This window comes from Marinomonas aquiplantarum (assembly GCF_003314975.1).
Classification (GTDB): domain Bacteria; phylum Pseudomonadota; class Gammaproteobacteria; order Pseudomonadales; family Marinomonadaceae; genus Marinomonas; species Marinomonas aquiplantarum.
The window spans coordinates 1-115,343 of sequence record NZ_QNRF01000006.1; the positions used below are offsets into that span (position 1 = coordinate 1).

Consider the following 115,343-nt stretch of genomic DNA (forward strand, 5'->3'; position numbering starts at 1 on the left):
TAGGTCATAACGATGTATCGACAACTCAAATTTATACTCATGTTATAGGCCAACATTTCGCGGGGACAGACAGCCCTTTGGATAAAATCTTATAATAATTTGCTTTCACTGCCTGATGGCGTTGATCAGATCTACATATCGTTGTTAGCGATGAGTTCGTTTTAGGTTGCTGGGCTAACCCCATCCTAGCCTTCCCCTTGAAAAGGGGAAGGAACATGAGATTTGGTTTGGTGGGGTCAGACCTATATTTCGTTGTTTACTCTGAGTTGATGTGAGGTTGATGGACTAACCCCATCCTAGCCTTCCCCTTGAAAACATAAGGGGAAGGGACAAGAGATTTGGTTTGGTTGTAGATAGTAATGAGTTCATTTGAGGCTGCTGGACTAACCCCATCCTAGCCTTCCCCTTGAAAAAGCTTTCTTTTAGATAATGGGAAGGAACATGAGATTTGGTTTGACGGGATCAGACCTATATTTCGTTGTTTACTCTAAGTTTGTGTGAGGTTGATGGACTAACCCCATCCTAGCCTTCCCCTTGAAGACATAAGGGGAAGGAACATGAGAGTTCGTCAGGTGTGAAATGCTTTAAAACGTAAAAAGAGGTAATGAGCAACTCAACCCTTATCAATTCGACGCGATCCTGATTGCGCGACCTTATGGTCTTCCCAAGCCAGTAACCGAAGACCTTTCTCCAAGCATCAAAACAGCTCAACACCTTACAATAGTGAACCCTATGCAAACATTGGCAACATCCGAAAGCAATGAGCCCTTATGATTCTGAAAAAGATTTTTTGGTTACTTTTGCATCGTTTGGCAAAAGTTACCCGCTCAGCAGAGCGGAAAAAAGCTCCCCAATCAAAGCTAATAAGAGGAATCCAAAATAACCTAAGGAACAGTGAATTTGAGGTTGCTAGACTAACCCCATCCTAGCCTTCCCCTTGAAGACATAAGGGGAAGGAACATGAGAGTTCGTCAGGCGTGCCCCCTTCGGGCAGAGCAAACCGAAAATAATTCAGGCTATGAATTAGTGGCCGTGTCCACAACCACAATCGCTGCTTTCGCCGCTCGCTTCTTTCCAGTGCTTAAACTTGCTGGTGCCGCCTATGCCTGGGTTAAAGCTGTTGGTTGGGTCATTCTGCTTGTAGAAATCACGTAAGGATTGTTTGGCAATGTATTCGTGCCCCACGTTATGCTCGGCTGGGTATTCTGCACCACGGGCATCGTAGCTGGACAAGATTTGCTCTTTAACCGCTTTACCATCGACGCCTTTTTTCATGATGTAGTTTTGGTGCATCACGTGACAGAAGAAATGACCGTAGTACATTTTCACGGCGATTTTATCGTCGATTTCTGGCGGTAATACTTCAAACCAATCTTGTTCATTACGTGGGAAGGCCACGTCAATGGTCATGATGGAGCCTAGGTCTTTGCCATTCATAATGTGGTAACGGGTTAAGGCGCCACCGGTTACAAAACGGTGTAAGATCGCTTGATCTGCTTCACGCTCGGTACATTCGAAGTAATCGCCTTCATTGTTTTTGAAGAACTCCTGCAAATAAGCTTGCGCTTCGTCCACACCCTCATTGGCGGTTTCGACGATCCAATGATGTTCGTATTTTTCGCGGAAATCTTCCATACGCTTAGGTAAGTGGTTTGGCCAAATCTGACTCGCGTATTGCATGATACGGTCTGACAATTTGTTCGGTAGGAATTTGAACTTACCCGCCCAGCGATCCACGGTACGTTTGATGGCAAACATTTTCGGAATGTATTTGGTGCCTAATTTGTCGATTACCAAATAGCTGTCTTTACCGTACTTTTTACTGATGTCGTAACTGCTGCTGTGCAGGTATTCGCCAGACACTGGCAAGTTATCAAAGGTCGACAACATGTCACGGCGCATTTGCTCCATCACAGCTGGATCATTAGTGCCTATGTAGAACACACGATGTTTTTCTGGGATTGGGAAAGTATCAATACGAACCGCGAACACGGCCAATTTACCCGCACAACCAGAAGACTCATATAAACGGCGCTTATCAGCATTAAAGCGTGATGGTGTGTCAGCGTCTACGTCACGAATACGCTCATGATATTCGTTGTCTGAAGCGCGCTTGTCTGGAAATTGTACGTCTTTTTCTTGGTATTTTTTGTGTTCTAAATTAGTCAAAATTTCTTCTGGCTCAGAACCCAATTCAATGCCAAGGTTGTTCACCAGTTGCAATTCGCCGTCTTCGGTAACTTGTGCGTAAAGTGACAATTCTGTGTAGGCTGGGCCACGTTGTACTAAAGCACCACCAGAATTATTACAAATACCACCAACGATGGAAGCACCAATACAAGACGAACCAATCACTGAATGCGGTTCGCGACCATAAGGTTTCAGCGTGTCTTCTAGACCAAACAAGGTACTGCCCGCAAACCCTATGATTTGCTTACCCTGATCGATTAACTGTATGTCGTCGATGCGCATGGTACTGATGATGACAATTGGGCGATCATAATCGTTTCCGCTTGGTGTTGAACCACCGGTTAAACCAGTATTTGCTGCTTGCATGATGACAATCACATCGGCTTTGACACAGGCTTGCAGGACTTTCCAGATTTCCACCAACGAGCCAGGTCGTACCACTGCGTAAGCTTTACCACTGCCTAAGCGCATACCTTGGCAATAGGGTTGCTTCTTGTCTTCGTCGGTTAGGGTATACTGACTTCCCACAATGGCCTTCAATTCTGCGGCCAGGTCTAAGCTGAAACTGGTTTTTGTCATCTTTTTGTACTTCGCAACAAGTTGAATGAGGGCGATTAGTATACCCAACTCCCCCACCTATAAAAACTGCTGAGGGGGATTTATTGATCGAGCGCATTATCTGGTCTGTTTTTTTAAAAGCTATTCGAATTTTCTTATGCCAATTCCGTCTTGGGATTTTTGCCCTTTAGCCCTTTTGTGGTTTGTGTTTGCCCATACAAACTTTTAGTATGCTTGCATTCATTTTAGGAGCAGAATTGTGATTGATTTAGACAAAGCCAATGCCGAACTCGAAGGCGCTACACCACAAGCTATCATCGAATGGGCAATGAAAAACGCACAAAAGCCCATTGTGACCACTAACTTTGGCCCTCACGAAGCGGTGATTTTGCACATGGCGACACAAGTGAAAGCCGACATCCCGGTTATCTGGATCGATTCAGGCTACAACGTGCGTGATACCTACAAGGTCGCGGAAGACATCATTGGCAAGCTAAACCTTAACCTGGAAGTCTACACACCAAAAGTCAGTGCAGCGCGCCGTGATGCGGCATTGGGCGGAATTCCTAGTGTCGACGACGAAGCTCATGTTGAGTTTACTGAGCAATTCAAATTGGAACCTTTCCGTCGTGCCATGGCAGAACAAGCTCCAGACATCTGGTTAACTGCAGTGCGCAGTGAGCAAACTGAATTCCGCAAGGACATGAAAGTACTTGAAATGGGCCCGAATGGGGTGATCAAGGTTGCTCCTGTATTGCATTGGAAAGAAGCAGACATGCAAGCGTATCTTGCCGAGCACGACTTACCAACGCCTGATCACTACTTTGATCCGACCAAAGCACAAGCTGGTCGTGAATGTGGCTTGCACACAAAACTGTAAGTCTATTTCAAAAGCCAATAAAAAAAGGGAAGCTCGATGCTTCCCTTTTTTGTTTTGCTCTTTCTATTAAGAAACAAACAATGCTGAACTTTAACCCCCTAGAACGACCGTGCGTTTGTCGTTTAAGAAAACACGTTTTTCCACGTGGCATTTCACCGCATGGAACAAGGTTACTCTTTCGATGTCTTGGCCTTTGGCAATGAGATCTTCTGGGTAATGGGCATGGTTAACGGTTTGAATGCCTTGGGAAATGATCGGCCCTTCGTCCAAGTCATTGTTCACATAGTGCGCCGTGGCACCGACCATTTTTACGCCCTTCTCCCAGGCTTGATGATAAGGACGCGCGCCTTTAAATCCGGGCAATAAGGAATGGTGAATATTGATCGCTCGACCATCCAAATATTCACACATGCTAGGCGATAAAACCTGCATGTAGCGCGCCAGCACCACTAATTCCGTTTCATATTGTTCGACTAATTCACGCACTTTGGCTTCTTGTTCCAGCTTGGTTTCATGGCTGATCGGCAAGTGGTAATAAGGAATGCCATGCCATTTTGCCAAGTCTTCCAAATCTGGGTGATTGGAAATAATGACGGTCACCTCTATGTTCAATTGACCAGTACGGAAACGATACAACAAGTCATTCAAGCAGTGATCGTACTTAGACACCATGATAGCCACTTTCGGTTTGTGATCAGGTGCTGTTAACGCCCACTCCATGTTGAATTCAGCCGCACGTTCCGCAAATGCTTCTGCAAAGGCTTGTTCACTAAAGTTCTCTTGCTGTGGCAAAAATTCAATACGAATAAAAAAGCGCCCCGACTCTCGATCGTCAAAGGAATGAATTTCGTCGATGTAGTTTCCGGCTTCCGCCATATAGCGTGTGACCACATCGACTGTACCGAGAATACTTGGGCAGCTGGCGGTAAAAATCCAAGGCGCTACTTTTGTTTTCATGAAAAAGTCTCTTTTAATTAGGGTAAAGCGATGAGCTTTTCAGAGGGCAGTCCGAAAAGCCCATCACTACACCTTTGGGTGTCTTGAGAGTTTGAAAGGTGATATGAAATGCCTTAACAAGTGACGGTTAAACCGTACTCTTTACTGGCATCTTGCAACCACAACCAAAGGTAATCGGCAAAGCTGCGTCTTACTACTAGCTGATAACTTTGTTCAGCGGTACGACAAATGGTTGCGCCACTTTTCGCAAACACACTGGACACCACTTTGCCAACGGGGAATTCACTGTCGTGAAAATCAATTGGTGTGGACTTTTTCAGTACCTTCACAACGTCTTCGCCAGACAGTTCAAACACCGTATTGCCACCACTCACATTGACCAGAGAGTAATGCCCACCGACCTCAGCAAAAAAGCGTGTTTCCAGCTCAAAGGCTTTGTCTTGCGGTACTTGCAATAACCACTCATCCGGGGAAATCCACATCACGGTCAATTCCCCTGACGCTGAAGAGACGGATGTGAGTGGTTTGCTGGGTAAAGCAACGCCCAGTATTGCTTCAATGCTGGTCGCTTGTTCTGCATTGGGTGTGCAACGCAAAGTCAGCAGACCCAATGACAATTCACGAAACACCACACCACCTTGGGATTCGCCATGCTCTGCTATTTTGGCTAATTCCACATGATGTAAAGGGCTTTCAAATGGCACATCGATAGCTGGTAATTGATTCATCACCAACTTGATTGGCGCTTGTTCAAGCGCTTCGTTATTAACATCAGACATGCTGGCGCTCCCCTTTTGGATCTAAGAAAATAGGTTGGCAAATCTCGGCTTCGACCACTCGGCCATCCACCAATGGGTAAAAGACTTTTTCACCCATTTTATCGTGACCACCTTTGACAAAGCCCATGGCAATGGATCGACCTAAGCAGGCACTCCAGTAACTGGACGTCACATGACCCACCATTGGCATCGGAATCGGCGCGTTAGGATCAAACACACCTTGTGCCCCTTCGGGCAATACCACAGTAGGATCGACGGTTTTTAAACCCACCAGCTGTTTACGATCAGCACGAACACAATCTTCACGCTGCATACCGCGCTTACCAATGAAGCTGAAAGGTTTCTTCATGGCTACTGCCCAAGGCATACCCAAGTCAAACGGATGCACTGAACCATCAGTATCTTGACCAGCAATAATAAAGCCCTTCTCAGCACGCAAAATGTGCATGGTTTCGGTGCCGTAAGGCGTCAGATTAAACTCTTCACCCGATTCAAACAGGGCTTTCCAAACGTGCATACCATAGTTAGCTTGTACGTTAATCTCGAACGACAATTCCCCCGTGAACGAGATACGGAACACACGTGCTGGCACGCCGGCCACCGTCATTTGCTTCCAATCCATGTAAGCAAAATAGTCTTTTGAGACATCGTCGTCGGTCAGTTTTTCCAACAATTTACGACTGTTCGGACCTGAAATCGTCATAGTGGACCAGTGATCGGTCACCGAGGTGAAGTAGACCTCCATTTCTGGCCATTCAGTTTGGTGATACAACTCCAACCATTCCAAAACATGTGCCGCGCCGCCTGTGGTGGTGGTCATAAGGAAGTGGTTTTCCCCCAAACAAGACGTCACGCCATCATCAAACACCATGCCGTCTTCACCGCACATCAAACCATAACGACATTTACCGACTGCCAGTTTTGCCCACGCATTGGTGTACACACGGCCAAGGAATTCACGTGCGTCTTTCCCTTGGATATCAATTTTACCCAGCGTCGAGGCATCCAAAATGCCCACGGACTCACGGGTTGCCAAACATTCGCGATTCAACGCTTCCTGCATGGTTTCATTGCCTTTTGGGAAGTACCAAGGACGTTTCCATTGGCCCACATCCTCAAACTTAGCGCCCTGCTCCACATGCCAAGCATGCATCGCTGTGAAGCGTTTCGGATCAAACAATTCACCACAGTCTCGACCCGCAATGGCACCAAAAGTGACTGGTGTATAGTTTGGACGGAATATCGTCGTGCCGGTTTCTGGAATGCTTTTTTGCAAAGCTTTAGCGGCAATCGCCATACCGTTAATGTTACCCAACTTGCCTTGATCTGTACCAAAGCCCATGGCGGTGTAACGTTTTACGTGTTCGATGGATTCAAACCCTTCGCGACAGGCCAATTCAATACCCGCGGCTGTGACGTCGTTTTGGTAATCGACAAACTGTTTAGGCGCTTTGGACGTTGGCTTATTGTGCGGAATATGGAACAAAGCCATGGCTTTGTCCTGAATCACTTCTTCTGTTTTTGGCAAACTAAGATCTGTTACTTCTAGCCCCAAACTGGCTAGCGCATCCGCCGCCGCTTGTATGCCTTGCGATAACGCCGCTTGAGTGGTAAACGCACCATTAATCGCACCCGCTGTTAACTGTTTCTGTACCGTTGGGCCAGGCAAAAAGCCAATTACTTCGTCGTCCCACACTGGGCGTGCACCCGTATGGCAAGACAGGTGAATGACCGGACTCCAGCCGCCAGAACTGGCAACCGTATCGGCTTTGAGTTTAGCAACGGCACCGGTAACCTTATCACCCGACTCATTCAGTGGCGCAACGGACACACCTGTCACGCGCTTGGAACCTTGTACTTCAATCAGGCCTGAGCCAACCATGATGCTAATGCCGCGTTCACGGGCCGCATCGATCAAGCTGCCTTGTGGATTTTTACGAGCATCCACAATGGCCACCACATGACGACCGGCATCGTGCCAATCTATGGCGGTTTGATAAGCGCCGTCGTTGGAAGTCATCAGCACCAATTCATTGCCCGGCACCACACCAAATCGATTGATGTAGGTCGATACCGCACTGGCTTGCATACAACCCGGTACATCGTTATTGCCAAACACCAACGGACGTTCGTGTGCACCAGTGGCTAACACCACCCATTTAGCGCGCACTCTGTGCAAACGCTGCGCCACTGCACCATTTGGTGCGCGATCAGCAAATTGATCGGTACAATGTTGTTGAATGGTCAAGAAGTTGTGGTCGTGATATCCGTTGACTTGCGAGTTGGGCAACATGAGCACATCGTCAAACTCATTCAGTTCGGCAACCACTTGTGCCACCCACTCCATTGCCGGTTTGCCATCAATGGTTTCTTTGCTACTTAATAAGCTACCACCAAATTCACTTTGCTCATCGGCAATGATCACACGAGCACCACCTTGAGCCGCACTTAATGCCGCCATCAAACCTGCAGGACCTGCGCCCACCACCAAGACATCTGTGTGCTGGTTCATTTTGTCGTAAATATCGACGTCTTTTTCTTTCGACGCGCGCCCCAAGCCAGCCGCTTTACGAATATAAGACTCGTATGTTGGCCACATGGATTGTGGGAACATAAAGGTTTTGTAGTAAAATCCCGGTGGCATCATTTTCCCACCGATTTTACCCACTAGGCCCATTAAGTCAGTCTCAACACTTGGCCAACCATTGGTTGAGGCCGCCACCAAACCTTGGTATAGAGATTGTTGAGTGGCACGCACGTTAGGAATTTGCGTGGCTTCGGTCGCCCCTAGCTGTACCACAGCGTTAGGCTCTTCGGCACCAGCAGCAACAAAACCACGCGGACGGCTGTATTTAAAACTGCGACCAATGACGTCAACGCCATTGGCTATCAAGGCAGACGCCAAGGTATCGCCAGCGTAACCTTGGTAAGATTCATCATTAAACGTGAAGGTTAATGGTTTGCTGCGATCAATGCGGCCGCCATCTTGAAGACGATTTTTCTGAGACATCACCAGACTCCTTTACTCAGCCACAACCGATGGCGTTTCGCCAAGCTTGTATACTTCTAAAATTTCATAGGTTTGCGTGTTGCGCGTGATATTAAAGAACTTGCGGCAACCTGCAGCATGCACCCAAAGCTCATGATGAATGCCGCGCGGATTTTTACGAAAATACAAAAACTCGCCCCACTCTTCATCGCTGCAAGCATCTGGGTCTAATGGGCGAGCAATGTGCGCTTCGCCTTTGGCGTGAAACTCTTCTTCTTCACGATATTCACCACAATGTGGGCAAAAAATATGGAACATACTCTTTCTCCAAACTCTGTCTTAGCCCAATTAATGCGCCACACCGGCCGCACCGTGTTCATCCACCAGCGCGCCATTATGAAAACGAAACATAGAAAATGGCTTCGCCAACTCATGCATTTCCCCTTTTGCTAGGGAAGCCGCAAACACATGACCTGAACCCGGAGTCGCTTTAAAGCCACCGGTTCCCCAGCCACAGTTAAAGAACAGGTTTTTCACCGGGGTTTCACTGATGATCGGACAAGCATCAGGACAGGTGTCCACAATGCCGCCCCATTGACGGTTCATGCGCACGCGACTGAACACAGGAAACATTTCCACTATGGCTTGAATGGTGTGCTCAATGGTTGGGAAGGAACCGCGCTGACCATAACCGTTGTAACCGTCGATACCCGCCCCGATGACCAAGTCTCCTTTGTCTGATTGGCTGGCGTAACCATGCACATGGTTCGACATCACCACGGTATCCAAAATTGGCTTAATCGGCTCAGACACCAAAGCTTGCAACGGATGCGATTCTAACGGTAGTTTGAATCCCGCCATGTTCGCCAACACACTAGAGTTACCCGCCACCACGCAACCCACACGATCGGCGCGTATTTCACCATAACGTGCTGTTTTCACACCAACGACTGTGCCGTCTTCAACGATTAAATCTTCCACTTCGGTTTGTTGGATCAAATCCACCCCATGGGCATCAGCACCTCGGGCATAACCCCATGCCACAGCATCGTGGCGGGCCACACCCGCGCGCGGCTGCCATGACGCACCCATGACGGGATAACGCGCATGTTCTGAGCAATCTAATACCGGAACGATTTCTTGCACTTGCTTAGCATCTAAAACTTCACCGTCAATACCATTGAGACGGTTGGCATTAACACGTCGCTCAATGTCGCGCATGTCTTGTAAGGTGTGGCCCAAATTCATGCAGCCACGTTGTGAAAACATGACGTTGTAGTTGAGTTCTTGCGACAAGCCTTCCCACAATTGCATGGCGTGTTCGTATAAGTGCGCCGCTTCGTCCCAAAGATAATTGGAGCGCACTATGGTGGTATTACGTGCTGTGTTGCCACCGCCTAAAAAGCCTTTTTCAATCACCGCAACATTGGTCACCCCAAACTCTTTAGCAAGATAATAGGCCGTTGCCAAACCGTGACCGCCACCACCCACTATGATGACATCGTATTTCTTTTTCGGGGTTGGATTACGCCATACCCGCTGCCAGTTTTCATGATGAGTCAAACTGTGCTTTAACAACCCAAAGCCTGAATAATGCTGCATCAAATCAGCTCCTTACAAAGACAGCCCTATGACTGTCATGGGTGGTACAAAATGATCGCCTATCACTGTTCTGATGAGGCCTTGGCCTAGTGCAGACAAAATAGCGCCTAGGATTCGACCTGATAATAGAATCAAAGAAGGGGATTCTTATGCTTGGAAGCGTCCGAGGTATGACAAATTACGACAATAGGCCAACCATTCACATTCGGCACTCGCCTCGAATAACAGGCTTTTATCTACATGCTAAGGCAAGAGGACTTGTTCGTACCTTAGAAAGGTAGGCACAAGTTATTCAAAAAAGTTATAGATGCTATCTATCAAACATTTTCCACTCATACTTTTATATAATTAAGCCAAATCATCAATTAGAGGCATAGGCTTTGACCCACCTTTCTAACTTGTTCACTTCTCTGTCAAAACGTTTGTTAAAAAAAGGCCTAGGTTGTTTTTTCTTAATCGGTTGCAGCCCTTTATTTGCTATTAATGCAGCCTCTTTTACCCTGGATAATGATGTCTTCGTTGGCAAGGACAATGGCTATACAAATGGACTCTATTTCTCAATCTATAACATGCAAAATAACCTTAGAGAAAACATCTGGGTTCGACCTTTGATGTGGAGTATGCCAACACAATACGGAACAAGTAGAATCAATATCCACAGTTTTGGTCAGAGCTTGATGACCGCTGAAGACATAACTCAAGAGAACCCACCAGCTAATTCGCTGCCTTATTCAGGGCTACTCAAGTACACCAATGGTCATGTTGTAATCGGTCGACGTTCCGCCAATTGGGTCAGTACTACGCTTGGCATAATCGGCCCAAGCGCCAAGGGAAAACAAACTCAAACGGAATTTCACAAACTTATTGGTGCTAAAAAGCCAATGGGATGGGATACCCAACTTAAAGATGAGCTCGTTTTTTCTTTTAATCGTGGTCATGTGTTTAGATTACTGGCGTCTTATAATGACACTGTTGATTTATTGGTGGGAGGACAGTTAGGACTAGGAACGCTAAAAAGTGATGTTAACGCAGGAGCTGTTCTTCGTGTTGGACGCAATCTCAGCTCTTCTTATGCCACAGCGTTATTATCCAGTTCAAGAGCCTCAAACCCAATTGCTATTCGAAACAGTTGGTTTGCCTATGCTGGCGCACTTCGTCATTATGTTTTTAATCAGATTGTGACGGATGGAAACACATTTCGTGACAGTCGTTCCATTGATTACGACCACAGCTATAGTGTTTTGGTTGTTGGCTTCAGCTCCTCTATTACAGATCGTTCATCATTGAGCTTTGCTTATCAGTCTTCTTTTTCTGAAGATGAATCTCTCTCTTCAAAACAAACAGAGAGATTGAATAAATTCGGAACATTAACCCTTGCATGGGAGTTTTAGGGTCAATTTGGTTCTTATAGCTAGACTTGATCAACGATGGGTTATTTTCTTCTTTCCAAAAACACATTAAACAAGATTAACGTCATTAAATAATTCAAGATCATTTGGTATTAAATCCAATAACCAATCGGTAAAAGTCTTTATCCTTTGATCTTGAGCCAGTGAGTGTAAGGTTAATACGCCATACTCATAGCCTGTAGGTTGCAGTCTCAGCGGGCTAATCAAACGCCGAGCTTGCAGGTCATCAGAGACCAAAGGCGTTGAGCCAATTGCCATACCAAGATGATCTTGTGCGGCCTGCAACGCATAAAAAAAGTGATCGAAGTGTTGTTCTGTATTCGGTGACGCCGTTTGGTCTTTTTCAATAGACAACCAATCATACCAAGCCTGTGGACGAGTCCGGCTGTGCAGCCAATTTGCTTGATTAAGGTCTTGCTGAATCTGCTCAAACCAATAGCTTTCACTGCACACAGGCCCAGCAAACTCAGCACACAATTTAGTGATTTGATAATCGCCTTTGACGCTAAAATCCAAGCGTCGAATGGCGAGATCACAGCCTTCCTCCAATAAATCAATTGGCCCACCCGACATGCGCAGATCAATGTGTAATTCTGGGCATAATGCCTTGAATTCTCCCAACCTCGGCATTAGCCATCGCATCGCCAAACTCGGCTCACAAGACACCACTAAAAAAGGGGAATCAATATCGTGACGATGAATCTCTTCTACTGTTTCTGTTAGTGCATCCAAGGTTTGACGACTGGTTTTCAATAAACGCTGTCCAGCCGTCGTTAAGTAGACTCTGCGGTTCTGGCGCTTAAATAATGCCACGCCAATGCGCTCTTCAATTTGTGCCACAGCACGGCTGATCGCGCCGTGTGTCAGGTGCAATTCTTCAGCGGCTTTGGTGAAGCTCTGTAACCGTGCCGCCGCTTCAAAAGCCAGCAGAGCATTCAAGGGTGGAAGATGCCTATATCTGTGATTTTTACTCACAATAATCACCAAAAATTATCGATTTTAATGAATTTAAAATAGTTTGATAATTCTATTATTCACAGATAAAAGGAAGATACCATGTCTCATTTAGATCATTTCGAACTCTATTCCGTTGCCATTATTACCCTACTCGCCGTCATTAGCCCAGGCCCCGATTTTGCGATGGTATCTAAAATATCACTATTAAAAGGACGCCAAGCTGGTGTGTTGTGCGCATTCGGCATTAGCACTGCGATCAGTGTGCATCTTGCTTATACCTTGCTTGGCTTAGGGATTGTTTTTGCGAATAACCTTTGGGTGCTCAATACGTTACGCTACGTCGGTGCTATGTATCTGATCTGGCTTGGCGTATCTGCTCTGTGGCCAGATATCAGAAGCCGTCTTTTCAAACAGGGCTCACTCTCAGCACCTAACTCAAAAGCAGAGAAAATATCGAATTCGCACTCGGCTTTTTGGTCTGGATTTGCTTGCAATGCCCTCAACCCAAAGACCATGTTGTTTATTGTCTCTTTGTTTAGCCAAGTAATTTCGACTGATACATCCTTACTCATGGAATTGAGCTACGGGGCGTATATTGCTCTTGTTCATTTCATCTGGTTTGCGATAGTGGCCACACTATTAACAACCTCTCACATTCAACAAAAAAGCGCTTTCCTCAAAGATTGGATCGAGCGAGTGTCTGGTGTGTTATTAATGGGGTTTGGCATTAAATTTTTGATAAGCCATTGAGCATAAGTGCCGATAACACTCTGGCGAAACAAGTAACAGGAATAAAAAGTGAAGCGTTCGCTATTTGGCTTTTCCAGCCGTTTGTGTAATGAGAAGTTCTCTCATGGTTCGAATAAACAGCTCCTTACTTCGCCCTCTTTTGCAGATTAAAGAAAATGGGGCTTGGTAGCCAAATTCACTCGGCAATAATGGCCTTAACTGATTCGATACAACCAAATTCTGAGCGTAATGCTCGGGCAAATAACCAACAAATTTTCCAGAAAGAATCAGCGTCAACTGAGCTTCCATACTTTCTACTGTCGCGGTGCTATGTCCAAAGCCTTTTTGACGCAAATCTGCACTGGTCCAGTAGCTACGTGTCACTAGACCACATTGTGTTACCTGGTCTTGGGTAATCTGTTTATTTTCAAACAGTGGGTTTAGGTGACTACAATAGAGCCAATGTTGTTCTCGATAGAGCTTCTCTTCGACGAGATTACTCACACTCGATGGGAAATTGCCGATCGCCAAGTCTAAATCATTGTTCAAAATACCCTGCACTTGCTCATGAGGGCTGCGAATTTGGAGGTTAATATGAACCGCAGGAAAGCGTTCATTAAATTGACGAATAATGTTGGACATAGACAGAGTATCGTCTAGCACTGTGGCATCCAATACCGCGATACGAAACGTTCCGCCCAAATCTCCTTTTAACATCTCTGCATGACGTTCTAATTCGTTTATCTCGCTCAATAACTTAATCGCTTGATGGAGAAACTGCTGACCTTTTTCGGTCAATTTAAACCCTGAACGACCTCTTTGACACAGGGTAAAGCCTACATGACTTTCCAACTCACTCATATAGTTACTGATGGCCGATGTGGAAAGATTAAGCGCTTGTTGCGCACCAGAATACCCTTGGTGCTTCACGACCGAGACAAAAACTTCGAGTAAACGAATGTTTATGTGCTTATCAGATTTCAACATGTTTCCCTTCCTAAACCGTCAATTAATACTTCAGTAATAAGTGAAGTAAGTATTTGGCATTTGCTATTTATTGGTCAAGCTTTGTTTTCTAGTATCGAATTAAGCCTTACAAATGACTCAAATTACTTAGCGATAAAAAAGACGAGGGTATATGTCTATAGAAAAACCATTACATCAACCACAGAGCGGAAACGACATGCCACGTTTTGGTGGACGAGCCACTATGATGAGATTGCCTTTTGTTGAAAAGCTAGAGGAATTGGATGTGGCGTTCGTCGGCATTCCTTTGGATGTTGGTACTTCTCAAAGAGCAGGAACACGTTATGGCCCTCGCCAGATTCGAGCCGAATCAGTAATGATTCGACCTTATAATATGGCGACAGGCGCAGCGCCATTTGATTCGTTATCTGTGGCCGACATTGGTGACGTACCGATTAACACTTACAACCTATTAAAGTCAGTCGATATCATCGAGAAATACTACGACCACCTGAATGATTACCCATTAATTCCACTGACATTGGGTGGTGATCACACCTTAACCTTACCCATTTTGCGATCCCTGACAAAGAAACACGGCCCAGTTGGTTTGATCCATATTGATGCTCATACCGATACAAACGATCACATGTTTGGCGAAAAAATCGCGCACGGAACAACCTTTCGTCGTGCCGTCGAAGAAGGCTTGTTGGACTGCGAGCGAGTCGTACAGATCGGCCAACGCGCTCAAGGCTATTCTTCTGAAGATTTCAAATGGGGCGAAGATCAAGGCTTTCAGCTGATAACGGCTGAGCAATGTTGGTATAAATCGATGGAACCTCTTATGGCAAAAATCCGCCAAAAAATGGGCGACAGCCCCGTTTACATTTCATTCGACATAGATGGCATTGATCCTGCTTGGGCTCCTGGTACGGGTACCCCTGAAGTTGGTGGTTTGACCTCCTCCCAAGGGTTAGAAATTGTACGAGGTTGCCGAGGTTTAAATGTAATTGGCGGAGATCTCGTAGAAGTATCACCTCCTTACGATGTCAGTGGAAACACATCGCAATTAGCCGCTAATTATCTATATGAAATGCTATGTATTTTACCCAAGGTGAACTACCGATAACAGTTTAGTTCATGCAGGCGATTTCACTTAATTCTAAAGATCAAAAGAGAGTAACAACATGCAATTAGCGCTTTTTCGTACTCTTTGGGGTGTCAATCAACCATTGGATCAGATCGCCCCTAAGTTGAAAGACGTTGGCTTTCAAGGTGTCGAGGCTCGCATTCCATTGAAGCAGGAAGCAAGGACACAATTCAAGCAAGCTCTAACGCAGAACGAGTTAGATTACATCGCTATTTTGTTCACCGGTGGTGATGTCATACCAGATCAGTCAGAAACACCAGAACAACATTTGGCTCGAATGGCAACACAGATCGAGTTTGCCATCGAAATGGATGCAAAATTCATCAATGTGTTACCCGGAAATGATCGTTGGTCCTTGTCGGAAAAAGTCGATTTCTTTGGTCAAGCGCAAGCCTTATCGGACAAAGCTGGCATAGTCTGTAGCTTTGAAACACACAGAGGAACCTCGCTTTACAGCCCATGGCTGACGCTGGATTTGATTCGCCAGTTACCCGATCTGAAATTCACCATGGACATCAGCCATTGGGTACTCGTGTGCGAACGTTTGTTGAATCAACCTGAAGACGACTTATCAGAGTTTCTTAAGCGGGTTTTCCACATTCAAGCCCGAGTAGGGTATGACCAAGGCGCTCAAGTGCCCCATCCTGAAGCGCCAGAGTATCAAACGGCACTTCGTTTCCATCAATCAATGTGGAAATCCGTGTGGCAATACCACTTAAAGGAAGGTCGTGCTACGACCACCATGACGACAGAATTTGGGCCAGATGGCTATCTTCACCATTTGCCTTTTACCAATGTTCCTGTTGCAGATTTATGGTCTTTAAATGACTGGATTGCCATCGAAGAACAGAAACATTTTAACGAGTTTATAACAACATCCAAGTAATGACCTATGGGCAAATAGGTCAAGTATTGAAAGCGGAGAGAAAACCATGAAGGAAAAACAACAAGCATTTACCCGCATTCCTGTAGTGAATGTTGCTGGGTTATTCAGCGAATCTCTAGCTGACCGTCAAGCGGTTGCTGACGAAATGGGCAAAGCCGCTCGCGAAGTCGGCTTTTTATACGTCACAGGGCATGGTATTCCGGCTCAGAAAATCAAGGGACTTCGACAAGCGGCAAAGGCATTTTTTGCTCAATCTAAAGAAGAAAAGATGGCCTACTACATTGGTTCTTCTGCCACCCATAAAGGCTTTGTACCAGAAGGCGAAGAAATATACGGCACAGGTAAACCTGACAAAAAAGAAGCGTTTGACATTGGCTTTCCAGCCCCTAAAGATCACCCCTATGTGGTTAACAAAACCCCTCTCATTGGTGAGAACGATTGGCCAACGTTAGAAGGTTTCAAAGATCCTGCATTGGATTATTACGAAACGGTATTTTCACTGGGTCGAACTCTCTTTTCTGGATTTGCACTGGCACTGTCCCTGGAAGAGAACTATTTCGATGCCATGGTCAGTTGTCCACCAGCCAAGTTACGTCTTATTCATTACCCATATGATGCTCAAGCGGAAGATCGTCCAGGTATCGGCGCGCACACAGATTATGAGTGCTTTACTATGCTGCTCTCGGACCAACCTGGTTTGGAAGTCATGAATGAGGATGGAGTATGGATAGACGCCCCCCCATTAAAAAACGACGATGAAGAAGCCCTGATCATTAATATCGGAGACATGCTTGAAGTCCTAACAGCAGGCCAATTTGTCGCAACGTCTCATCGTGTTCGTAAAGTGGAGCAAGAACGTTATTCTTTCCCGCTGTTTTTCGCCTGCGATTACCATACATTAATCCGTCCTTTGCCACAGTTTGATAATGGTTCACAAGAATACAAAGAACTGAGTATTGGCGACCATATGTACAGCCAAGCTCTACAAACTTATCGCTATTTGCGCGAAAAAGTTGCCAAAGGCGAACTGTCATTACCTGAGCGAGCAACTGGAGTGGGCACCTTTGGCCACCTCAAAAATAATAATAACTAATCATAAAAAAGCGAAAAAGTGTCATTACAAAATTGACAGAAAACACAAAAGTGAACGAACTATCCTAGAGGAACTGACTTATGAAAAAAATCACAAGCAAACTGATGAGCACTGTCTGCCTACTAACCGCGGGGGTGCTGTGCCAAACAACATTTGCCGCGGCCACGCTAACAGAAGGTGAGTTGGTCATTGGCATGGAAATTACATACCCACCGTTTGAATCTTATGACGGTGATAAAGTCGTAGGCTTTGACCCTGAATTAACCGCCCTGCTGTCTGAAAAAATGAATGTTACGCCAAGCTTTAGTGATAATAAGTTCACTGGATTGATTTTGGGCCTAAGTGCGAATAAATTCGACGCGGTTATTTCTGGCATGTACATCAAAGAAGAGCGCTTGAAAAAAGCCGATGCAGTGCCTTACGCACGAACAGGTGCCGCAATCATGGTGCCAAAAGGCAGTGCCATTCAACCTAGAACAGATAAAGACTTGTGTGGCGTCAAAGTTGGCCTTCAACAAGGTACCTCTTGGGTAAAAGCCTTTAAAGAATTATCGGATACATACTGTGTTCCGAATGGCATGAAACCAGTTTACGTACAAGAATTCCCATCAGCACCAGAAGCAACTCAAGCTATGCTGTCTCGCAACATTGATGCGCAAGTCGAAATCGCAGGTGCGGCAAATATGTTTGTGAAGCGCACAAAAGGTCGCATTCAAATTAGCTCTGATGATTTGATTTACCCAAGTACCTTGGGAATTTACGTCAAAAAAGGCAACCTCAAGTTAAAAGCCGCTTTTGAAAAAGCCATGGCTGAAATTAAAGCGGATGGTTCTTATGCAAAGCTACTCGAAAAGTACGAACTTTCTCCAGTGAAATAAGTATCAAGACCTCTTAGCCAGAAGTTGCGACAACTTAATTGAATCATTTAACTCAATTACCACATTGAAAACGGTAATACATAAACGGCCTATATGGGGCAAGGGGCAGAACAGCTGTCCCCTATAGGCCAAATTAATCCATTGGAGATCTCATGAGTCTAGATTGGGAATACTTTTTCTCACTGTTTACGATGTCAGCGTTTTACAGTGCCTGCGTCACGGTCATCATACTGAGTACGCTTGGTTGGTTTTTAGGTCTGGTTTTAGGCTTTGTCGTAGCCTGTGCAAAAATGTCGTCCTCCCGCTGGTTAAACCTTCCTGCAGGTGTCTTTATATGGTTTTTCCGCAGTGTGCCGCTCTTAGTCGTATTGGTATTTGTCTACAATATGCCACAACTTTTTCCCTCAACCGGTCCTTTTTTAGGTGTGCCTTTTATTGCCGGCTTAGTCAGTTTGGTCATCACAGAAGCCGCTTATATTGCCGAAATTCATCGCAGTGGTTTGCTGTCTGTTAATAAAGGCCAGCACGAAGCAGGACATGCTTTAAACATTAGTTTTCTAGGCATTCAGCGCTTAATCGTTATTCCCCAAGCACTGCGTATTTCCATGCCAGCCTTGACCAATGAATACGTTACTGCAATCAAATTAAGCTCTTTAGTCTCCGCGATTTCATTACCAGAGTTACTACAAACAGGACAGCGTCTGTACTCACAAAACTTTCTTGTGATGGAAACCCTGTTAGCCGTGGCTGTTTACTACGTCGCCATTGTCACCATCTTTGGTTCGATTCTTCAATTCATTGAACGAAAAATGGATGTACCTTCCCGTAAACCCGCTACCTTATCTGACGCAGAATGTGATGCACTTCGCCAACAAGCCGTGGCGATGCCGATCAGAAAAACCTCTAGCCTTACAGGCCTTCCACCAGCCTTACAGCTTAAAAAACTGGTGAAACGATTTGGCGACCATGTCGTTCTGAAACAAATTGATATGAAGGTCGCCATCGGTGAAGTAATCAGTATTATTGGGCCATCCGGTTCAGGCAAAACCACCTTAATTCGTACCATTAATATGCTGGAAAAGCTAAATGATGGTGAAGTGGTTCTGTTTGGTGAAGACTTTATTCAAGGTCATGAAAAGCCCAATATGAAAAAGGTACGTAGCGGAATGCAGCGTATTGGCATGGTATTTCAAAGCTTCAATCTTTTTCCACACAAAACAGCGCTGGAAAATATCATGATGGCTGCTCGCTATCATGGTACAACCAAAGAGAAAGAGGTCTGTCGTAAACAAGCTCTGTTCTTATTAAATCGTGTGGGCTTGTTGGCTCATGCAAACAAGTACCCTCATCAACTTTCTGGTGGTCAACAACAAAGAGTTGCCATTGCTAGAACACTAGCTCTTTCACCAGACATCATCTTATTTGATGAACCTACGTCTGCCCTCGACCCAGAAATGGTTGGTGAAGTGTTAAAAGTTATTCAAGATCTTGCTAAAGAAGGCATGACTCTCATCATAGTAACTCATGAAATGGACTTCGCACTGTCTGTTTCTGACCGTATTGTGATGATGGAACATGGCGTAATTCAAGTCGATACCAGTCCAAGTGATATAGAACATGCCGATGCGAGTACACCAGAATTATTGCGTATGAAACGTTTTATGGGAATGGAAAATGAGGAAAGCAAACATGTCTAAAACAGAGGCTCAGTTACGTCAAGATCTTGCCGCAGCTTATCGTTTGGCCTCAATGCTCGGGTGGGAGGATACCATTTACACGCATTTCTCAGTGCGTCTTCCCGGTGACGGAGAACCCAAATTTCTCATTAACCCTTTTGGTTTTATGTTCGATGAAATCTGCGCAAGCGATTTGATTATTGTTGACATGCACGGTCATATTATCGACGGCAATGCTGACTATAATCCGGCAGGATTTACGATACACAGCGCAGTCCACATGGCCCGTGAAGACGCTCATTGTGTTATTCACACCCATACTCTAGCTGGCATGGCTGTGGCAGCTTGCAATAAAGGCTTGTTGAATTTAAATCAAATCAGTGCGGAATTTCATCAACGATTGGGATACCACCAATACGAAGGTGTTGCGTTTAACTTGGAAGAGCGCGAACGAATTCAAGCCTCGTTAGGACAAAACATCGCGTTAATACTACGCAATCACGGCTTACTCAGTGTCGGAACCAGTGTCGCGGACGCTTTCCAAGTGATGTATTACTTAAATCGCGCATGCGAAATTCAGCTGGCCGCAGCACAGATGGCAAATTTATCGCCTGTAGACACGATTCCTGATCACCTTGCTTCTTACGTGTCAGAGCAATTCAAAAAGGTTGAGCATGAACGTCATGCTGTCTGGCAAGCTTGGTTACGCAAACTGGATCGCATCGATTCGTCTTATAAGGACTAATGAATGAAAACACTTATTCTACTTATTTCAAACGATGACGAATTCAATCAAGGTCTTATCCACTATGCCCAGCAGCATAGACAAGATACTGAGTGGATTTTACCCAATGACCAACAAGCCGCCTCCGCCGAGGTGGCGGCTTGTTGGTTTCCAGATAACAACACGCTCTCTCAATTTCCGAATTTAAAATGCCTATTGGCCGTTTCTGCCGGCGTGGATCACTTAGGCAGTGCCCTATTAACATCCGGCTTACCAATTTGCCGTATTGTGAACGAAGAACAACAAAGAGGGATGTTTGAATTCGTACTCTGGGGCGTACTCAATGCACATCGACACTTTGATCGCGCCCACATGAATCACGCCGAGTGCCATTGGCAACGCTACCCACAACAAGCCGCGCCAGCAATACGGGTTAGTATTTTAGGATTGGGGGTGTTGGGAAAGTACGTCGCTCAGTCTTTGGCTGAAATGGGGTATTCCGTCTCAGGTTGGTCAAGGTCACTAAAAGACATAGACAATGTTACTTGTTTCGCGGGGAATGCATCGTTACCCAGCATGCTGAAAGATACGGATATATTGGTAAATCTATTGCCCTTAAGCCCTGCAACCACTCATATTTTGAACAAAAAGCTATTTGATAGCTTACCTCACAACGCGTACATCATTAATTGTGGCCGAGGTGGGCACGTCAACGAAGCGGAGTTAATCCAAGCGGTCACTCAAGGTCATTTACGAGGCGCATTATTAGATGTGTTTGAGGAAGAGCCTCTCAGTGCATCAAACCCACTTTGGCAAACAAAAGGCATACTTATTACGCCTCACATGGCCTCAGAGGCCTCTCTTTCCTCCATCGTCGAGCAAACCTCAGACAATGCAAAGCGATTTGAACAAAATTTCCCACTGATGAATAAAATCAATTCTGAACAAGGCTATTGATGCATTCAATATACGACAGGTATGACACTATCATGAGATCAATAACAATGGGACTTGGACTGCGTTTATTAGTAAATGTCTAAACCGAGACAAGGGCTGACTAATCACTGTCTCATTTGCTTACCAATAGGCAGCATTACTTAACGCAGCTACGCACTGACTCGCCCCACTCATGGCTTGAATAGAGCCACCGTCCAGTGATTGTATTTAGCCAACCAATTGGTTGGCTAAATACAATCCAATGCCAACTTTATTGCCTTGTCCGTACTCATCAAACTCTGCATTTCGCATCCTTTTGGAGTCTTTTTATCATAACGAAGTTAAGCGCCTAATAAAGGAAGGTGCTTCAACTTATGATATTGCAGAGCCATGGCAATGCAGCTTCGTAATTCTATTAAAGGCATAGGGTCTGATAATGGCAGTTGAATTTCTCTCTTGCCAACAAAGTTGAGATGGTCAGCGTATAACTCTTTATAGGTTTCCATCAGCTGAGTTTGGCAGTGAACAAACAGAGACACCAGATTCGGCTGTTTGGCTTTCCAATCGATTCGAATTGGACTGCCAATTTTAGAGCTATAACTGGCTTCTCCCCATTTTAACTCCTCAGTAATCGTGCCAAGGTTTAATTCATCTGCTGTCTCAAAAATCAAATTGCGGATCTCATACAGTCTCTGCCGAGCATCGGCTGGATAAGCGTCAAACGTGTTTTCAATGTCTGATTGCATTGAAACCTCCTGATGAATGAATACTCATACCAAACATAGTATTGATGAGTCGCTTAACTGTAGCACACGACATTGATAGGAATAATTCTTGATTGAAAATAATTTGTTATGTTATAACATTAATATTGTAATCCAATCAGGAGACATTTATGCGCAAAAATATACACCCAGATTATCGAACCGTGATCTTTCACGACACCAGTGCTGACACATATTTTTTGATCGGCTCGACCATCAGCACAAGCCAGACCATCGATTGGAAAGACGGTAAAACCTATCCATATCATTCCATCGATGTGTCTTCGGCGTCACATCCTTTTTACACAGGCCAACAGCGCTCTGCTCAATTGGAAGGCCGTGTCCATAACTTTAAGCGTCGTTTCGGCGACCGTAAATTGAAAGGAAACAGGTAGATGCAGGTATTATCTTCTTTGAAAAGTGCGAAGAAACGCCACCCAAATTGCCAAGTGGTTAAACGCCGTGGTCGTGTCTTTGTGATCTGCAAAGACAACCCAAGATTTAAAGCCGTGCAAGGCAAAGGTGGAAAACGTAAATAAACTCAGAATATGCCAGTGAGAAAATTCACTGGCATATTTAAACAGATTAGTCGGTTGAAGAAGGTTTCACGATAAAACCAAAGTTCGTCAGCATGGTTTTATTTAATGCATCAAAGATTTCCACGGCATGATTCATACCACAAGCTACATATACCAAGTTCTTATCATGCTCATCAAAGGCGTCTTGAATCATACCAGCAATCAGTTTACTTCGTGCCTTATGAGTTAAACCTGGGTCCATACGATCTTCGCGTTCATCCATTCCGTTTGCAATCGGGTATTCCAAACCACGTTCAAAAATCACTCGCGTTTCACCTTCATGCAACACAGGGGGATGACTCAATATTTGTTGAGCCACACCAACATCCACTTGATTTCTGTGCTCTTCTCCAAGAAAAATGACATTTAACGGGTGTGACACTAATGACGGCAATTTATTCTTTAAGTAAGTCACCGATTTCGTAACATCGTTTCGTACACTTTTTGTGTCTAATTTATTATAAGTTCCGCTATCTTTTGGCATGAGTTAAGTCCTCTTAATTTTACAAGGGAGTATTCCGAAGAACACCTAGTCATGCTGAAGCTTTCACAATAATTAAAATCGGGGTTATTAATCATCTTGTCTGGAGTTTATAGGAATTTAATGACTGGGAATTAACGCCAATAAATCGGTTATGCCAGTATCCAACCCCTCTTGACTAAGCAAGGTGGTTAACTGCCCTCGGTGGTGGGTTTGGTGGTTAAAAAAGTGCAATAACAATAAACCAAACGCTTTACTCGCTTGTTGTCCTTTCATGTTGCTGTAGGTCAGTAGGCCATTTAATGCATCGTCAGATAACTCGTCGATCAGATTGATAATGAGTTCGTCTAACCTTTGGCGAGCTTGCTGACAGGACTGTCGCTCAGTAAAGAGCAATTCATCCAATGCCGTTGGTTGCGGAAAAGCGTGAACACCTTGCAGCACCTGCTTGGCCTCAGGATGGTTAGCAAAGCGTTTCAACCAGATGATGTCGCCCACTACATTATGATTTAAGGTGCCTAATATTGAGGTAAAAAAAGCCCCTCGATCTTGCTTGAGTTGTGACTCGTTAAGCTGAGCGGCGGCATGATAAATTTGTTCATTCATCCATTGGTTATACCGCGCCAATAAAGTAAAGTGCGCTTTCATTTTCCCTCTCCTTTATCCTACTAACTCATTAAAGCTTATAGCATGACTTGCCAGTAACCCACATCATGCCAAGCATCAAACTTTCGACCAACTTTGGCAAAGTGCCCTACTTTTTCCATGCCAAATTTTTCATGCAGGTGCACACTGGCTGAGTTCGGTAAAGTAATGCAGCCAATAGCCGCTTGTAGATCCATCTGTTTAAGCTTGGTGAATAAGGCATCATAGAGCTGTGTCCCGAGCCCTTTACCTCCTTGTGTTGACTCAAGGTAGACGCTAACTTCCACCACAAATCGATAAGCGGATCTGGCCTTCCATTGTGTGGCATAGGCATACCCTAACAGAATGCCATTTTCTTCCAACACCAACCAAGGCAGAGAGGCAGTGTGCACCGCTTGAATCCGTTTTGTCATTTCCACGGGTTCAATCATCACTTCTTCAAAGCTCACGGCAGTATGGTCTATGTAATAATTGTAAATGTCTGTGATGGCCTTAGCGTCATTTAGACTGACGTCTCGTATCATGATTTCCTCCTTAAACCGACCTTAAATGTGTTACAAAACTTTCAAAACCTTTCTTTAGTTTCATTAAAGCCCCCAGAACTTCCGCTCTGAAAGAAGCTTGGTAGACTGCGACCCATTCAAAAAACAAACAAAAAAACAGTGAGTCAAACATGATCATGAACGAAACCATGACGGTACGTGACCAACGTATCAGCAAAGCGATTCTAGCCATTGCCGCCATTATTATCTTTTTAGCGACCTTTGCAGGAAAGATGCCAGGTGGCATGATTGGCGCATTAGGCATTATGGTTGTTGTCGGTGCCATCCTCAACTTTGTCGGTGACCGAACCCCTATTATCAATCAATTTTTTGGTGGTGGTGCCATCGTGGTCATTTTTGGCTCAGCCTACCTATTTCACAGTGGCTTCTTCCCTTCTAGTGCCGACGAAAATGTGACAACCTTTATGAAGAGTGGTGGCTTTTTGGCATTTTACGTTGCCAGTTTGGTCACCGGTTCCATCTTAGGTATGGATACTCAAACCCTTAAAAAAGCCGCTCTTAAATACATTCCTGTCATCCTAGGTTCGGCCTTCTTTGCCTGTGTCCTGACCGGTGCGGTCGGTATGTTAGTCAGCAAAGACTTTTACGATTCGGTCATGCTGATTGCGCTACCTATTATGGGCGGCGGCATGGGCGCTGGTGCGGTTCCTCTCGTAGAGATTATGTCTGGTAAAACAGGCATGAACGCTGAAACCTTGATGTCTCAAATGGTACCGGCTCTTGCCATCGGTAATGCCATTGCCATCGTTATGGCTGGCTTATTGAACAAGCTGGGTCAGATCGCCCCTAGTTTAACGGGTAACGGCCAGCTTATTCGTGGCCAAAAAGCCATCACTGAAGAAGAGCAACAAACTGGCTCATTAAACGTCACTATCTTGGGTGTTGGTGCCCTTTTAGCCGTGAGCATGTTCTTCGTTGGTACTGTATTGTCTAGCTTTATCAGCATGCATACTTATGCCTTAATGATTATTTCCATTGCTTTGATTAAAGTCTCTGGCATCATGCCAACAGCATTAGAGCAAGCAGCACACTCTTGGTACAAATTTGTCGTCAGCAACTTAACGCCTGCCCTATTGGTTGGCATTGGTGTCGCGTACACAGACCTAAATCAGATTTTAAATGCACTATCGCCACTGTATTTCTTGCTGGTCTTGATTACCGTATTAGGCGCTATTATTGGTGCAGGTTTGATTGGCTGGTTAATGGGCTTCTACCCTATCGAAGCGGCGATCACAGGTGGTCTTTGCATGGCCAACATGGGTGGCACAGGTGATGTTGCCGTATTAGCCGCCAGTAAACGTATGGAATTGATGCCATTTGCGCAGATTTCGTCTCGTATTGGTGGTGCTTTCATGCTGATCTTGGCGACTTTGGTGGTGCAAGCCATCGCCTAACTTGTTATTAAATCACCCTCTATCAGAAGAGAGACTCCAGCCTCTCTTCTGATTTCCTCATTGCAACACTCACCCTGCTTTAGCGCCAGTTTCCCATGCTGTATACTTCCGCTTTTACCTCTTTGAAGCGTATTTCAAATATGACACTCAAGTCCTATCTGGCATTAATCACGGTAACCACAATCACGCTCATCATTGTCGCCGCCACCTTAGTGTTTGGTTACGTGCTGCGCAGTGCTTATCTCGATAACATTAGTCAAAGAGGGTTAGAACTAGCTCGCGTGATGGCTCATGACGATAAGGTCATCGAAGCCTTACACATCAGCAATCAAGGCCAAGTCATTTCACTAGAAAGTTACATCGAGAGTAAACGACAACAAACCGACGCTTCCTTTATTGTGGTGGTGAATAAGGCCGCGCTGCGTTTGAGCCACCCCATTCCTGAACGCGTTGGTCAGCCCTTTATTGGCGATGATATTTACCCCGCTTTGCAACAGGGCAAGAGCTACACCAATGTGGCCAAAGGCTCCTTGGGCGAAGCCATTCGAAACTTTACGCCGGTGATAAAGAATCATCAGATCATTGGTGCGGTGAGCGTTGGTTATCTTTCAAAAACCACTAGCGAACTCATCTACCAACACCTAAAAGAAGCCGCGTGGTTAGTGGTGTTTCTTTATGTATTAGGTGTCGTCATCGCCATCATTTTCATTGCGAAATTAAAGCGGACCTTTTTATCATTAGAACCAGAAGAAATCGTTCAAAAATTTAAAGAACAAGAACTGATTCTCGACAGCATTCGAGATGGCATCATTGCCGTAGACCATGAGCAAAATGTGACCGCCATCAATAGTACCGCCATAGAATGGCTAACCATGAAAGTGATGAACGCCAATGACGTCATTAACAAACCACTCAATGAGCAATCGCAAAGCTTGTCGCACTTTGTATTAGAAGCCCAAGGTCAAATTACACAAAGACGTTTCAGTTTAGGCAAACTCGCCTTTATCGCCACCCTCTACCCTTTGCTGAGTAAGAAAGGGCATTTTGGCTATGTGATTGTGTTTTATCCAGACCACGATGAGAAGTCCCTCGAACAAGAATTGACCAGCACTCAGAACTATGCTGATTTATTGAGAGCCAAAACTCATGAATACGCCAACCGTTTGAATGTATTGTCTGGCATGCTACAAGCGGAACGCTACGATGACGCCATTAACTACTTACAACAAGAAAGCGACGGCGACCAAGCGATGTTAAGACAGATCATCAAAACCATCGAGAACAGTGCGGTGGCAGGATTGATCTTCGCGAAGCATAACAAGGCCAAAGACTTACACCTCGAATTGGTCATCGACAGTGATTGCCAATTGGCACAATATTCGCCTCAGACAAACGAAGCTTTAGTCACATTAGTCGGCAATTTATTGGACAATGCTTTTCTGGCGGCCTGGCATTATCGACAGCACAGATCACCCAGAGTCAAACTCTATATTAGTGATCGTAATGCTCACATCATGCTAGAGGTTGAAGACTCAGGTGCAGGTGTCGAAGCCGAGTTGGAAAACCGAATATTAGACTTTGGCGTAAGCAGCAAGCACAATACAGAACAGAATGGCATTGGCTTATATTTAGTTAAGAAAATCGTCGACCAATACCAAGGTAGTTTGGATTGGGAACGCAGCGAAGAAGACACGACAGTCTTTAGTATTTATTTGGACAAACAGGCGTTAAAAAGATGACTAGCATCCCTGTAATGATAGTAGAAGATGACCTACGTGCTAGCTATGTTCTAGAAAACACCATCAACCAGCACACAGCATTCAGTGTGGTTGCCGCCTGCGAAAACCTCGCAGAAGCCGAATTAAAAGCCAATGCTTTTGAACCTGAATTGATCATGGTCGACATTAGCTTGCCAGACGGTAATGGCTTACAACTGGTACAGCGCCTCAAGTCTCGACACCCTCATGCAAGCTTCATCATGACCACGGCGGAACGTGAAACCAAAACCATTGAACAAGCCATTCAGCTCGGCGTTATGGACTATCTGGTAAAACCCATTCGTATGTCGCGTGTTCAACAGGCCTTAAACGATTATCTCGATTTCAAACAGCGCCTCACGAAACAAGAAAAAATCGACCAACAAGATATTGATGCTTTGTTTCGTAAACAATCTATGACTGACAATCGTCATCGAAAGACCCCAAAAGGCATTGATGAAAATACATTAGAAACGCTGACCGAGCACTTAAAACACATGGATAATACGCCTTTCACAGCCGATGATATTGGTGAAGCGGTCAGTCTAAGTCGCATCACAGCTCGTCGTTATTTGGAATATCTAGAAGCCGAAGGTCAGGTCACCATGACCCTTGACTACAAAACAGGTGGGCGTCCCAAGCAGCGTTACAGTAAAGTTATTTAGTCCGTCCTCTAACCTGCCCTATCTTGGTCATCCTTAACGCGCAAATCCACTAAAACCATCTAATATGTAATAGTAGCTCAGGCCGTTTAGGCTTGAGTCATGCTAAACACACCAACAAGAACTAACTGGCAGACATTAAATAGGAGAACACTATGTCTTACGTTGATGGATTTGTTGCCGCTGTACCGACTGCATCAAAAGAAGAATATCTAGCGCATGCCATGATGTCGGCCAACATTTTTAAAGATTATGGTGCACTAAAACTGGTTGAAAATTGGGGGGATGAAATTCCAGAAGGTGAAGTCACCTCGTTTACCTCTGCGGTAAAAGCCAAGGAGGATGAAACCATTGTCTTTTCTTGGGTTGTTTGGCCTTCAAAAGAAGTAAGAGACGCAGGGTGGGAAGCCATGATGGAAGACCCTAGAATGTCACCCGAAGCCAATCCAATGCCATTTGATGGAAAGCGACTCATTTATGGCGGCTTTAATACTATTTTGGACGTCTGATGGTTGGCACTGACAGCCCCTAACAAGCTTGGCTTTATAGGTTGGCTTGATTAAGATAACAGGCATGATGAAACTCTTGCCTAGCCTTCACCCTCTTATCATGCGATGCAAAGCGCTGTTTAAACCGCTCTTTAAATCGAAAAGCCACCCCATTAAAGTCATTTTTATTGGTATAGACTATCGGTGCTTCTCACTGTCGAAGGCCTTACTGGATAACAACCATCATCATTCGAAGGCCATTGAAATTACCGCCTTCATTGATGATGAGCCGTGGAACAATCGTACTCAAGTTCATCAAGTAACCGTTTATTCTCCCAGTGAGATCGCCGCACTGGTTGTCAAACATCAAGTCGATTTGATCATTCAAATCGAAGGTGAATCACTACTCATTGCCGATAATATATGGCAAGGTATCCATAAAACTGGCGTCGACGTCTTGACCTTATCCTTGGATCAAGACCTTGCTCAACAGCAAGACCTCATTTATCAGACAAGACATTAAAATTCGCGTCTAAAACATGCCTTGCTGTTGGCTTAACCACTTATGGAGTCAACAAGGCTAACTGCTCTGACGGCATCGACATCGCCAATTGTAAGGATTGCTTTGAGGTCATAGAGACGGCGTCCCACTGCTTAGTATAAGCCTGCTCTGGCAATGTAATGTCGTCTCGTTGCGCCAGTAGCTCACGCACTTGAGCCGGATCAACTGCTTTATCACCCTGCTTTAATTGATTCAATTCGTCTTGGCTAAGACTGGCGGTTTTACCACCTGGAAGGTAAATCGAGCCGGTAACAAAATCCACACCAAATGCCACCACACCAGGTACTAAAAATAGAATCAAGCCAACAGCATTAAGTGCTACCACGCCCGGATCAATTGCCCCATGAGTTTGGCCACGTCGTTCAGGATAGATAATGGTACCGCAGGCAGCCAATTGAGAAGCCACTAACAGGGATATTATGCCTTTGCTAAACAAAGCCTTGGTGTGACGCCCCTGTGAAAATAACCTGTTCGCCACAACGACAGATTCAGATTCATTCATTCTCAAGCACTGGGAGTTGCCTTTGTTCTGTGTTTCTATTGTGGTGGCGTTACTTTTGGACTTTTCAAACAACATAGTATTCTCACCTTTTAATCAAGTTCGAATACTCTAGCTTATACTCAGAAGCCCCAGCAAACCTTAGCAAATTTGTTTCACAATCCTTTCGTTCTGTAAGTCTTCATTTACTCAATATCACAAGTTGGTCATCTGATCGTCCAGTTTATTGACTATGTATTGGCCAATTGGAAAAGCACTGGTGGCCGCAGGAGAAGGCGCATTACAGACATGCAAAGTACGCTCACTGTTGGCAAACAGGAAGTCATGCACTAATGAGCCGTCTTTCATGACCGCTTGTGCACGAATTCCAGCCGGATATGGCTGTAAATCCTCCAATTCAACAAGGTCACAGTATTTGCGTACCTGTTGTAAATAACCGGCTTTAAACCAGGAGTTTTTGGTTTCAATTAATCCGGTTTTCCAATAGGTTTTCAGTAGTCGCCAGAAACCAGCAAAGGTCACCATCTCAGCCACATCTTTAATACTGAAGTTAATACGACCATACCCTTCCCGCTTCCAACCTTGTACGGCATTCGGCCCAACCGTCACTGAACCGTCTATCATGCGTGTCAAATGGACACCAAGGAAAGGCAAATCAGGATCCGGAATGGGGTAAATAAGATGTTTAACAATGTCATTGTGCTGTGCCGGTAATTGGTAATACTCGCCACGGAATGGGATGATTTGAAAGTCTGTTGGGATCTTCAGCATCTTGGTCAATCGATCGGCCATTAGGCCACCACAACTGACCAAAAATCCGGCTTGAACTTGGCCTCTCTTTAACTTGATATCGACATGATCTGTGTGCTCTTTTAAGTTCACTACTTCACTTTCCAACATCAAAACACCACCTGCGTGCTCAAAGAGCTCCGCTATTTTTTGGCAGATTTGCTGGTAATTCACTATGCCTGTGGAAGCAACATAGATAGCCGCAACCCCCTTCACATTCGGCTCACGACGATTTAATTCTGCCTGATCAAGTAATTCAACTTTTAGGCCATTCTCGCGACAACGCTTATACAGCGCCTGCATTCGCTCGTATTCCACCTCATTCGTGGCGACCAGCAATTTACCGCACTCTTCAAACTCAATATTGTGCTCACGACAAAAGGCCTTGGTGTCTTTTGCGCCTCGATAGCAAAACTCCGCCTTGAGCGAACCGGGTGCATAGTAGACGCCGGCATGAATCACACCTGAGTTGTGACCCGTTTGATGCAAACCGACTTGTGCTTCTTTCTCTATCAACAGAATTCGGTATTTAGGATAACGCTTTTGCAACTGCCAAGCGGTCGATAACCCCACTATACCAGCACCGATAACAGCAATATCGTAAATAGACTCTTGTGACATATTCTACTCTTCCTTTGTTTTGTTATTTTGTATTGGAGTCAGACCCTGTCCCTGCCATACTGTCATAACGCTTTCGAAATGCAACTGGCTGCTGCTGATAGGCTTGCACACAGGCTTTACAGATACAGGCAACACCTTGCGCTTCAACGGGTAATAATGCCAGCATTTTTTCTGGAATGGATTCAGAAAAGCACCAACAAGATGCAGACTGAGTAACACCACAATTCGCTTCACCTTGACAAAATGGACACGCTGACATGCTCTTTTCCCCAAAAAAAATCCCCGCCAATTGGCAGGGATTTTATCATCAAAGATGACTTAGCAGTCACTTAAACAAGTGCTTACCAGCCAGTGATTTCTTTCAATGCAGTACCGATATCAGCTAGAGAGCGAACGGTTTTAACACCAGCGTCTTGTAGCGCTGCGAATTTCTCGTCAGCAGTACCTTTACCACCAGAAATAATCGCACCAGCGTGACCCATACGCTTACCAGCAGGCGCAGTAACACCAGCAATGTAAGACACAACAGGCTTAGTCACGTTTGCTTTAATGTAAGCAGCCGCTTCTTCTTCCGCTGTACCACCGATTTCACCGATCATAACGATGGCTTCGGTTTGTGGATCGTTCTGGAACATTTCTAGAACGTCGATGAAGTTAGTACCTGGGATTGGATCACCACCGATACCAACACAAGTAGATTGACCGTAACCAGCGTCAGTCGTTTGCTTAACCGCTTCGTAAGTCAAAGTACCAGAACGAGATACGATACCTACTTTACCTGGCAAGTGGATGTGACCTGGCATGATACCAATCTTACATTCACCTGGTGTGATTACACCTGGGCAGTTAGGTCCGATTAGGCGAACACCTAGCTCGTCACATTTCACTTTACAATCAAGCATATCCAGTGTTGGTACACCTTCAGTGATACAAACGATTAGCTTGATGCCAGCGTTAGCGGCTTCTAGGATAGAGTCTTTAACGAAAGGCGCTGGAACGTAGATAACAGATGCTTCTGCACCAGTTTCTTCAACCGCTTCTTTCACTGTGTTGAACACAGGAAGACCTAGGTGAGTTTGACCACCTTTACCAGGTGTTACACCACCAACCATTTTCGTTCCGTAAGCAATCGCTTGCTCAGAGTGGAACGTACCTTGACCGCCAGTGAAACCCTGACAGATGACTTTCGTATCTTTGTTAATTAAGACAGACATTATTATTTGCCCTCCGCAGCTTTAACAACTTGTTCCGCTGCGTCTTTAAGACTGGATGCAGCAATGATGTCTAGACCAGAGTTAGCTAGAACTTCACGGCCTTTCTCTGCGTTAGTACCTTCCAAACGTACAACAACAGGTACGTTTACACCAACTTGCTCAACCGCACCAATGATACCTTCTGCGATCATGTCGCAACGAACGATACCACCGAAGATGTTAACCAATACGGCTTTAACATTGCTGTCAGAAAGGATGATTTTGAATGCTTCAGCAACACGTTCTTTTGTTGCACCACCACCTACGTCTAGGAAGTTAGCTGGCTTGCCGCCGTGTAGGTTAACGATGTCCATTGTACCCATTGCTAGGCCAGCACCGTTTACCATGCAACCTACGTTACCATCTAGAGCAACATAGTTAAGCTCCCACTGAGCAGCATGTGCTTCACGCTCATCTTCTTGAGATGGATCGTGGAACTCTTGCATTTTCTTCTGACGGTAAACAGCGTTGCTGTCGATGTTGATCTTACCGTCTAGACAGTGAAGGTTACCTTCGTCTGTGATAACAAGAGGGTTGATTTCTAGTAGTGCGAAATCGCAGTCATGGAACATTTGAGACAAACCAAGGAAGATCTTAGTGAACTGCTTGATTTGAGTTGGGTTAAGACCCATTTTAAATGCCATTTCACGAGCTTGGTATGGCTGAGCGCCAACTAGCGGATCAATGATCGCTTTGTGAATCAACTCTGGCGTTTCTTCCGCTACTTTCTCGATTTCAACACCACCTTCAGTAGAGGCCATGAAAACGACTTTACGAGTAGAACGGTCAACAACCGCACCTAGGTACAATTCGTTAGCAATGTCAGTGCAAGATTCTACAAGGATCTTAGCAACAGGCTGACCATTTGCATCTGTTTGGTAAGTCACTAGGTTTTTGCCTAACCAATTTGCTGCAAAGGCTTTAACTTCGTCATAAGAATCAACAAGTTTCACACCGCCCGCTTTACCACGGCCACCTGCGTGTACTTGAGCTTTAACAACCCACTTGTCACCACCAATTTTTTTCGCAGCTTCGACCGCCTCTTCTGGCGTATCTACTGCGTACCCTGTCGATACTGGCAGGCCGTATTCAGCAAAAAGCTGTTTAGCCTGATATTCATGTAGGTTCATTTGATTCTTCCGCTCATCTGAATGATTGACATAAATTCTGCCGGTTAAGACAGAAATTGCCGGCTGGAAAAGCCGGCAAATCTAATTTTTATTAACGCTTCTTACGGTTCGCAATGTGAATTGCGTGACCATCAACAGCCAAGGCTGCTTCATGAACTGCTTCACTTACGGTTGGGTGAGCGAATACAGTCAAGGCAATGTCTTCTGCTGTTGAGCCGAATTCCATTGCAATTACTGCTTGCGCAATCAAATCAGCCGCATGACCACCAATAATATGGCAACCTAGAATACGGTCTGTTTCTTCACAAGCAATGATCTTAACAAAACCATCTGTGTCGTTTGCTGCCATAGCACGACCAGAGGCTGCAAATGGGAATTTACCCACTTTGTATTTAACGCCTTCTGCTTTAAGCTCTTGCTCATTTTTACCAACCCAAGCAAGCTCTGGGTGAGTGTAAATAACAGAAGGAATGCAGTCGTAGTTCATTTGTGCTTTATGACCAGCGATAATGTCCGCCACCATCACACCTTCTTCAGATGCTTTGTGTGCCAACATTGGACCACGAACGATGTCACCAATCGCGAACACGCCAGGTACAGAAGTACGGCACTGCTCATCAACGAACACGAAACCGCGCTCATCAAGATTAACACCGGAATCACCTGCCAAGCAGCCGTCAGTAAATGGCTTACGACCAACCGCAACGATCAACTTATCGAAAGTTTGCTTCTGCTCTTCACCTTTTGCATCAAGGTAAGTTACTTCCACTTCTTCACCGTTGATTTGGCTACCCGTTACACGAGCACCAGTACGGATATCAAGCTTCTGTTTCTTGAAGATTTTAGCCGCTTCTTTAGAGATATCTTGGTCACATACGCTTAGGAAAGAGTCTTGCGCTTCTAGCACAACCACTTCAGAACCTAAACGAGCCCATACAGAACCTAGCTCAAGACCGATAACACCCGCACCGATCACACCCAAACGCTTAGGCACTTCACGGAAATCAAGCGCACCTTCGTTATCAACGATGATATCACCCGTACGTGGCGCTGGTGGAATGTTAACAGGTACAGAACCGGTTGCTAGAATAACGTTTTCCGCTTCAAAGACAGTAACAGTGCCGTCATGAGCTGTAAATTCTACTTTTTTGTTTGCTAGTAGCTTACCGAAACCTTCGAAGCTCTTTACACCATTGGCTTTAAACAAGCCGGTGATACCACTAGTCAGTTGGTCAACGATTTTGTCTTTACGATCAACCATGGCATTTACGTCCATAGCAACATCGCCAACACTGATACCGTGAACGCCGTAAGAATCTTTCGCGTCATGGTATTTGTGAGAAGAGTCAAGAAGTGCTTTCGAAGGAATACAGCCAACGTTCAAACAAGTTCCGCCTAAACGCGGCTTGTCTTCTTTGTCCAACCATTTTTCGATACACGCTGTCTTCAGACCAAGCTGAGCAGCACGGATTGCAGCCACGTAACCACCAGGGCCGCCACCAATTACAACAACATCAAATTTATCAGACATAAGAGGTCCCATTTTTCAGTCAAGCTGAGCGACTCGATACAAAGAGTCGCTCAGTATTCAATTCATACCACTAGATGCGTATGAATCCTTAGATTTCAAGTACCTTAAATTTCAAGCAATAGACGCGCTGGATCTTCTAGCAACTCTTTAATAGTTACCAAGAATTGAACCGCTTCTTTGCCGTCGATCATACGGTGGTCATAAGACAGAGCCAAGTACATCATTGGCTGGATCACAACTTGACCATTTACCGCCATTGGGCGCTCTTGGATTTTGTGCATACCCAAGATAGCTGTTTGTGGTGGGTTAATGATTGGCGTAGACATCAAGGAACCGAAAGTACCACCGTTCGTGATAGTGAAGGTACCACCTTGCATGTCATCCATACCCAATTTGCCTTCGCGACCGCGAATCGCAAAATCCATGATAGAAGATTCGACGTCAGCAAGACCCATGGCTTCTGTGTTACGCAATACAGGCACCATCAAACCACGGTCAGTAGAAACTGCGACACCGATGTCTTGGTAACCATGGTAAACCATGTCGTTACCGTCAATAGACGCGTTTACAGCAGGGAAACGTTTTAGCGCTTCTGTCGCCGCTTTCACGAAGAAAGACATAAAGCCTAATTTCGTGCCGTTATGAACCTTCATGAATTCGTCTTTGTATTTCTTACGAATTTCCATCACAGGACCCATGTTAACTTCGTTGTATGTCGTTAACATTGCCGCTGTTTGTTGTGCTTCAACCAAACGCTTAGCGATAGTGGCACGTAGACGCGTCATAGGAACGCGTTTTTCAACACGACCATCTGCACCTAATGCAGGCATAGCCGCAGGCGCTGCTTTTGCTGCAGGCGCTGCTGCAGGCTTAGCTTTCGCCGCTGCTTCAACATCTTCTTTAGTGATGCGACCACCTTTACCAGTGCCTTTTACCTGAGCCGGAGTTAAACCCGCTTCAGCTAGCGCTTTGCGTGCTGCAGGACCAGCAACACCATCTTCATCACCCGCTTCAGCAGGGGCTGCTGCAGGCGCAGAGGCTTGTGCTGCAGGGGCAGCAGCTTCACCAGAAGCACCCACTAGGAATGAAGCCAATACTTCATCACTTAGTACAGTATCACCTTCGTTTTTAGTGATCTCACCGATGACACCATCAGCAGGCGCAACCACTTCAAGAACCACTTTGTCTGTTTCAATATCAACGATGTGCTCATCACGAGAGCAGGCTTCGCCTGGCTGTTTGTGCCAAGCCGCTACCGTACCATCAGCAACAGACTCAGGGAAGGTTGGTGCTTTGATTTGGACTGTTTCTTTTGCAGAAGAGGCTGCTGCAGGTGCGGCTGTTTGCTCCGCTGCCACTGGAGCAGATGCGGCTGCACCACCCTCTTCAAATTTTGCTAGGACTTCATCGCTCAGTACGATGTCGCCTTCGTTCTTCAATACTTCTGCAATCACACCATCTGCTGGCGCAACCACTTCTAGAACCACTTTATCCGTTTCAATGTCGACAATGTGCTCATCACGGGCACAGGCTTCACCTGGTTTTTTGTACCAAGTCGCAACCGTTCCGTCGGCTACAGATTCTGGAAAAGTAGGTGCTTTAATTTCAATGCTCATTTTATACCCTTATCTCTGACAGGCTATGGTACTAACCAACTAGTGCGTCGTTGACCAGTGCTTCTTGCTCTTCTACGTGGACAGACATGTAACCCGCTGCTGGTGCAGCTGATGAAATTCGACCCGCAAAACGGATCTTCAACTCTGGGTACAGTTTTTCCAACACTCGATTCATACGGTGACGATTGGCATGCCAAGCACCTTGGTTTTTAGGCTCTTCTTGACACCAAACCAAACTCTCAACATTTTTGTACTGTTCCAATACGGACTCAAGGTCAGCATATGGGAATGGGTACAGCTGCTCTAAACGAACGACCGCCACATCATCTTTTTCTAGCGCTTCACGGCGATTGATCAAATCGTAGTAAACCTTACCGCTACACAACACAATGCGTTTTACTTTATCCGCTGCGATAGACTCTGATGCTTCTGGCAATACTGTTTTGAAGCTGCCTTCAGCCAAGTCTTCTAGAGTCGAAGTGGCTTGCTTGTGACGCAACAAACTCTTCGGCGACATAATGATCAACGGACGGCGCATTGGACGAATCGCTTGACGACGCAAGATATGGTAGATCTGTGATGGTGTGGTTGGGACACAAACTTGGATGTTGTATTCCGCACACAATTGCATAAAACGCTCTAAACGAGCAGAAGAATGCTCAGGACCTTGACCTTCGTAGCCGTGAGGCAACAACATAGTCAAACCACATAGGCGTCCCCACTTATGCTCACCACTGGTAATGAACTGGTCAATTACCACTTGCGCACCGTTGGCGAAATCACCAAATTGCGCTTCCCAGATCACCAAACCTTGTGGTGATGTGCTGGCATAACCGTATTCAAATGCCAATACGGCTTCTTCAGACAGGTAAGAATCGTACAAGTCTAATGTTGGCTGATCCTCAGACAAATGTTTAAGAGGAATGTAAGTGCTGCCATCTTTTTGACTGTGAATCACCGCATGACGATGCGAGAAAGTACCACGACCAGAATCCTGACCTGTAATACGAATCGGGTAACCCTGCTCTAGCAAAGTAGCCAACGCCAATGTTTCTGCGTAACCCCAGTTCAGAGGCAAAGCACCAGCCGTCATTTTGTCACGGTCTTGGTAAATTTTCTGTACCTGACGCTGAACAACAACCCCATCAGGAACATGAGTCAGCTTTTTCGCCACTTCTTGAAGTTCAGATAATGGGTAACGTGTGTCACCTTCATCTGTCCACTCAACACCTAGGTAAGGTTTCCAGTCCACAAACATCTTCGTTTGTGACTCTAACACTAGGCTTTGCGCAACGTGACGGCCATTATCCAAGTTCTCACGGTTATCACTAACCATTTGATCGGCCAATTCTTTGCTCACTACTGATCCAGTAATTAGCTTATCTGCGTATAAGGTACGAGTGGTTTTTAACTTGCTAATAACATTGTACATTAATGGCTGTGTGCCAGATGGCTCATCCGTCTCGTTGTGACCACGACGACGGTAACAAACCATGTCAATTACCACGTCACGACCAAATTCGTAACGGTAATCCAATGCTAATTGTGTAACGAACAAGACCGCTTCTGGATCATCACCGTTTACGTGGAAGATTGGCGCCTGAATCATTTTCGCAACATCGGTTGCGTATTCAGTAGAACGTGAGTCTTCTTGACGGTTGGTGGTAAAACCAACTTGGTTATTGATCACGATATGAACCGTACCACCAGTACGATAAGCGCGTGTTTGCGACATTTGGAAGGTTTCCATTACCACGCCTTGACCGGCAAAAGCCGCATCACCGTGAATGGAAATCGGCACAACAGATTTACCGGTTGTGTCTTTACGTCGGTCTTGACGAGCTCGAACAGAGCCTTCAACCACTGGCGAAACAATTTCTAAGTGAGATGGGTTGAAAGACAATGCAATATGAACTTCACCGCCTGCGGTCATGACATTCGAAGAGAAACCTTGGTGGTATTTAACGTCACCAGAAGTGTTAACCAGTTTCTTACCTTCAAACTCGTCGAACAGGTCTTTCGGGTTTTTACCTAGGGTATTAACCAGTACGTTCAAACGACCACGGTGAGCCATGCCAATCACAACTTCTTTCGCACCCAGTGCGCCAGAACGTTGAATTAACTCATTCACCATAGGAATCAAGCTTTCGCCACCTTCCAAGCCGAAACGCTTCGCACCAGGGTAACGGCTAGCTAGGTATTTCTCTAGACCTTCCGCTGCAGTAAGACGTTCTAGTAGACTTTCGCGAGTTTCTTTTGAGTATTCAGGGCGGGATCGAACGGACTCTACTCGTTGTTGTAACCAAGCTTTTTCTTGGGTATCAACGATGTGCATGAACTCATAACCGATACTGCCACAGTAGGTTTTTTCCAGTTCGGATACGATTTCACTTAACTTCATATTGTCTTTGTTGAAGAACAAAGAATTAACGTTAAATGACGTGTCTAAATCAGCACCAGTTAATTGGTGGTAACCCAGATCCAAATCAGCGACTTTTTCACGCTTCTGTAAACCTAGTGGGTCCAATGTTGCATGTTGATGACCACGAACGCGGTACGCATTAATCAACTGCAAGACACCGATTTGCTTCTGCTCATGGTCAGAACTCACGGCAACGCCAGAACTGGCAGGCATGGCTCTGAATTTGTTTTTACCAATTTGCAGAAATTGTTCTTGAATAACTGAATGAGGAAGATCCGTTGACTGAGCTTCGCTAACGCGAGGCAATTGGTCAAAACATTTCCGCCATTCTTCCGAAACTGAATTCGGATCGACGAGGTAGCTTTCAAACAACCCTTCTACATATTCCAAGTTTCCACCTGAAAAATGAGAGGTGCTCCACAGCAACTCCATTAAACTTTCGTGCATTCTCGATCACCCTTATGTTCGAGCCAGCTACCGGGGTCCCGGTTCAATCGAACGATTGATCTTATTATCAGGCCCGTAAGACTTTTGACAGTCTCGATTTTTTTGTTTACTTCCAGCTACTATCGCCCTCTGACGTTCAATACTAAGTCACTAAAAGCATGTCACTCAATTCATGAAATACTTTGAATCCTTCATCACTGAGTTAGCAACTTTTCTTAGCACATCCTTGCTCGTAGAGGTCGAATTTTAAATTCTTTTTATTCTATTCTCCATAGGAGAATATGCAAAAATGGCGGCATTGAATATCGATTCAAGCCGCCTAATTCGGCAGTCAGGTCAAATTTACCCCATCACTATCCGAATCTTTCATCTATTAGGTCGCTCTTTGCAACAGCATAGTACGAATATTACCAATTGCCTTAGTCGGATTTAACCCTTTAGGGCATACATTGACACAGTTCATAATACCATGGCAACGGAAAACACTAAATGGGTCATCCAATTCGCTTAAACGCTCTTGCGTGGCGTTGTCACGGCTGTCCGCTAAGAAACGGTAAGCCTGCAACAAACCAGAAGGACCAACAAACTTATCTGGGTTCCACCAGAAAGATGGACAAGCGGTTGAACAACATGCACACAAGATACACTCGTAAAGTCCATCAAGCTTTTCACGCTCTTCTGGGCTTTGCAGACGTTCAATTGCTGGCGCTGGCGTATCGTTCATCAAGTATGGACGAATTTTCTCGTATTGCTTGTAGAATTGTCCCATATCAACCACTAGGTCACGCACGACTGGTAAACCAGGTAGTGGGCGCAACACCAACTTGTTGTTCTTAGACGCTTCCGACACTGTGGTAATACAAGCCAAGCCATTTTTACCAGACATGTTCATACCATCAGAACCACACACACCTTCACGGCATGAGCGACGGTATGAAATTGTTGGATCCTGCGCTTTTAGCAAGTTCAGAACGTCCAACACCATTAGGTCTTTACCTTCTGGCAAATCCACTTGGTAATCCTGCATATAAGGAGCGTCGTCCTTCTCAGGATTGTAGCGATAAATACTAACTAACATTGACATAACCCCTTAGTACGTACGAGCTTTAGGTGGGAAAGCGTCCATTGTCTTAGGCGCGAAGTTTACATCACGCTTAGTCACTTTCTTATCCGCTGGATGGAACAAAGAATGCTTCAACCAATTCTCATCATCACGCTCAGTGAAGTCGTTACGGGCATGTGCACCACGACTCTCTTTACGGAATTCTGCAGGAACCGCTGTCGCTTCCGCCACTTCTAGCAAGTTTTCAAGCTCAAGAGCTTCTATACGAGCAGTATTGAAGGCTTCACTCTTATCTTCAAGGTGAAGATTTTCAACACGCTGACGAATTTCCGCTAACTGCTCTAGGCCTTTCTGCATAGAGTCACCTTCACGGAATACACCGAAATACAATTGCATAACACGTTGCAGGTCGGCACGAACTTCCGCCACGCTTTCGCCACCAGTAGAGGCGTTCAAACGGTTCAGGCGAGACATAGCTTTTTCTACATCTGTATCCGTTGCGTCTAGGGAATCAAAACCTTCATCAAGAGATTTCTTCACCTGCAAACCAACCGCACGACCAAATACCACCAAGTCTAACAACGAGTTACCACCTAGACGGTTAGCACCGTGTACTGATACACACGCGGCCTCACCACAAGCGTATAGACCATCAACAACGATGTCTTCACCTGCTTCATTTTGCATTAGAGCCTGACCACCAACGTTAGTTGGAATACCGCCCATCATGTAGTGACATGTAGGAATAACTGGGATCGGTTCTTTCACAGGGTCAACGTGCGCAAAAGTACGAGACAATTCTAGGATACCAGGCAGACGCTTATTCAGAGTCTCTTCACCTAAGTGATCCAACTTCAGCAATACATGGTCACCCTCTGGACCACAACCACGGCCTTCAAGGATCTCCAAAATCATCGAACGTGCCACTACGTCACGACCAGCAAGATCTTTCGCGTTAGGCGCATAACGCTCCATGAAACGCTCACCGTCTTTATTGATCAGGTAACCACCTTCACCACGACAACCTTCTGTTACTAGCGTACCCGCACCGTAAATACCGGTTGGATGGAACTGCCACATTTCCATGTCTTGCATTGGGAAACCAGCACGCAGTGCCATACCAATACCGTCACCCGTGTTAATGTGAGCATTCGTAGTAGACTGATAAATACGACCTGCACCACCAGTAGCAATAACGGTCGCTTTTGCTTTTAGGTAAACCGTTTCACCTGTTTCAATACAAATAGCGATTACACCAACCACAGCGCCGTCGTTATTCTTAACCAAATCTGTGGCATACCATTCATTAAAGAAAGACGTACCACCTTTTAAGTTCGCTTGATAAAGCGTGTGCAACAAAGCGTGTCCAGTACGGTCAGCCGCAGCACAAGTACGAGCAGCCTGACCACCCTTACCAAAATCTTTAGATTGACCACCAAAAGGACGTTGATAAATACGACCTTGCTCAGTACGAGAGAATGGCAAACCCATATGCTCAAGCTCAAATACCGCTTGAGGACCAACAGAACACATGTACTCGATAGCGTCTTGGTCACCAATGTAGTCCGACCCTTTTACCGTGTCGTACATGTGCCAGCGCCAATCATCGTTTGGATCATCACTTGCGATCGCACAAGTAATACCACCTTGCGCTGATACTGTGTGAGAACGAGTAGGGAATACTTTCGTAATACAAGCGGTATCCAAACCTGTCTCTGTCAACTGAAGAGCGGCACGCATACCGGCACCGCCACCACCAATTACAATGGCATCAAATGAAATCGTACGAATATTCGCCATTACTTATAGCCCCCAAAGAACCTGAATGCCCCACACGATGTACACAAACATGGCCAAACCGCATAGAGATTGAAAGAAAAAACGTGCACCTGTTGCTTTAATATAGTCTGTCGAAACAGACCACAAACCGATCCAAGAGTGGATACCGATAGACAACAAGACCAACAAACTAAAAATGCGCATCCATGTTGTTTCAAACAATGCGCTCCATTGCTCATAAGTCAGATCTGGATTACTCACCAAATAACCGATCATAAACAAGGTATAAATAGACAGAACTAATGCAGAGACTCGCTGCATCATCCAGTCATATAGGCCAGAACGACCAAAGCTTGTAATTTGAGTTACCATATCCACACTCCTGCTAATACGATAAAGACGGCAGCGATGATCAGGTTGGCAATTGCCGCACTACGCCCGCTGTCCAATTCTTCGAAATACCCCATATCCATAAACAAGTGTTTTACACCTGCCACTAGGTGATACAACAAAGCAGATACCACTCCCCAGATAATAAACTTGGCAAGGAAACTGGTTTGCAAAATGTTGACGACTTGATCAAAGCCCTGCTGAGAATCCAATGACAAATCAAACGCATAAAACAAGAAAGCCAATCCTACAAAGAGAATGATTCCTGTTACACGATGAAGAATGGATACAATGGCGGTGACTGGCTGGGATATTGTTAAAATATCAAGGTTGACTGGTCTTTTTTTGTTCACGAGTTATACACCATTTTTTCGATTGAATGGTCAATCACGACCCTATGACTATATGTTTACGCAGGTGGTAAGCAAAACGATCACTCGTCGCATAGGACTTAAGTTGAAAACCCCATCGATTTACAAATGACGATCTAAAAGCGACTCTCTTTTAACTATCATCAACAAATCAATGAGATTATCTGGGGCGCAATTATAGACCAGCAAAAAATACGAAGACAAATAGACTGAACAAGGGGTTTTCAATGGTCATCATTCATCAAATGAATGTACCCATAAACCGAAACAATAATGGTATAAAATTACATAAATGAAACCCAAAAAAATACACATTTTATCCTTTACAAACATAAAGTTACAAATTTAAAGTACAAGCTTCAACCAAGCTCACCCCTTACGTTTTGTCAGTTTATTACAAAAACTTAAGTGACTAGGTCAATAAAGTGTCAGTAGTCAAGATTGACTTTTATGGTCTATAAACAGTATTTTTTCTCGCACCTTCTGGGCCAGGATAATCAAATAATACGAATTCTTCGCCCCGGACCAGAATATGAAGGAGACCAAAATGGCTGATAAAAAAGCACTACTCAAAGTGGACGGTATCGATCAATCCATCGAATTACCAGTCCTTACAGGCACTCTAGGTACAGACGTTATAGACGTTCGCGGCCTTGGTGCTAACGGTGTTTTCACCTACGATCCAGGCTTTATGTCGACCGGTTCTTGCGAATCTGCGATCACCTATATTGACGGTGAAGCTGGCATTCTTCTGCACCGCGGCTACCCTATTGCCCAACTTGCAGAACATTCAGACTACCTAGAAACCTGCTACTTGCTGCTTTATGGAGAACTTCCTACTGAAGCACAGCGCGCAGAATTTGAACGTACGGTTGGTAAACACACTATGGTGAACCAATCCATGCATAAATTCATTGAGGGCTTCCGTAACGATGCTCACCCAATGGCAATCATGTGTGGTTTAGTTGGAGCATTGTCTGCTTTTTACCAAGACCATATGGACATCAACAACCCAGAACACCGTGAAATTGCGGCGTTCCGTTTGATTTCTAAAATGCCAACATTGGCGGCAATTTGTTACAAGTATTCTAAAGATCAGCCTGTTATGTACCCACGTAACGACTTGTCTTACGCTGAAAACTTCCTCTACATGATGTTTGCGACACCATGTGAAGATTACAAAGTGAATCCAGTATTCGCCAAAGCCATGGATCGCATCTTTGTATTGCATGCCGATCACGAGCAAAATGCCTCAACCTCTACTGTACGTTTGGCTGGTTCTTCAGGCGCTAACCCATTCGCTTGTATCGCAGCGGGCATTGCGACCCTTTGGGGACCCGCTCACGGTGGTGCTAATGAAGCAGTACTAACCATGCTGGAAGAAATCGGTGACGTTGAAAACATCGATGAGTACATCGCAAAAGCCAAAGACAAAAACGATCCGTTCCGCCTCATGGGCTTTGGCCACCGTGTTTACAAAAACTTTGACCCTCGTGCCAAAGTTATGCGTGAAACCTGTGACCAAGTATTAGAAGAGCTTGGACAGTCTGATGATCCTCTATTGAAGATCGCTAAACGTCTGGAGCAAATTGCCCTAGAAGACCCTTATTTTGTGGAACGTAAACTGTACCCGAATGTGGACTTCTACTCTGGCATCATCATGAAAGCCATCGGCATTCCAACAAGTATGTTTACCGTTATCTTCGCCATGTCTCGTACCATTGGCTGGATTTCACATTGGAATGAAATGATCTCTGGGCCGTACAAAATCGGCCGCCCTCGCCAGCTATATGTTGGTCATAAAGAAAGAGATTACCCAACAGATAAGTAATCTCTTATCGCACAAAAAAACGCGTCCAAGAGACGCGTTTTTTTATACTTATAAGTAGCAGTATTAACTATTATTCATCGTCTTCTTCGACGATTTCAGTGACTGTTTTTTCACCGCATTTCGCGCATTTACCTTCAATCCAAACACGCCCTTGTGATTCAAATTCTTGCGGCTCAATCATCCCAAGGTCAATCTCTTGGCACTGGTTGCACCAAGTTTGTGTTAAAAAATCTTGCTGTTCCTCTGCAGAACGCGCATAAAAATCACGAGCAACCACTTGCTCCGCAGATATATCTGACATTAGTTCACTCCACTGTATAAATAAGACACAACACGGTTAGCATCAGGATCAAGGGCATTTAACGGCGCTTCTATTAACAAACGACTTAACGAAATAGAGTTAAACAACTTTTGCTTATCGCCGTCAATTTCAACACTGTACTCAACTTGCTCACCTTTCACTTGCACTAAACTCACTTCACGGACAACACCGATGCTTTCTAGATAAGCTTGCACTTTTGCCATAGAAGAATAATTGCTCACACCGCCAATCTGAATATTTAAGCGGCTGGCTGAACCACTGTTCCTAACAGAAGCATAACGAGAGGCAAACACATTGGCCAACTTGGCACTGGCTTGATCCAATAAGCTCTCCAAGTTGTCTCCAGTCAGCACAAACCGATCCGTTTCACCGGTTTTTTGCATCACCATCAAACTACCACCAATGTGCCCCGCATAATTACTCACTCTTAATGCGGCCACCGCATCCGTCTGATAACGTTGGCTGGCATTGGCAATGGTATCTTCAAAGAACCCCCACACATCCGCGGCGGTAATATTATTTTGATCGACTTGGTCAATGAGAGGAGCATAAATGGGCACACCAACTAAGCTGCTTGCCCGCGCAAAGTCATTTAGAATCTGCGATGGCGCATTCGAACCAGACAAGCGTCTAATGCCATTGTTTTCACTCGCTAACCAAACCAACACCGAAGGTCGGTTACTTCCCCACACGGGCAAACCATTTTGTGATAAAAAGCGGTCGATCGACTCGGGATAAAAAGTCACTTTAATTTGTTTGCCTGGCACCAAACCATCATCGCTCGGTAACAACTCACTTAACGAGGCAACAGAATGCTGTGCGACCCAGCCAGCGGATTGCTTTCGAGCTTGGCTCAATAAGTCGCCGATTATCGCTTCTTTGTTACCTGATACTTTTATCAATACCTGCTCAGCCGCTAACCTGAACGCTTGGTTAAGCATATTCGCTTCCGATTGCGTCACCGGCAAATTAATTTCAGCACTGTACAGCCCTTTCACATTGACCGCCTGAGCCGACGATGTGAACCAAAAAATCATTAATAGAAAAAATATACGAGAATTCATAGCCCTTCCTTCGTTTATTTTGTCTATTCTACTGTCTTAATCGCAAAGAACCATAGCCCTAATGTGTCACTATGGTAAAATGCCTTTTTTTCCTCGTACCATGATAAGGCATAGGCAATGACCAAGTCGGACAAACCATCGATTAGTTATAAAGACGCAGGCGTAGACATCAACGCTGGCAACCAACTTGTTGAACGCATCAAAGGCGTTAGCAAAAAGACTCGCCGCCCAGAGGTAATGGGTGGTTTAGGTGGATTCGGGGCCCTTACCCGTTTACCAACTAAATACAAAAAACCCGTCTTGGTGTCTGGCACAGACGGCGTGGGCACTAAGCTACGTCTTGCAATGGATCTAAATCAACATGACACCATCGGCATTGACCTTGTGGCTATGTGTGTTAACGATCTAGTGGTAGCGGGTGCTGAACCATTACTTTTCCTTGATTACTATGCAACAGGTAAACTAGATATCGATGTTGCGGCAAACGTCGTGACAGGTATTGGCGAAGGCTGCTTACAAGCAGGCTGTGCTCTGGTCGGCGGTGAAACTGCTGAAATGCCTGGTATGTACCATGATGGTGACTACGATCTAGCTGGCTTTTGTGTCGGTGTTGCAGAAGAAGATGATGTCATCGACGGCAGTCAAGTAAAAGCCGGTGACAAACTGATCGCGCTTGGCTCATCAGGCCCTCACTCTAACGGTTACTCTTTGATCCGTAAAATTCTAGAAGTCAGCCAAGCAGATCTTAATACAGATATCGACGGCGTAGCACTGAAAGATGCTCTTATGGCTCCAACACGCATTTACGTAAAATCCATTCTTAAATTGATGGAAAGCGTTCAGGTTAATGCTCTTGCTCACATTACTGGTGGCGGATTGCTGGAAAATATTCCTCGCGTTTTACCAGAAGATGCAGCCGCTAAAATTGATGCCGACAGCTGGAAACGTCCTGCTGTGTTTGATTGGCTTCAAGAACAAGGAAATGTCGAGCAAGAAGAAATGTACCGTGTTCTAAACTGTGGTGTCGGCATGGTACTGTGTATCAATGCAGACAAAGCAGAAGAAGCATTAAACCTTCTTCAAGCGGAAGGCGAACAAGCTTGGATCATTGGTGAAATTTGCCCACGTAACGGTGGCAAAGATGTATTGATTTCCGATCTAGAGTCTAACGCATGAGTTTTCCAGTCATTGTCTTGATTTCAGGCAGTGGCAGTAACTTGCAAGCTTTGATTGATCAAAGCTTGCAAGGAAAACTGAACATCGATATCAAAGCTGTGATCAGCAACAAAGCTGATGCCTTTGGATTAGAAAGAGCAAAAAAAGCGGGTATTCCAACCCATGCTCTAGATCATAAGGCGTTCGCCAGTCGCGAAGCATTTGATGAAGCACTGCAACAAACAATCGATCAGTATCAACCTAAGTTAGTGGTATTGGCTGGCTTTATGCGGATATTAACTGAAACCTTTACGCAACATTATGAAGGTAGAATGCTTAATATACATCCGTCTTTACTGCCAAAATTCAAAGGCTTAGATACACACCAAAGAGCCATTGACGCTAAGGAAGAAGAACACGGCGTTTCTGTGCATTTTGTGAGTTCGGAGCTGGACGCTGGCGCGGTAATAATACAAGCCAGTACAAACATAGAGGCAGGCGAAACCGCAAGCAGCCTTGCTGGTAAAGTTCATGCACTTGAGCATGTTATTTACCCAATGGCAGTGAAGTGGTTTAGCGAAAGTCGACTGACATTAAAACAGGGTAAGGCGTATTTGGATGATGTTCCTCTTGCGGAAACAGGCATTCTTTACCATCCAGGCCTAGCCTAAAAAGGAGAAAGCATGGGGATTCATAAAATATCAATCTGGTTTATTGTCGCTTTTATGTCCATTCCTATGCTTTCTTACTCTGCCACACCAACGGAAAACCCTTTTCTAGATGCCTATTCAGCCGTTTACAGCACGGTTTGGAAAAAAGGCATCAGCCTAAAAGTGGAAGGCAAGCAGACGCTTTCTAAACAATCAGGTGATATGTGGAAGTTTGCATTTTCAGCCGATAGTCTCATCGCCTCTCTCAATGAAAGTTCGCAATTTTACGTTAGAGACCATCAAATCATTCCCACTAAGTACCAGTATAAAAGCAAGGTTCTGGGCAAAACCCGTAAAGCCACCCTTACCTTTGATTGGAAAAAACAGCTGGTCCGCAATGATGTAGAAGAAAAGCCTTGGAATCTGTCCATCAGCCCGAACACCCTAGACAAATTGTCTATCCAATTGCAGATTCGACAGGATTTAAAGCAAGGAAAAAACGAGTTTGATTACCTTATTGCCGATGGTGGTTACATCAAAAATTGGCAATTTAAGCGCGAGAAAATGGAAACCGTAAACACCAAACTCGGTCGTTTATCTGCCATCAAAATGCTTCGAACCGATAACTTAAGCAAAGGCAAACAAACCTCTTTTTGGTTTGTGCCTAAGCTGGATTACCTGCTTGTCAAACTAGAACATAAAGAAGATGGCGAGTCGTATCACCTTGATATAGACTCATTCAAACGCCTTTAAGTCAGCCCAAGTATTGAAGTTCTTCAACGTGTCACCAGAGTCAACACGGACCGACTGGCAACCAAACGATTCGTAGAAGGCCATAACCGCCAACTTATCCTGCTGACTCATAAACACATCCAAAGCGAACAAACTTGATGCCACAGGCATGATTGCATGTAATGGATGACGATCCTTATCGTCCTGTAAATAATGAATTTTATCTGGTGATGCCTTTGCTGCCTCAAGTAAAGACTGGAACTGCTGGCTCGTGATCAAGGGAGTATCACAAGGCGACACCATTAAATGTGAGCTTTTTGATACCGCCAAACAGGAATAAAGGCCAGCCAAGGGCCCTTTGTCATACACGGACTCTGTGTCTGAGTATAATTCATAACCCATCTCTTGATATTCCGCCATATGTCGATTGGCATTGATCAACATTCGATCCACAATAGGTTGTAACGCTCGGACCACATGCACCGCCATTGGCTCATCACGAAACAAAAGTAAACCTTTGTCCTGACCTGATACACGCTCCCCTTTACCACCTGCTAAGACAGCACCAGTAACCGATGTTATTTCCATGCTTTAATTCGCTTTTTTCAGCCAAGGTAAAGATCGATTAGACCAAATTTCATCCGCTAATGCCAAACAAGCTTGATGAGAGTCTAATTTGTACAACAAACCGACCACAGCCGCGAGGGTTTGACGCACAGCTTGCTCACCAAATGGATCAATTGTTTCCCCCTCCCAATGATCTAGCAATCGTGAGACATCCAGATTGTCTTTCAGTCGTTTATAACTCTGCTCAGCTTTCGGCCATACTGTCCAACTCGCTTGGTTATCCTGCCATTTCCCTAAGGTCACTTCACGCTCAGGATTCACTTCCGCTTCCCCATTACCACCTCGAAATACCAAGACAGATGGGTCTTGTAGCTGCTCACAAGCAGATAGGTGTAACGCATCGTAACCACGATGGAATACGCCATGTAGACTATGGGGAGCAAAAAATGGATTCATCATTCGGACAACCGTGTTCACTGGTGAACGCAATCCTAATTGGTATTTCAAATTCATCATTTTCCCTAACATCGGATGTATGTTTATCAAATCGATGTAAGCAAACGCTTGCTCATTAAGAGATTGATTGACCTCTTCCTCTGATGAGCACACATTGAGGTTCAACGCACCTAAGACTTGATTGACATAAATCCGCTCTTCACCCTCAAACGCGTGACCATGCATGACAATACGAACACCCGCATTCGCTAAGGCCAACGCTGACAACAAAAACCAAGGCAACTCATTACGCTTACCAGCATAAGCAGGCCAATCGAGGTCGACTTTCGGCACCAATGAATTGTTTTCCCGTAAGAAGCGACGTGTGGCTCGTGTAAAACCAACGGTTTCTTCAACCGTCTCTTCTCGTATGCGAATTAACATCCAAAAAGCTCCCGATTGCTCAGGGGCCACTTGATCATTTAGCATAAGAGTCATGGCTTGTTCAGCTTCTTCTGACGTAAGACTTCGAGCGCCTTTTTTACCTCGCCCCAGCACTTGAATAAATGGCTTGAATGCTTCACTCATGCGCTTTTCTCCACTTGTATTGGCATAAAAGGTTTCAACTCTGGTACACAAGAACCACAATTAGTGCCACATTTTAATCGTGCCCCCAACTCAGCGACTGAACTCGCGCCCTCTGCTACCGCCTGTTGAATTTGCTTACTCCCCACTTGAAAACAAGAACAAATGATTTCGCCTTTGTCTTCCGCTTGTGCCAAGCTGCCCGCCAAGATAGCTAGCCTTTCCTGCTCCTCCACTTGACAATCAGGCGCCAACTTAGACACTAACCAATCCAAACTTAATTGCTGCGGTTGATCATGCCAGTACAATAACAAGACCAATTGATTCTCTTGCAAGCAAGCCATTCTGGATTGTCCTGATAATGGATTCTGATATTCCATCCAATACTCTGACAAGCCAGTTTGCTGTTTTAAATTTCGTATGGCTTGCTCTACTTCGGCAGCACTAGACAATGCCACTTCGTAGTAAAAACCATGCTCAGACGGAATACGACACCAATATAAAAACGCCGATAAGTCCAACGCTTGTGTTGATAAAATGGAACCAAACATAGGGTTATGTATGGCTTCCAGTCGGATCACAGCATGCTTAGATTCAGGCTGCCCTGATAATGGGTCAACGACTTGTGGTATCAAATTGGATATCACAGACTGATTGGCAAAGGCCTGAGTCCAATGAATCGGGGCAAATACCTGACCTGGTGAGGTCGCCCGACTTGTCTTTACCCTTAAAATAGCCTGACCATGAGGACTCACTAAACGCGCCAAACCTTGATCCTGAAGCCCCAGTGCTTTGACATCACGAGGATGAATTTCAACATAAGGTTGATTGGTATGACGAGCCAAAGAAGCCGCATTTCCTGTTCTCGTCATGGTATGCCACTGATCTCGAACTCGCCCTGTATTCAAAACAAAAGGCCATTCTTTATTACTCACATGTTGGGGAAGCACAGGCGTAATAGGAATAAAACGCGCCTTACGATCCGCCGTGAAAAATTGCCCATCCGCAAACATCCGTTTGGTGCCTGCTGGCTGACCTTTAGGAACAGGCCATTGAACCGGCAATAAGGCGTCGTACTCTGCTTGAGTCATAGACTGAAAATGACCTATATCGAAGTCTCTTTTCCCTGAATTTTCAAACGCCGATAGTGCGGCATGCTCCACAAAAATGTCATGCGCCCCTTGGTAACTAAACGCCGAATGGAAACCAAGCCTTTTCGCGACTTCACAAATTGCCCACCAATCATGTCTGGCCTCCCCCGGCGCAGGTAACAATCCTCGTTGACGAGAAATACACCGCTCAGAATTTGTTACCGTGCCATTTTTTTCACTCCACCCCGTTGCTGGCAATAAGATGTCCGCCATGGCCGTCGTATCAGTATTGTTTTTACAGTCACTGACAATAACCAATTCACACTTTTCCAACGCTCGTCGGACCTGAGCTGTATCGGGTAAACTCACCATCGGATTCGTCGACATAATCCACACCACTTTGACTTTACCTGCTTCCATGGCTTGAAATAAATCGACCGCTTTCAGACCATTTTCACTGGCCATGTTGGGTGCCTGCCAAAAACGCTGAACCAAGTCTTGTGCGCCGGGCGTTGCAAAATCCATATGAGCCGCCAGTTGATTGGCTAACCCACCAACTTCTCGTCCTCCCATGGCATTTGGCTGACCTGTAATAGAAAAAGGCCCAGCGCCTTCTTTGCCCACCCGACCGGTTGCGAGATGACAGTTGATAATGGCATTGCATTTATCCACGCCAGAAGACGACTGATTAATGCCTTGAGAATAAAAAGTTACTGTCTTATCAGTATCTGCCCACCAATCCGTCAGACAAGTTAAGTCTTCTAACGGCACACCACAAAAATCCGCTGTAAAAGACGCACTTGGTGTTGCCGCATAAGCACACTTTAAGGCCTCATCAAACCCGGATGTCGAATCCGCCATAAAAGCCTGATCAACAACGCCAGCACTATCTGAATGACAGAGCAGGTAAGAAAAAATCGCCGCATCAGACCCAGGCTTAATCGCTAAATGCAGATCCGCAATATCACAGGTCGCGGTTTGACGAGGGTCAATCACCACCACTTTCATGTGAGGACGTTTTTGTTTAGCCGCCGCAATGCGCTGATACAAAACCGGGTGTGTCCAAGCGGCATTAGACCCCACCATAATAAGCAAATCGCAGCACTCTAAATCTTCATAACAACAAGGCACAGTATCAGACCCAAACGCCCGCTTATAAGCCACCACTGCGGACGCCATGCATAACCTTGAATTCGTGTCGACGTTAGCCGTACCAATAAAACCTTTCGCTAGCTTATTAGCCACATAATAATCTTCCGTTAGGATCTGACCAGACAAGTAAAACGCAAAAGCATCAGGGCCATGATCTTTTACTACTTGAGTAATCTTGTCGCTAATGGTGTCTAAAGCCTCATCCCAAGAAGTGGAGTGCCCCTGAATGCTCGGTGTGAGCAATCTGTCGTGATCCATTAAGGTTTGCGACAAACTGCTTCCTTTCACACACAGCCGCCCAAAGTTTGCCGGATGCCTTTCATCCCCTGACACTGGGGGAACAGGGTCTTTATCTGCACTCGGCAAAACCATATTCACACCACAGCCGACACCGCAATAAGGACATGTTGTTTTTTGAAAAGCCTGCGCCATATATCCATCCTTCACTTTTTTCGAAGACAAAAAAAGCCCAATCACTCTACTAGAGTGATTGGGCTTCGTTGCCTTTTGTAATATCTGATTGCTTTGTTAGTAAACCAACTTTGGCTCAAGGTGCATCAGTTACTAATAACAAAGCAATTAACAGGCCAAGTACAACAAACGCCAGCCAATCAGGATTCATGCGATTTGAGCTCGAACCTTAGATGACTCTCAATGGAAATATTGCGTTATTTTGGTGCAAATACCACGCTCAGGGTCAAAGAAGGATCACTTACAAGCAACAAACACCTTGCCCGTCTCCAACTTCACAGGCCAAGTGGTTATCTTGACACCTTCTTCCTCAAGGCACTGTCCAGATTGCAATTCATAATGTTGCTTATACAGAGGACTCGCCACTGTCCACTGCTCTTTTAAATTCGCCAGCAAACCACGAGACAATACATTGGCTTTGCCAATTGGGTCCCAATTGCTGATGGCGAATACTTTTTGCTCTGCCTCTGGCACATAAAACAAAGCAATTTGCTGTCCGTCCAACATGGCAGCAATGCCTGCGCCTTCGATCAAGTCCTGCTGTTCACACATCAATTTCCACTGCATTGTCACGGTTAACCTGCCTTAGCAATCAGTTGCTGTTTTTCTGCTTCTGTCGCAGGGCGAATTTGATTTCGCTCTTCAACAAATACCACGTTGGCATCGCCACCTTCATAGTTGACGAACTGACGGAAATTCTTCAACGCTTGCTCGTCTTCTAGTGTTGTTTTCCATTCACACTGGAAGGTATCCACCACATGTTGCATGCTTTGCTCTAACTCTTCACACAAGCCAAGCTTGTCTTCAATAACTACTTCTTTAAGATAGTCCAGACCACCTTCTAAGCCCTCCATCCACACGGACGTACGTTGTAAACGATCGGCTGTTTTGGTGTAAAACATCAAGACTCTGTCGATATACTTGACCAAGGTTTCATCGTCTAAGTCCGTAGCAAACAAGTCTGCATGACGAGGCTTCATACCACCGTTACCACATACATATAAGTTCCAACCACCCTCTGTGGCAATCACACCTATGTCTTTACTTTGAGCCTCGGCACATTCGCGGGTACAACCGGACACAGCGAACTTAATTTTATGCGGTGATCTCAAGCCTTTGTAGCGATTCTCCAGATGAATTGCCATGCCCATGCTGTCGTTGACACCGTAACGACACCAAGTGCTGCCCACACAGGATTTAACGGTTCGCAGTGACTTACCGTAGGCTTGGCCGGTTTCAAATCCAGCCGCCACCAGCTTCTCCCAAATTTCAGGTAATTGCGGTAAGGTCGCACCAAATAAATCAATACGCTGACCGCCGGTAATCTTGGTATACAAGCCATAATCTTTGGCCACCTGACCAAGTACAATCAGTTTATCTGGGGTAATTTCACCACCTGGAATACGCGGCACAATGGAATAAGTACCATCCTTTTGCATGTTGGCAAGGAATCTATCATTGGTATCTTGCAAACCAATATGCTCTTTTTTCAGTACGTAATCATTCCACACGCTAGCTAGAATAGAACCCACAGCAGGTTTGCAGATTTCACAACCATGACCTTTGCCGTGTTTTTGCAGTAGCTCAGCGAAGGTTTTAATGCCTTCGATTTTGATTAGGTTGTATAAATCCTGACGGGTATACGCAAAGTGCTCACAAATATCCGTACTAACTTCCACACCCAGTGCCAATAATTCGTTATCGACCACCTTTTTCAGTAAAGCAGCACAACCACCACAGCCAGTAGCGGCTTTGGTGACCCCTTTGACATCGCCAACAGACAAAGCGCCTGCGCAGACTGCATCACTGATGTCTTGCTTACTGACGTTATGACAACTACAAATAGACGCGGTAGCGGGTAAGGCATCGACACCCAAAGCGGCTGGCGCGCCATCCATGCTAGGTAAAATCAAAGACTGAGCATTGTCAGGCAGATCGATCGCGTTTAGGTAATATTGCAGCAAGGTATCGTAATAACTGTTGTCCCCCACCAAAACGGCACCCAATAGTTTCTTACCGTCTTCTGAGACCACCATTTTACGGTAGCTTTGAGTCAGCTCATCTTGATACACAAATACCTTACAGCCTTGGGTTTGAGCGTGAGCATCACCGATCGAGCCGACATCACAGCCAAGCAACTTCAGCTTAGTGCTCATGTCAGCCCCCATAAAGCGTTTGTCCACATCGCCCATAATATGTGCTGCCGCGGCTTTCGCCATGCTGTATCCTGGTGCCACTAGGCCAAAGATCCGACCATTCCACAAAGCACATTCACCAATGGCATAAATACTGTCATCACTGGTCAAACAATCGTTGTTAACACAAATACCGCCGCGCTCACCAATCTCCAAACCAGATTGTCTGGCTAAAGCATCCTGTGGGCGAATCCCAGCGGAAAACAAGATTAGGTCGGTTTCGAGATGACTACCATCGGCAAAATTCATACGGTGGAAGGCTTGCTCACCATCTATAATTTCTTGCGTGGCGGTAGCCGTGTTCACGCTTACATCCAAACCTTCAATCATTTCTTTTAACACTTGACCGCCGGTCTCATCTAATTGGACTGGCATTAAACGTGGTGCGAACTCAATCACACTGGTTTCCAAACCTAAGTTCTTAAGCGCATTGGCTGCCTCCAACCCAAGCAAGCCACCTCCGACGACCGTGCCACGCGTCACTTGTTTCGCACAATCTCGAATCGCATCCAAATCTTCAAGAGTACGATACACAAAAGTATTGTCCCTATCGTGACCAGGCATAGGCGGTACAAAAGGATAAGAACCTGTCGCCAATACTAAAAGGTCATAAGGCAAGCTATCGCCCGACGCCAATTGCAATGACTTGGCAGCACGATCAATCCCTACGACTTGGCTATTAGTGAAATAGCGAACTCCATGTTCGTCGTATAGACGACCATCTGTCATGGCTAAGTCCGCGGCGGCTTTACCGGTAAAATATTCACTTAAATGCACACGGTCATAAGCCAAATGCGGCTCTTCGCCAAACACATCAATAGAAAATTGATGTTGCGCACCTTGCTCAATCAATTGTTCGATAAAGTGATGTCCCACCATACCGTTTCCCACGACGACTAAACGTGGTTTATCTGTTGTTGAAGTGTTTATAGTCATGTATTTCCCCTTGTCGGAGTTTCGCGCTACAAGCACTGAATCAAGCGACTTGTGACTGGCAATAAGCCTCGCCAAATATCAGTCGATCCAGCATGGCTGTAACCTTCGTCTGGTTTTGAATCAGCTGGAAATACCAGCTACCATCGGCGACGTTGCCGTATAGAATAGCGCCCACCAGTCGGCCGTCGTTGACCACCAGTTTGCGATAATGATTGGCGCTTACGTCTTCAAAAATAAGGCAAGCGTCATTTGCATCAGGCTGAATTTTTCCTACCGAAAATAGGTTTATGCCCGACACTTTCAATTTGGTTGGTGTTGGCATGATGGTAAAATTTGCGGCACTGCCTGCCAACACCTGAGTTAATACGCTAATTTGAGACCAAATCGGGGCCACCAAGCCAAAGGTTTGTTGCTCAAATTCACAACATTCGCCAAGGGCATAAATATCCGCATCCGACGTGGTCATTTGTGCATCAACCAAAATGGCTTTGTTTACCGCCAAGCCAGCCTGCTCGGCTAATTGCGTTTCAGGCACGATACCCGCCGCCATGATCACCAGATCCACTGGTTTTTGCTGTCCATTACCGTGCAATAACCGACATACCGCCCCCGACGCATCATGAATAAATCGCGTAGGACTATCGGATAAACAAAACTCAATCTCCATGGTTTCAAGACGACGTTGTAGCAAACTGGCTGCTGCAGCGTCTAACTGTCGATTTAACAAGTGACCACTGCGATGAAATACAGTGACCTGATGACCGCGTTTTACCAAACCAACAGCCGCCTCCAACCCAAGCAGACCACCGCCAACCACCACCACATTTTGTGCGGCTGGCAACGCTGACATACGGTCGACATCTTGCCAAGTACGAAAACCCATGACGTTATGCCCATTGGCGCCTTCTATGGGTAATATGTTGGCTTTGGAACCGGTCGCAAAGACCAGCTTGTCATAATCAATCACTCGACCAGATGATAAGATCACCTTTTTTTGTTTACTTGAAATAGTCACCACAGGGTCTTCGGCAATGATGTTCACGCCACTGTCGCGCATCTTAACCAGATCCACCAGCCGCATGTCTTCATCGCCAATTTCTTCCGCCAACAAAGACGACAACATAATGCGGTTGTAACCGACTTTCGGTTCTTCACCTATCAAGGTAATAGCAAGTTTAGCGGTTGAATTGTGTGCCAATTCCTCGGCTAATTTACTGCCCGCCATACCGGCACCGATTATGACTACTCGCATCATGATGAAATACCCTGTTACGCGTTAGCCACTTTCGCGGCAGACGAACTGGTCGCTTTAGCATTTCCATTGATCGGCTCGACTTTACGTTGTTTTTCATACAAGAATGTCAGTACCTGAGCGCGATAATCCACATACTTCGCATCATTTGCTAATGCCAAACGATCACGAGGTCGTGGCAAGTCCACGTCTAAAATCTCACCGATGGTCGCGGCTGGACCATTGGTCATCATAATAATGCGATCCGACAGCAACACCGCCTCATCCACATCGTGGGTAATCATGATGACGGTGTTGTTTAAGTCTTTTTGAATCTCCATAAGAGAGTCTTGCAGATGAGCTCGAGTCAAAGCATCCAAAGCACCAAAAGGCTCATCCATCAGCAACACACTTGGCTCCATTGCCAAGGCTCTTGCGATACCAACACGCTGTTTCATACCACCAGAAATTTCATCAGGACGCTTATCTGCCGCATGTGTCATGTGTACTAGATCTAAGTTATGCATGATCCAGTCATGCATTTCTTTTTTCGATTTGGTCTTTTTAAAGACTTGCTTCACCGCCAACTCAACATTCTGGTAAGAGGTTAACCAAGGCAACAAGGAATGATTTTGAAACACCACCGCACGCTCTGGTCCAGGGCCTTTGACTTCTTTGCCATCAAGAAGCACACCACCTTCTGTCGCGTCATACAAACCCGCCACTATATTCAAGACAGTGGATTTACCACAGCCAGAATGGCCAATAAGAGACACAAATTCGCCTTTATTGATTTTTAAATTCACCCCATCTAAAGCTTTAAACGCCCCTTTTGGGGTTGGAAATTCGATGGATACTTGACTGATGTCTAGATGTGTCGCCATGTTCATTCTCCTATCGTAAAATTTGTGTCTTATCCCAAGACACAAAACGCTGAACCATCAACATGGCTCGATCCAATAAAAAGCCGATGAAACCTATCATCAACACCGCCACCATAATGCGACCAAGAGAGTTAGAGCTGCCATTTTGAAACTCGTCCCAGACGAACTTTCCTAACCCTGGGTTCTGTGCCAGCATTTCTGCAGCAATCAATACCATCCAGGCGATACCCAAAGACAAGCGCAAACCAGTGAACATCAATGGAATGGCCGATGGGATGACGATTTTCATCACATGAGTAAACCAACCTAAACGCAGAACCTTAGAAACGTTCAGCAAGTCTTTTTCCACCGCGGCAACCCCAACCGCAGTATTAATCAAGGTTGGCCACATACAACATAGGGTGACAGTGAACATGGAGGTTAAAAAGGATTTAGAGAAGATCGGGTCATCAGATACGTAAGTCGCACTCACTACCATGGTGACAAGTGGCAACCAAGCAAGCGGTGACACTGGTTTAAAAACTTGAATAACGGGATTTAGCGCACTGTACACCGCATTATTCAAACCAATCAAAATACCCAATGGAATGGCAATCAAACAAGCCAAGCCAAAACCAGCAAGTACGGTATACAAACTGGTAAAAATTTGATCAAAAAAAGTCGGTTTGCCGGTATAGCTGCGAATTTTGCCCACATAATCAGGGTCTTTTGCCTGACGTTTGGCAATTCTGTCTTCCTGACGCTCATAAAAGCGCTGCTCTTTTACCCTTTCGCTCTGATGTTCACTAATCAGGTTACCCCATTGCTCATAGACTACGGCTGGCCCAGGAAATACACCCAATGATGTGTGTACTCGGCTGGCCCCAACCTGCCAGAGCATAATAAAAATAATGATTCCACACAGAGGCAAAAGAAGGCTTTTGATGGAGATTTGCTCAAGCTTTTCCTTTAAAGAGTGAATGGATAAATCTGACATGGCGATATTCCTGCTAGTTGTAAAACGGCTAACTCACTTATCTTGCAGTGGGCTTTAATGGGCCCACTGCTTAATAAGCCTTTAAATCTGATCATCACCTTTCAGGCCGATCTGAAAGCTTTTCAAGTAATCATTTGGGCGCTTACCGTCATAAGTAATGCCATCAATAAAATCACTTTGTGGCGACTTAAAGCCATCTTCGGTTGTAAAGTCTGGGAAATCAGAAGCCTGCATAAGGCCATCTTCAATCAAAGATTCAGCCGCTTGCGCGTAAATATCAGGGCGATACACGTCTTTCGCGGTTTTCATGAACCATTCGTCCGACTTAGGTTCTGCGATCTGTCCCCAGCGGCGCATTTGAGTCAGATACCAAATCGCGTCACTGTAGTAAGGATAAGTCGCGTTATGACGGAAGAACACGTTGAAATCTGGCACCTCACGTTTATCACCTTTTTCGTATTCAAATGTTCCTGTCATACTGTTGGCGATAACATCATAGTCAGCCCCCACGTACTGACTTTGTGACAAAATTTCTACCGCTTCAGGACGGTTAGCATTGTTGTTTTCATCCAACCATTTCGCCGCTCGAATCATGGCTTTGACTACGCGAATATGAGTGATTGGGTACTCGTCAGCCCACTCTTTGCTCACACCAAATACTTTTTCCGGGTTGTTTTTCCAGATCTCGTAGTCGGTGATTACAGGCACACCAATGCCTTTGAATACCGCTTGTTGGTTCCAAGGCTCACCAACACAGTAACCATGTATGGTGCCAGCTTCCATTGTGGCGGGCATTTGTGGTGGTGGCGTTACTGACAACATGGCATCGGCATCGATTTGGCCACTGGTATCCCCTTTCGCAGGTGCGTAATAACCAGGGTGAATTCCGCCTGCCGCTAACCAATAGCGCAATTCATAATTGTGAGTTGAGACGGGGAAAACCATGCCCATGTTGAACGGCTTACCTTCTGATCGATAACGATCCACTACAGGTTTTAAAGCACTCGCACTAATAGGGTGAACTGGCTTACCGTCTGCTCCTTTGGCGATGTTGGGTTTCATCTCGTCCCAGACATCATTTGAAACGGTAATGCCGTTACCATTTAAGTCCATGCTAAACGCGGTAATAATGTGCGCTTTAGTACCATAACCAATCGTTGCGCCCAATGGCTGACCCGCCAGCATATGAGCACCATCTAATTGTCCATCAATCACGCGATCTAACAGTACTTTCCAATTGGCTTGCGCTTCCAAAGTAACGTAAAGACCTTCATCTTCGAAATAGCCTTTCTCATAAGCAATGGCCAAAGGCGCCATATCCGTTAGCTTAATAAAGCCAAACTTCAATTCTTCTTTCTCAGGGTAATCCAACTCCGCATGAGCGGCGCCAGCCATTAAAAAGGAACCCAACAGCAAAGCCGCAGTGGACTTTTTCACTGATTCTGCCACTTTCGGCAATTGCATAACCGTTTCCAAAGACCTCAAATTCATCGTTACTCTCCGCTTCAAGACACAAAAAAAGGTGCATGCAAATCACACTATTGTGTGTTTGCAGGCACCTTTGCCATTCATAAACGACTCTACATTGAGCCTTCAATCCTGTGGGTGACAATCAGCATCATTGCTCATTTCACCAAAATGTTTAGTTGATAATCTATCAATATATATGATTTAGCAGGATATATGCCAAAAAATCTAACCTGCTGATTTATATAAATTAAATAGTTATCAGTGCATTAATAGCTTCAAAAAAAGTTCTTTTTTGCTCTCAAATCAGGCACGACGCACCATAAAATGGCCTACTAATCCTCTAATTTTATAAACCCTTTTAAGATACCTTTCGGATGCAGTCTCACCTTACCGTTCGCAATATCTTCTAACCAAGTAGATTCTTGTGATGAGCTTAAATGCCACTGCCATTCTTGATCATGGTCTCCTGAGGCACGTTCATATATATCCTGACGATACACTTGCTTCGCCATCGAATTTAAATTCGTTGCTTCGGCTTTAGGCAGCTGATGCCAGCGATGCATTTGTCCCATAATCCATAGAGCGTAACTGGGTAAGGGGCGATTAATCTCTTGGCCTGAAAAACGCTGATATGCTTCCATCGGCCAATCAAATTTGCCTTTCGGTTTAATCGCACTAAAACCGTATACCAATTGTTCAACACTGCAATTTAGATAATCTGGATGACTTAAGATACTCAACAATTCCGTCTGGTTCGTTGGATTATCAACCCATTCACAAGCCTTTTCTAAAGCTCGTATCACCGCAAGATGCGTTAGTTCGTTTTGCTCAGCCCAAGAGGAATTCACACCAAACACTTTTTCCGGCGTACTCCCCCATATTTCATAACCCGTTACCAGTAAATGACCAACCCCAGCTTCAACGGCCAAACTGTTCCAAGGTTCCCCAACACAATAACCATCTATGTCACCAGCCTTGAGACTATCAATCATTTTCACTGGAGGAATGACGACAATTTGCACCTCTTCATCCGGATCAATATCAGCACGGGCCAACCAATCTCTAAGTTGATAATTATGAGATGAGTATGGGTAAACCACAGCAAAGCGAAGCAAGGGTTGACCGTGTTTTGCACGTTCCTCAATATAACGCTTCAAGGCGGCACCATTTCGAATATCACTACTTTGCGTCACATACTGCGTCAGTTCTTCATACAAAGTATTGCCAACCGTAATGCCGTTACCATTGTGACTCACCGTAAAACTGGTTTGCATGGCGGTTTTTAATGTCCCAACGCCAAGGCTTGCCGCAATCGGCATGGATGCCAACATGTGTGCACCCTGCAAGATATTAAAGGTTACTTTATCGCGAATGCTGGCCCAAGACGCTTCTTTCGATAGGGTTACCGGAACCCCTTCTGCCGCAAAAAAACCTTTCTCTTTGGCAATAACAAAGGGCGCACAGTCAATTAATGGAATAAAACCGATTCGCACAGTCTGTTGAGATTCTAAAGAATTCTTTATCGCTAACGTCATTTAGAAGCTCCCATAATTTCCATCACTGAAATGATATTACGAGCCACTTCGGTCATTCTTTGACTGCGATCCATCGCTAATTTTCTGAGGGCTTGATAAGCCGCAGGCTCATCACACTGTTGATGCTTCATAATCAACCCTTTTGCTTTATCAATTAGCTTACGGTCTTCCAACTGAGTTTTTACCGTTTCAAGCTCAGAGCGTAATGCCTGAAACTCCCTAAAACGCGCGATAGCGACCTGTAAAATCGCCTTCACACTGCCACTGTTCACCCCATCGACAACATAAGCACTCACACCAGCACGAATAGCCGCTTCAACATGCCTAGAATCGTCTTCTTCGGCAAACATCACAATTGGTCTTGGGTTATCTTGGGTAAGTCGAGACATATTTTCCAACATATCTCGGTCTGGGGATTCAATGTCAATGATCACCATATCTGGCTGACATTCCATCACTGCCTGGCTTAAGTTCAGCGCATTTTCAAGGCGACGGATCACACGGTAGCCACTGTCTAACATAGCTTGCTCGACAATCGCCGCTCGGGCAGGTTCATTATCAACCAACATAACGGTTAATTCATTCTTTGGGGGCGCAGACATGGTGCACTCTCTATCTATACAAGCTGAATTTCAATGAATGAAGCAAGATATGCGCCACTAAAGCACATGGCTAAAATTTTAAGGAAAAACAGGTGAAATGAGGCTTAACAGAGGCGAAAGAAGAGACGTCAAATGTGTTTTGAACACAAATTAGTAGAGAAGCGCAAAAATTGTGCGCTATTTTTAGGAAGAATATTATCAGCGCACTGAAAAGTGACGCTTTGCTTTCAAAGCCAAAGCAAGACGATCTCGAGTATCTGTTTTTTTGAAAACAGAGGTTAGGTGTGCTTTCACGGTTCTCTCAGTAATGGCCATCTCAGTGGCTACCTGCTTATTCGAAAGCCCTTCTGCCACATAACGCACTACGTCCATTTCACGCTCAGACAAACCGTCCATTTCCAGAGAAGGTGAATCGACTTGTTCCGCTGATTGACTAATTAATTGCTGTATAAAGGCTTTACCGCCCCAAATTTCACCCGAATCAATGACTGACAGCACCAAAGATAACTGTTCTTCTCCTATATAAGGAGCACATTGACCATTCACACCAATCGAAAATAAACGTAACGCAGCTTGCTGACTGGCTTGGTTTGGAAACACCAACATACTTTGAGCTGAAAACTCTGATTTTAATGTCACTAGCTCTTCGACTTGACTCGAGAACGTATCATCCGCTAGGTAGACAAAACAATATTGAAATGTTTGTTGAGACTCAATCAGCGCACGACGAGACGCCACTAAGCTGTCAACTCGAACAAGCTCTGCTCCCTGCGGGACAACTTTTAACCAATGCTCCCAAACAGCATCGTCTGTATTCCAACACAAAATTTTCAAAATCAATCTCGTTCAGTTTATTTCACTCTAATCATTGTATCTAGCTTACAAGATATGGTTGTTAACATTTGTTATCACAATGATATGAAAGCTAAATTTTTTGTAATTATCGCTCTCGCAGTGCATTCTGTTTGGCTTTCAGAATGGGTTTCAACAAATAATCTAACAAGGTTTTTTTCCCTGTAATAATGTCCACACTGGATTGCATGCCAGGAATAATTGGCAAAGGCGCGTCCTTCGTCCCTAAAAAGTTTCGATCTGTTCTGACTCGTACTAGATAAAAACTGTTGCCCTCTTCATCGAGAATGGTGTCCGCACTAATATTTTCAACTGTGCCGTCCAAGCCACCAAAAATAGCAAAATCATAGGCAGACAATTTTACCACTGCGGGTAAATCAGGTTGAATAAAACCAATATTTTCAGGACGTACCTTGGCTTCAATTAATAGGGAGTCCTCAATCGGCACGATTTCCATCATATTCATGCCTGGCTTAATCACCCCACCCACCGTATTAATTTGAATTTGTTTGACGATGCCTTTTACGGGCGAACGTACTTGCGTTCTGGACACCTTATCTTCTAAAGACACACTTGCTTCGCGAATCTGATCCAACTTACTGCGAACATTGGTTAACTCTTCTTGCGCATCCGCACGAAACTTCGCCACACTTTCTTCCAATTTACTTTGCGCCTCCTTAAGCGCAGAACGAGCACGAGGAATCGCCAACTGAGTTGCTTCTAGATCCCCCTGTAATTGATTCACTTCTCGTTCTAATTGCAGCAGTTCAACTCGCGATACGGCACCCTGCTCAAAGGCAGGGCGCGTTAGCGCTAACTCTTCTTTTGAAAATTCATAGCTCTGCTTGAGGTTATCCAGCTTCGCCTGCATTTCCACAATTTCTTGTCTCTTTTGCTCAATCTGCTGCTGAAAACCCACTTGATTAGTACGTAGGGATTCTAGACGGTTACTGTATAAATCCATCTCACGATTCACTACAGACGGGTAATCGTTTCGTAATTCCTCGTCAAATACCGGAGGTCTGCCATAGGATTCACCCTGCAAACGCGCGGCTCTGGCCTGCAAGTTAATGAACTCTGCTTGCTGCTCTCGCAAGGAGGACAAGGCTTCAGTATTCTCAATGGTCATCAAGATCTGGCCAGCATTGACTACCTGACCCACTTTGGCGTTAATTTCTTTTAAAATCCCCCCTTCCAAGTTCTGAATTTGCTGAACCTGGCTAGAGGGGATTACTTTGCCTTCACCAACCGTCACTTCGTCTAACGAGGTATAATAGGCCCAGACCAAGGCCGACATGATAAAGATAAAAATGACCCATAAAATGATGCGACCACCTTTTGGTGTCTTTAACATCAAGGCGGCATTTCGGTCTGACAAATACCCTAAATCACTTTGTGAGACAGTACGCTTACTCATATCAACTCACCTTCAACTTACCTTGACGGAGCGCTTCGTGCACTTGCGCTTTCGGACCATCTGCAATTAAACGACCATTATCCATAACGATGATACGGTCCACCATATCAAGCATTGACGCTTTGTGTGTAATCAGAATCAAGGTCTTATCTTTTAGCCCTTCCATCAAACGTCGCTTCATACGAGCTTCAGTGGTGTTATCCATTGAGGCCGTCGGTTCATCCAAGATCAAGACAGGTGGATCGAATAATAGAGCCCTCGCAATCGCAATACTCTGACGTTGACCACCAGACAATAATACACCTCGCTCCCCTACCGAACTGTCCAAACCATTTGAGCGACGGTTCGCAAATTCAGACACACCAGATAACTCGGCGGCACGAATGATCGCGTCGTCCTCCATGTAAGGTGCGCCCATGACAATATTGTCTTTTATCGAACCATAGAATAGGTTGACGTCTTGCGACACCGAACCCACATTACGACGTAAATCCGTCGGATTAATCTGTCTAAGGTCTACACCGTCGACACGAATCGCTCCGCTGCTCGGTGTATACAGCCCCGTCATCATCTTACCCAGTGTCGATTTACCAGAGCCAATACGTCCAATAATCGCTACTTTTTCCCCTTGCCTGATATTAATATTAATATCGGTTACGGCCGCCTGATCTTGGTCAGGATAAGAGAAATTGACCGCATCAAATTGGAACTCACCTTTGAATACAGGACGATGCACAAACTTAGTGTCTTCAGGGTTTTCTACTGGTGACGACATGATCTCATTTAATGAGGCAAATGCTGATTTCGCCTGATTATAACGGGTTGCTAAACTGGCAACTTGCGTCATAGGACCAAGAGCACGCCCTGTTAGCATAACGGACGCCACTAGCGCCCCCATACTCATTAGCCCCTCTGAAATTTGATACACACCAACGATTACAATCACAACGGTGGTGAGTTGCTGAGCCACCATGGCAAACGAAGAAGTGGACTGAGACAGTTGTCGCGTTTTCACTCCCCAATCAGCAATATTGCCAACCGCGTTTTCCCATTGTTTTTGTAACACACCTTCCGCATTGTTTAGTTTTACGCTCTCAGCATTGTATAAACTCTCGATCAACACAGCGTTTTTCTGCGACGCGGTTTTCTGACTTTCTTCAATAGAGCGCTTAAGCGGTATTTGAATGATGATGCTGTAGAGCAAAATCAACGCAATCGTAATAATCGGGATGTAACCCACAGGGCCACCAATGAGCCAGATCACCCCAACGATTAAAAACATAAATGGAATATCTACTAACGTGGTAATGGACGCAGAAGTAATAAAATCACGGATGCTTTCAAACTCTTGTAGATTCTTCGCAAACGCCCCCACCGATTTTGGCCGAGACGCCATAGTGATGTTGTTCACTTTGGAAAAAATCGAAGCCGATATGAGAATGTCTGATTTCTTGCCTGCGATGTCGATAAAATACGCTCTGAGCATACGCAATAAGAAATCAAAAAAGTAGACGGCGACAGCACCAATAGCCAACACCCACAGGGTATCAAATGCATTATTCGGCACCACTCGATCGTACACATTCATAACGAATAATGGGCTGGCAACCGCAAACATATTGATTAAAAGTGAGGCGATAAACACATCACGGTAAATCCGCCAAGAGCCAAGCACAGTTCCCCAAAACCAATGGCCTTTTTTCTGCTTGGCTTCATCAGGCTTCTGAGCACGTTTATCAAATTGATAAACCGGTCTAACAAAAAAACAGTATCCCGTGTAAGCCGCTTCTAATTCGGCTATTGGCAAAGTAATTTCACCTTCACCAGATTCGGAACGTAAAATTTTCGCCGTACCTTTTGCATCGTTAATGTCCAATAACACACAGGCTTGTTGATCGTCTAATAAGAGAACGGTCGGTAACACCATGTGAGGGATTTTAGACAACTTTCGTTTCACAAAGCGTGAACTTATTCCAATCCGTTTCGATGCCCGCAGAAACAATTCTGGTGTCATTAAATCATCGGTAATCGGCAAACCTGCCGCGATGGCGTCGGAGGTGTATGGGTTATTAAAATAACGACTTAATAACACCAAGCAATCTAATAAAGGGTTAGGATATTCTAAGGTCGTGGCGTTAGCTTGCCATTGTGGTTTCTGATTATCCATATCCGTTTCATCTACTGTCGTATTCTCTGTCACACTAGAATCAGAGTGTTCTGTTGTCATATCGTCCGAATGATGCTGCTCTTCTTGATGGGACGATGAAGAGTTCTGTTCTGAACGGTCCGAGCCAGACATACTCTAATTCTCCTAAGTAAACGAAAAAAACAATTTAAAACCAACAGGATGTAAGTTTTAGACTAGAATAGTAGTTCTCAGCTAAGATGGGAAGTTATCAAAACACTCCACTACAAATTGATACAAACACGGGACACTAATCATGCTCTACGCAAAGCTTAACGAAGACGGTGACATCATAGATGTTGCGACCTCTCAATCAGAGGAATACGGCCTATTAGTGGCTCCGAATGAACCCTCTGTTGCCAAAATTTTAGAGAAAAAATTTACTGCTAACGATAACGAAAATACGCAAGAAATGTTGACAAATTCTGATAGCGACATGATGCGTGTATTAGAGGATTTGATTGATCTTCTTTCAGAGAAACGAATCATTCAGTTCACCGAGCTCCCTACAGCCGCTCAAAAGAAACTGTTGAGTCGTAAATGGGTTCGTGGCGTTCACAACAGTCAAGACGAAGACTTAATTTCAGACAGTGATAGCTTGACCGATCCAGATGGTGATTCATTCATTTAATCACCATCCAGCTTCCCCTACCCTTATAGCGATAACCTCATCGCCTAACAACAAGCAGGGTGAGAACCTAGCAAAAACAACACTGACATCTAGCTTGGTGTTTAGCGTTTAGCCCTTACATTGGCTCAGCACGACCCAGTGCGAAACCTTGACCACCCAATACATCAAATCGCTGCAATGCACTAAGTTGCTTTTCACTCTCAATGCCAGTGGCAATCACTTCAATGTTCAAGCTATTAAACATTTTACATAAGCTGTGTAAGAAGAAAGACTCGGATTCTTTACCAGCTGCCATTCGAGTATAAGAGGAATCGACTTTCACATAATTTGGCATCAATACTTTTAAATATTGGAAAGCGGAAAATTGCTTGCCAACATTATCAATTCCAAATACCACAGAGCGTTTCTTCAGAATCTTAGCTACGGCCAGCGCCCCTTCCTCATCAGCTATCACACTTTGCTCTGACATTTCGAAAATCAACAAAGCACGTGCGGCATCATCAAGCTGTGACAAGGTCTTATCCAACCAAGCGGCGAATGCTTCATCATGAAAAGAAGAGCCAGACAAGTTGACGGTTAATGGCTTAGTGACTTTTTTACCACTGATCACATCCAATACCTTGTTGATAATGACCTGATCAATTTGCGCCGTGAGATGATATTGCTCCGCTAAACCAATAAAAAAGCCTGCATGAAAATCTTTACCGGCGTGACTCAAGCCCATAAACACCTCTTCATGCAAAATCGTCTCTTGCTCAGCCAATTCATACACAGCTTGTTTCTTCAAACTGAAGGCATTATTTGCAATGGTTCTTTCCAGAATCCCTTTCCATTCAGAGCGATTAATTGATAAAGCTTGCTTGGTATTCAAGTCATACACGGCAACCTGATTTTCCCCACCTCGCTTCGCTTCACGAAGCGCCGCGTCGGCCTGAGCCATTGCACTGCCTTTACTAACCTGACCATCAATGGTGACAGCGCCAATATTTCCCACGTAGGAAGAATAACTAATATCCGCCTGACTCAAGTCCAAGAGCTCCGTCATAAGCGCTTCCACCAGCTGTTTAAGCTGCTCATGGTCAAAGTTAGGTACCAACAAAACAAAATCAGCACCGGATAAACGTGCCAAGGTTGCAAAAGACGAAATCGCTGCCACTTTCTTCTGCAGAATATCCGCCGCCGCTTGAATAAACATATCCGCTGACTCATAGCCGCGCTCGTTATTCAATTTACCTAAATCGGCCAAGCCTATCAGCGCCAAACCATCAATACCTCTTTCCGGCTCAGCAAAATGTGACTTCATCTGGCTTTCAAAAAAGTGGCGATTACCTAAGCCACTCACAGGATCTTTAAAGGCTTTAGCTTGTAACCATTGCGCCGTTTCTACCTCGGCCGCAAATTCCTTTTCCAATTTTTCCGCCATGCGATTCATCGACAACACGACCGACTTGAGTTCTCGTGTTTTTGGCACATTCTTCATCTTCATGAAACGGCGCTGTTGAATGGCTTCAGCCTGCTTTTCTAACTCAGCCAAAGGTTTGAACAAATACCTCAACGCTATGCTGCCCAGCACCAAAGTGACCGTACCGATAATGAAAAATGACAATAAAATATGGCGTGAAGCCAGCCACAACTGCTGATAACCGTAACCCGCACTGCCGGTTACATACACTTGACCTAACTCATTCCAACCACTAGAAATGACGGCTTTAGCGACAGGCACTTTAAAATCGATTAAATGAATAAACCAGCTAGGCACGCCTTCAATTTTAGTTTCATTTTGTCGTACGAGATCTTTTTCTGTCGCATAAACATGGATTTTCACTTCAGAGAAATAACCACTGTCGAATACCGCATTCATGCTACTTTCGACAGAAGCATAATCTTCCAACGCCATAAAATCAGACACAGACATACTCAAGGAAGTCGCCGTATCTTGAGTCGTCGATTCCAACTGACCAATCAAATAGCCCTTTGTGGTATCAAAGTTGATCCCCATAACCACGGCCAGCATGACTGAAAAAATGGCTACAATGGTTAACATTAATTGGCGGAACAGCGTCATCCAAGTTCTCCTAATTTGAAATCGTATTTAAACGATCATTTAAATCTGTCCACAAGCTTAGGCGCGAGGAGCCCCCAACCAAGACACCACGCCCTTTTTCTTTTGAAAGCCAAAGGTTCTCAGCATTAAACGAATATATAGGCAACAAATCATTGCGTTTTGATGCGGGCTTCAACTCTTTATCTAAGTTATCCAACAACACAGGAATGGAAGTGGGCTTATGATAATATGCCAACACCATATGATGCTGATTCAGACGTAACGCTTTGACATAAACCAAACGCAGCTTGTCGTCCACTACTCCCAGTTCACGCAAGGTAAAGTATTTGGCAATGGTGAAGTCTTCACAGTCCCCTGCTTGCATGCCTAAAAACTCAATTGGGGTCGCCCAATAATCTTCCTTACCCCATAGATCGATATCATCAACAAAGTCCATTTGATTAAAGAAATTATTCACTTTGGCTAACTTATCGACAATCGGCAAATCCTTTGACTCATCAATTAAACGTCGCCAAGCAAGGACTCGCTTTTCCGCACTGTCGCCATAAACTTGGCCAGCCTGCTTAGCAAGCCTGCGATATTTATCCGATATTTCAGCGTACACATAAAGAGAAGATATTAGACATGCGAGCAAAAGCAAGCCCATTAAAAGCTTGCTTTTTAACACTCGAGCTGACCACAGAATCCAATGGTCATGCTGGCGTGAATTACTTTTTAGGCTGAGACTTAGCATCAAAAGCGGCTAATTGCTCGGCCGTAGCCTTAGGTTGATGTTTCACCTTCCAAGCCTCATAGGGTTCACCATATACATGTTCACGCGCTTCGTCATAACTTACTTCAACACCTTGATTTTCGGCTTCTGCCATATACCACTTACTCAAACAGTTTCGACAAAAACCTGCAAGATTCATTAAGTCTATATTTTGTACTGTTTTGTTGTCATCTAGGTGCTTTAACAAACGACGAAATACCGCCGCTTCTATTTCAGTTTGCTTATCCATGGTGTATTTCTCTAGCTTAGTTAAAATTGACGGTACCAGCTTAAAGATGCTGATGATGCTTTGGTTGCCGACGCCATTGCCAAGCCTGAGCCTGTTGCATGAAGTCACGCAAACCTTGCATGTCTTCGGCACACAGTTGCTCAATGCAATAAGCACAAGCTTCCAAGGTTGACAGTGCTTGATCATTTGGGGACTTTCGAATGGCATAGGCCCCAACGGGTGGTTGCTCAAACGACAAGGTTGTAAAACGCTGTAAAAGCGGCTCACTGAGCAGTAACTTCTTGGCTTTTCGCCAAGTTGCATCGATCAAAATGATCCCTTCAATATGACTTTTTTGATCTTCTGTGACTGACTCTACAGGTGTCGCCCCCTGACCGGGAAACAACAGACGCCAAGCATCCACATCTAAATGCGACAAACACGTCACATCAGCACTATCAACGCATTCTACTGATGGCAAAGCCAAACGCAGTAAGGCGACGGTGTTTTTCGCGTGTAATGCCTCTTTACCATCCTGTACAACCAAAATCTTCAGGCGAGTTGTCAGTGAAGGTATCCAAGCACACACGCATTGTGACTGTAAGAAGCCACAGGCCTCACACTGAGGACGTTTATTCGACGTCATTGCCTGCTCTCATCTGTCTGAATATTACGCTGCTCCCATGGGTCACCAAATACTAAGATAGCTTCGCTAAATAAGCTTGCACAACTTGATCCCAACCAAGATCCAATGCCTCGACAGTCAAAGCATGACCAATTGATACTTCAGCAATATGACCCGGTGCACACAAGGCTTCAACATTATTCAAATCCAAATCGTGACCAGCGTTTACTCCCAAACCGGCCGCGACCGCTGCTTGAGCTGCTTGCTGATATTGAGCCAACACCGCCTCCGCGTCTTCTGTGTCATAAGCATTGGCATAGGCTTCGGTATACAACTCAACACGGTCAGCACCAATGTCTTTTGCCATTTGCATATTGTCTGCCACTGGGTCCATAAACAAGACAACACGAATGCCCTTTTGTTTCAGTTTCGCAATCACTGGACGCAAAGCATCTTGATCACGAGCTAGGTTCCAACCATGATCTGAGGTTAATTGATTTGGATCATCTGGTACCAATGTGCATTGATGTGGCACGACCTCCTGAACCACTTCTAAGAATTTAGCGTCAGGAAAGCCTTCTATATTCAACTCTGCTGTTGGAAAACGTTTTAACAAATCTTTTAGATCATAAGCATCTTGATACGTTGCATGACGCTGATCTGGGCGTGGATGAATGGTGACACCAAAGGCGCCTAACGTAAGGGTACGCTCTGCCATTTCAACCATGTTTGGGTAATTGCGCCCACGGGAATTACGTAATAGACCAATTTTGTTCAGGTTAACGCTTAAATGTGTCATGCCATGTCTCTCGATTCGATCATTTTGGCGCATTATAAAACAAACTCTTCTTTCTCAATACTAAATCTCCTTAACTTCTGCCAAATCTACCACTCAGCTTATGATAAACTTGCCCAATAAAGAGGCCACCAGCAGCAAGCACACAGGCTTTGTTATACGTCGCAAAATAGGACTCCTTAATGCAATACGAACGCTTTGAAGACATTTATCAGCGTGCCGCCCAACGACATGGTGGTGAACGTGCTCTTGAACAGAGATTATCTCGCCCTTTGTCTAGTAACGAGTTAAAAAATCATACGGATGATCGCTGGTTGTCCGCCTTTAGTCAGAAAGTCTTTCAGTCCGGTATTAGCTGGCAAGTGGTACGCAATAAATGGCCCAATTTTGAAGACGTGTTTTTTCATTTTGATATTGAAAAAATGCTACTAATCCATGATGAGATGTGGGAAGAAAAAGCCAAGGATCAGCGCATTATCCGACATTTAGGAAAGGTCATGACGATTCGGGAAAATGCTTTAATGATTCATGAGAGCCAACAGAATCATACTTCTTTTAGCCACTTCATCGCCGATTGGCCTAGCGATAATATTATTGGTTTGTGGCGACACCTTAAAAAACATGGTGCTCGTTTAGGTGGCAATACTGGCCCATATACCTTACGAGCAATGGGTAAAGACACTTTCTTACTCACCAAAGACGTAGAAGGCTATCTTCGCCATCACCAAATCATGACCACAGGAAAAGACACACAATCAGCTTGGCAAGCCGCTCAAGACGCTTTTAACCACTGGCAACAGGAAAGCGGTCGATCCTATACAGAGATCAGTCAATGCCTCGCCCTAAGCATTAATTAACACATTCACATTCAGGAGAACTCATGGCCGATCTTCGTATCGACATTATTTCAGACATCGTTTGCCCTTGGTGCTACCTTGGCTATTCTCGTTTAAAACAAGCGATAGATCAGCTTGGTGAAGATTACAAAATTGACATCCGCTGGCAACCATTCGAATTGCACCCCGATATGCCATTATCCGGCGCAGATCGAGAAAGCTACCTAGGTACTAAATTTGGTAGTCAAGAAAAACTCAATGAAGTGAGCCATGCTCTACAACATGTGGGAAAAGAGGCTGGGATTGAATTTAACTTTACGGAGAAAGACCAGATCCCTAACACCAAGCTAACCCATCAGTTTGTACTGGCCGCCAGCAAAGCAGGATTGGGCACACCTTACGTACTTGCTCTTTTCCATGCCTACTTCACCAATGGAGAAAACATAGGACAACAAGCCATACTGGAAAAGATCGCTCTGGCTTCAGGATTAAAAGACACCGACCTAGCTTATGCTATTAGCGATGAAGCCAAAAGGTTAACGGATAAAAAGCTCAAGCATTTGCGCAGCATGGACATTCAATCAGTGCCAACTTATGTCATCAATGACAAATACATGATACACGGAGCACATGATCCAGAATCTTTCTTAAAAGTACTTAATGACATTGCGGAAAAAGAGCACTAAGTCAGTCTAGTCGGCATAAAAAATGGGAGGCAATCGGCCTCCCATTTTTTTCACTTCAAAAAAACTATCAATACTCTCAAGTTAATAAGAAATTTAATGTTGATAATCATTCACATTAAAAATAAAATCAAAACATATAAACACTAATGAGAGTAATTTTCATTCATGTACGTATGTATTTGTAACAAAGTCTCAGACAAAGACATCAAAGCTTCAATACAAGATGGCGCGACTACCATGCGTGCCCTGTACAAAGAGCACAACATTGGTAGTCAATGTGGCAAGTGCTGCCAGTGCGCAAAACAAGTACTGAACCAAGAACTCATCAAAATAGCCGAAAGCCAATTTCAAGTTGCTTGATGTCTTTTTGTTTCATTACATTTGAGACTGTAGATAGTTTTCAATTCCTGAAGTTTTAATCAATTGTTGCTGAGTTTCCAGCCAATCAATCTGCTCTTCTTGCTCTTCCAGAATTTTTTCCAATGTATCACGGCTCATGAAATCAAGCTTTTGCTCACATAAATCAATGGCCGCTTTCACTGCACCAACCGTGCCCAATTCAAATTCTAGATTTGCGGAAATCATCTCTTCGCTGTTTTCACCAATGCGAAGTCGACCTAAGTCTTGAAGGTTAGGCAAACCTTCTAAAAATAAAATACGCTCAATCAAACGATCGGCATTTTTCATTTTTTGAATTGAGGTTTTGTAATCGGCCTTGTCCAAAGCTGAAAAACCAAAATCCTTAAACATACGAGCGTGAAGAAAATATTGGTTAATTCCTACTAACTCGTTAGCCAACACCTTGTTTAAACTAGCAACAACGTCGCGATCACCTTTCATAGCCTGCTCCTAGTTACCCATCTGAGATTGGTAGTAGTTCTGCATGCCAATCTTATCCATTAGGCCAAGCTGCTGCTCCAACCAATAGACATGATCTTCTTCGGTATCAAACAGAAGCTTTTCAAGCGTCTCACGTGTTTGATAGTCGCCTTCTTCTTCACAGATTTTAATCGCTCCACGAACACTGCTAACCACTTCTAGTTCAAGTGTTAGATCATTCTGCATCATTGAACGAACATCGGACCCAACCAAAAGATCGCGGCGCTTAGTCATGCAAGGAACACCTTCCAAGAACAAGATACGCTTAATTAGCCAATCTGAGTGCTGAGTTTCTTCTTCCATTTCGTGATTCAAACGCTCATAAAGCTTGTTTAAACCCCAATCGTCGTACATGCGAGAGTGAATGAAGTACTGATCAATTGCAGCCAATTCATTGGCCAACAATGCATTCAGACTATCAATTACTTTCTGACTGCCTTTCATATTTCTCTCCTCACAAGTGGCGTTACTTGAACATCCTGTAACGCCGAATTAACACCTTATCATTAGGTTGTGACCTAGGTGTTATTCAGTCACAACCAACCTCTTATCCTTCGAATAAATCCGGATCAGATGGGGTCGCAGTAGAAGCCACTTTGCCTTCGCCTACTTTCACTTCCAAGCCATCAATTCGTTGGAAACCTCTTGGTAACTTCAAGCCACGGCGACCGCGCTCACCCATGTATTCTTGTAAGTCTTTTTCGGTAAAGTTCATAAAACGCTTACCGGATAAGGCCACCAATAAATCCTCGGGCTGAACACATGCCATCGCCACAACCAGCTCTTCGCCCTGCGCTGCACGAGCACTTGGAATGCTGATCATCTTGTTGCCTTTACCTTTTGCCATCTGTGGCAATGAAGCGACGTCAAATACTAACATACGTCCCTCATTAGATATTGCAACAACGCGTCCCGCTTCTGTACTCGACACAGCAACAGGTGCTAACACTTTAGCCCCAGCTGGCAAGCTCAAAGTCGCTTTACCTGCTTTATTTTTAGCATACAAATCTTTCAATTGCGCAACAAAACCATAACCCGCATCACTGGCAACTAAATAATGCGCTTCTTCTTTGTCTAATACCGCCGCGACAATCGTTGAGTCTTTCTCTAAAGAAATGCGCCCCGTAATCGGTTCACCTTGCCCTCGTGCTGATGGCAAGGTATGCGCTTTAATGGAATAGGTCCGCCCATTCGACGCGAACAAGACTAGCGTCTGATTTGAGCGACCTTTGGTGCTGATCAAGAACTCATCACCAGACTTGTAGCTCAAACCTTGCACATCAATGTCATGACCTTTGGCTGCGCGAATCCAACCTTGTTTTGAAATCACCACCGTAATGGGGTCATTTGATAATAGATCTTCCTCGCTAAAGGCTTGTGCCTCTTTACGAGCAACAATTGGAGTACGACGATCATCACCAAACAGATCAACGGCTTCTTGTATTTCGTCAGAGATAAGCTTCTTCAACTTACGATCAGAAGACAATAACCCTTCTAACGTTTTGCGCTCTTTCTCTAATTCATCCTGCTCACCCTTGATGCGAATTTCTTCCAGTTTCGCCAAATGACGCAACTTCAATTCCAAAATGGCTTCGGCTTGAATTTCACTCAAACCAAAACGTGCCATCAGCTCCATCTTTGGTTTATCTTCATTACGAATGATTTCGATCACTTCATCAATGTTCAAATACGCGATCAACAAACCTTCTAAGATGTGTAGACGGTTGAGCACTTTGTCCAAACGAAATTGTAAGCGCTTGCGTACTACGTCGATTCTAAAACGCAGCCATTCAGATAAGAAATTCTTAAGGGGTTTAACTTGTGGTAAACCATCTAGACCAATGACATTCATATTCACGCGATAAGATTTTTCCAAATCCGTTGTCGCAAATAAGTGCGTCATCACAGAATCGATATCAACACGATTGGATTTCGGCACAATCACTAAACGCGTCGGGTTTTCATGATCTGATTCGTCGCGAAGATCCACCACCATTGGCAATTTTTTGGCCTGCATCTGAGCGGCAATTTGCTCAAGAATTTTGCTACCTGACACTTGATGCGGCAGTTCAGTGATGACAATCTCACCTTCTTCCATCTCGAAACGAGCGCGAGCTTTAATTTGACCTTTGCCAGTTTCATACAATTTGACGATGTCACTTTTTGGCGTAATGATCTCGCCACCCGTCGGGAAGTCCGGCCCTTGTACAAAATTCAGTAAGTCTTCAAGTTCTGCATTGGGGTTATTCAACAAGTGAATACAAGCTTCCCCCACCTCTCTCAAGTTATGAGGCGGAATGTCTGTCGCCATACCAACCGCAATACCAGTAGTACCATTCAACAGTAGATTAGGCAGACGCGCAGGCAATACCGATGGTTCTTGCATTGTGCCATCAAAGTTTGGCACCCAATCTACCGTGCCTTGAGAGACTTCTTTGAGTAATACATCGGCGTATTTAGACAGACGAGACTCGGTGTAACGCATGGCGGCAAATGACTTAGGATCATCTGGTGCGCCCCAGTTACCTTGTCCATCGACTAATGGATAGCGATAGGAAAAAGGTTGCGCCATTAACACCATGGCTTCATAACAGGCACTGTCTCCGTGTGGGTGAAACTTACCCAACACATCCCCGACAGTACGTGCGGATTTTTTGTACTTAGCGGTTGCCTTAAGCCCTAGTTCGCTCATGGCGTAAATAATGCGACGTTGTACGGGTTTTAGACCGTCTCCAATATGAGGCAAAGCACGGTCTAGAATAACGTACATAGAGTAGTTCAAGTACGCTTTTTCGGTATAGTCTTTTAATGAAAGGGTTTCATTAGACTCAAAATTTGACAACTCACTCAAGGAAGCATTCCTTCTTCTATCGTTTAAATCTACAAGCTAACCGCATGGGTGCAATAAGATGCTTTTTTCTCTGGGCACAACTATAAAGAATCTCCATGATGCACTGCAACTCTCATGGCAAGATTCTAATGGTAAGGGCTATATTCTCATGCTTTAATAGAATGGATCTAACAAAAGGTTCAAGATGGTGAGTCAAGCAGACCATAATACACTCCCTGTTATCCAGCATCCTCTTTACGGTGAAAGCAAGCGAATCATTATACACCAACAAGAGGATGTTTTGATTGTCCATGAACACCTCAATCAAGCGACGACGCCTTCGCGACTTTACCGGCCCGCTGATTATTGTTTCTGCTTTGTTATAAAAGGGGAAGTTCATCTGCAATCAGAGCAACACTCAGTGAACTTAAAACCCTATCAAGCGGTTTGGTTACCAAGCCAACAGTCTAGTGTGCTTACTTTACTGACCCCTAATGCCACTCTTTGTACCATTCGATTCACTAAAATAGCATTAACCGGCCAACATCAAACATTACAGAAAGTGTCTACGGGCACAGTGGACTCAAAATTAGAAAAGAAACACATTCAAGTATGGCCATTATGGGAAAGCAAAACGGCTCGAATTTGCATTGAAAAATACCCGGCCCATTACTCCGAAGCCCTATACTACCAAAAAGCCGCCAGCCACTATGTGTTGCCCTTAAAAGGGTCAGCGTATTTAGCGAAAAAGAACGCTGCCGCCATTCCCTGCACAGAGTTTGGCCAGTTCATTCCAGCCAGAGAAGCCAGCGGCATCATCAATCCAGACGATGACCACTTAATCGCTCTGACCGTCATTGTCTCCCAACAACAAAAGCTAAAAGGCCGTGTGATTGTCTTAAATCGCCCTTCTTAAGCGAATAAAGATAAGCATTATCGTAGAATCAAAGCCGTTAGAACATGATCTTCCCACTGACCATTGATTTTTAAATAGTCTCTGGCCATCCCTTCTTTTTCAAAACCCAATTTCGCTAACACAGCGGCACTACGTTCATTTCTAGGCATATAACCGGCTTGAATCCGATCAATCTGTTGCTCTTTTTGCATATAACGAATACCTGACGTCAGCATTTCATTCATTAAGCCTTTACCCTGCTCACTCTCACGTAAGCTGTAACCCAGCGTGCAGGCCTGAAATACGCCACGAACAATATTAGAGTAATTACTGTAAGCCAGCATCTTTGTCTCATCAGGTGTTAACAGACACAAAACACAACCTTTGTCTTCCAAAAAATCGCGACGCATTTCGCGCACTCTCAATTGACAGGTTTCAAGTGAATAGTAAGCTTCATTTCTTAATGGCTCCCATGGTGACAAAAAGTGCTTTTCGGAATTGACATAATCATGCAGTAAATCGGCCTGGGATTCGTCTAAAATACGAAGCACACCACGGGGTGTTTTGATAGTAGGAAAACGAGAGGCGTGTAAATCAGCATTAGAGGTTTTAAACGACATGTCCTTAGTCACAATACAAGATTTAATCGAATACTCTTGATACCAAAAATGCTCACCCAATGACAAGACCCTACGTAACATTTCGTCTTCTTGCCATTCTTGGGCTGCAGCCTCAGTCTGCCAATAGGTAATGAGCGTATAAATTTCGCCAAAACTACTCTCTTCACCAAGATACCCTGACTTGTCTTTTGCCATCATGAGCAGCTTTTCAATCATGATGCGATGAGTCAGATCCTCCAGCATCAATTTCACTGAAAGCACGACCGCAAAATATTTTTGATTCGCAGTGGAACTAAATACGCTCATGAAGCCTCTAAGATAAGTAATGTTGGTTGTTGTTTGCGAGCCTTTAATCGGATTTCAATTCGCCGTTTAAATAAAAGTCGCGAAAACCTCATTTCTGACTATAGTTAATTGGCTATGTCTAAGTATAGGTTCTTTCATGCATTCCTTGTTACTTTCAACAAGTTTAACGACCAATTATGACGACCAATATACTAGATGCACGGCTTTATCTATCTCTTCACTGACCGTGCGAATGGATGTTCTTTATTAATATTCCCCTTATATTGGTAGAGATAAGGACAGCTTGATGCCCGCCAAGTGCGGGCTTTTTTATGCCTGCTCTAAGCTAAAACAAAAAAGCGAAGCAAGAAGAGGCACTTCAAGCTTCGCTTTTTTAATCAGACAAACGGATTAAGACACTCGTTCACCGTGTGCTTGTTTATCAGCATGATAAGAAGAACGGACTAATGGTCCACAAGCCGCATGCTTGAATCCCAACTCTTTCGCCACTTCTTCATAACGAGCAAATTCTTCTGGTGGCACAAAACGAGCCATTGGGAAATGGTGTTTGGAAGGCTGTAAATATTGACCAATGGTCAACATATCTACGTTATGAGCACGCAAGTCTTTTAGCACTTCGACGATTTCTTCAAACGTCTCACCCATACCGACCATCAAACCAGACTTAGTTGGCACATCAGGACAACGGTCTTTGAAGTTTTTCAACAGATCCAATGACCATTGATAATCAGACCCTGGACGCACCTGACGATACAAACGAGGAATGGATTCTAGATTATGATTAAAGACATCCGGCGGTGCTTGCTCTAGGGTATTAATCGCTACTTCCATACGACCACGGAAGTCTGGCACCAATGTTTCAATCTCAATATTAGGACTTTCTGCACGAGTTTCACGGATACAGTCAACAAAGTGCTGTGCACCACCATCACGAAGATCATCACGATCCACTGACGTGATCACAACGTATTTTAACTTCATATCGCGAATCGCCGCCGCTAGCTCTTTTGGTTCATCTTGACTTAGAGCATTTGGACGACCGTGTGCCACATCACAAAACGGGCAACGACGCGTACAAATTTCACCCATAATCATGAAAGTTGCTGTACCGTTACTGAAACATTCACCTAAATTGGGGCAGTTTGCCTCTTCACATACAGAAGCCAACTTGTGCTCACGTAAGGTACTCTTAATACGAGCAATTTCCGGTGATGCTGGCATACGAACTCGAAGCCATTCTGGCTTACGAGGAATTTCTTCTGTTGGTACAATTTTAACTGGGATACGTGCCATCTTATCGGCGCCACGTAGTTTCTCCCCTTGAACAACGCGTTTGCGTTCTGCTGTCATTCTAGTTCCACCCTTGTTGGATAGTCGGACTGGTATATCCGAGGTGTTCAGCCAGCTGATTGGCCAACTGAATTTTCGTATCTGATAACGACGCGCCAGTAAACAGACGCTTCATATCGACCATTTGTAGCCCCTGATAGCCACATGGATTGATGCGATTAAACGGTGTGAGGTCCATATCGACATTCAGTGCTAGTCCATGAAAGGAGCAGCCTCGTCTAACCCTTAAGCCCAGTGATGCAATTTTCTTTTCATCAACATAGACACCAGGTGCATCAGGCTTAGCGTAGGCCTCAATGCCATTCAACGCCAACACCTTAACGATTGAGTTTTCCAGCACAGACACAAGGTCTCTGACACCAATTCCCAACCGTTTTAAATCAATTAGAACATATGCGATCAGCTGCCCAGGACCATGATAAGTCACCTGACCTCCACGGTCAGCTTGATAAACAGGAATATCCCCAGGCGCTAACAAATGCTCTTCTTTCCCAGCTTGCCCCTGGGTAAAAAGAGATGGATGTTCCAACAACCAAATTTCGTCAGCATCATCCTTACTACGCACTTGGGTAAATTGCTTCATGCGCTCCCAAGTATCTTCATACTCGACCACACCAAGGTCGCGGCACACCAAGTCTAATGTCATTTACATAACCATTTTTACAGCGTTAACTGACATTAAATCAGTGTGCAATGCTGACAATTGCGCTTCGCTTTGAGCAATGATGCGAAAACTGTAGCTTACGAAGCGTCCTTTACTAGAACGGTTCATGCTTACGGCTTTAGGATCCATCTCTGGCGCATGGGTTTTAAAACACTCAACGATTTTCGCATGAACACCTTCAGCGTCCATGGTCACTACTTTTACCACATAGTTTTCACAAGGAAATTCTATTTTTGGCGCATCAGGCTGTTTACCTACTTGATCGCCGTCTTTCGTAATTAACGCCATGTATCTACCATCACCCAACTGGGCTTAAAATAAGTTCGCAAAGAAAAGTCTGATTTTATCAAACATACGCTTGAAGAAACCACCTTCTTCGACGGCTTCCAAAGCAACAACAGGTTGCTCAAGCAGAATATTCCCTTCTGTGCCAACAATCACTTTACCTAATACGTCACCAACGGCGATTGGGGCTGTAATTTCTTTCATCATATCCAATGTCGCTGGTAATGAATCACCTTGCTGACGAGGAATGGTCACCAAAACATCTTCGGCAAAACCGACTTTTACATTAGACTGACTTCCGCCCCAAACTTTAGCGTTGTTAACAACTTGACCGCGGCTATACAGCTTACGAGTTTCGTAGTATCGGAAACCGTAATCTAAAAGTTTTTGCGATTCTGCCGCACGAGCTTGATCTGATTTTGTGCCCATCACAACGGTAATTAAACGTGTACCATTACGCACCGCGGAAGCAGCTAAACAGTAACCCGCTTCTTCTGTGTGACCTGTTTTCAAACCATCAACGGTTTTGTCACGCCACAATAATTTATTACGGTTAGGTTGTTTGATGTTGTTATAGGTAAATTCTTTTTCCGCATACATTTTGTAGTTTTCTGGAAACTGCAAAATGGTCGCACGAGATAACTTGGCAAGATCGTGAGCACTCGAGTAATGCCCTTCCGCCGGAAAGCCTGTGGCATTCACAAAATGCGAGTTTTTCATACCCAAAAGCTGAGCGTGTTGATTCATTAGATCGGCAAACGCTGACTCACTGCCCGCCACATATTCCGCCGCTGCCACACTGGCATCGTTGCCTGACTGAATAATAATGCCACGCATCAGGTCTTCCAGAGACACTCGCGTGCCTTCACGAATAAACATGCGTGAACCTTCCATACGCCATGCTTTTTCACTAACACTGACTTGATCACTAAAAGACAAATTACCACGAGCCAATTCATATTCAATAATGTAGGCCGTCATCAACTTGGTTAGACTTGCTGGAGGTAACTCTTCGTCAGCATTGTGAGACACCAATACGTCTCCGGTATAAGCATCCATTAAGATATAACTACTAGCAGACAGTTGTGGTGGAGTAGGAATCAATGAAGGAGCGGCCGAAACAGGCGTAGATACAAGGCCAAATACAATCGATAAAGTCGCGAGAAGTTTTTTCATATCAAAAAATGTCGTCTTCCAAAAAAATGTTCGTGAATAATACTAGAGCATAGATAGAATCTCTAGCCCAAACCTAGTGACTTTAGGGCACCAAAGCCACTCTTACCGGACTTCCAAATCCACTTTCTTGCAGTTTTCCTTGCCACTTTTGTAACTCTTCCATCTCTTTATAAGGACCAACTAAGACTTTATAAAGACCATCTCCTTGTTGATTCACTTCCACACGGACACTTGTGTCAAAGGTTTCAAACAAGCGTCGTTTTAATGTTTCAGCCGAGGCCTCACTACTAAAGGCGCCAAGCTGCAAATGCGTAAAAACAAGATCAGGAGTACTCGCATCAGCCCCCTTAGAAACAGCAGAAGCCTTGTTTGGCAGGGCTTGAGGCGTCTCTACAGGCACATCATCCGCTGCGTAAGCTTCACCTTTGGCTGGAGTAATGGCTTCAATACGTACTCTTGCCAACCCTTTCTTATGGTAATCCAGTCGTACCGCTGCGGCATAAGAAAGGTCAATTAAACGATCGCCATGGAACGGCCCTCGATCATTCACCCTAACAATCACCGAACGGTTGTTGTCCAGATTCGTCACCTTAAGGTAGGTTGGCAGCGGCAAGGATTTATGTGCCGCGGAAAAAGCATACATGTCATATATTTCCCCATTTGAGGTTTTATGACCGTGAAACTTCTTACCATACCAAGAAGCAGTCCCTTCGGCGGTGTAACCTTTAGCCGAATCCATTACCCAGTATTTTTTGCCCCAAACCTCATAAGGATTTTTATTGCCTCCACGACTTTTGGCTTCCCATTTCGGTACCAAGTCCGGCAAATGGTCTACCTTAATGTCACCGCTTGGGGCATGATCCTGAAGAATACTATAACGCCCGCCGCCAGAAGCCTTATCAAAATCGATGTCACTGTCATCATGACCAAGTACATGACGAGTACTCATGCAGCCACTTAAGACAAGTGAGAAAATACTGACCAATAACAGCAGTTTACCTTGCTTCATAAGCCCCTATACTTTTCGCTAATTCCAGAACTGACATGGCATAACGACGGCTAGGATTGTAATCCATTACCGTGAAAAAATTTTCATACGCTAACCAATAAGACACTTCTTCCGGCGATGTTCGTAAGCCAATCAAACCGGTTTTATCAATGACAAACGGCTGAGTTGGTAACACATTAACAGCGGACCATTCAGTCATATCCTTACTCGGTGAACGTCCTTTATTCACTTCCTCTTCAACCGTAGCCAAGTCGGCCACTTGAGCCGTGACAAACCAAGGTTGATCTGTTGTCCAGCCATGGTGTTTTAAATAATTCGCCACACTGCCAATGGCATCCGCTTCTGAGTGCCATAAGTCGATGTGACCATCTTGATCATAATCCAGTGCCAATTTTTGGTAATTGCTGGGCATGAACTGAACCATCCCCATGGCACCACTGTATGACCCTTTTGTCTCGCCAATGTTCCATCCTTCTTCACGAGCAAGCAACAAATACGCTTCTAATTCGCTTTGAAAGTAGGTTTCTCGTCTTGGATAATCAAACGCAAGCGTCGTTAAGGATGTGAACACATCTTTCGAACCAGTTATACGACCGTAGTAAGTTTCCACCCCAATCAGAGCCACCACAACATGCGGGTCAATGCCAAACTCCTGCTCGGCCTTGTCCAACCACTTGGCATTGCGCAAAGCAAATTTTTGCCCTGCCCTCATACGGTCTTTGTTAACAAAACGTGTTTTATATTGGTAGTAAGGAATTAACACTTCTGGTTGATTGTCAGACTTTTCAATCACCTTAGGGCGACGTTTGATATGTGAAAACGCCAACTCTAGGGTTTTTCTATCATAACCGTGTTGTGACGCCATTTTTTCAATAAAAGCTTGTACTGATGGGTTACCTGCATAAGAGTCCGTCCATTCTTTGGGCTTGTCTTCAAGCAAGGCATTACTCACTCCTGAGTTCGCTGGCAAATCCTTCTGCTCAACAGCGCTACATGCCGTTAAACCAATGGCTACAATTACCGAAGCTGCTAGCTTAATCATTATCTCGCTCTTTTATGTGTTTGAATCGACATTAAAATTCCAAACGTCGCCATGATGGTAATGATGGAAGTACCGCCATAGCTGACTAGAGGTAAGGGTACCCCAACTACAGGCAAAATTCCTGAAACCATACCAATATTTACAAACATATAAACAAAAAATGTCAGCGTAAGGCTACCCGCCAACAAACGAGCATAATTATCTTCTGCCATGGCAGAAATGTATAAACCTCGGGCAATAACCAGCAGATACGCACAGATTAATAACCCACAACCAAGCATGCCAAATTCTTCCGCTAAAACAGCGATGATAAAGTCAGTATGACTTTCTGGAAGGAAATCCAGCTGCGCCTGTGTACCTTCCAACCAGCCTTTACCGTATAAGCCACCCGAACCAATAGCGGTTTTAGATTGAATAATATTCCAGCCAGAACCAAGAGGATCACTTTCTGGATTCAAAAACGTTAAAACCCGTTGTTTCTGATAATCATGCATAACCTGCCATAAGGTATAGCCAGCAATCGGTGCCAATGAAGCAGCCCCTAAAATATAACGCCAGCCAAGCCCGGCCAAAAACAACGCAAAAATACCAGAGACAGCAACCAACAGAGAGGTTCCCAAATCAGGTTGTTTGGCGATCAACAACACAGGCGCAACAATTAACACAATGACCGTCATGATCTGCTTAAAACTAGGCGGTAAAGCCCTATCAGAAAAGTACCAAGCCACCATCATAGGCATGACAATTTTCATAATTTCAGATGGCTGAAAACGCAACCCGCCAGGTAAGGATAACCAGCGCTGAGCCCCTTTTGCTCCGACCCCAAACATCAATACGCCAATTAACAACAAGGCAATGAAGATGTATAAAGCAGGTGAAGCACGGCGCATGTATTTAGGCGGTAATTGCGCCAATACCAAGCACACCATTAAGCCAACAGCAAAACGAAAAACTTGCCGCTCCACCATGGCAACATTTTGACCTGAGGCGGAATACAAAACAAACAAGCCACCGCCAATCAATAACATCAAGGAACCAATCAGCAAAATGTCGATATGAACTAACTGCCAAAGCCTAGCATTAGCAAAGGTCAGCACGCGACGATACAAACTCTCACTCATTGCCTTTCCCTTTTAAATAATCATAGTGCGGTGGGTACTTATCATAGAGGTAAGCATCAAACAGCTTTTTACTCAGATCAGCAGGTTTGGAACTACTGCCACCATTTTCAAAAATGGCAAACACCGAAATTTTAGGCGCTTTCGCTGGCGCGAAACCAATGAACAAGGCATGGTCATGAAGGCGTTTTTCCAATTTCTCTGAATCGTATTCTTCGTCTTCTTGAAGACTGAATACTTGTCCTGTTCCTGTTTTACCCGCGATATCGTATTTGGTTCCCTGTAGTCGTCTTGCGGTTCCCAAGGAATCAGTAATGACTTTGCGCATGGCGTTCACCATTCGCTCCCAATTATTTTGATCCTTGAGAATGATATCGTGCTCGCCGCCCAAATCGCCTTCAAACTGAGCCGCTTCGTTACCAATTTTATCAGCCATACGCGGATAAAAGTAACGGCCTCGACTGGCCAGTGCAGACGTGGCGGAAGCAATTTGCATCGGCGTTGCGACCATAAACCCCTGCCCGATCCCCACGTTGACCGAGTCTCCTGGATACCAAGGCTCATTATATTTGGCTTTTTTCCACTCATTAGAAGGTAATAACCCAGAGCTATCACCATTCAAATCTAATAAGGTACTGCGACCAAAACCAAAACGGGAAAGAAAATTGTGAATGGGGGTAATGCCCATTTTATTAGCCAGCTGATAATAATAGGTATCAACCGACTCAATAATAGAACGCTCTAAATCAATCCAACCATGACCTGTTCGCTTCCAATCTCGGTAACGACGGCCATCTGGGTTGATCTGGTAATAGCCCTTAGCAAAGTACCGCTCTGTCCAAGAGGCGAAACCATAATCTAGTCCAGCCAATGCCATGAAAGGTTTAATGGTCGAAGCGGGTGGATAGCCTCCACGCAGAGCACGGTTAAACAAAGGCAGCTTTTTGGATTGTCTTAGCGCGGAATAGTCCGCGACAGAAATGCCACGAACAAACAAATTAGGATCAAAGCCCGGTTTAGAAACCAACGCAAGAATGCCCCCGGTTTCCGGGTCAATCGCCACCACAGAGCCTTTATAATCCCCCAACAAGTCATAGGCATACTGCTGCAGACGAGCATCCAAATACAGGTGCAGATCTTTACCCGGCACAGGAGACTGACGCTCCAACTGAGACATAATACGGCCACGAGCATTTACTTCGACTTTGCTAAAACCCGCTTCGCCAAACAGCTCTTTTTCGTAGAATCCTTCTATGCCCGTTTTACCTATAAACAGAGCCCCTTGATAAGCTTGTTGATCAACACGCTTTAAATCATTAGCCGTAATTCGCCCCACGTATCCGATAGCATGAGCAAAGGCTTCGCCGTATGGATAATAGCGGGTTAACTGCGCCTCAACCTGCACACCATCTAAGCGATAAAGATCAACCGAAACTCGCGCCCACTCTTCATCAGTCAATTGGGATTTTAGAGTAATAGATTGGTAAGGACGGCGATATTCTCTCAAACGGATATCAAAGTTTTCCCATTCGCTATCAGAAATATCTATGATGCTAGACAGCTCTTTTTTTAACTCAACAAAATCCTCAACCCGTTCCGGCGTCACCGTCAAACTGTGAATAGGACGATTATCTGCCAGCACCAAACCATTACGATCATAAATTAAACCACGAGGTGGCGGATCGGTAACCAGCATAACGCGGTTGTCATCGGCTTTGGTTTGGTACAAGTCGTATTCCATTACCTGTAGGTAAAATAGACGAGCCATCAAAATACAAACGAGGACTACGACAAATATTGCAGCGGCAATCACCCTATGCTGGGTGAGGCGTTGCTCTTGACGATAATTACGAAATTGCTGATGTTGACGACTCACCTACGACACCTACCTGTGATACGGATGATTGTTCATTAGTGTCCAAGCTCGATATATTTGCTCAGCCAATATGATTCTCACCATGGGGTGAGGAAGGGTTAGACGAGATAGAGACCAGACTTGGTCAGCTCGTGCGGTACACCTTGGGTCCAAACCATCTGGACCACCAACCAACAAAGAGACATTATAGCCATCCATGCGCCATTGTCCGGTTTGGTCTGCCAACTGTTCAGTTGACCACTCTTTACCCAAAACCTCCATTGCAATGACCTTGTCGCCTGCTGGAATCGCATCCAGCATGGCATCACCTTCTTTGCGAATGGCTTTCGCTATGTCAGTATTTTTACCCCGTGGCGACATTGGAATCTCCACGGTTTCTAACGCAAAATCTTTCGGAAGACGCTTAGCATAGTCCTCATAACCCTGGACTACCCATTTGGGCATTTTATTTCCGACAGCAATCAATCGCACACGCATCTAACGAAGCCTTATCTTTCTTCTGGCTTAATATCCCATAATTTTTCTAGATCGTAGAAAGTACGAGCTTCTTCTGTCATTACATGCACAACAACGTCATGTAAATCCACTAGAACCCAATCACTTCCCATATCGCGACCTTCCGTACCCAAAGGCTGTAGGCCTTTTTGTTTTAGAAATTCGAACACATTTTGACCCAATGAGTGAACGTGTCTTTTCGAAGTACCGGTACAAATGACCATGTAGTCCATCATGTCTGTATGATCTGCTACATTCAACACAGTGATCTTGTCACCTTTGACATCTTCTAACGCTTCGACAGCAAACGCTAAGATTTGATCCGCTGTGAGATTAATTTGACTCATATATTTACATTTTCCTATCGGTATAATTGATTTTTTTCTATGTAGTTTTGCACGGGCTCGGGCAATAAATACGCTATGGATTTATCCTTTCTCGCTAATGATCGAATCATGCTAGAAGAAATACCCAATGGCGTTAAGGTTTCGAACCAGACCAGCCCTGACGGCTTGCATTGTAACTCATGCGGCGAAGCGGCACGATAGTTTTCACTAAAGCTACTTAACTCAGAAATCAGATCCGGCTCCCAACCTGGACGAGACACCACAAACAAGTGCGCATATTTGATCAGATCTTGCCAATTATGCCAGGTTGGTAAAGACAAAAAGCTGTCCATACCCAATACCATAACCAAAGGCTCATCTGGACCAATTTCAGCACGAATATCCCGCAAAGTATCAGCCGTATAACTTGGTCCTTCACGGGTTATTTCCCGGTCATCAACTAACAAGCCATCATGACTACTGATGGCCAGCTTGACCATATCTAAACGCTGCTGAGGGGTAATGCTAGGCTGTCTTTTATGAACGGGCTGAAAACAAGGAATAAGCCTTAAACTGGCATAATGGTAACCGTCCAGAATATCCACTGCGGTGCGCAAGTGGCCATTATGAATAGGATCAAATGTCCCCCCCATAATGGCCACCCCTTTTTTCTTATGAGCTGCGTTTATATCAATTGTCACGGGTATGGCCATCGCCTAATACGATGTATTTTTGACTGGTTAAACCGATCAAACCAACAGGCCCACGGGCATGAATTTTATCGGTTGAAATACCAATTTCAGCACCAAAACCGTACTCAAAGCCATCGGCAAACGCGGTTGAAGCATTCACCATAACCGACGAAGAATCTACTTCCGTCATGAAAGCTCGGCTTTTTGTGTAGTTCTGAGTCACAATGGCATCCGTGTGATGAGAACCGTATTTATTGATATGCGCAATCGCCTCATCCATATCTTCAACAACTTTGATCGATAATTTCGGCGCCGTGTATTCCGTGTACCAATCTTCTTCCGTGGCAACACCGACCTTATCAGACAGAGCTTGCATCGCAGAACAGCCTAATAATTCCACTCCCTTTTCTTCAAAGGTTGCCAGAATACGAGGAAAGAAATCCGCTGCAATGTTCTTATGCAATAACAGAGACTCCATTGCATTACACACACCATAACGACGAGTTTTCGCATTGATGACGATCTTATAAGCTTTATCAAAGTCCGCTTCGTCATCCACATAAACATGGCAATTACCATCAAGGTGTTTAATCACAGGAACACGAGCATCAGCACTAATGCGCTCGATCAAACCTTTACCACCACGAGGCACAATGACATCGACAAACTCCGGCATGGTGATCAACTTACCCACCGCGGCTCGATCGGTGGTATTGATCACCTGAACTGCCGTTGCCGGTAAGCCGACTTTCTCTAATCCGGTTGAAATGGCAGTCGCAATCATCTGGTTAGAATAAAACGCTTCTGAACCGCCACGTAGAATCGTTGCATTGCCAGATTTCAAACATAAACTGGCCGCATCAATGGTCACATTTGGACGAGACTCATAAATAATGCCTACTACCCCCAGAGGCACTCGCATTTGACCGCGCTGAATACCAGAAGGCAGGTACGCCATGTTGGAAATTTCACCCACCGGATCTGACAGTGAGGCCACTTGCTTTAGACCTTCAATCATACCGTCAATGCGCACATCGGTGAGCAACAAGCGATCCAACATTGCGGAATCTAAACCCTTTTCCTCACCGCTCTTCATGTCTTTCGCATTTTCTTCGATCAACTTGGGGCGAGCAACTTCCAACGCTTCAGCCATGGCAAAAAGAGCCATGTTTTTTTGTTCCGTTGACGCCTTAGCAAGCAAGCGTGATGCCGCCCGTGCCTGCTGCCCAATTTGATTCATATACGATTCTAAAGACATTTTTCATCTCAAACTAAATAATAAAAAATACGCATCTGACAACAAAATCAGTCAAATACCTCTATGCGAAACAGTATACTATCACAATATATTTATTCGTCCCGTGCAGTTTTACATGAAAGGATCCAAACGTGCCCTCAACTGACGCCTTCCAATTTACCAGCATTGGCATTGTCCACTCGTGTTACCAAGAAAAATTTGGCATTCCTAGACAACCCGGGCTCGTTACCATGGCCACCGCGCACCTTGAATTGCTACCACCCTATAACAGACTCGATACACTAGACGGCATCGAAGCCTATTCACACATTTGGGTTCAGTTCGTGTTTCACGCCTGCATCAGCGAAGGCTGGAAAGCCAAAGTTCGCCCACCTAGGTTAGGTGGAAAAAGTAAAATGGGCGTATTTGCCACAAGGTCAACCCATCGTCCAAACCCTATTGGGTTATCTGTAGTCAAAATAGGCAAAATCCACCAACAAGATAAACGCATTTTGATCGATCTTCACGGCGCTGATCTACTGGATGGCACCCCCATCCTAGACATAAAACCCTACTTACCCTATTCAGATTGCCTTCCTCAAGCGACCAGTTCATTTACACCAACGACAGAAAGAAGCCAACCTAAACCCGTCGTATTTACAGCAAAAGCACAACAACAATGTGACGCTTTTTCAGCCAACTTAGAAAAAGACCTATATACTTTAATTACACAAATCATAGAACAAGACCCAAGACCCTCTTATTTAGCCAATCAAATCGATCGAGAACATGGCATTAGCCTGTGGGACTTAAATATTAGATGGCAAGCGAAGGATCAATATTTCGAAATCATCGAAATTGAACAAGTGAAGTGAGGTTAAGTATGATCAAAAAACAATTTTTAAATACTTATAAGAAAATCAACCAACTTGACCCAAATAACGCGAAGCATGCCCGCCAAGGTTCAGTACCTGACGAACCTTCAGCGAACATTTATCGATCAAAAGAAGATGAAAAGCTAATCAAAGATTTTCATTATGCGAAATTTCAAGAAAACTTAAGTAAAACAAAGAAAAACAATAAGTTAAAAGAGTTAATTGAAAAAGAAGATTGGAACGAAGAGGACGTAAAAGCACTTTTAGACTCGCTTAACTGACCTTAGGTTAGCTATACCCATGGTTATCCACATGTTCTGTGTATAGTTTTATTGTCAAGATTATCCATCAAAAAATACGCATAAAAAAAGCGAGCCAGAGGCTCGCTTTTTCATTAAGACGAAAGAGTAAAAATTACTCTTGGCCTTCCAATTGTGCTTTGATCAAATCACCGATAGTGGTTGGACCATTTGCTTCAACTTGTTGCTTCTCAGAATGAGACTTCATCGCCGCTTTTTCTTCAGTAGCATCTTTCTGCTTGATAGAAAGCGTGATAGTACGAGCTTTACGATCAACATTGATGATCGCCGCTTCTACAGAGTCACCTTCTTTAAGAGCAGTTGTTGCATCTTCAACACGTTCGCGGCTGATTTCAGATACTTTAAGAGTCGCTTCAACACCTTCAGAAAGTGTTACAACAGCGCCTTTAGCATCAACTTCAGAAACAGTACCGTTTACGATAGTGCCTTTGTCGTTTTCAGCAACGTAAGCTAGGAAAGGATCTTCTTCTAGTTGTTTAACACCTAGAGAGATACGCTCGCGCTCAGCATCGATAGACAATACAACTGTTTCTAGCATATCGCCTTTCTTGTATTGACGAACTGCTTCTTCACCAGCTTCATCCCAAGATAGGTCAGAAAGGTGAACTAGACCATCAATGCCGCCGTCAAGACCGATGAACACACCGAAGTCAGTGATAGACTTGATGGCACCAGAGATCTTGTCGCCTTTGTTGAAAGAAGTAGCAAATTCTTCCCATGGGTTCATTGTGCACTGCTTGATACCCAAAGAGATACGACGACGTTCTTCGTCGATATCAAGAACCATAACCTCAACTTCGTCGCCAATTTGGACAACTTTAGATGGGTGGATGTTCTTGTTAGTCCAGTCCATTTCAGAAACGTGAACAAGACCTTCAACACCCTCTTCCAACTCGGCGAAACAACCGTAGTCAGTCAAGTTAGTAACTTTAGCCGTTACTTTAGTGTTTTCTGGGTAACGGGCTTTGATTGCTACCCATGGATCTTCACCCAACTGCTTAAGACCTAGTGATACACGGTTACGCTCACGGTCGAACTTAAGAACTTTAACATCGATCTCATCGCCAACAGCAATGATTTCGCTTGGGTGCTTAATACGCTTCCAAGCCATGTCAGTGATGTGTAGAAGACCATCAACACCACCAAGATCAACGAATGCACCGTAGTCAGTAAGGTTCTTAACGATACCTTTAACTTCTTGACCTTCTTCAAGAGAAGCAAGCAATGTTTCACGTTCAGCGCTGTTAGTCGCTTCCATAACGGCACGACGAGAAACAACAACGTTGTTACGTTTTTGATCAAGCTTGATAAGTTTGAACTCTAGATCCACACCTTCCAAGTGAGACGTGTCGCGGATTGGGCGAACATCTACCAAAGAACCAGGCAAGAAAGCACGGATGTTAGCGATATCAACAGTGAAGCCACCTTTGACCTTACCGTTAATCACACCATTAACGATGGCATTTTCTTCGTAAGCTTTTTCAAGCACAGACCAAGTCTCTGCACGCTTAGCTTTTTCACGAGACAATTTAGTCTCACCGAAACCATCTTCAACAGCGTCAAGTGCAACTTTAACTTCGTCACCGATGTTTAAGTTGAACTCACCACTTTCCGTTAGGAACTGAGAACGAGGAATTACGCCTTCAGATTTAAGACCTGCATGAACAGTTACCCATTCATTGTCGATATCAACAATGATACCAGTAACAATTGAGCCTGGCGCCATTTCAACGCTTTGTAGGCTTTCTTCAAACAGTTCTGCGAAGCTTTGAGTCATTGTATTTCCTATATAATCGACCTAGTTGAACTAAGTCTTAACCACACTGCCAGCAAGATGTGGGTCAATTTTTATAAAATTTGCGATGTAGGTTTACTGGCCCCCACATCGACTTGGTTAACATTTAAACTATTTTAGCACACTTAACGCACAAAAAAGAACACATGCAAAAAAGAACAAGCTATACGAAACCCGCCTTGGCTGTTTCAGCAAGGATGATTTCGACAACTTGTTCTATGGTTAAGTCAGTACTATCGATTACAAGCGCACCGGCCGCTGGGACAAGTGGCGCGATCACACGATTCGCGTCACGCTCATCACGCTCTTTAATCGTTTTAACTAATGTCTCTAGATTAACAGTTTCGCCTTTTTGCTGCAATTGCAGAAGACGTCTTTGTGCGCGCTCTTCAGCGGACGCCGTAAGAAAGATTTTAATTTGTGCAGAAGGGAAAACAACCGTCCCCATATCACGACCATCCGCCACCAATCCTGGCGCTTGAGCAAACGCTCGCTGACGGAGTAACAAGCCTTGACGCACTTCAGGAATCGCTGCTAATTTTGATGCTGCATTGCCCACTTCTTCGGTACGGATTGCCTGAGTAACTACCTCACCCTCAAGCACAATTTCAACCTTGCCTTCGGCCGACTGTTGGAACTGAATATCCAAATGCTCAGCCAGTACCTTTAATGTTTCCACATCATTTTCAGACATACCGTGGTGTGACACTGCCAACGCCAAAAGTCGATACAAAGCACCACTATCTAACAAATGCCATCCCAGCTTTTCCGCTACCAATTGACTTACTGTGCCTTTACCAGCACCACTTGGACCATCAATCGTAATAACTGGGCCTTGGTTAATCATAACTATTCCTCTTAAAAAACTATTGCGCCACCGAGCAATGTAAACCTAATTGCTTAGCCTGCGCGTCTAACTCACTAAATTCTTCTAATAATGTTTGGCAATCTTCTATTTGAGTAACTGTTTTACTTCTTACCCCAAGCGCTAACATAGCAAGCGCTAAATATTGATCACCTGCGCAGTCCAATTCCCCTCCCTGTGGAACACTGCCATCAATTCTCAAACAACCAGCTTCAATTTGTGCATTCACTTGCACCAAACCAAACGCGTCAACCAATGCCAACACTCTATCTTCATGGTAATAAGGCAAGCACCCAATACCATCCATTCGAGATTGACCTTTGGCATAAGCCGCTGCCACACAAAGCAACGGCAATAATGTCCTTAGCTGATCCGTCTGCTCAATTGACAGCTGAAACGCTGACAACTCAGCAAAGCGCACCACCACTTGCCCTTCATATAAACCGGAGACACCCTTCTCAGGCATTTCAATATCGGCTCCGATCTGTTTAAGCAATGCAAAAAACGCAAACGCTCTGGCATCCAAACCTAAATTCGTCATTACCAGCTCCGAACCTGGCAATAAACTGGCCAGCAATGCCATCCAGGCTGAACTGTACATATCTGCAACTATCTCAACATCCGCTGAGATCAGTTCACCCGATGCAAGCGCCACTGTGGTTTCGGAGCGCGTAACATGCACACCAAAACGCTGTAACAGCACTTCTATTTGAGTGACGCCCTGTGGCGCACACGCCAAACTCGCACCCTGCTCAGCAAACAAACCTGCCATAAACGCACTGACAATTAATTTTTGTGACGCCCCATCCAAACTAAAAGACAAGGTCTTCGACACAGCAGGCGTGATTTTAACAGGCAAACAGTCTTCACGCTCAAATGCTAATTCAGCTCCCATTGACCTTAGTAGATCAAACACATCCTTTCGAACGCGATTTAAAAGAGGGTCGTCCGCCGTGACAGAAACCTGAAAAGGCTGCCCAGCCAACACAGGTAACAACACATGCAAACTTAATTCAGACTGATGCAAATTAATTGGCGCTATTGGCGCTCTCAGACCTCGTAAGCCAACACCATGCACCCGCAACGAACTGTCTGACAGAGTCTCAATCACCACACCCATATCACGTAATGCCTGAATCGTGACTCGAACGCCGTTATCAAGACAAACATTCGTTAATTGGCTCACACCTTTTGAAAGCGCAGCCATAGTAATCGCAATATGTGACAAGGATTTGTCACCAGGCAAAGAAACTTCACCTTTTATAACAGACGCAGGTAAAACCGAAACAGAAACTGAACTGGTATCTTTTTGCGGCGCAATAGTACGCTGTTCAAGCAACCTTAAGAAATGATCTCGAGCAGACTTTGCACGAGTAAAAACACCAAACATACTGGCGCCATCACCCTGCTCAATAGCCTCACGCATATCCGCCAAACGCGCCGTGAACTGGTCAAGCGTGGCTAAGGTCGCCTCTTTGTTGGCTAAGAATACATCGCGCCACATCACAGGGTCACTGGAAGCAATTCGCGTAAAATCACGAAAACCACCAGCTGCAAACTTAAAGACATCCTGACTACGATCACTGTTGGCTAGAGCATCAACTAAGGTATAGGCTAACAAATGAGGTAAGTGACTAGACGATGCCAACACATGGTCATGGTGCTCAACATCCATACTCACAACGTCTGCACCAATCGCGCGCCACAATCGATGCAAACGATCCACTAGCACAGGGTCACTATCGGCGACAGGTGTTACAATCGCCATGTGCTTTTCAAACAATTGAGAGTTGGCGGCTAATACACCACTTTTCTCCGCACCAGCAATCGGATGGCCGGGAATAAAGTTAGCCGGCATATGACCGAATACGGACACCGCCGCTTCCACCACACTTCCTTTGGTTGAGCCAACATCAGTCAACAAAGTATGTTCAGCAAGGTACGGCTTAATATCAGCCAACACAGAGGCCATAGCACGCACCGGCGTAGCCAATACAATGACATCCATCTGAGCAATGTATTGCTCACTCAATTCAGCCGGATAATCAATGACTCCAGTTGAGACACCTAAGGCCAACTCACCTTCACGGCGATCAACGGCATAAAGTTCAGCCAAGCCTCTTTCTTTTAGCGCTTTCGCAAAAGAACCGCCAATCATGCCCAAGCCAACAATCATGACTTTTCCAAAGGGAAATTGGTCTTGCTTCAATTGATTTTCTGACAACGTAGATTCACTCATCGCTAATTACAGTACCGCCACAGGATAAGAGCCCAGCACTTTTACTTCAGCAGCACGATCTCGCAGTTCCTCAATGACAGCCTGACATTCTGGATCTTGATAATGCCCAACAAAGTCGATGTAAAAGATGTAACCCCAACGACTCATCAAAGATGGACGCGTTTCTAGGCGAGTCATATCGACTCCGTGACGCTCAAACGCTTCCAACAAACGATACAAAGCACCCGGCTCATTCTTCGCACTGATCAATAATGACGTTTTATCTTTACCACTTGCTGGCACATCCTGCGTACCCACAATCAAAAAGCGAGTCGTGTTGTCAGGGCGATCTTCAATATTAGCCGACACCTTCACCAAATCGTATAACTCACATGCCACTTCACCGGCAATCGCCGCAATCGCTCGACCACTACGCCCCGCCTCTGCCGCCAAACGTGCTGCCTCAGCGTTAGAGCTAACTGCCACGCGCTCCACATGCGGCCAATAGCGATCCAACCAAGCACGACACTGAGCCAAAGATTGCTGATGAGAATAAATGTGTGTCACATCATCCGCATTTACATTAGGGCTCAACAACAAATGATGATGAATTCGCTCTTCCACCTCACCGCAAATTTTTAATTGCGAATCTCGGAAGGTATCCAAAGTGTGATTCACCACACCTTCGGTAGAATTTTCAACCGGCACCACACCATAGTTAGCCGCACCGGATTCCACTTCACGAAACACTTCATCAATTGCCGCCATCGGCGCACTGATAATGGACTTACCAAAATGCTTCAATGCAGCCTGCTGAGTAAAAGTACCTTCAGGCCCTAAAAAGGCAATGCGCATCGGTTTTTCTAAGGCCAAACATGAAGACATAACCTGACGAAAAATTTTCGCCATTTCTTCATTACCAAGTGGCCCCTCATTGCGCTCCATAACACGACGCAATACCTGAGCTTCACGCTCAGGTCGGTAGAAAACAACCGCTTCATCGCCCTGCTCAGCCAACTTCACTTCAGCGACTTTCTCAGCACATCTGGCGCGTTCATTAATTAAGGACTGAATTTGCGAGTCAATACTATCAATGCGATCTCGCAATAGTGGTAAGGTGTCTGGCACAGCTATTTTTGAATTAGACATAAAATTACCCGTAACGTTTCTCGAAGGCTTTCATGAAATCAATCAAGGCTTGAACACCTTCCATTGGCATAGCATTGTAAATACTGGCACGCATACCACCAACAGAACGGTGACCTGCCAATGTACGCAGGCCAGCCGCCTCAGACTCTGCCAAAAAAGTGGCTTCTAACGATTCGTCCGCCAAGGTAAACGGCACATTCATACGTGAACGATTTTCTGGCGCAATCGGGTTCGCATAAAATGCGCTTTGATCAATGAAATCATACAAGGCTTTGGCTTTCGCTTGGTTAATCGCTTCCATTGCTGCGACACCGCCCTGCTCTTCCAACCACTCAAACACTAAATCAGCTAAATAAATAGCGAAGGTCGGTGGCGTATTGACCATAGAATCGTGTTTCGCCAAATTGGCAAAATTCCAAATGGTTGGCAAAGAGTCGTCACAGCGAGCCAATAAATCTTTGCGGATAATACAAATCACAATGCCTGCAGGACCAACGTTTTTCTGAGCGCCAGCATAAATAACACCGTATTTGCTGACATCAATCTTGCGCGACAAGATGGTTGACGACAAATCTGCCACAATAGGCAAATCCGTTTCAGGCAAATCCGAAAATTCTAAACCACCAATAGTTTCGTTTGGACAAAGGTGCAAATACGCAGCGCTTTCATCCAAGGCAACATCAGACCATTTCGGCACATAGGTGTAATTATCTGCTTTAGAGGAACCCACGACCTTTACATTGGTGTACTTCTTGGCTTCATTAATCGCTTTCGTCGACCAAGCACCAGTATCTAAATAACAAGCCGAATCATATCCATTCGCCAAGTTCGCTGGAATTTGAGCAAACAGAGTAGACGCGCCGCCCTGTACAAACAATATTTCGTAGTCATCACCGATCTCTAGCAAGCGCTTTAGACGCGCTTTAGCTGACGCTAGGATTGACATAAACTCTGTACTACGGTGACTCATTTCCATTACAGAAACACCGGCACCATGCCAATCCAACAACTCAGCTTGGGCTTTCTTCAATACCGCTTCTGGAAGTGCCGCTGGACCAGAACAAAAATTGTATACTCGACTCATCCCGTGTTTACCTCTAAAAATCAGGATCCAATCTAAACAAAAGCGACGCATCAAGTGCGCCGCTTTATTACTACTTAATCTTCTGCTGCGTCGGGCTCTTCTGCCGCCGCGGCTTGATTATCGGCCTCTGGTGCCTGTAGTTCATCATCCTCGTCATCAGCATCTTCGTCTTCTTCAACACGAACGACACCCACTAGGTGTTCGTCATTGGTTAAACGAATCAATGTCACACCTTGGGTATTACGCCCTTGGCAAGACACTTCACCAACACGAGTTCGAACCAAAGTCCCCTGATCCGTGATCAACATGATTTCATCGGTTTCCTCTACCTGAGTCGCACCAACCACTGGACCGTTACGATCAGAGACCTGGATACCGATAACACCTTGACCACCACGACCGTAAACTGGGAAGTCTTCAACCAAAGTACGTTTTCCGTAACCATTCTCACAAGCCATCAGCACAGCAGTACCTTCTTGCGGAACGATAAGAGACACTACTTTCGCATCTTCACCTAGGCGAATACCACGAACACCAGCAGCTGTACGGCCCATCGGGCGCACATCACTCTCAGAGAAACGAATGGTTTTACCTGAGCTCGAAACCAACATAATGTCGTTCTCACCCGTCGTTTGCGCCACACCAACTAAGGCGTCAGTTTCGTCTAAATTCAGCGCAATCAGACCAGTAGAACGTGGACGAGCAAAGTGCTCCATCGCCGTTTTCTTCACCGTACCGTTAGCCGTTGCCATAAAGATATAGCTGCTTGCCTCTTGTACTTCCTCTTCTTCATCAGAATCGGATTTTTCAGGTGCGGTTAATGGCAATAGCGCAGAAACATGTTCGCCTTCGGCCAATGGCAACAAATTCACAATCGGACGACCTTTCGAAGAACGACTGGCCACCGGAATTTCAAACACACGCAACCAGTACACTTTACCGAAGTTGGTAAACAGCATCACAGTGTCATGACTGCTGGTTACCAATAGGTGATTAATGTGATCTTCTTCTTTCATTGCCGATGCAGACTTACCACGACCACCACGACGCTGAGCTTTATATTCCTCAAGCGGTTGTGACTTGGCATAACCCGTATCCGAGATGGTCACCACCATAGGCGCTTCATCAATCAAATCCGCAATGGTCAGATCTTGGCGAGACGTAAGGATTTCAGTACGACGAGCGTCACCGAACATTTCACGCACATCTTCCAATTCTTCACGAATCACTTCCATCAAGCGATCTGGGTTAGATAGGATTTCCAGCAACTCACCGATCAAATCAATTAATGCACGGTATTCGTCCATTAATTTTTCATGTTCTAGACCAGTCAAACGGTGCAAACGCAAATCCAGAATGGCTTGTGCCTGCTCAGGTGACAAATGGTAAGTACCATCAACAAAACCAAACTCTGGCGACAAGTCATCAGGACGACACGCATCCGAACCAGCTCGTTCAAGCATTGCCATGACGTTACCTGGCTGCCATGACTCGGCAACCAACTTCTCTTTGGCTTCTGCGGAAGTAGGTGAGTTTCGGATCAACTCGATCACGCGATCGATATTCGCTAACGCTACCGCCAAACCTTCTAAGATATGGCCACGCTCACGCGCTTTACGCAATTCAAAAATAGTTCGACGAGTCACTACTTCACGGCGATGCTTAACGAAACATTCTAAAATCTGTTTCAAATTAAGCAGCTGTGGACGACCATCAACCAAGGCCACCATATTCATACCGAATACAGACTGCAATTGAGTTTGAGTAAAGATATTGTTTACAACTACGTCTGGGTTCTCACCACGGCGCAATTCAATCACGATACGCATACCGTCTTTGTCAGACTCATCGCGCAATTCGCTAATGCCTTCAATTTTCTTTTCTTTTACCAGTTCTGCAATCTTCTCAATCACTTTAGCTTTATTTAACTGGTAAGGAATTTCAGTAAAGACGATGGCTTGGCGATTGCCTTTTTCCATGTCTTCAAAGTGATGGCGAGCACGCATGTAAATACGGCCACGACCTGTTTTGTAGGCTTCAATGATGCCAGCACGGCCATTAATAAAGGCCCCTGTTGGAAAATCAGGTCCTGGAATATGTTCGATCAACTCATCAATAGTGATGTCATTATTGTCAATGACAGCCAAGCAACCATCAATCACTTCGCCTAAGTTGTGTGGTGGGATATTAGTGGCCATACCAACGGCGATACCCGCTGAGCCATTGACCAAAAGTCCAGGCACGCGAGCCGGCAAGACTTCAGGCATAAACTCTGTACCGTCGTAGTTAGGTACAAAGTCGACCGTTTCCTTTTCCAAGTCCATGAGAAGATGATGAGAAATCTTCTCCATACGGATCTCGGTGTAACGCATCGCTGCGGCACTATCACCATCAACCGAACCAAAGTTACCTTGGCCATCGACTAGGGTGTAACGCATGGAAAATGGTTGCGCCATACGGACTATCGTATCGTAAACTGCAGAGTCACCATGAGGGTGATATTTACCGATTACGTCACCAACGATACGCGCTGATTTTTTATACGGTTTATTCCAATCATTTTTAAGTTCATTCATCGCAAATAGAACGCGACGGTGAACAGGTTTCAACCCATCTCGTACATCTGGTAATGCGCGACCCACGATAACACTCATCGCGTAATCGAGATAAGACCCTTTAAGTTCATTCTCGATACTGACGGGAATAATTTCTTTGGCTAATTCACCCATAGATACAATCGATCCTTATGCCTCGTAAGCCCGAAGGGCTTCCTAATATCTTTTTTATAAGCGCCGCATTATACCACAAGGAAATAAATAACACCCCTTCCAGCAAGATGTTTTGTTGCCTATTCGTGTAATTATGATCTCACTGCAATTTTGCTCCGTAAAATTCTTTGTCCGGGGGCAAAATCTTGGCCATGAAAAGTGCAAAATAAGAATTGTTATTGGTCACCATAAAGTCTTAACGCTATACTTATCTTAATGACCACAGGCGGTCTTTTTTTCGCACCCTTGACCGCCACAACAACCTGAGTCCAACCCACCGGACGTATCAATCATCCAATGTATATAAGGCATATCCATGACAACGAATACTCAACAAACCAACGTCGATCTAGATGAAGTTGCCAAATTTGAAGCACTGGCCAGCCGTTGGTGGGACACAGAAAATGAATTCAAACCTTTACACGACATCAACCCACTGCGCACCAACTACATAAATGAACGTGCTGGGTTAGAAGGCAAAAAAGTCATCGACATCGGCTGCGGCGGCGGCATTCTATCTGAAGCCATGGCCAAACATGGCGCTCAAGTAAAAGGCATCGACATGGGCGAAGCACCGCTTGCGGTGGCCAAACTTCATCGCGAAGAATCAAATTTAGACATTGATTATGAACGCATTACAGCAGAAGAAATTGCCGACCGAGAAGCTGAACAATACGACGTTGTAACTTGCCTAGAAATGCTTGAACACGTTCCAGACCCAGCATCTGTCATTCGTGCCTGTATGAAACTGGTCAAACCAGGTGGTCATGTATTCTTCTCAACCATCAATCGCAACCCGAAAGCCTATTTGTTTGCCATCATTGGTGCTGAATACATTCTCAACATGCTACCAAAAGGGACTCATGACTACGCCAAATTCATTCAGCCAGCGGAATTAAACAGCTTCGCACGCGAGGCTGGATTAGAAGTTCAGCACATGACAGGCATGACCTACAACCCACTAACCAAAGTCTATAAGCTCACTGATAAAGACGTGTCGGTTAACTATTTAATGCACACCCAAAAACCCATCGCCTAACACAAGGCATAAGGAGGAGATATGTTCGATTATCAAGCCCCAAGCCAACTACTATCAGGCAAAATTATTTTAGTCACAGGCGCAGGAGACGGCATAGGTAAAGCCGCCTCCCTTGCTTACGCTAAGCATGGCGCTACGGTGATTCTATTGGGCCGCACAACCAAGAAACTAGAAGCGGTTTATGACGAAATTGAACGTCAGGGTTACCCACAAGCCGCCATCGTACCACTCAATCTGGATGGCGCTTCCGAGCATGAATACTTAGAACTGGCCAACACCTTAAAAAGTGAATTTGGCCAGCTTGATGGCATTTTACACAACGCCAGTTTATTGGGAGACAGAGCCGAACTGAAACACTACGACCCAACTCTGTTTGAACAGGTCATGCGCGTCAATGTCATGAGCCAACTCATGCTAACGCAAGCCCTTTTTCCATTGCTAGAGCAATCACCAGCGGCTTCCATTATCTTTACGTCTTCCGGAGTCGGCCGTACCGCGAAGCCCAAATGGGGCGCTTACGCCGTTTCTAAATTTGCGACCGAAGCCATGATGGGACTGTTTGCCAGTGAACTGAGCGACAGCAACCCTAACATCCGCGCCAACGCCATTAACCCTGGCGCCACTAGAACTGCCATGCGCGCTTCGGCTTATCCGGATGAAGACCCTCAAACCCTCGCAACGGCCGACGACATCATGCCGCTTTATCTGTATCTAATGGGTAAAGACAGCCTGACAATCAATGGCCAATCCATCAATGCACAATAAATAATTCGTAATTTCAGCAATGGGGGCGCACTCCCCCATTGCGTCCATTCAGCGGCATCAGTTAATCTGAACTCATGATTAAAGCCGTAACCATCCTTTGCTGCCTATTTAGCCTTTCTTTTAGTTGTGTTCTATTTTCAGCACAAGAAACCATTCCGTCTGAAATACAAGTTGATGTCGCTCAAGCAACAACACCTACTACTGACAACACTTCAAACACCAGCACAGACACACCGAAGAACCAGACACGAACACAAGAAACCACCCCAACAGACACAAACACAACTACAAAAAACCAAGCTACTAACCTGACCACCAAGCATCACTTAATTGGTGAAATCGAAGCAATCCCACATAAAAGCCGCACCGACCAGAGCCAATACCACTTCATCACTCTGTCCAATGGACTCAAAGTCACCCTCGTTAGCGACCCACAAGCAGAGAAGTTTGCCGCCTCTCTTTCTGTTAAGGTCGGCAGCTTCCAGGACCCTAACCAACAACTCGGGCTTGCCCACTTATTGGAACACATGTTGTTTCTGGGCACCGAAAAATACCCAGAGTCTGGCGACTACCAATATTTCATACATGACAACGCGGGAACGCACAATGCCTACACGAGCACAGACAACACCAACTACTTTTTTGACGTAAAACCGTCTGCTTATGAAGGCGCTCTCGACAGATTTTCACAATTCTTCACCGCCCCGCTGTTTAGCGAATCATTAACTCAGAGGGAAAAAAATGCCGTTGACGCAGAATACAAAGCCAAAATAAAAACAGACAGTCGTCGCAATAACCAAGCACTCAAGACGCTCATCAACTCAGAACACCCCTATAGCCGCTTTACGGTAGGCAATTTAAAAACACTCAAAGACAGACCCAATCAACCTTTGAGAGAACAGGTAATGAATTTATATGAGCAACATTATTATGCTGAAAACATGGCTTTAGTGTTGGTCGCCAATCTAGGTCATGAGCAATTGGCAGACCTAGCACAACACTATTTTTCAGATATTCCACAACACCCAAGCAAACCTTACCAAGATCAGACTTATCCAGACCTAATTAAAAGCGACTTAGCGTCACCAAAACTTCAGTTTGTGCGCTCACTATCTGATCGCAACAGCATTCGTTTTTACTACCAAATCCCAGCACAAGGGCAGAATTACAAAACCCAACCTACGCGCTACCTGTCATACATTTTGGGCAACGAAAACAAGCAGTCTCTCTACTCAACCTTAAAATCAGAGGATCTCATCACCAGCATCTCAGCCTCGACGAGCAATGATTACGGTCACAACGCCTTTTTCACAGTAAACATCAATCTAACCAACAAAGGCATGAAAGAAATAAACGATGTCACGAGACATTTTTTCGCCACCATTAGCCTACTTAAATCCTCTCCAGTTAACCCCATGTACCTAGAGGAAGGACTAAAACTAAGTCGCTTGATGTTTAACAACCAAAGCTATGTCACCCCCATTCGTTTGGCCCGCTCGCTCTCATCCCGCATGCTAAAGGTCAACATCAGCGACTTACTTGGCAGTTACAGAATTGAGAACACCGCCGCACAAGCAGAAGTTCAAGCGCTTTTAAAACAACTAACACCGAATAATCTACTGATACAAATCGCCAGCCAACAAACCTTCCCCGAAGATTGGGCTGCCGAACCCTCTCATTGGCAGGAAGAGCCTTGGTATCAAACCCAATACACTAATCATCATTTCAGCCAAGCCTTGTTAGACATGATGACCTTAGCGGTAAAAAGCACCTTCGTTAGCCTTCCGCAAAAAAATCTTTTCATCCCTAATAGCCTTGAAGTTATAGAGGAAGCGGACGACAAACCGACGGTGGTATTTGAAGAATCAGGCTTCCGTTTCTGGCATAAATCCGATCCGAGCTTTAACAAACCAACAGCGATGAATTTTTTGGCCATCCGCTTTGATCATGCCGGCGATACCGCCAAACACATGCTCGCCAATCGATTATGGACACGATTGTTTAATGCCAGCATCAGTGAAGCCACCTACTCACCCTATGTTGCGGGTTTGGGCTACAGCTTCTACCCACACGCAAATGGCGTCACCCTGCGCACTAATGGCTATTCTGACAAACAAGGCGAATACTTAACCTGGCTAGTCGACCAGCTCTTTCTTTATCGCCCTAATCGAGAAAAGTTCGAACAAGCCAAACAACAATTAGCAAAAGATTTTAAGAATCAACAAAATCGCCAAGCGTTTCGTATTGCGAATACCGCCTTCAACACCCTCATCACCAAAAACAGTTTCACCACCAAAGCCCTAGAGCAAGCTTTACAGGCCTTATCCTTTAGCGACTATGAACACTTTACCAAACGAGCCAGAGAGAGCTTTAACATAGTCGGTTACAGTACTGGCAACATTACCAAAGCAAGTTCCCAAAAACTCGCTGACACCTTATACCAGCGCTTTATTGGACGCCTAATTGAACGCACTCCCGTCAAAATAGAAACCAAGCGCATTTTGCCACAGCAAAAACTTCACGCAGCATTCGCCTCCAGCAGCGATGACAGCGTCATTCTATACACCCTCATTGACACCAGCCATCAAAGTCAGGACGAATCCCCTACCACAATCGCTCAGAAGTGCTATTTCACCTTATTAAATACATTATTAAAGAGTGCGTTCTACCAAGAACTGAGAACAGAAAAACAAATGGGCTACATTGTCGGCACGCAAAATTTAAGCATCCGCAATACCCCCATCTTAGGTTTGCTGGTGCAATCACCAAACAAAGATAATTTAACCCTAATCAGAGCCATTGAAAGCTTTTTGGATGAACAGGAAATTAAGCTAAAAAACCTAACGGACGAAGCTTTCCAAGCGGCGAAAAACGCCATGTTGGCAAAGGCAATCCGAGAAGCAAAAAACCTAAGTGAAAACGCGCTAAAAGAGTGGCCTCAAATCGCTAAATCCGAGCCTAATTTTAAAACCAAAGAAGAATGGATTGACGCCATAGAGCAGATCAAAAAAGAAGATTTTGTTCGTTTTATAAAGCAGAAAATAGAATCCGATCAGACCACTCGCATCATTGTGCACAACAAAGCCTTTCCAGATGAACTAACGGGTGATCAACCCATCTGGCAAGAAACCTCAGCCACCAATCAGAGCCTCTAATTTCTTCTGCTTAGATTGCAACGATTCGCCTGACTTTCCAGAAGGAATTGGTGAAACACCTTGCCCAATTGGTGAGAAGTCGCCCACTTCAGGCTTAACATCTTCGGCCGACACGGTGTCACCACGCTCATTTAAGAGGCCGATTTCAGGCATCATACGTAACCTTCTTTCCTCAATTTCTTCCGGTACATTCCCTGTAAATAAGACCGTAAAGGGGGCGTCTTTGGTTCGTTGATTCACCTCATCGTAAATTTCTTGCTCACGCTGAGCGATGGCATTTTCTTCCAAGTAGGATGCTTCGGAAGCATTAGAAGACACCACGACATTTGGCTTACGCTCTTGCGAGGTTTTATCAACCGGAATAATCGACACTTCCTCTTTTGAACTGAGAACAACTTGATGTTCAGCCCGAATCACTTGATTGCCATAAATAATTTCCACAGGTTGGCGCTCAACTGTTTGCGCCAAAACAGCCGAAGAAAAAACACACAACACATAACAAACTGGCTTCATAGTCTTACCAAGCAAATCCAATAACCACACTATAAGAGATATACCCAAAATAAAAAAGGAGTTCAGATTACCTCTGAACTCCTTTTATCGGAATGCCTCTCAATAGCTTGAGTCGATTACAGTGTAATCACCTCAAAATCCGCTACCGGATTCACATCCGCTTCATAATCCACACCGTCGATTCCAAAACCAAACAACTTCAAGAACTCGTCTTTGTAAAGTTGGTAATCGGTTTTCGCAAACAAGTTCTCATCATTCACTTGTGGCCAAAGGTCACGACAAGCCTGCTGCACGTCATCTCGCAATTCCCAATCATCCAAACGCAGACGATTGGCATCATCAGTAAGCTCTGCAGGGTTATGGTTATTAAACAAACGTTCTGCGAACATGCGATAGATCTGATCCATGCAACCTTCATGGAGACCTTTTTCACGCATCACCTTGAACACCATAGCTAGATACAATGGCATAACCGGGATCGCGGAAGACGCTTGAGTGACCACAGACTTAAGAACCGCCACATTTGCCCCACCTTTCAAGGCAGACAATTGTGTGTTGATGGCAGCAGAAGCACGATCCAAATCTTCTTTCGCTTTACCTAGGGCGCCATGCCAGTAGATAGGCCAAGTGATGTCAGAACCAATGTAAGAGTAAGCAACAGTGCGAACACCTTCTGCTAATACGCCCGCTTCCTGAAGCGCCGACATCCACAATTCCCAATCTTCACCACCCATTACGGTAGTAGTTGCTGCGATCTCTTCTTCGGTTGCTGGCTCAATTTCCGCCTCAATAATGACATCTTTGTTAGTATCAATGGCAGTAGAACGGTATGGCTGACCAATCGGCTTCAACACAGAACGAACCACTTCGCCTGTTTCAGGTAATTTACGAACTGGCGACGCCAATGAGTAAACCACCATATCAATTTGACCAAGGTCTTCCTTGATCAACTCAATCACTTTGTCACGAGCTTCGTTAGAGAATGCATCGCCATTGATGCTTTTCGCATACAGGCCTTCTTCTTTCGCTGCTTTATCGAATGCTGCCGCATTGTACCAACCAGCTGTGCCTGGCTTTTTCTCTGTCCCAGGTTTTTCAAAGAAAACACCAATGGTGGCAGCACCTGAACCAAACGCGGCAGCAATACGTGAAGAAAGACCATAACCACTAGAAGAACCAATCACGAGTACTTTTTTAGGGCCATTTTCAATAGCGCCATTTTTCTTTGTAAGCGCAATCTGCTCTCTTACATTTTGCTCACAGCCCACTGGATGAGTCGTTGTACAAATAAATCCACGAATTTTTGGTTTAATGATCATAGTATTTTCTCAACATCATGTTTTGCTTACGTCTTGCCTGACAATCCCTTCAAATGAGACAGGCAACACAAATGTGACCGCCATGATACAATAGCCGAAACAATATGTCCTGATTCTCGTTTAAATACAGAATCAAAAACTTCCTCCGTCGACATTGAAGAGATTCAAGTGCAAGTATTAGTGATTGGCTATGTTTGGCCAGAACCCAACTCCTCTGCTGCAGGCAGTCGCATGATGCAATTACTGCAGAGCTTCTACAATCAAGCGTGGCACATTACCTTTGCTAGCCCTGCACAACTCAGCGACCACATGGCCGACCTCAGCCAACTCAACATTCAACAAGACCAAATCGAACTCAACAGCGATACCTTTGACCAGTATATAGCTGACAAAAAACCAGACATTGTCATCTTCGATCGATTCATGATGGAAGAACAATTTGGCTGGCGTGTGGAAAAGTTCAGTCCAGAGTCACTGCGCGTACTAAACACAGAAGATCTGCATTCGCTCAGACAAGCCCGACACAATGCACTGAAAGCACAACGTGAATTTCAACTAACCGATCTGTACAGCGAACAAGGCATACGAGAAATCGCTGCCATACACCGCTGTGATTTAACTCTGATGATTTCGGAGTTTGAAACCCAGCTATTAAAAGACAAGTTTCATGTGCCTGAGACGCACCTAATGCATTTGCCGTTTATGCTGGACACACCAACCAAAGTCGAAGAACTCGTTGCATTTGACCAACGCCAACACTTCATCAGCATAGGCAATTTTCGCCACGCGCCAAATTGGGATGCGGTACTGCAATTAAAAACGGAAATTTGGCCCAAGATACGTCAAAGGCTACCACAGGCTGAACTGCATATTTACGGGGCTTACCCGCCCCCTAAAGCGACCCAACTGCACAACCCCAAACAAGGATTTCATATCAAAGGGTGGGCAGAAGACGCCAAAAAAGTAATGGCAAGCGCTCGGATCTGCTTAGCGCCGTTGCGCTTTGGCGCAGGTATTAAAGGTAAACTAGTCGAAGCCATGGAAGTCGGAACCCCGAGCATTACCACTCCTATTGGCGCTGAATCCATGCATGGTGAATGGCCTTGGAACGGCATCATTACAGATGATATGGATGAGTTTATTCATGCTGCCGTGTCGCTCTATGAAGACCAACAAAGCTGGCAACTGATGCAGAAAAATGGTTTGCAGATTTTACAAGCTCGCTACCAAGCCAGTGAATGGGAAAGCAAATTAATCAATCGATTAACGCGGCAAATACAGCTCAAAAACCCACTTCGCCAACAACATTTCTTAGGCTTAATGCTCAGACATCACAGCCTAAAAAGTACGCAATATATGTCACAATGGATTGAGTTGAAGAACAAACAGGAGTAATCACTAAAAAGTGTGATTAGGATTGACTGACAAATTGGCTGGCCGCTTCTCGCTCGCGCACCTTTTCCATCACCGCTTGCTGAGACGCGACATCCATTCGCCCCCATTGGCTAATTTCATGGCCAGTGCGATAACAACCAACGCACACATCGTCTTCATTTAGAAAACAAACATTGACGCACGGGGATGGCACCTTATTTTCATGATGATCCATTGGTGTCTCCAGCCAATACAGGAAAAACCGACACCTCACTCAAGAAGCAAGGTGCCTAATCAATTAATATTCTGCGTTATGATAAACACGCTGAACATCGTCTAAGTCATTCAGCAAATCTAGGAAACGATCAAACTGCTCAACCTCTTCGCCTGAGATTTCCGTCATGTTTTGCGCCACGAATTGAATTTCGTCAACGTCAAATTCAATCTCGCCAAACGCATCTGTTAAGGCGGCCTTTGCTTTAGCGTATTCTGTGTTTGGCGCAAATACTGTGACTTTACCATCTTCCAACTCGATGTCGGTCACATCCACGTCAGCCATCATCAAAGCTTCCAGTACGGCTTCTTCATCATCACCGTTGAAGACAAAAATGGCACTGTGATCAAACATGTGACTCACACTACCCTGACCACCGATCTTACACTTTACCTTGTTGAAACAAGTACGCACATCACCAAAGGTACGATTTGGGTTATCTGACAGACAGTCCACAATGACCATGGTGTTGCCAGGTCCAAAGCCTTCATATCGCGCCGTATCAAAATCTTCTCCGCCGCCACCTTTGGCCTTATCAATTGCTTTATCGATAACGTGGGTTGGCACCTGATCTTTTTTCGCGCGATCAATCAATGAACGCAACGCAAGGTTGCCATTTGGATCAATACCACCGGACTTGGCACAAACATAAATTTCACGGCCGTATTTACTGTAAACCTTGGCTTTTTGGTCAGAAGTTTTTGCCATGGACTCTTTGCGATTCTGAAAGGCTCTGCCCATTACTTATTCCTATTGATTACCCATTTAAAAGAAAGATTCTAACTCGTACCACCGGAAGAAGGAACTCCAATAACAGGATAAAACACTCACTCTATGGAGGCTAATCGGTCGTCGAGTCAGAATCACTTACGACTTGCTAGACGTTAGCAAGTCGTCAAATTGCTTATCTTTTTGCAACCACAATGCATTAACCCATTGCTGAAAATGGTGCCGATAGTCAGCATCATTCTGGTAGTCACCCAGTAAATTCAAATCGATTGGCATGGTACGAACGTGCACCTTAATCTCTTTAACCTTACCTGACAGATACTGAAAAAAGCTCGGAGCTCCGTTGGGATAAACAATGGTCACATCAATTAATTGGTGCAACTTGCCATCCATTGCATTTAATGCAAACGACAAACCACCCGCTTTGGGTGACAACAAATGCTTAAACGGACTGTTTTGTTGCTGATGTTTCTCGGCGGTGAAACGTGTTCCTTCTAGGAAATTCATGATGGACACTGGAAAATGCTGAAATTTTTCACACGCTTTTTTGGTTACTTCAATGTCTTTGCCTTTTAACTCCGGACGCTTCTTTAACAGTGCTGGGCTATAGCGCTTCATAAAAGGAAACTCTAATGCCCACCATGCCAATCCGATAAAAGGCACCCAGATCAATTCTTTCTTTAGAAAGAATTTAATAAAGGGAATACGACGATTAAACAAACGCTGTAAGACCAAGATATCCACCCATGATTGATGGTTGGCAACCAGCATATACCAGTCTTTTTCGAGCAACGTTTGCTGTCCTGACACCGCAATATGAGATCGACCTAAATAACGTTGATTAACGTTATTTACCCCAATCCAAAAGGTGGCAATGTGATCTAATAATAAATTCAAACGGGCTCGAATCGACGCGATCGGTAAAAGACACTTCAGGATTGCCAAAAACATCACCGGCAAGAAACAAAACAAGGTATTTAACACGATCAAAGAAAGGGAAATGACTGCTCGAACAGCAGGTAATTTGGGCATTATCGTAACTCTATTGGAATAATTTTTGCGCATAATACTAAAGCTAGTGGCAGAATGGAAATCCTCATTATTTACACGTCTGACAAGTAGCCAAGTTTTGCTAAGAAACTGTATAGTAAACATACGATTAGCGTATTTATAAAATATTAGCTTGGTATAAGACCCGTTCTCATATCGTCTTCACCCATTTCCTGCGATGCTTTGCTGGATAATAAATAGGAATTCAAGCTCAACCATGACTGCATTTAAAGGCTTAAAGATTCGACACAAGCTCTTTGCCGTTTTTGTTCTTAGTAACATTTTATTGATTGTTTCCATGTGGCAAGTATTTCAGTGGAGTTTCGATCGAGGCTTTGTTTCCTATGCAACAGAACGAGACCGAGATTTCCTAGAGCAAATGGCCAATCGTACAGCCAACCTATATATCTACTATGATGATTGGTACTTCTTGGTACAAGAAAGTCGTATGGAAAGAGAATGGCATAAAGCCAAATTAGAGAACCTACGCGATCTTGTGCCACCACCAAGCACACCAAATTTGGACCTTATTTATCCATCACAATATTATCGCCAACGTTTTTTACTGTTTGATCTACAGAAACGTCCTATCATCGGTTCCACGCCTTTTGCCAGCGCAGAGACCCACGCGGTAAAAGTCGATGACAGAGTGGTTGGTTATGTCGGTTTGAGGTCCATTCGTGAACTCGTTCAGGACCAAACCCTGCGTTTTGTTAAACAACAAGGCGAAGCTTTCTTATTAATTTCAGCTTTCATGCTGGCCATTGCCGCCTTGCTCACATGGCCTTTGGCACAGTGGTTGAGTCGCCCTCTTTGCTCTATGCGAATGGCGACTAAAAAACTTTCCGCTGGTCGTTTCGATACCCGTATTGAAGTAAAAGGAACCGATGAATTAGCGGACCTAAGTTGCGACTTTAATCACCTAGCCTGCACCTTAGAAAATACTCGCGAAGCTCGCAAACGCTGGGTAGCCGATACGGCTCACGAACTAAGAACCCCGGTCGCGATTTTACGTGGCGAAATCGAAGCCATGCAGGATGGCATCATCAAGGTAACACCTGAAAGCTTGGCGTCTTTGCAACACGAAACTATCCACATCACTCGTTTGATTGACGATCTAAACCAGCTGTCTATGCATGACGTGGGCAGTTTGAACTATGATATGGAAGAACTAGAACTAAACGACATCGTTGAGCAAGCGGTACAAACAATGACCTTTCCATTCAATGAAGCCGGACTGGAAATTGAGTTTGAAGATTTAGAGAGCAAACCCATTAAAATGACGGGAGACGCGGATCGTTTGCATCAACTTTTCTCGAATTTAATCAATAACTCACTAAAATACACAAATGCCCCAGGAAAACTGAAAGTTAGCCTATCGAAACAAAGTAAAAAAGCCGTTATTCTATTTGAAGACAGTGCACCTGGCGTAAGCGAAGAAGAGAAAGAACGAATCTTCGAGCAGTTTTATCGTATTGAAAATTCACGCAACCGAGCCACTGGCGGGCGCGGTTTAGGTCTTGCCATTTGCACCAACATTGTGAATGGTCACCAAGGTAAAATTAACGCCTACCATTCTCCAATTGGCGGTTTAGGCATAAAAATAGAACTCCCTTTAAACTGATATGGAACGAGTAACACTATGAGCAAGATTCTGATTATTGAAGATGAACCAAAATTAGCGGAGTTGATGGGAGCTTACCTAGAGCAAGCAGGATACGAACATCATCACCTTGACCGTGGCGACGTGGCGGTCAATTACATTAAAAACAATCAGGTTGACCTGATCCTTCTTGACCTAATGTTACCAGGCTTAGACGGCGTTGAAATCTGTAAACAAGTACGTCAATTCAGTGGCGTTCCGATAATCATGGTCACAGCGAAAGCCGAAGAAATTGACCGTCTAATCGGTCTTGAAATGGGCGCAGATGATTACGTTTGCAAACCTTTCAGCCCTCGTGAAATTGTTGCCCGTGTGAAAGCCAACTTGCGTCGTGTTGAACTTGACCAAGAAGAATCACCTCGCACGGATGGATTTGACCTTGATGTGGATCGCCTTCGTGCAACTTACAAAGGTGAATTGATCGACCTAACAACCGTTGAGTTCCAATTGCTTCAGTTACTGATCAAAGAACCTGGACGAGTGTTTGGCCGCGACCTCATTATGAAGAGCATCTATGCCGACAGCCGTGTGGTAAGTGACCGTACAATCGATAGCCACATTAAGAAATTGCGTAAGAAGATCTCCGCTGTGGCGCCAGAGCTTAACGTAATTCACTCTGTTTATGGTGCGGGTTACCGTTTCGAAAACAACGACTAAGCCACACCAAAATAACCAGTAAAAGGGACATAAGTTGGACAACTTTTTAGACGTATTGGCATTCTCGTTTTCCATTACTATGCCAATATTCTTAATCTTGGCATTGGGGATCATTCTCTATCGAGTTCGCATCATCAATGACAATTTTATCGATACTGCGTCTAAACTGGTGTTCAACGTCACTTTACCCGCCTTACTCTTTATCAGTATTTCCAAAACCAGCCTAACCAGTGAAACTGACTTTTCACTGGTTATTTATGCCATGCTGGCTGTGGTCGTCACCTACATTGCCCTTGAACTGATCATGCCTATTTGGATCAAAGACAAAGCAGAGCGTGCGGTACTGGTTCAAGGAGCCTTTCGCTCCAACATGGGCATCATAGGCCTGGCCTACTGCGTCAATGCCTATGGCGATACAGTATTCGCCGTGGCCTCCGTGTATTTGGGCGGCGTTACCGTATTATTCAATATCTTGTCAGTCATTGGTTTAACTCGTGGTCTCGGCGGCAGTACCAATTTCAAAGGCATCTTTAAAGGCATTGCAAAAAACCCGTTGATCATCGCCATCGTTGCCGCCTTTGTGTTTTCTATTTTTGGACTTCATCTTCCGGCGACTTTACACAAAGCCGGTGACTACTTTGCGCAAATGACATTACCACTCGCATTGCTCTGTGCAGGTGCCTCATTAAGCTTCAGTTCCATGCGTAAGGATTTATTTGGCGCTGTACTCTCCTCCATCGGCAAACTCATTTTCATTCCTATTGTACTGACCTTCGGTGGCTATTTATTAGGGTATCGCGGCATGGAGCT

At 44.8% G+C, this 115,343-nt stretch carries 107 protein-coding genes (1 of these 107 running past the window's edge); 35 read left to right on the forward strand and 72 right to left on the reverse strand.

From position 1 onward, the window contains the following. Positions 1-1,023 precede the first annotated feature (1,023 nt). Complete coding sequence (gene dld / locus DFP76_RS11875; RefSeq protein WP_113875042.1) at positions 1,024-2,769, reverse strand: D-lactate dehydrogenase; 1,746 nt, start codon at positions 2,767-2,769, stop codon at positions 1,024-1,026. A gap of 238 nt (positions 2,770-3,007) precedes the next feature. Here dld and DFP76_RS11880 point away from each other — a divergent pair, with 238 nt between their 5' ends. Next, complete coding sequence (locus DFP76_RS11880; RefSeq protein ID WP_113874866.1) at positions 3,008-3,628, forward strand: phosphoadenosine phosphosulfate reductase domain-containing protein; 621 nt, start codon at positions 3,008-3,010, stop codon at positions 3,626-3,628. A 90-nt stretch (positions 3,629-3,718) separates the two neighbouring features. Here the strand turns inward: DFP76_RS11880 and purU are convergent, their stop codons facing one another. From purU to DFP76_RS11905, 5 genes are all read right to left on the reverse strand, one after another. Next, on the reverse strand, positions 3,719-4,585 hold the full coding sequence (gene purU / locus DFP76_RS11885) for a formyltetrahydrofolate deformylase (RefSeq protein WP_113874867.1): 867 nt from the start codon (positions 4,583-4,585) through the stop codon (positions 3,719-3,721). A 113-nt stretch (positions 4,586-4,698) separates the two neighbouring features. Then, complete coding sequence (locus DFP76_RS11890; protein ID WP_113874868.1) at positions 4,699-5,364, reverse strand: sarcosine oxidase subunit gamma; 666 nt, start codon at positions 5,362-5,364, stop codon at positions 4,699-4,701. Next, positions 5,357-8,374, reverse strand: a complete 3,018-nt coding sequence (locus DFP76_RS11895) for a sarcosine oxidase subunit alpha (protein WP_113874869.1) — start codon at positions 8,372-8,374, stop codon at positions 5,357-5,359. Before DFP76_RS11895 ends, DFP76_RS11890 begins: the two co-directional genes overlap by 8 nt. Before the next feature lie 12 nt (positions 8,375-8,386). Further along, on the reverse strand, positions 8,387-8,671 hold the full coding sequence (locus tag DFP76_RS11900; RefSeq protein ID WP_113874870.1) for a sarcosine oxidase subunit delta: 285 nt from the start codon (positions 8,669-8,671) through the stop codon (positions 8,387-8,389). Positions 8,672-8,701: 30 nt separating this feature from the next. Then, positions 8,702-9,955, reverse strand: a complete 1,254-nt coding sequence (locus tag DFP76_RS11905) for a sarcosine oxidase subunit beta family protein (RefSeq protein ID WP_113874871.1) — start codon at positions 9,953-9,955, stop codon at positions 8,702-8,704. A gap of 422 nt (positions 9,956-10,377) precedes the next feature. Here DFP76_RS11905 and DFP76_RS11910 point away from each other — a divergent pair, with 422 nt between their 5' ends. Next, the gene (locus DFP76_RS11910) at positions 10,378-11,346 is read left to right on the forward strand and encodes a lipid A deacylase LpxR family protein (RefSeq protein ID WP_245931928.1); all 969 of its coding nucleotides are present in this window, start codon (positions 10,378-10,380) and stop codon (positions 11,344-11,346) included. 66 nt (positions 11,347-11,412) lie between these two features. Here the strand turns inward: DFP76_RS11910 and DFP76_RS11915 are convergent, their stop codons facing one another. Beyond that, the gene (locus tag DFP76_RS11915; protein WP_181799842.1) at positions 11,413-12,339 is read right to left on the reverse strand and encodes a LysR substrate-binding domain-containing protein; all 927 of its coding nucleotides are present in this window, start codon (positions 12,337-12,339) and stop codon (positions 11,413-11,415) included. A gap of 81 nt (positions 12,340-12,420) precedes the next feature. Here DFP76_RS11915 and DFP76_RS11920 point away from each other — a divergent pair, with 81 nt between their 5' ends. Then, complete coding sequence (locus DFP76_RS11920; protein ID WP_113874872.1) at positions 12,421-13,071, forward strand: LysE family translocator; 651 nt, start codon at positions 12,421-12,423, stop codon at positions 13,069-13,071. A gap of 60 nt (positions 13,072-13,131) precedes the next feature. Here the strand turns inward: DFP76_RS11920 and DFP76_RS11925 are convergent, their stop codons facing one another. Continuing rightward, entirely contained in the window at positions 13,132-14,037 is a 906-nt protein-coding gene (locus DFP76_RS11925) for a LysR family transcriptional regulator (protein WP_113874873.1), read from the reverse strand. A gap of 151 nt (positions 14,038-14,188) precedes the next feature. Between DFP76_RS11925 and speB the strand changes: the two genes are divergently transcribed. From speB to DFP76_RS11960, 7 genes are all read left to right on the forward strand, one after another. Further along, positions 14,189-15,145 (forward strand): agmatinase, encoded by a 957-nt coding sequence (gene speB, locus DFP76_RS11930; protein ID WP_220150995.1) that lies wholly within the window; start codon positions 14,189-14,191, stop codon positions 15,143-15,145. Positions 15,146-15,203: 58 nt separating this feature from the next. Continuing rightward, entirely contained in the window at positions 15,204-16,052 is an 849-nt protein-coding gene (locus tag DFP76_RS11935; protein ID WP_113874874.1) for a sugar phosphate isomerase/epimerase family protein, read from the forward strand. 46 nt (positions 16,053-16,098) lie between these two features. Continuing rightward, positions 16,099-17,145, forward strand: a complete 1,047-nt coding sequence (locus DFP76_RS11940; protein ID WP_113874875.1) for an isopenicillin N synthase family dioxygenase — start codon at positions 16,099-16,101, stop codon at positions 17,143-17,145. A gap of 80 nt (positions 17,146-17,225) precedes the next feature. Next, the gene (locus DFP76_RS11945) at positions 17,226-18,023 is read left to right on the forward strand and encodes an ABC transporter substrate-binding protein (protein WP_113874876.1); all 798 of its coding nucleotides are present in this window, start codon (positions 17,226-17,228) and stop codon (positions 18,021-18,023) included. 152 nt (positions 18,024-18,175) lie between these two features. Then, the gene (locus DFP76_RS11950; RefSeq protein ID WP_113874877.1) at positions 18,176-19,720 is read left to right on the forward strand and encodes an amino acid ABC transporter permease/ATP-binding protein; all 1,545 of its coding nucleotides are present in this window, start codon (positions 18,176-18,178) and stop codon (positions 19,718-19,720) included. Next, on the forward strand, positions 19,713-20,444 hold the full coding sequence (locus DFP76_RS11955) for a class II aldolase/adducin family protein (RefSeq protein WP_113874878.1): 732 nt from the start codon (positions 19,713-19,715) through the stop codon (positions 20,442-20,444). Before DFP76_RS11950 ends, DFP76_RS11955 begins: the two co-directional genes overlap by 8 nt. 3 nt (positions 20,445-20,447) lie before the next feature. Continuing rightward, positions 20,448-21,380, forward strand: a complete 933-nt coding sequence (locus DFP76_RS11960; RefSeq protein ID WP_113874879.1) for a 2-hydroxyacid dehydrogenase — start codon at positions 20,448-20,450, stop codon at positions 21,378-21,380. 320 nt (positions 21,381-21,700) lie between these two features. On the opposite strand, the gene DFP76_RS11965 is transcribed toward DFP76_RS11960, so the two are convergent. Continuing rightward, positions 21,701-22,105, reverse strand: coding sequence for a DUF1801 domain-containing protein (locus tag DFP76_RS11965; RefSeq protein WP_113874880.1), 405 nt, complete (start codon positions 22,103-22,105; stop codon positions 21,701-21,703). A 149-nt stretch (positions 22,106-22,254) separates the two neighbouring features. Between DFP76_RS11965 and DFP76_RS11970 the strand changes: the two genes are divergently transcribed. Then, on the forward strand, positions 22,255-22,518 hold the full coding sequence (locus DFP76_RS11970) for a type B 50S ribosomal protein L31 (RefSeq protein WP_113874881.1): 264 nt from the start codon (positions 22,255-22,257) through the stop codon (positions 22,516-22,518). Further along, entirely contained in the window at positions 22,519-22,662 is a 144-nt protein-coding gene (ykgO, locus tag DFP76_RS11975; RefSeq protein ID WP_013795806.1) for a type B 50S ribosomal protein L36, read from the forward strand. A gap of 46 nt (positions 22,663-22,708) precedes the next feature. Here ykgO and DFP76_RS11980 read toward each other — a convergent pair whose 3' ends face one another. The 3 genes from DFP76_RS11980 to DFP76_RS11990 form a co-directional block, all read right to left on the reverse strand. Further along, positions 22,709-23,185, reverse strand: coding sequence for a hypothetical protein (locus tag DFP76_RS11980; RefSeq protein ID WP_113874882.1), 477 nt, complete (start codon positions 23,183-23,185; stop codon positions 22,709-22,711). Between the two features lie 117 nt (positions 23,186-23,302). Beyond that, positions 23,303-23,830 carry a DinB family protein gene (locus DFP76_RS11985; RefSeq protein ID WP_113874883.1) on the reverse strand — a complete coding sequence of 176 codons (528 nt, stop codon included), beginning with the start codon at positions 23,828-23,830 and terminating at the stop codon, positions 23,303-23,305. A 35-nt stretch (positions 23,831-23,865) separates the two neighbouring features. Continuing rightward, a complete protein-coding gene (locus DFP76_RS11990) occupies positions 23,866-24,351 on the reverse strand; it encodes a GNAT family N-acetyltransferase (protein WP_113874884.1) in 486 nt (161 codons plus the stop codon). Between the two features lie 149 nt (positions 24,352-24,500). Between DFP76_RS11990 and DFP76_RS11995 the strand changes: the two genes are divergently transcribed. The 5 genes from DFP76_RS11995 to DFP76_RS12015 all read left to right on the forward strand — a co-directional run bounded on the left by DFP76_RS11995 (position 24,501) and on the right by DFP76_RS12015 (position 29,214). Next, positions 24,501-25,784, forward strand: a complete 1,284-nt coding sequence (locus DFP76_RS11995; RefSeq protein ID WP_113874885.1) for a 2-hydroxycarboxylate transporter family protein — start codon at positions 24,501-24,503, stop codon at positions 25,782-25,784. A 95-nt stretch (positions 25,785-25,879) separates the two neighbouring features. Beyond that, the gene (locus DFP76_RS12000; RefSeq protein WP_113874886.1) at positions 25,880-27,523 is read left to right on the forward strand and encodes an ATP-binding protein; all 1,644 of its coding nucleotides are present in this window, start codon (positions 25,880-25,882) and stop codon (positions 27,521-27,523) included. Beyond that, positions 27,520-28,206 carry a response regulator gene (locus tag DFP76_RS12005; protein WP_113874887.1) on the forward strand — a complete coding sequence of 229 codons (687 nt, stop codon included), beginning with the start codon at positions 27,520-27,522 and terminating at the stop codon, positions 28,204-28,206. The genes DFP76_RS12000 and DFP76_RS12005 overlap by 4 nt, the downstream gene beginning before the upstream one ends. A 152-nt stretch (positions 28,207-28,358) precedes the next feature. Then, a complete protein-coding gene (locus DFP76_RS12010) occupies positions 28,359-28,712 on the forward strand; it encodes a DUF1428 domain-containing protein (protein ID WP_113874888.1) in 354 nt (117 codons plus the stop codon). 64 nt (positions 28,713-28,776) lie between these two features. Beyond that, positions 28,777-29,214, forward strand: a complete 438-nt coding sequence (locus DFP76_RS12015; protein ID WP_245931929.1) for a nucleoside-diphosphate sugar epimerase/dehydratase — start codon at positions 28,777-28,779, stop codon at positions 29,212-29,214. Positions 29,215-29,254: 40 nt separating this feature from the next. Here the strand turns inward: DFP76_RS12015 and DFP76_RS12020 are convergent, their stop codons facing one another. The 12 genes from DFP76_RS12020 to sdhC form a co-directional block, all read right to left on the reverse strand. Next, positions 29,255-29,830 (reverse strand): hypothetical protein, encoded by a 576-nt coding sequence (locus DFP76_RS12020; protein ID WP_113874889.1) that lies wholly within the window; start codon positions 29,828-29,830, stop codon positions 29,255-29,257. A 117-nt stretch (positions 29,831-29,947) separates the two neighbouring features. After that, on the reverse strand, positions 29,948-31,162 hold the full coding sequence (gene lhgO / locus DFP76_RS12025; RefSeq protein WP_113874890.1) for an L-2-hydroxyglutarate oxidase: 1,215 nt from the start codon (positions 31,160-31,162) through the stop codon (positions 29,948-29,950). Between the two features lie 22 nt (positions 31,163-31,184). Continuing rightward, on the reverse strand, positions 31,185-31,421 hold the full coding sequence (locus DFP76_RS12030; protein WP_113874891.1) for a cysteine-rich CWC family protein: 237 nt from the start codon (positions 31,419-31,421) through the stop codon (positions 31,185-31,187). 82 nt (positions 31,422-31,503) lie between these two features. Beyond that, positions 31,504-32,376, reverse strand: coding sequence for a succinate--CoA ligase subunit alpha (sucD, locus tag DFP76_RS12035; protein WP_113874892.1), 873 nt, complete (start codon positions 32,374-32,376; stop codon positions 31,504-31,506). Positions 32,377-32,378: 2 nt separating this feature from the next. Next, entirely contained in the window at positions 32,379-33,545 is a 1,167-nt protein-coding gene (gene sucC / locus DFP76_RS12040) for an ADP-forming succinate--CoA ligase subunit beta (protein WP_013795794.1), read from the reverse strand. Positions 33,546-33,636: 91 nt separating this feature from the next. Next, complete coding sequence (lpdA, locus tag DFP76_RS12045; RefSeq protein ID WP_113874893.1) at positions 33,637-35,076, reverse strand: dihydrolipoyl dehydrogenase; 1,440 nt, start codon at positions 35,074-35,076, stop codon at positions 33,637-33,639. A 104-nt stretch (positions 35,077-35,180) separates the two neighbouring features. Beyond that, positions 35,181-36,692: a 2-oxoglutarate dehydrogenase complex dihydrolipoyllysine-residue succinyltransferase gene (gene odhB / locus DFP76_RS12050; RefSeq protein WP_113874894.1), complete on the reverse strand. Its 1,512-nt coding sequence runs from the start codon at positions 36,690-36,692 to the stop codon at positions 35,181-35,183. Positions 36,693-36,723: 31 nt separating this feature from the next. Further along, positions 36,724-39,561: a 2-oxoglutarate dehydrogenase E1 component gene (locus DFP76_RS12055; protein WP_113874895.1), complete on the reverse strand. Its 2,838-nt coding sequence runs from the start codon at positions 39,559-39,561 to the stop codon at positions 36,724-36,726. 373 nt (positions 39,562-39,934) lie between these two features. Beyond that, entirely contained in the window at positions 39,935-40,639 is a 705-nt protein-coding gene (locus DFP76_RS12060) for a succinate dehydrogenase iron-sulfur subunit (protein WP_063331907.1), read from the reverse strand. Positions 40,640-40,651: 12 nt separating this feature from the next. Continuing rightward, positions 40,652-42,424, reverse strand: a complete 1,773-nt coding sequence (gene sdhA / locus DFP76_RS12065) for a succinate dehydrogenase flavoprotein subunit (RefSeq protein ID WP_113874896.1) — start codon at positions 42,422-42,424, stop codon at positions 40,652-40,654. A 3-nt stretch (positions 42,425-42,427) separates the two neighbouring features. Next, complete coding sequence (gene sdhD / locus DFP76_RS12070) at positions 42,428-42,775, reverse strand: succinate dehydrogenase, hydrophobic membrane anchor protein (RefSeq protein WP_063331905.1); 348 nt, start codon at positions 42,773-42,775, stop codon at positions 42,428-42,430. Next, positions 42,769-43,146: a succinate dehydrogenase, cytochrome b556 subunit gene (gene sdhC / locus DFP76_RS12075; protein WP_113874897.1), complete on the reverse strand. Its 378-nt coding sequence runs from the start codon at positions 43,144-43,146 to the stop codon at positions 42,769-42,771. The genes sdhD and sdhC overlap by 7 nt, the downstream gene beginning before the upstream one ends. Positions 43,147-43,711: 565 nt before the next feature. Between sdhC and gltA the strand changes: the two genes are divergently transcribed. Beyond that, positions 43,712-44,995: a citrate synthase gene (gene gltA, locus DFP76_RS12080; protein WP_113874898.1), complete on the forward strand. Its 1,284-nt coding sequence runs from the start codon at positions 43,712-43,714 to the stop codon at positions 44,993-44,995. Positions 44,996-45,065: 70 nt separating this feature from the next. Here gltA and DFP76_RS12085 read toward each other — a convergent pair whose 3' ends face one another. After that, positions 45,066-45,296, reverse strand: coding sequence for a hypothetical protein (locus tag DFP76_RS12085; RefSeq protein ID WP_113874899.1), 231 nt, complete (start codon positions 45,294-45,296; stop codon positions 45,066-45,068). Beyond that, complete coding sequence (locus tag DFP76_RS12090; protein ID WP_113874900.1) at positions 45,296-46,381, reverse strand: DUF2066 domain-containing protein; 1,086 nt, start codon at positions 46,379-46,381, stop codon at positions 45,296-45,298. The genes DFP76_RS12085 and DFP76_RS12090 overlap by 1 nt, the downstream gene beginning before the upstream one ends. A 117-nt stretch (positions 46,382-46,498) precedes the next feature. Between DFP76_RS12090 and purM the strand changes: the two genes are divergently transcribed. Genes purM through DFP76_RS12105 form a run of 3 tightly spaced genes read left to right on the forward strand, consistent with a single transcriptional unit; the run spans position 46,499 to position 48,939 of the window. Continuing rightward, complete coding sequence (gene purM / locus DFP76_RS12095) at positions 46,499-47,557, forward strand: phosphoribosylformylglycinamidine cyclo-ligase (RefSeq protein ID WP_113874901.1); 1,059 nt, start codon at positions 46,499-46,501, stop codon at positions 47,555-47,557. Further along, entirely contained in the window at positions 47,554-48,207 is a 654-nt protein-coding gene (gene purN / locus DFP76_RS12100) for a phosphoribosylglycinamide formyltransferase (RefSeq protein WP_113874902.1), read from the forward strand. Before purM ends, purN begins: the two co-directional genes overlap by 4 nt. 12 nt (positions 48,208-48,219) lie before the next feature. Next, positions 48,220-48,939 (forward strand): DUF3108 domain-containing protein, encoded by a 720-nt coding sequence (locus DFP76_RS12105; RefSeq protein ID WP_113874903.1) that lies wholly within the window; start codon positions 48,220-48,222, stop codon positions 48,937-48,939. Here the strand turns inward: DFP76_RS12105 and mobA are convergent. From mobA to DFP76_RS12175, 14 genes are all read right to left on the reverse strand, one after another. After that, positions 48,922-49,506 carry a molybdenum cofactor guanylyltransferase gene (gene mobA, locus DFP76_RS12110; RefSeq protein ID WP_113874904.1) on the reverse strand — a complete coding sequence of 195 codons (585 nt, stop codon included), beginning with the start codon at positions 49,504-49,506 and terminating at the stop codon, positions 48,922-48,924. The two genes, DFP76_RS12105 and mobA, sit on opposite strands and share 18 nt — an antisense overlap. 3 nt (positions 49,507-49,509) lie before the next feature. Beyond that, a complete protein-coding gene (locus DFP76_RS12115) occupies positions 49,510-50,508 on the reverse strand; it encodes a glycosyl transferase family protein (RefSeq protein WP_113874905.1) in 999 nt (332 codons plus the stop codon). Further along, positions 50,505-53,180, reverse strand: a complete 2,676-nt coding sequence (locus DFP76_RS12120) for a nitrate reductase (protein WP_113874906.1) — start codon at positions 53,178-53,180, stop codon at positions 50,505-50,507. Before DFP76_RS12120 ends, DFP76_RS12115 begins: the two co-directional genes overlap by 4 nt. A gap of 276 nt (positions 53,181-53,456) precedes the next feature. Next, positions 53,457-53,786, reverse strand: a complete 330-nt coding sequence (nirD, locus tag DFP76_RS12125; RefSeq protein ID WP_342767831.1) for a nitrite reductase small subunit NirD — start codon at positions 53,784-53,786, stop codon at positions 53,457-53,459. 8 nt (positions 53,787-53,794) lie between these two features. Beyond that, positions 53,795-56,350 (reverse strand): nitrite reductase large subunit NirB, encoded by a 2,556-nt coding sequence (nirB, locus tag DFP76_RS12130; RefSeq protein ID WP_113874908.1) that lies wholly within the window; start codon positions 56,348-56,350, stop codon positions 53,795-53,797. A gap of 40 nt (positions 56,351-56,390) precedes the next feature. Continuing rightward, positions 56,391-57,605, reverse strand: a complete 1,215-nt coding sequence (locus DFP76_RS12135) for an NAD(P)/FAD-dependent oxidoreductase (RefSeq protein ID WP_245931930.1) — start codon at positions 57,603-57,605, stop codon at positions 56,391-56,393. A gap of 14 nt (positions 57,606-57,619) precedes the next feature. Further along, positions 57,620-58,465, reverse strand: a complete 846-nt coding sequence (locus DFP76_RS12140; protein WP_113874909.1) for an ABC transporter ATP-binding protein — start codon at positions 58,463-58,465, stop codon at positions 57,620-57,622. 10 nt (positions 58,466-58,475) lie between these two features. Then, entirely contained in the window at positions 58,476-59,441 is a 966-nt protein-coding gene (locus DFP76_RS12145) for an ABC transporter permease (protein ID WP_113874910.1), read from the reverse strand. A gap of 81 nt (positions 59,442-59,522) precedes the next feature. Next, positions 59,523-60,932: a CmpA/NrtA family ABC transporter substrate-binding protein gene (locus DFP76_RS12150; RefSeq protein WP_181799844.1), complete on the reverse strand. Its 1,410-nt coding sequence runs from the start codon at positions 60,930-60,932 to the stop codon at positions 59,523-59,525. Positions 60,933-61,243: 311 nt separating this feature from the next. Beyond that, the gene (locus DFP76_RS12155; protein ID WP_113874911.1) at positions 61,244-62,446 is read right to left on the reverse strand and encodes a CmpA/NrtA family ABC transporter substrate-binding protein; all 1,203 of its coding nucleotides are present in this window, start codon (positions 62,444-62,446) and stop codon (positions 61,244-61,246) included. Further along, positions 62,443-63,048, reverse strand: a complete 606-nt coding sequence (locus DFP76_RS12160) for an ANTAR domain-containing response regulator (protein WP_113874912.1) — start codon at positions 63,046-63,048, stop codon at positions 62,443-62,445. The genes DFP76_RS12155 and DFP76_RS12160 overlap by 4 nt, the downstream gene beginning before the upstream one ends. 198 nt (positions 63,049-63,246) lie before the next feature. Continuing rightward, positions 63,247-63,882 carry a response regulator transcription factor gene (locus DFP76_RS12165; protein WP_113874913.1) on the reverse strand — a complete coding sequence of 212 codons (636 nt, stop codon included), beginning with the start codon at positions 63,880-63,882 and terminating at the stop codon, positions 63,247-63,249. 106 nt (positions 63,883-63,988) lie between these two features. Further along, entirely contained in the window at positions 63,989-65,317 is a 1,329-nt protein-coding gene (locus DFP76_RS12170; protein ID WP_113874914.1) for an HlyD family type I secretion periplasmic adaptor subunit, read from the reverse strand. A 1-nt stretch (position 65,318) separates the two neighbouring features. Then, positions 65,319-67,616 carry a type I secretion system permease/ATPase gene (locus DFP76_RS12175; protein WP_113874915.1) on the reverse strand — a complete coding sequence of 766 codons (2,298 nt, stop codon included), beginning with the start codon at positions 67,614-67,616 and terminating at the stop codon, positions 65,319-65,321. 142 nt (positions 67,617-67,758) lie between these two features. On the opposite strand from DFP76_RS12175, the gene DFP76_RS12180 reads away from it, so the two are divergent. Further along, the gene (locus DFP76_RS12180) at positions 67,759-68,133 is read left to right on the forward strand and encodes a hypothetical protein (RefSeq protein ID WP_113874916.1); all 375 of its coding nucleotides are present in this window, start codon (positions 67,759-67,761) and stop codon (positions 68,131-68,133) included. A gap of 115 nt (positions 68,134-68,248) precedes the next feature. Here the strand turns inward: DFP76_RS12180 and DFP76_RS12185 are convergent, their stop codons facing one another. From DFP76_RS12185 to DFP76_RS12205, 5 genes are all read right to left on the reverse strand, one after another. After that, on the reverse strand, positions 68,249-70,198 hold the full coding sequence (locus DFP76_RS12185; protein WP_113874917.1) for a bifunctional diguanylate cyclase/phosphodiesterase: 1,950 nt from the start codon (positions 70,196-70,198) through the stop codon (positions 68,249-68,251). Positions 70,199-70,208: 10 nt separating this feature from the next. Continuing rightward, positions 70,209-70,844, reverse strand: a complete 636-nt coding sequence (locus DFP76_RS12190; protein ID WP_181799850.1) for a transglutaminase-like cysteine peptidase — start codon at positions 70,842-70,844, stop codon at positions 70,209-70,211. A 61-nt stretch (positions 70,845-70,905) separates the two neighbouring features. Continuing rightward, the gene (locus DFP76_RS12195) at positions 70,906-71,199 is read right to left on the reverse strand and encodes a DUF1244 domain-containing protein (RefSeq protein ID WP_113874919.1); all 294 of its coding nucleotides are present in this window, start codon (positions 71,197-71,199) and stop codon (positions 70,906-70,908) included. A 40-nt stretch (positions 71,200-71,239) separates the two neighbouring features. Beyond that, positions 71,240-71,824, reverse strand: coding sequence for a tRNA-uridine aminocarboxypropyltransferase (locus DFP76_RS12200; protein WP_113874920.1), 585 nt, complete (start codon positions 71,822-71,824; stop codon positions 71,240-71,242). A 52-nt stretch (positions 71,825-71,876) separates the two neighbouring features. Beyond that, on the reverse strand, positions 71,877-72,602 hold the full coding sequence (locus DFP76_RS12205) for a pyridoxine 5'-phosphate synthase (protein ID WP_113875049.1): 726 nt from the start codon (positions 72,600-72,602) through the stop codon (positions 71,877-71,879). 179 nt (positions 72,603-72,781) lie between these two features. Between DFP76_RS12205 and DFP76_RS12210 the strand changes: the two genes are divergently transcribed. The 3 genes from DFP76_RS12210 to DFP76_RS12220 all read left to right on the forward strand — a co-directional run bounded on the left by DFP76_RS12210 (position 72,782) and on the right by DFP76_RS12220 (position 74,481). After that, positions 72,782-73,456, forward strand: a complete 675-nt coding sequence (locus DFP76_RS12210) for a DNA-3-methyladenine glycosylase I (protein WP_113874921.1) — start codon at positions 72,782-72,784, stop codon at positions 73,454-73,456. Between the two features lie 23 nt (positions 73,457-73,479). Beyond that, on the forward strand, positions 73,480-74,121 hold the full coding sequence (locus DFP76_RS12215) for a DsbA family oxidoreductase (RefSeq protein ID WP_113874922.1): 642 nt from the start codon (positions 73,480-73,482) through the stop codon (positions 74,119-74,121). Positions 74,122-74,286: 165 nt separating this feature from the next. Then, positions 74,287-74,481, forward strand: a complete 195-nt coding sequence (locus tag DFP76_RS12220) for a (2Fe-2S)-binding protein (protein ID WP_113874923.1) — start codon at positions 74,287-74,289, stop codon at positions 74,479-74,481. Positions 74,482-74,496: 15 nt separating this feature from the next. On the opposite strand, the gene bfr (DFP76_RS12225) is transcribed toward DFP76_RS12220, so the two are convergent. From bfr (DFP76_RS12225) to parC, 3 genes are all read right to left on the reverse strand, one after another. Further along, on the reverse strand, positions 74,497-74,961 hold the full coding sequence (bfr, locus tag DFP76_RS12225; protein ID WP_113874924.1) for a bacterioferritin: 465 nt from the start codon (positions 74,959-74,961) through the stop codon (positions 74,497-74,499). A 9-nt stretch (positions 74,962-74,970) separates the two neighbouring features. Beyond that, positions 74,971-75,444, reverse strand: a complete 474-nt coding sequence (gene bfr / locus DFP76_RS12230; protein WP_063331879.1) for a bacterioferritin — start codon at positions 75,442-75,444, stop codon at positions 74,971-74,973. A 103-nt stretch (positions 75,445-75,547) separates the two neighbouring features. Further along, positions 75,548-77,851, reverse strand: a complete 2,304-nt coding sequence (parC, locus tag DFP76_RS12235) for a DNA topoisomerase IV subunit A (protein WP_113874925.1) — start codon at positions 77,849-77,851, stop codon at positions 75,548-75,550. A 187-nt stretch (positions 77,852-78,038) separates the two neighbouring features. On the opposite strand from parC, the gene DFP76_RS12240 reads away from it, so the two are divergent. After that, positions 78,039-78,746 carry a hypothetical protein gene (locus tag DFP76_RS12240; protein WP_147084209.1) on the forward strand — a complete coding sequence of 236 codons (708 nt, stop codon included), beginning with the start codon at positions 78,039-78,041 and terminating at the stop codon, positions 78,744-78,746. A 17-nt stretch (positions 78,747-78,763) separates the two neighbouring features. On the opposite strand, the gene DFP76_RS12245 is transcribed toward DFP76_RS12240, so the two are convergent. The 13 genes from DFP76_RS12245 to DFP76_RS12305 form a co-directional block, all read right to left on the reverse strand. After that, positions 78,764-79,651 (reverse strand): GNAT family N-acetyltransferase, encoded by an 888-nt coding sequence (locus tag DFP76_RS12245; RefSeq protein ID WP_113874927.1) that lies wholly within the window; start codon positions 79,649-79,651, stop codon positions 78,764-78,766. A 390-nt stretch (positions 79,652-80,041) separates the two neighbouring features. After that, on the reverse strand, positions 80,042-81,001 hold the full coding sequence (lipA, locus tag DFP76_RS12250; RefSeq protein WP_113874928.1) for a lipoyl synthase: 960 nt from the start codon (positions 80,999-81,001) through the stop codon (positions 80,042-80,044). Position 81,002: 1 nt separating this feature from the next. Continuing rightward, positions 81,003-81,647: a lipoyl(octanoyl) transferase LipB gene (gene lipB, locus DFP76_RS12255; protein ID WP_113874929.1), complete on the reverse strand. Its 645-nt coding sequence runs from the start codon at positions 81,645-81,647 to the stop codon at positions 81,003-81,005. After that, the gene (locus tag DFP76_RS12260; protein ID WP_113874930.1) at positions 81,648-81,953 is read right to left on the reverse strand and encodes an HP0495 family protein; all 306 of its coding nucleotides are present in this window, start codon (positions 81,951-81,953) and stop codon (positions 81,648-81,650) included. A 24-nt stretch (positions 81,954-81,977) separates the two neighbouring features. After that, the gene (locus DFP76_RS12265; RefSeq protein WP_113874931.1) at positions 81,978-83,126 is read right to left on the reverse strand and encodes a D-alanyl-D-alanine carboxypeptidase family protein; all 1,149 of its coding nucleotides are present in this window, start codon (positions 83,124-83,126) and stop codon (positions 81,978-81,980) included. An 82-nt stretch (positions 83,127-83,208) separates the two neighbouring features. Next, positions 83,209-84,135, reverse strand: a complete 927-nt coding sequence (locus DFP76_RS12270) for a septal ring lytic transglycosylase RlpA family protein (RefSeq protein WP_245931931.1) — start codon at positions 84,133-84,135, stop codon at positions 83,209-83,211. After that, positions 84,122-85,177, reverse strand: coding sequence for a lytic murein transglycosylase B (gene mltB, locus DFP76_RS12275; RefSeq protein WP_113874932.1), 1,056 nt, complete (start codon positions 85,175-85,177; stop codon positions 84,122-84,124). Before mltB ends, DFP76_RS12270 begins: the two co-directional genes overlap by 14 nt. Next, entirely contained in the window at positions 85,177-86,298 is a 1,122-nt protein-coding gene (gene rodA, locus DFP76_RS12280) for a rod shape-determining protein RodA (protein WP_113874933.1), read from the reverse strand. Before rodA ends, mltB begins: the two co-directional genes overlap by 1 nt. Continuing rightward, positions 86,291-88,171 carry a penicillin-binding protein 2 gene (mrdA, locus tag DFP76_RS12285; RefSeq protein ID WP_113874934.1) on the reverse strand — a complete coding sequence of 627 codons (1,881 nt, stop codon included), beginning with the start codon at positions 88,169-88,171 and terminating at the stop codon, positions 86,291-86,293. Before mrdA ends, rodA begins: the two co-directional genes overlap by 8 nt. A gap of 9 nt (positions 88,172-88,180) precedes the next feature. Continuing rightward, positions 88,181-88,648: a 23S rRNA (pseudouridine(1915)-N(3))-methyltransferase RlmH gene (rlmH, locus tag DFP76_RS12290; RefSeq protein ID WP_013795744.1), complete on the reverse strand. Its 468-nt coding sequence runs from the start codon at positions 88,646-88,648 to the stop codon at positions 88,181-88,183. Between the two features lie 11 nt (positions 88,649-88,659). Next, complete coding sequence (gene rsfS / locus DFP76_RS12295) at positions 88,660-89,013, reverse strand: ribosome silencing factor (protein WP_013795743.1); 354 nt, start codon at positions 89,011-89,013, stop codon at positions 88,660-88,662. 14 nt (positions 89,014-89,027) lie between these two features. Further along, positions 89,028-89,693, reverse strand: a complete 666-nt coding sequence (gene nadD / locus DFP76_RS12300) for a nicotinate-nucleotide adenylyltransferase (protein WP_113874935.1) — start codon at positions 89,691-89,693, stop codon at positions 89,028-89,030. Next, positions 89,683-90,942 (reverse strand): glutamate-5-semialdehyde dehydrogenase, encoded by a 1,260-nt coding sequence (locus DFP76_RS12305; RefSeq protein WP_113874936.1) that lies wholly within the window; start codon positions 90,940-90,942, stop codon positions 89,683-89,685. Before DFP76_RS12305 ends, nadD begins: the two co-directional genes overlap by 11 nt. Before the next feature lie 131 nt (positions 90,943-91,073). Here DFP76_RS12305 and tsaA point away from each other — a divergent pair, with 131 nt between their 5' ends. Then, entirely contained in the window at positions 91,074-91,796 is a 723-nt protein-coding gene (gene tsaA, locus DFP76_RS12310) for a tRNA (N6-threonylcarbamoyladenosine(37)-N6)-methyltransferase TrmO (RefSeq protein ID WP_113874937.1), read from the forward strand. An 8-nt stretch (positions 91,797-91,804) separates the two neighbouring features. After that, a complete protein-coding gene (locus tag DFP76_RS12315) occupies positions 91,805-92,077 on the forward strand; it encodes a hypothetical protein (RefSeq protein ID WP_113874938.1) in 273 nt (90 codons plus the stop codon). A 133-nt stretch (positions 92,078-92,210) separates the two neighbouring features. Here the strand turns inward: DFP76_RS12315 and rpsA are convergent, their stop codons facing one another. From rpsA to gyrA, 6 genes are all read right to left on the reverse strand, one after another. Continuing rightward, a complete protein-coding gene (gene rpsA, locus DFP76_RS12320) occupies positions 92,211-93,893 on the reverse strand; it encodes a 30S ribosomal protein S1 (protein WP_063331864.1) in 1,683 nt (560 codons plus the stop codon). Positions 93,894-94,074: 181 nt separating this feature from the next. After that, positions 94,075-94,758: a (d)CMP kinase gene (cmk, locus tag DFP76_RS12325; RefSeq protein ID WP_113874939.1), complete on the reverse strand. Its 684-nt coding sequence runs from the start codon at positions 94,756-94,758 to the stop codon at positions 94,075-94,077. A 19-nt stretch (positions 94,759-94,777) separates the two neighbouring features. After that, positions 94,778-97,015, reverse strand: a complete 2,238-nt coding sequence (locus tag DFP76_RS12330; RefSeq protein ID WP_113874940.1) for a prephenate dehydrogenase/arogenate dehydrogenase family protein — start codon at positions 97,013-97,015, stop codon at positions 94,778-94,780. 6 nt (positions 97,016-97,021) lie between these two features. After that, complete coding sequence (gene pheA / locus DFP76_RS12335; protein ID WP_113874941.1) at positions 97,022-98,143, reverse strand: prephenate dehydratase; 1,122 nt, start codon at positions 98,141-98,143, stop codon at positions 97,022-97,024. 4 nt (positions 98,144-98,147) lie between these two features. After that, on the reverse strand, positions 98,148-99,227 hold the full coding sequence (serC, locus tag DFP76_RS12340) for a 3-phosphoserine/phosphohydroxythreonine transaminase (RefSeq protein ID WP_113875051.1): 1,080 nt from the start codon (positions 99,225-99,227) through the stop codon (positions 98,148-98,150). A gap of 74 nt (positions 99,228-99,301) precedes the next feature. Next, positions 99,302-101,956 (reverse strand): DNA gyrase subunit A, encoded by a 2,655-nt coding sequence (gene gyrA, locus DFP76_RS12345; RefSeq protein WP_113874942.1) that lies wholly within the window; start codon positions 101,954-101,956, stop codon positions 99,302-99,304. A gap of 355 nt (positions 101,957-102,311) precedes the next feature. On the opposite strand from gyrA, the gene ubiG reads away from it, so the two are divergent. From ubiG to DFP76_RS12360, 3 genes are all read left to right on the forward strand, one after another. After that, a complete protein-coding gene (gene ubiG, locus DFP76_RS12350) occupies positions 102,312-103,034 on the forward strand; it encodes a bifunctional 2-polyprenyl-6-hydroxyphenol methylase/3-demethylubiquinol 3-O-methyltransferase UbiG (protein ID WP_113874943.1) in 723 nt (240 codons plus the stop codon). 21 nt (positions 103,035-103,055) lie between these two features. Continuing rightward, a complete protein-coding gene (locus tag DFP76_RS12355; protein WP_113874944.1) occupies positions 103,056-103,799 on the forward strand; it encodes a YciK family oxidoreductase in 744 nt (247 codons plus the stop codon). Between the two features lie 74 nt (positions 103,800-103,873). Beyond that, positions 103,874-106,954: an insulinase family protein gene (locus DFP76_RS12360; RefSeq protein ID WP_113874945.1), complete on the forward strand. Its 3,081-nt coding sequence runs from the start codon at positions 103,874-103,876 to the stop codon at positions 106,952-106,954. On the opposite strand, the gene DFP76_RS12365 is transcribed toward DFP76_RS12360, so the two are convergent. Next, positions 106,931-107,467, reverse strand: a complete 537-nt coding sequence (locus tag DFP76_RS12365; RefSeq protein ID WP_113874946.1) for a hypothetical protein — start codon at positions 107,465-107,467, stop codon at positions 106,931-106,933. The genes DFP76_RS12360 and DFP76_RS12365 overlap by 24 nt on opposite strands. A 116-nt stretch (positions 107,468-107,583) precedes the next feature. Next, positions 107,584-108,786 (reverse strand): enoyl-ACP reductase FabV, encoded by a 1,203-nt coding sequence (gene fabV / locus DFP76_RS12370; RefSeq protein WP_113874947.1) that lies wholly within the window; start codon positions 108,784-108,786, stop codon positions 107,584-107,586. Positions 108,787-108,954: 168 nt separating this feature from the next. Between fabV and DFP76_RS12375 the strand changes: the two genes are divergently transcribed. Further along, the gene (locus DFP76_RS12375; RefSeq protein WP_113874948.1) at positions 108,955-110,181 is read left to right on the forward strand and encodes a glycosyltransferase; all 1,227 of its coding nucleotides are present in this window, start codon (positions 108,955-108,957) and stop codon (positions 110,179-110,181) included. Positions 110,182-110,197: 16 nt separating this feature from the next. Here DFP76_RS12375 and DFP76_RS12380 read toward each other — a convergent pair whose 3' ends face one another. The 3 genes from DFP76_RS12380 to DFP76_RS12390 all read right to left on the reverse strand — a co-directional run bounded on the left by DFP76_RS12380 (position 110,198) and on the right by DFP76_RS12390 (position 112,195). Next, the gene (locus tag DFP76_RS12380) at positions 110,198-110,395 is read right to left on the reverse strand and encodes a DUF1289 domain-containing protein (RefSeq protein ID WP_113874949.1); all 198 of its coding nucleotides are present in this window, start codon (positions 110,393-110,395) and stop codon (positions 110,198-110,200) included. Between the two features lie 63 nt (positions 110,396-110,458). Continuing rightward, positions 110,459-111,175, reverse strand: coding sequence for a YebC/PmpR family DNA-binding transcriptional regulator (locus DFP76_RS12385; protein ID WP_113874950.1), 717 nt, complete (start codon positions 111,173-111,175; stop codon positions 110,459-110,461). 126 nt (positions 111,176-111,301) lie between these two features. Further along, positions 111,302-112,195 carry an acyltransferase gene (locus tag DFP76_RS12390; RefSeq protein WP_113874951.1) on the reverse strand — a complete coding sequence of 298 codons (894 nt, stop codon included), beginning with the start codon at positions 112,193-112,195 and terminating at the stop codon, positions 111,302-111,304. A 235-nt stretch (positions 112,196-112,430) separates the two neighbouring features. On the opposite strand from DFP76_RS12390, the gene DFP76_RS12395 reads away from it, so the two are divergent. The 3 genes in view from DFP76_RS12395 to DFP76_RS12405 are tightly spaced (at most 34 nt apart) and all read left to right on the forward strand, a layout consistent with a single transcriptional unit that may run on beyond the window. Further along, on the forward strand, positions 112,431-113,837 hold the full coding sequence (locus DFP76_RS12395) for an ATP-binding protein (protein WP_113874952.1): 1,407 nt from the start codon (positions 112,431-112,433) through the stop codon (positions 113,835-113,837). 18 nt (positions 113,838-113,855) lie between these two features. Next, entirely contained in the window at positions 113,856-114,533 is a 678-nt protein-coding gene (locus DFP76_RS12400; protein ID WP_063331850.1) for a response regulator, read from the forward strand. Positions 114,534-114,567: 34 nt separating this feature from the next. After that, positions 114,568-115,343, forward strand: the 5' portion of a protein-coding gene (locus DFP76_RS12405; protein ID WP_113874953.1) for an AEC family transporter. 175 nt of this gene lie beyond the right edge of the window; the window shows 776 of its 951 coding nt (coding positions 1-776); its start codon is at positions 114,568-114,570; its stop codon lies beyond the right edge, outside the window.

Excerpts from the sequence above, each read along its gene's own strand:
- dld (WP_113875042.1), bottom strand. The coding sequence starts at position 2,769 with ATGACAAAAACCAGTTTCAGCTTAGACCTGGCCGCAGAATTGAAGGCC.
- purU (WP_113874867.1), bottom strand. The coding sequence starts at position 4,585 with ATGAAAACAAAAGTAGCGCCTTGGATTTTTACCGCCAGCTGCCCAAGT.
- DFP76_RS11890 (WP_113874868.1), bottom strand. The coding sequence starts at position 5,364 with ATGTCTGATGTTAATAACGAAGCGCTTGAACAAGCGCCAATCAAGTTG.
- DFP76_RS11895 (WP_113874869.1), bottom strand. The coding sequence starts at position 8,374 with ATGTCTCAGAAAAATCGTCTTCAAGATGGCGGCCGCATTGATCGCAGC.
- DFP76_RS11900 (WP_113874870.1), bottom strand. The coding sequence starts at position 8,671 with ATGTTCCATATTTTTTGCCCACATTGTGGTGAATATCGTGAAGAAGAA.
- DFP76_RS11905 (WP_113874871.1), bottom strand. The coding sequence starts at position 9,955 with ATGCAGCATTATTCAGGCTTTGGGTTGTTAAAGCACAGTTTGACTCAT.
- DFP76_RS11920 (WP_113874872.1), top strand. The coding sequence starts at position 12,421 with ATGTCTCATTTAGATCATTTCGAACTCTATTCCGTTGCCATTATTACC.
- DFP76_RS11925 (WP_113874873.1), bottom strand. The coding sequence starts at position 14,037 with ATGTTGAAATCTGATAAGCACATAAACATTCGTTTACTCGAAGTTTTT.
- speB (WP_220150995.1), top strand. The coding sequence starts at position 14,189 with ATGTCTATAGAAAAACCATTACATCAACCACAGAGCGGAAACGACATG.
- DFP76_RS11935 (WP_113874874.1), top strand. The coding sequence starts at position 15,204 with ATGCAATTAGCGCTTTTTCGTACTCTTTGGGGTGTCAATCAACCATTG.
- DFP76_RS11940 (WP_113874875.1), top strand. The coding sequence starts at position 16,099 with ATGAAGGAAAAACAACAAGCATTTACCCGCATTCCTGTAGTGAATGTT.
- DFP76_RS11945 (WP_113874876.1), top strand. The coding sequence starts at position 17,226 with ATGAAAAAAATCACAAGCAAACTGATGAGCACTGTCTGCCTACTAACC.
- DFP76_RS11950 (WP_113874877.1), top strand. The coding sequence starts at position 18,176 with ATGAGTCTAGATTGGGAATACTTTTTCTCACTGTTTACGATGTCAGCG.
- DFP76_RS11955 (WP_113874878.1), top strand. The coding sequence starts at position 19,713 with ATGTCTAAAACAGAGGCTCAGTTACGTCAAGATCTTGCCGCAGCTTAT.
- DFP76_RS11960 (WP_113874879.1), top strand. The coding sequence starts at position 20,448 with ATGAAAACACTTATTCTACTTATTTCAAACGATGACGAATTCAATCAA.
- DFP76_RS11965 (WP_113874880.1), bottom strand. The coding sequence starts at position 22,105 with ATGCAATCAGACATTGAAAACACGTTTGACGCTTATCCAGCCGATGCT.
- DFP76_RS11970 (WP_113874881.1), top strand. The coding sequence starts at position 22,255 with ATGCGCAAAAATATACACCCAGATTATCGAACCGTGATCTTTCACGAC.
- ykgO (WP_013795806.1), top strand. The coding sequence starts at position 22,519 with ATGCAGGTATTATCTTCTTTGAAAAGTGCGAAGAAACGCCACCCAAAT.
- DFP76_RS11980 (WP_113874882.1), bottom strand. The coding sequence starts at position 23,185 with ATGCCAAAAGATAGCGGAACTTATAATAAATTAGACACAAAAAGTGTA.
- DFP76_RS11985 (WP_113874883.1), bottom strand. The coding sequence starts at position 23,830 with ATGAAAGCGCACTTTACTTTATTGGCGCGGTATAACCAATGGATGAAT.
- DFP76_RS11990 (WP_113874884.1), bottom strand. The coding sequence starts at position 24,351 with ATGATACGAGACGTCAGTCTAAATGACGCTAAGGCCATCACAGACATT.
- DFP76_RS11995 (WP_113874885.1), top strand. The coding sequence starts at position 24,501 with ATGATCATGAACGAAACCATGACGGTACGTGACCAACGTATCAGCAAA.
- DFP76_RS12000 (WP_113874886.1), top strand. The coding sequence starts at position 25,880 with ATGCTGTATACTTCCGCTTTTACCTCTTTGAAGCGTATTTCAAATATG.
- DFP76_RS12005 (WP_113874887.1), top strand. The coding sequence starts at position 27,520 with ATGACTAGCATCCCTGTAATGATAGTAGAAGATGACCTACGTGCTAGC.
- DFP76_RS12010 (WP_113874888.1), top strand. The coding sequence starts at position 28,359 with ATGTCTTACGTTGATGGATTTGTTGCCGCTGTACCGACTGCATCAAAA.
- DFP76_RS12015 (WP_245931929.1), top strand. The coding sequence starts at position 28,777 with ATGATGAAACTCTTGCCTAGCCTTCACCCTCTTATCATGCGATGCAAA.
- DFP76_RS12020 (WP_113874889.1), bottom strand. The coding sequence starts at position 29,830 with ATGTTGTTTGAAAAGTCCAAAAGTAACGCCACCACAATAGAAACACAG.
- lhgO (WP_113874890.1), bottom strand. The coding sequence starts at position 31,162 with ATGTCACAAGAGTCTATTTACGATATTGCTGTTATCGGTGCTGGTATA.
- DFP76_RS12030 (WP_113874891.1), bottom strand. The coding sequence starts at position 31,421 with ATGTCAGCGTGTCCATTTTGTCAAGGTGAAGCGAATTGTGGTGTTACT.
- sucD (WP_113874892.1), bottom strand. The coding sequence starts at position 32,376 with ATGTCTGTCTTAATTAACAAAGATACGAAAGTCATCTGTCAGGGTTTC.
- sucC (WP_013795794.1), bottom strand. The coding sequence starts at position 33,545 with ATGAACCTACATGAATATCAGGCTAAACAGCTTTTTGCTGAATACGGC.
- lpdA (WP_113874893.1), bottom strand. The coding sequence starts at position 35,076 with ATGTCTGATAAATTTGATGTTGTTGTAATTGGTGGCGGCCCTGGTGGT.
- odhB (WP_113874894.1), bottom strand. The coding sequence starts at position 36,692 with ATGAGCATTGAAATTAAAGCACCTACTTTTCCAGAATCTGTAGCCGAC.
- DFP76_RS12055 (WP_113874895.1), bottom strand. The coding sequence starts at position 39,561 with ATGCACGAAAGTTTAATGGAGTTGCTGTGGAGCACCTCTCATTTTTCA.
- DFP76_RS12060 (WP_063331907.1), bottom strand. The coding sequence starts at position 40,639 with ATGTTAGTTAGTATTTATCGCTACAATCCTGAGAAGGACGACGCTCCT.
- sdhA (WP_113874896.1), bottom strand. The coding sequence starts at position 42,424 with ATGGCGAATATTCGTACGATTTCATTTGATGCCATTGTAATTGGTGGT.
- sdhD (WP_063331905.1), bottom strand. The coding sequence starts at position 42,775 with ATGGTAACTCAAATTACAAGCTTTGGTCGTTCTGGCCTATATGACTGG.
- gltA (WP_113874898.1), top strand. The coding sequence starts at position 43,712 with ATGGCTGATAAAAAAGCACTACTCAAAGTGGACGGTATCGATCAATCC.
- DFP76_RS12085 (WP_113874899.1), bottom strand. The coding sequence starts at position 45,296 with ATGTCAGATATATCTGCGGAGCAAGTGGTTGCTCGTGATTTTTATGCG.
- DFP76_RS12090 (WP_113874900.1), bottom strand. The coding sequence starts at position 46,381 with ATGAATTCTCGTATATTTTTTCTATTAATGATTTTTTGGTTCACATCG.
- purM (WP_113874901.1), top strand. The coding sequence starts at position 46,499 with ATGACCAAGTCGGACAAACCATCGATTAGTTATAAAGACGCAGGCGTA.
- purN (WP_113874902.1), top strand. The coding sequence starts at position 47,554 with ATGAGTTTTCCAGTCATTGTCTTGATTTCAGGCAGTGGCAGTAACTTG.
- DFP76_RS12105 (WP_113874903.1), top strand. The coding sequence starts at position 48,220 with ATGGGGATTCATAAAATATCAATCTGGTTTATTGTCGCTTTTATGTCC.
- mobA (WP_113874904.1), bottom strand. The coding sequence starts at position 49,506 with ATGGAAATAACATCGGTTACTGGTGCTGTCTTAGCAGGTGGTAAAGGG.
- DFP76_RS12115 (WP_113874905.1), bottom strand. The coding sequence starts at position 50,508 with ATGAGTGAAGCATTCAAGCCATTTATTCAAGTGCTGGGGCGAGGTAAA.
- DFP76_RS12120 (WP_113874906.1), bottom strand. The coding sequence starts at position 53,180 with ATGGCGCAGGCTTTTCAAAAAACAACATGTCCTTATTGCGGTGTCGGC.
- nirD (WP_342767831.1), bottom strand. The coding sequence starts at position 53,786 with ATGCAGTGGAAATTGATGTGTGAACAGCAGGACTTGATCGAAGGCGCA.
- nirB (WP_113874908.1), bottom strand. The coding sequence starts at position 56,350 with ATGACTATAAACACTTCAACAACAGATAAACCACGTTTAGTCGTCGTG.
- DFP76_RS12135 (WP_245931930.1), bottom strand. The coding sequence starts at position 57,605 with ATGATGCGAGTAGTCATAATCGGTGCCGGTATGGCGGGCAGTAAATTA.
- DFP76_RS12140 (WP_113874909.1), bottom strand. The coding sequence starts at position 58,465 with ATGGCGACACATCTAGACATCAGTCAAGTATCCATCGAATTTCCAACC.
- DFP76_RS12145 (WP_113874910.1), bottom strand. The coding sequence starts at position 59,441 with ATGTCAGATTTATCCATTCACTCTTTAAAGGAAAAGCTTGAGCAAATC.
- DFP76_RS12150 (WP_181799844.1), bottom strand. The coding sequence starts at position 60,932 with ATGAATTTGAGGTCTTTGGAAACGGTTATGCAATTGCCGAAAGTGGCA.
- DFP76_RS12155 (WP_113874911.1), bottom strand. The coding sequence starts at position 62,446 with ATGACGTTAGCGATAAAGAATTCTTTAGAATCTCAACAGACTGTGCGA.
- DFP76_RS12160 (WP_113874912.1), bottom strand. The coding sequence starts at position 63,048 with ATGTCTGCGCCCCCAAAGAATGAATTAACCGTTATGTTGGTTGATAAT.
- DFP76_RS12170 (WP_113874914.1), bottom strand. The coding sequence starts at position 65,317 with ATGAGTAAGCGTACTGTCTCACAAAGTGATTTAGGGTATTTGTCAGAC.
- DFP76_RS12175 (WP_113874915.1), bottom strand. The coding sequence starts at position 67,616 with ATGTCTGGCTCGGACCGTTCAGAACAGAACTCTTCATCGTCCCATCAA.
- DFP76_RS12180 (WP_113874916.1), top strand. The coding sequence starts at position 67,759 with ATGCTCTACGCAAAGCTTAACGAAGACGGTGACATCATAGATGTTGCG.
- DFP76_RS12185 (WP_113874917.1), bottom strand. The coding sequence starts at position 70,198 with ATGACGCTGTTCCGCCAATTAATGTTAACCATTGTAGCCATTTTTTCA.
- DFP76_RS12190 (WP_181799850.1), bottom strand. The coding sequence starts at position 70,844 with ATGGGCTTGCTTTTGCTCGCATGTCTAATATCTTCTCTTTATGTGTAC.
- DFP76_RS12195 (WP_113874919.1), bottom strand. The coding sequence starts at position 71,199 with ATGGATAAGCAAACTGAAATAGAAGCGGCGGTATTTCGTCGTTTGTTA.
- DFP76_RS12200 (WP_113874920.1), bottom strand. The coding sequence starts at position 71,824 with ATGACGTCGAATAAACGTCCTCAGTGTGAGGCCTGTGGCTTCTTACAG.
- DFP76_RS12205 (WP_113875049.1), bottom strand. The coding sequence starts at position 72,602 with ATGACACATTTAAGCGTTAACCTGAACAAAATTGGTCTATTACGTAAT.
- DFP76_RS12210 (WP_113874921.1), top strand. The coding sequence starts at position 72,782 with ATGCAATACGAACGCTTTGAAGACATTTATCAGCGTGCCGCCCAACGA.
- DFP76_RS12215 (WP_113874922.1), top strand. The coding sequence starts at position 73,480 with ATGGCCGATCTTCGTATCGACATTATTTCAGACATCGTTTGCCCTTGG.
- DFP76_RS12220 (WP_113874923.1), top strand. The coding sequence starts at position 74,287 with ATGTACGTATGTATTTGTAACAAAGTCTCAGACAAAGACATCAAAGCT.
- bfr (WP_113874924.1), bottom strand. The coding sequence starts at position 74,961 with ATGAAAGGTGATCGCGACGTTGTTGCTAGTTTAAACAAGGTGTTGGCT.
- bfr (WP_063331879.1), bottom strand. The coding sequence starts at position 75,444 with ATGAAAGGCAGTCAGAAAGTAATTGATAGTCTGAATGCATTGTTGGCC.
- DFP76_RS12245 (WP_113874927.1), bottom strand. The coding sequence starts at position 79,651 with ATGAGCGTATTTAGTTCCACTGCGAATCAAAAATATTTTGCGGTCGTG.
- lipA (WP_113874928.1), bottom strand. The coding sequence starts at position 81,001 with ATGACAGCAGAACGCAAACGCGTTGTTCAAGGGGAGAAACTACGTGGC.
- lipB (WP_113874929.1), bottom strand. The coding sequence starts at position 81,647 with ATGACATTAGACTTGGTGTGCCGCGACCTTGGTGTGGTCGAGTATGAA.
- DFP76_RS12260 (WP_113874930.1), bottom strand. The coding sequence starts at position 81,953 with ATGGCGTTAATTACGAAAGACGGCGATCAAGTAGGTAAACAGCCTGAT.
- DFP76_RS12265 (WP_113874931.1), bottom strand. The coding sequence starts at position 83,126 with ATGAAAAAACTTCTCGCGACTTTATCGATTGTATTTGGCCTTGTATCT.
- DFP76_RS12270 (WP_245931931.1), bottom strand. The coding sequence starts at position 84,135 with ATGAAGCAAGGTAAACTGCTGTTATTGGTCAGTATTTTCTCACTTGTC.
- mltB (WP_113874932.1), bottom strand. The coding sequence starts at position 85,177 with ATGATTAAGCTAGCAGCTTCGGTAATTGTAGCCATTGGTTTAACGGCA.
- rodA (WP_113874933.1), bottom strand. The coding sequence starts at position 86,298 with ATGAGTGAGAGTTTGTATCGTCGCGTGCTGACCTTTGCTAATGCTAGG.
- rlmH (WP_013795744.1), bottom strand. The coding sequence starts at position 88,648 with ATGCGTGTGCGATTGATTGCTGTCGGAAATAAAATGCCCAAATGGGTA.
- rsfS (WP_013795743.1), bottom strand. The coding sequence starts at position 89,013 with ATGAGTCAAATTAATCTCACAGCGGATCAAATCTTAGCGTTTGCTGTC.
- DFP76_RS12305 (WP_113874936.1), bottom strand. The coding sequence starts at position 90,942 with ATGTCTTTAGAATCGTATATGAATCAAATTGGGCAGCAGGCACGGGCG.
- DFP76_RS12315 (WP_113874938.1), top strand. The coding sequence starts at position 91,805 with ATGATCAAAAAACAATTTTTAAATACTTATAAGAAAATCAACCAACTT.
- rpsA (WP_063331864.1), bottom strand. The coding sequence starts at position 93,893 with ATGACTCAAAGCTTCGCAGAACTGTTTGAAGAAAGCCTACAAAGCGTT.
- cmk (WP_113874939.1), bottom strand. The coding sequence starts at position 94,758 with ATGATTAACCAAGGCCCAGTTATTACGATTGATGGTCCAAGTGGTGCT.
- DFP76_RS12330 (WP_113874940.1), bottom strand. The coding sequence starts at position 97,015 with ATGAGTGAATCTACGTTGTCAGAAAATCAATTGAAGCAAGACCAATTT.
- pheA (WP_113874941.1), bottom strand. The coding sequence starts at position 98,143 with ATGTCTAATTCAAAAATAGCTGTGCCAGACACCTTACCACTATTGCGA.
- serC (WP_113875051.1), bottom strand. The coding sequence starts at position 99,227 with ATGAGTCGAGTATACAATTTTTGTTCTGGTCCAGCGGCACTTCCAGAA.
- gyrA (WP_113874942.1), bottom strand. The coding sequence starts at position 101,956 with ATGGGTGAATTAGCCAAAGAAATTATTCCCGTCAGTATCGAGAATGAA.
- ubiG (WP_113874943.1), top strand. The coding sequence starts at position 102,312 with ATGACAACGAATACTCAACAAACCAACGTCGATCTAGATGAAGTTGCC.
- DFP76_RS12355 (WP_113874944.1), top strand. The coding sequence starts at position 103,056 with ATGTTCGATTATCAAGCCCCAAGCCAACTACTATCAGGCAAAATTATT.
- DFP76_RS12360 (WP_113874945.1), top strand. The coding sequence starts at position 103,874 with ATGATTAAAGCCGTAACCATCCTTTGCTGCCTATTTAGCCTTTCTTTT.
- DFP76_RS12365 (WP_113874946.1), bottom strand. The coding sequence starts at position 107,467 with ATGAAGCCAGTTTGTTATGTGTTGTGTGTTTTTTCTTCGGCTGTTTTG.
- fabV (WP_113874947.1), bottom strand. The coding sequence starts at position 108,786 with ATGATCATTAAACCAAAAATTCGTGGATTTATTTGTACAACGACTCAT.
- DFP76_RS12380 (WP_113874949.1), bottom strand. The coding sequence starts at position 110,395 with ATGGATCATCATGAAAATAAGGTGCCATCCCCGTGCGTCAATGTTTGT.
- DFP76_RS12385 (WP_113874950.1), bottom strand. The coding sequence starts at position 111,175 with ATGGGCAGAGCCTTTCAGAATCGCAAAGAGTCCATGGCAAAAACTTCT.
- DFP76_RS12390 (WP_113874951.1), bottom strand. The coding sequence starts at position 112,195 with ATGCCCAAATTACCTGCTGTTCGAGCAGTCATTTCCCTTTCTTTGATC.
- DFP76_RS12395 (WP_113874952.1), top strand. The coding sequence starts at position 112,431 with ATGACTGCATTTAAAGGCTTAAAGATTCGACACAAGCTCTTTGCCGTT.
- DFP76_RS12400 (WP_063331850.1), top strand. The coding sequence starts at position 113,856 with ATGAGCAAGATTCTGATTATTGAAGATGAACCAAAATTAGCGGAGTTG.